At 68.5% G+C, this 115,343-nt stretch carries 102 protein-coding genes and 4 pseudogenes (2 of these 106 running past the window's edge); 50 read left to right on the top strand and 56 right to left on the bottom strand.

What is annotated here, in order from left to right; translation table 11 throughout:
• The 25 genes from V1460_RS30490 to V1460_RS30370 form a co-directional block, all read right to left on the bottom strand.
• A protein-coding gene (locus tag V1460_RS30490; RefSeq protein ID WP_338676818.1) for a TraM recognition domain-containing protein crosses the window boundary here: on the bottom strand, positions 1–1,076 show its 5' portion. It extends 709 nt beyond the left edge of the window; 1,076 of the gene's 1,785 nt are visible here — the first part of the coding sequence; it begins with the start codon at positions 1,074–1,076; the stop codon falls past the left edge of the window.
• 799 nt (positions 1,077–1,875) lie between these two features.
• The gene (locus tag V1460_RS30485; protein ID WP_338676817.1) at positions 1,876–2,682 is read right to left on the bottom strand and encodes a DUF317 domain-containing protein; all 807 of its coding nucleotides are present in this window, start codon (positions 2,680–2,682) and stop codon (positions 1,876–1,878) included.
• Between the two features lie 2 nt (positions 2,683–2,684).
• On the bottom strand, positions 2,685–3,011 hold the full coding sequence (locus V1460_RS30480) for a hypothetical protein (protein ID WP_338676816.1): 327 nt from the start codon (positions 3,009–3,011) through the stop codon (positions 2,685–2,687).
• A gap of 35 nt (positions 3,012–3,046) precedes the next feature.
• Entirely contained in the window at positions 3,047–3,847 is an 801-nt protein-coding gene (locus tag V1460_RS30475; protein WP_338676815.1) for a DUF317 domain-containing protein, read from the bottom strand.
• Positions 3,844–4,227 carry a hypothetical protein gene (locus tag V1460_RS30470; RefSeq protein ID WP_338676814.1) on the bottom strand — a complete coding sequence of 128 codons (384 nt, stop codon included), beginning with the start codon at positions 4,225–4,227 and terminating at the stop codon, positions 3,844–3,846. The genes V1460_RS30475 and V1460_RS30470 overlap by 4 nt, the downstream gene beginning before the upstream one ends.
• Positions 4,228–4,249: 22 nt before the next feature.
• A complete protein-coding gene (locus tag V1460_RS30465) occupies positions 4,250–4,447 on the bottom strand; it encodes a hypothetical protein (RefSeq protein WP_338676813.1) in 198 nt (65 codons plus the stop codon).
• A 52-nt stretch (positions 4,448–4,499) separates the two neighbouring features.
• Entirely contained in the window at positions 4,500–4,907 is a 408-nt protein-coding gene (locus V1460_RS30460; protein WP_338676812.1) for a hypothetical protein, read from the bottom strand.
• A gap of 126 nt (positions 4,908–5,033) precedes the next feature.
• Positions 5,034–5,789: a hypothetical protein gene (locus V1460_RS30455; protein ID WP_338676811.1), complete on the bottom strand. Its 756-nt coding sequence runs from the start codon at positions 5,787–5,789 to the stop codon at positions 5,034–5,036.
• 224 nt (positions 5,790–6,013) lie between these two features.
• Positions 6,014–6,439, bottom strand: coding sequence for a hypothetical protein (locus tag V1460_RS30450; protein ID WP_338676810.1), 426 nt, complete (start codon positions 6,437–6,439; stop codon positions 6,014–6,016).
• Positions 6,440–6,539: 100 nt separating this feature from the next.
• Positions 6,540–7,037, bottom strand: coding sequence for a hypothetical protein (locus tag V1460_RS30445; protein ID WP_338676809.1), 498 nt, complete (start codon positions 7,035–7,037; stop codon positions 6,540–6,542).
• A 54-nt stretch (positions 7,038–7,091) separates the two neighbouring features.
• Entirely contained in the window at positions 7,092–8,264 is a 1,173-nt protein-coding gene (locus V1460_RS30440) for an MFS transporter (RefSeq protein ID WP_338676808.1), read from the bottom strand.
• Positions 8,265–8,342: 78 nt separating this feature from the next.
• Complete coding sequence (locus tag V1460_RS30435) at positions 8,343–9,530, bottom strand: hypothetical protein (protein ID WP_338676807.1); 1,188 nt, start codon at positions 9,528–9,530, stop codon at positions 8,343–8,345.
• A complete protein-coding gene (locus tag V1460_RS30430) occupies positions 9,527–9,985 on the bottom strand; it encodes a hypothetical protein (RefSeq protein WP_338676806.1) in 459 nt (152 codons plus the stop codon). Before V1460_RS30430 ends, V1460_RS30435 begins: the two co-directional genes overlap by 4 nt.
• A gap of 123 nt (positions 9,986–10,108) precedes the next feature.
• A complete protein-coding gene (locus V1460_RS30425; RefSeq protein ID WP_338676805.1) occupies positions 10,109–10,666 on the bottom strand; it encodes a hypothetical protein in 558 nt (185 codons plus the stop codon).
• A 39-nt stretch (positions 10,667–10,705) separates the two neighbouring features.
• A complete protein-coding gene (locus V1460_RS30420; protein WP_338676804.1) occupies positions 10,706–11,305 on the bottom strand; it encodes a hypothetical protein in 600 nt (199 codons plus the stop codon).
• Positions 11,302–11,838 (bottom strand): hypothetical protein, encoded by a 537-nt coding sequence (locus V1460_RS30415; protein ID WP_338676803.1) that lies wholly within the window; start codon positions 11,836–11,838, stop codon positions 11,302–11,304. Before V1460_RS30415 ends, V1460_RS30420 begins: the two co-directional genes overlap by 4 nt.
• Complete coding sequence (locus tag V1460_RS30410) at positions 11,835–12,668, bottom strand: ParB/RepB/Spo0J family partition protein (protein WP_338676802.1); 834 nt, start codon at positions 12,666–12,668, stop codon at positions 11,835–11,837. The genes V1460_RS30415 and V1460_RS30410 overlap by 4 nt, the downstream gene beginning before the upstream one ends.
• Positions 12,665–14,179: an ATP-binding protein gene (locus tag V1460_RS30405; protein ID WP_338676801.1), complete on the bottom strand. Its 1,515-nt coding sequence runs from the start codon at positions 14,177–14,179 to the stop codon at positions 12,665–12,667. The genes V1460_RS30410 and V1460_RS30405 overlap by 4 nt, the downstream gene beginning before the upstream one ends.
• Before the next feature lie 46 nt (positions 14,180–14,225).
• Positions 14,226–14,768: a hypothetical protein gene (locus tag V1460_RS30400; protein ID WP_338676800.1), complete on the bottom strand. Its 543-nt coding sequence runs from the start codon at positions 14,766–14,768 to the stop codon at positions 14,226–14,228.
• Between the two features lie 20 nt (positions 14,769–14,788).
• Positions 14,789–15,247: a DUF6238 family protein gene (locus V1460_RS30395; protein WP_338676799.1), complete on the bottom strand. Its 459-nt coding sequence runs from the start codon at positions 15,245–15,247 to the stop codon at positions 14,789–14,791.
• A gap of 49 nt (positions 15,248–15,296) precedes the next feature.
• Complete coding sequence (locus tag V1460_RS30390) at positions 15,297–16,775, bottom strand: SCO6880 family protein (RefSeq protein WP_338676798.1); 1,479 nt, start codon at positions 16,773–16,775, stop codon at positions 15,297–15,299.
• A gap of 90 nt (positions 16,776–16,865) precedes the next feature.
• Positions 16,866–18,221 carry an ATP-binding protein gene (locus V1460_RS30385; protein WP_338676797.1) on the bottom strand — a complete coding sequence of 452 codons (1,356 nt, stop codon included), beginning with the start codon at positions 18,219–18,221 and terminating at the stop codon, positions 16,866–16,868.
• A 33-nt stretch (positions 18,222–18,254) separates the two neighbouring features.
• Positions 18,255–18,944 (bottom strand): hypothetical protein, encoded by a 690-nt coding sequence (locus V1460_RS30380; protein WP_338676796.1) that lies wholly within the window; start codon positions 18,942–18,944, stop codon positions 18,255–18,257.
• Entirely contained in the window at positions 18,941–19,255 is a 315-nt protein-coding gene (locus V1460_RS30375; RefSeq protein WP_338678267.1) for a hypothetical protein, read from the bottom strand. Before V1460_RS30375 ends, V1460_RS30380 begins: the two co-directional genes overlap by 4 nt.
• 114 nt (positions 19,256–19,369) lie before the next feature.
• Positions 19,370–20,485 carry an NlpC/P60 family protein gene (locus V1460_RS30370; RefSeq protein WP_338676795.1) on the bottom strand — a complete coding sequence of 372 codons (1,116 nt, stop codon included), beginning with the start codon at positions 20,483–20,485 and terminating at the stop codon, positions 19,370–19,372.
• A 501-nt stretch (positions 20,486–20,986) separates the two neighbouring features.
• On the opposite strand from V1460_RS30370, the gene V1460_RS30365 reads away from it, so the two are divergent.
• From V1460_RS30365 to V1460_RS30355, 3 genes are all read left to right on the top strand, one after another.
• The gene (locus V1460_RS30365) at positions 20,987–21,742 is read left to right on the top strand and encodes a site-specific DNA-methyltransferase (protein WP_338676794.1); all 756 of its coding nucleotides are present in this window, start codon (positions 20,987–20,989) and stop codon (positions 21,740–21,742) included.
• 213 nt (positions 21,743–21,955) lie between these two features.
• Positions 21,956–22,534 carry a DUF4913 domain-containing protein gene (locus V1460_RS30360; protein ID WP_338676793.1) on the top strand — a complete coding sequence of 193 codons (579 nt, stop codon included), beginning with the start codon at positions 21,956–21,958 and terminating at the stop codon, positions 22,532–22,534.
• The gene (locus V1460_RS30355; RefSeq protein WP_338676792.1) at positions 22,531–23,013 is read left to right on the top strand and encodes a hypothetical protein; all 483 of its coding nucleotides are present in this window, start codon (positions 22,531–22,533) and stop codon (positions 23,011–23,013) included. The genes V1460_RS30360 and V1460_RS30355 overlap by 4 nt, the downstream gene beginning before the upstream one ends.
• A 65-nt stretch (positions 23,014–23,078) precedes the next feature.
• On the opposite strand, the gene V1460_RS30350 is transcribed toward V1460_RS30355, so the two are convergent.
• Positions 23,079–23,405, bottom strand: a complete 327-nt coding sequence (locus V1460_RS30350) for a hypothetical protein (RefSeq protein ID WP_338676791.1) — start codon at positions 23,403–23,405, stop codon at positions 23,079–23,081.
• A 501-nt stretch (positions 23,406–23,906) separates the two neighbouring features.
• Between V1460_RS30350 and V1460_RS30345 the strand changes: the two genes are divergently transcribed.
• From V1460_RS30345 to V1460_RS30295, 11 genes are all read left to right on the top strand, one after another.
• A complete protein-coding gene (locus V1460_RS30345; RefSeq protein WP_338676790.1) occupies positions 23,907–24,269 on the top strand; it encodes an SH3 domain-containing protein in 363 nt (120 codons plus the stop codon).
• Between the two features lie 116 nt (positions 24,270–24,385).
• Positions 24,386–24,862, top strand: a complete 477-nt coding sequence (locus tag V1460_RS30340) for a hypothetical protein (protein ID WP_407077554.1) — start codon at positions 24,386–24,388, stop codon at positions 24,860–24,862.
• Positions 24,859–25,299 (top strand): hypothetical protein, encoded by a 441-nt coding sequence (locus V1460_RS30335; protein ID WP_338676789.1) that lies wholly within the window; start codon positions 24,859–24,861, stop codon positions 25,297–25,299. Before V1460_RS30340 ends, V1460_RS30335 begins: the two co-directional genes overlap by 4 nt.
• Positions 25,300–25,309: 10 nt before the next feature.
• The gene (locus tag V1460_RS30330; protein ID WP_338676788.1) at positions 25,310–25,720 is read left to right on the top strand and encodes a hypothetical protein; all 411 of its coding nucleotides are present in this window, start codon (positions 25,310–25,312) and stop codon (positions 25,718–25,720) included.
• A gap of 27 nt (positions 25,721–25,747) precedes the next feature.
• Entirely contained in the window at positions 25,748–26,599 is an 852-nt protein-coding gene (locus V1460_RS30325) for a helix-turn-helix domain-containing protein (RefSeq protein ID WP_338676787.1), read from the top strand.
• Positions 26,596–27,096 (top strand): regulator, encoded by a 501-nt coding sequence (locus tag V1460_RS30320; protein WP_338676786.1) that lies wholly within the window; start codon positions 26,596–26,598, stop codon positions 27,094–27,096. Before V1460_RS30325 ends, V1460_RS30320 begins: the two co-directional genes overlap by 4 nt.
• A complete protein-coding gene (locus V1460_RS30315) occupies positions 27,093–28,325 on the top strand; it encodes an MFS transporter (protein WP_338676785.1) in 1,233 nt (410 codons plus the stop codon). The genes V1460_RS30320 and V1460_RS30315 overlap by 4 nt, the downstream gene beginning before the upstream one ends.
• Before the next feature lie 18 nt (positions 28,326–28,343).
• On the top strand, positions 28,344–28,670 hold the full coding sequence (locus V1460_RS30310; RefSeq protein WP_338676784.1) for a hypothetical protein: 327 nt from the start codon (positions 28,344–28,346) through the stop codon (positions 28,668–28,670).
• 40 nt (positions 28,671–28,710) lie between these two features.
• Positions 28,711–29,589 (top strand): DUF317 domain-containing protein, encoded by an 879-nt coding sequence (locus tag V1460_RS30305; RefSeq protein ID WP_338676783.1) that lies wholly within the window; start codon positions 28,711–28,713, stop codon positions 29,587–29,589.
• A gap of 18 nt (positions 29,590–29,607) precedes the next feature.
• Positions 29,608–30,102 carry a hypothetical protein gene (locus V1460_RS30300; protein WP_338676782.1) on the top strand — a complete coding sequence of 165 codons (495 nt, stop codon included), beginning with the start codon at positions 29,608–29,610 and terminating at the stop codon, positions 30,100–30,102.
• A 57-nt stretch (positions 30,103–30,159) separates the two neighbouring features.
• Positions 30,160–31,152 (top strand): SpaA isopeptide-forming pilin-related protein, encoded by a 993-nt coding sequence (locus V1460_RS30295; RefSeq protein WP_338676781.1) that lies wholly within the window; start codon positions 30,160–30,162, stop codon positions 31,150–31,152.
• A gap of 329 nt (positions 31,153–31,481) precedes the next feature.
• Here the strand turns inward: V1460_RS30295 and V1460_RS30290 are convergent, their stop codons facing one another.
• Both V1460_RS30290 and V1460_RS30285 read right to left on the bottom strand, forming a co-directional pair.
• A complete protein-coding gene (locus V1460_RS30290) occupies positions 31,482–32,348 on the bottom strand; it encodes a serine peptidase (protein ID WP_338676780.1) in 867 nt (288 codons plus the stop codon).
• Positions 32,345–36,583, bottom strand: coding sequence for an AAA family ATPase (locus V1460_RS30285; RefSeq protein WP_338676779.1), 4,239 nt, complete (start codon positions 36,581–36,583; stop codon positions 32,345–32,347). The genes V1460_RS30290 and V1460_RS30285 overlap by 4 nt, the downstream gene beginning before the upstream one ends.
• 541 nt (positions 36,584–37,124) lie before the next feature.
• Here V1460_RS30285 and V1460_RS30280 point away from each other — a divergent pair.
• Positions 37,125–37,478 (top strand): DUF317 domain-containing protein, encoded by a 354-nt coding sequence (locus V1460_RS30280; RefSeq protein WP_338676778.1) that lies wholly within the window; start codon positions 37,125–37,127, stop codon positions 37,476–37,478.
• A gap of 42 nt (positions 37,479–37,520) precedes the next feature.
• On the top strand, positions 37,521–38,342 hold the full coding sequence (locus tag V1460_RS30275) for a DUF317 domain-containing protein (protein WP_338676777.1): 822 nt from the start codon (positions 37,521–37,523) through the stop codon (positions 38,340–38,342).
• A 67-nt stretch (positions 38,343–38,409) separates the two neighbouring features.
• On the opposite strand, the gene V1460_RS30270 is transcribed toward V1460_RS30275, so the two are convergent.
• From V1460_RS30270 to V1460_RS30225, 10 genes are all read right to left on the bottom strand, one after another.
• Positions 38,410–40,920, bottom strand: a complete 2,511-nt coding sequence (locus V1460_RS30270) for an ABC transporter permease (RefSeq protein ID WP_338676776.1) — start codon at positions 40,918–40,920, stop codon at positions 38,410–38,412.
• The gene (locus V1460_RS30265) at positions 40,917–41,639 is read right to left on the bottom strand and encodes an ABC transporter ATP-binding protein (protein ID WP_338676775.1); all 723 of its coding nucleotides are present in this window, start codon (positions 41,637–41,639) and stop codon (positions 40,917–40,919) included. The genes V1460_RS30270 and V1460_RS30265 overlap by 4 nt, the downstream gene beginning before the upstream one ends.
• A 78-nt stretch (positions 41,640–41,717) precedes the next feature.
• On the bottom strand, positions 41,718–42,095 hold the full coding sequence (locus V1460_RS30260) for a peptidase inhibitor family I36 protein (protein ID WP_338676774.1): 378 nt from the start codon (positions 42,093–42,095) through the stop codon (positions 41,718–41,720).
• A gap of 417 nt (positions 42,096–42,512) precedes the next feature.
• Positions 42,513–44,210: a relaxase/mobilization nuclease domain-containing protein gene (locus V1460_RS30255; RefSeq protein WP_338676773.1), complete on the bottom strand. Its 1,698-nt coding sequence runs from the start codon at positions 44,208–44,210 to the stop codon at positions 42,513–42,515.
• Positions 44,207–44,515 (bottom strand): mobilization protein, encoded by a 309-nt coding sequence (locus V1460_RS30250; protein ID WP_338676772.1) that lies wholly within the window; start codon positions 44,513–44,515, stop codon positions 44,207–44,209. Before V1460_RS30250 ends, V1460_RS30255 begins: the two co-directional genes overlap by 4 nt.
• Before the next feature lie 610 nt (positions 44,516–45,125).
• A complete protein-coding gene (locus tag V1460_RS30245; RefSeq protein ID WP_338676771.1) occupies positions 45,126–45,317 on the bottom strand; it encodes a hypothetical protein in 192 nt (63 codons plus the stop codon).
• Complete coding sequence (locus tag V1460_RS30240) at positions 45,314–47,047, bottom strand: hypothetical protein (RefSeq protein WP_338676770.1); 1,734 nt, start codon at positions 47,045–47,047, stop codon at positions 45,314–45,316. Before V1460_RS30240 ends, V1460_RS30245 begins: the two co-directional genes overlap by 4 nt.
• Positions 47,044–47,688, bottom strand: a complete 645-nt coding sequence (locus V1460_RS30235) for a WhiB family transcriptional regulator (protein ID WP_338676769.1) — start codon at positions 47,686–47,688, stop codon at positions 47,044–47,046. The genes V1460_RS30240 and V1460_RS30235 overlap by 4 nt, the downstream gene beginning before the upstream one ends.
• A gap of 121 nt (positions 47,689–47,809) precedes the next feature.
• Complete coding sequence (locus V1460_RS30230) at positions 47,810–48,505, bottom strand: hypothetical protein (RefSeq protein WP_338676768.1); 696 nt, start codon at positions 48,503–48,505, stop codon at positions 47,810–47,812.
• 7 nt (positions 48,506–48,512) lie between these two features.
• Positions 48,513–49,427: a helix-turn-helix domain-containing protein gene (locus V1460_RS30225; protein WP_338676767.1), complete on the bottom strand. Its 915-nt coding sequence runs from the start codon at positions 49,425–49,427 to the stop codon at positions 48,513–48,515.
• A 663-nt stretch (positions 49,428–50,090) separates the two neighbouring features.
• Here V1460_RS30225 and V1460_RS30220 point away from each other — a divergent pair.
• Positions 50,091–50,525 (top strand): helix-turn-helix domain-containing protein, encoded by a 435-nt coding sequence (locus tag V1460_RS30220; RefSeq protein WP_338676766.1) that lies wholly within the window; start codon positions 50,091–50,093, stop codon positions 50,523–50,525.
• Positions 50,526–50,560: 35 nt separating this feature from the next.
• Here V1460_RS30220 and V1460_RS30215 read toward each other — a convergent pair whose 3' ends face one another.
• On the bottom strand, positions 50,561–51,406 hold the full coding sequence (locus V1460_RS30215; protein ID WP_338676765.1) for a helix-turn-helix domain-containing protein: 846 nt from the start codon (positions 51,404–51,406) through the stop codon (positions 50,561–50,563).
• A 336-nt stretch (positions 51,407–51,742) separates the two neighbouring features.
• Between V1460_RS30215 and V1460_RS30210 the strand changes: the two genes are divergently transcribed.
• Genes V1460_RS30210 through V1460_RS30200 form a run of 3 tightly spaced genes read left to right on the top strand, consistent with a single transcriptional unit; the run spans position 51,743 to position 54,643 of the window.
• Entirely contained in the window at positions 51,743–52,285 is a 543-nt protein-coding gene (locus V1460_RS30210) for a regulator component (RefSeq protein WP_338676764.1), read from the top strand.
• Positions 52,282–53,460, top strand: a complete 1,179-nt coding sequence (locus V1460_RS30205) for an MAB_1171c family putative transporter (RefSeq protein ID WP_338676763.1) — start codon at positions 52,282–52,284, stop codon at positions 53,458–53,460. Before V1460_RS30210 ends, V1460_RS30205 begins: the two co-directional genes overlap by 4 nt.
• 4 nt (positions 53,461–53,464) lie before the next feature.
• Positions 53,465–54,643 carry a cytochrome P450 gene (locus tag V1460_RS30200; RefSeq protein WP_338676762.1) on the top strand — a complete coding sequence of 393 codons (1,179 nt, stop codon included), beginning with the start codon at positions 53,465–53,467 and terminating at the stop codon, positions 54,641–54,643.
• A 307-nt stretch (positions 54,644–54,950) separates the two neighbouring features.
• Here the strand turns inward: V1460_RS30200 and V1460_RS30195 are convergent, their stop codons facing one another.
• The 3 genes from V1460_RS30195 to V1460_RS30185 form a co-directional block, all read right to left on the bottom strand.
• A complete protein-coding gene (locus V1460_RS30195) occupies positions 54,951–55,274 on the bottom strand; it encodes a hypothetical protein (protein WP_338676761.1) in 324 nt (107 codons plus the stop codon).
• A gap of 127 nt (positions 55,275–55,401) precedes the next feature.
• Entirely contained in the window at positions 55,402–55,920 is a 519-nt protein-coding gene (locus V1460_RS30190; protein ID WP_338676760.1) for a phosphotransferase, read from the bottom strand.
• 53 nt (positions 55,921–55,973) lie between these two features.
• Positions 55,974–56,396: a hypothetical protein gene (locus V1460_RS30185; protein WP_338676759.1), complete on the bottom strand. Its 423-nt coding sequence runs from the start codon at positions 56,394–56,396 to the stop codon at positions 55,974–55,976.
• Positions 56,397–56,891: 495 nt separating this feature from the next.
• Here V1460_RS30185 and V1460_RS30175 point away from each other — a divergent pair, with 495 nt between their 5' ends.
• From V1460_RS30175 to V1460_RS30130, 9 genes are all read left to right on the top strand, one after another.
• A complete protein-coding gene (locus tag V1460_RS30175) occupies positions 56,892–57,224 on the top strand; it encodes a hypothetical protein (protein WP_338676758.1) in 333 nt (110 codons plus the stop codon).
• Between the two features lie 19 nt (positions 57,225–57,243).
• Positions 57,244–57,552: a pore-forming ESAT-6 family protein gene (locus V1460_RS30170; RefSeq protein WP_338672631.1), complete on the top strand. Its 309-nt coding sequence runs from the start codon at positions 57,244–57,246 to the stop codon at positions 57,550–57,552.
• A 115-nt stretch (positions 57,553–57,667) separates the two neighbouring features.
• Positions 57,668–58,165, top strand: a complete 498-nt coding sequence (locus V1460_RS30165) for a DUF6507 family protein (protein ID WP_338676757.1) — start codon at positions 57,668–57,670, stop codon at positions 58,163–58,165.
• Entirely contained in the window at positions 58,162–60,783 is a 2,622-nt protein-coding gene (locus V1460_RS30160; RefSeq protein ID WP_338676756.1) for a hypothetical protein, read from the top strand. Before V1460_RS30165 ends, V1460_RS30160 begins: the two co-directional genes overlap by 4 nt.
• Before the next feature lie 12 nt (positions 60,784–60,795).
• Positions 60,796–61,656, top strand: a complete 861-nt coding sequence (locus V1460_RS30155; protein WP_338676755.1) for an immunity 49 family protein — start codon at positions 60,796–60,798, stop codon at positions 61,654–61,656.
• A gap of 337 nt (positions 61,657–61,993) precedes the next feature.
• Entirely contained in the window at positions 61,994–63,358 is a 1,365-nt protein-coding gene (gene eccD, locus V1460_RS30145; protein WP_338676753.1) for a type VII secretion integral membrane protein EccD, read from the top strand.
• Positions 63,359–63,733: 375 nt separating this feature from the next.
• Positions 63,734–64,663, top strand: coding sequence for a type VII secretion protein (locus V1460_RS30140; protein ID WP_338676752.1), 930 nt, complete (start codon positions 63,734–63,736; stop codon positions 64,661–64,663).
• A complete protein-coding gene (gene eccCa, locus V1460_RS30135; RefSeq protein WP_338676751.1) occupies positions 64,660–68,664 on the top strand; it encodes a type VII secretion protein EccCa in 4,005 nt (1,334 codons plus the stop codon). The genes V1460_RS30140 and eccCa overlap by 4 nt, the downstream gene beginning before the upstream one ends.
• A complete protein-coding gene (locus V1460_RS30130; protein WP_338676750.1) occupies positions 68,661–70,079 on the top strand; it encodes a DUF6177 family protein in 1,419 nt (472 codons plus the stop codon). Before eccCa ends, V1460_RS30130 begins: the two co-directional genes overlap by 4 nt.
• A 221-nt stretch (positions 70,080–70,300) precedes the next feature.
• On the opposite strand, the gene V1460_RS30125 is transcribed toward V1460_RS30130, so the two are convergent.
• From V1460_RS30125 to V1460_RS30095, 7 genes are all read right to left on the bottom strand, one after another.
• The gene (locus V1460_RS30125; protein ID WP_338676749.1) at positions 70,301–70,774 is read right to left on the bottom strand and encodes a hypothetical protein; all 474 of its coding nucleotides are present in this window, start codon (positions 70,772–70,774) and stop codon (positions 70,301–70,303) included.
• 109 nt (positions 70,775–70,883) lie between these two features.
• Positions 70,884–72,224 (bottom strand): glutamine synthetase family protein, encoded by a 1,341-nt coding sequence (locus tag V1460_RS30120; protein WP_338676748.1) that lies wholly within the window; start codon positions 72,222–72,224, stop codon positions 70,884–70,886.
• Positions 72,225–72,325: 101 nt separating this feature from the next.
• Positions 72,326–73,861 carry an amino acid permease gene (locus V1460_RS30115; protein ID WP_338676747.1) on the bottom strand — a complete coding sequence of 512 codons (1,536 nt, stop codon included), beginning with the start codon at positions 73,859–73,861 and terminating at the stop codon, positions 72,326–72,328.
• Between the two features lie 75 nt (positions 73,862–73,936).
• Positions 73,937–74,953, bottom strand: coding sequence for a hypothetical protein (locus tag V1460_RS30110; RefSeq protein WP_338676746.1), 1,017 nt, complete (start codon positions 74,951–74,953; stop codon positions 73,937–73,939).
• 208 nt (positions 74,954–75,161) lie between these two features.
• Positions 75,162–75,356: a hypothetical protein gene (locus V1460_RS30105; RefSeq protein ID WP_338676745.1), complete on the bottom strand. Its 195-nt coding sequence runs from the start codon at positions 75,354–75,356 to the stop codon at positions 75,162–75,164.
• On the bottom strand, positions 75,356–75,796 hold the full coding sequence (locus V1460_RS30100) for a hypothetical protein (protein WP_338676744.1): 441 nt from the start codon (positions 75,794–75,796) through the stop codon (positions 75,356–75,358). Before V1460_RS30100 ends, V1460_RS30105 begins: the two co-directional genes overlap by 1 nt.
• Before the next feature lie 107 nt (positions 75,797–75,903).
• Entirely contained in the window at positions 75,904–77,220 is a 1,317-nt protein-coding gene (locus tag V1460_RS30095; RefSeq protein ID WP_338676743.1) for a helix-turn-helix transcriptional regulator, read from the bottom strand.
• A gap of 848 nt (positions 77,221–78,068) precedes the next feature.
• Here V1460_RS30095 and V1460_RS30090 point away from each other — a divergent pair.
• The 9 genes from V1460_RS30090 to V1460_RS30050 are packed head-to-tail and all read left to right on the top strand — an operon-like array spanning position 78,069 to position 86,346.
• The gene (locus tag V1460_RS30090) at positions 78,069–79,112 is read left to right on the top strand and encodes a hypothetical protein (protein ID WP_338676742.1); all 1,044 of its coding nucleotides are present in this window, start codon (positions 78,069–78,071) and stop codon (positions 79,110–79,112) included.
• Positions 79,112–81,157: a hypothetical protein gene (locus V1460_RS30085; RefSeq protein WP_338678265.1), complete on the top strand. Its 2,046-nt coding sequence runs from the start codon at positions 79,112–79,114 to the stop codon at positions 81,155–81,157. The genes V1460_RS30090 and V1460_RS30085 overlap by 1 nt, the downstream gene beginning before the upstream one ends.
• Positions 81,154–82,224: an enolase C-terminal domain-like protein gene (locus V1460_RS30080; protein ID WP_338676741.1), complete on the top strand. Its 1,071-nt coding sequence runs from the start codon at positions 81,154–81,156 to the stop codon at positions 82,222–82,224. The genes V1460_RS30085 and V1460_RS30080 overlap by 4 nt, the downstream gene beginning before the upstream one ends.
• Positions 82,206–82,652 carry a hypothetical protein gene (locus V1460_RS30075; protein WP_338676740.1) on the top strand — a complete coding sequence of 149 codons (447 nt, stop codon included), beginning with the start codon at positions 82,206–82,208 and terminating at the stop codon, positions 82,650–82,652. Before V1460_RS30080 ends, V1460_RS30075 begins: the two co-directional genes overlap by 19 nt.
• Positions 82,649–83,314, top strand: a complete 666-nt coding sequence (locus V1460_RS30070) for an HAD family hydrolase (protein ID WP_338676739.1) — start codon at positions 82,649–82,651, stop codon at positions 83,312–83,314. Before V1460_RS30075 ends, V1460_RS30070 begins: the two co-directional genes overlap by 4 nt.
• Complete coding sequence (locus tag V1460_RS30065; RefSeq protein WP_338676738.1) at positions 83,311–84,108, top strand: class I SAM-dependent methyltransferase; 798 nt, start codon at positions 83,311–83,313, stop codon at positions 84,106–84,108. The genes V1460_RS30070 and V1460_RS30065 overlap by 4 nt, the downstream gene beginning before the upstream one ends.
• Positions 84,105–84,944 carry a creatininase family protein gene (locus tag V1460_RS30060; RefSeq protein ID WP_338676737.1) on the top strand — a complete coding sequence of 280 codons (840 nt, stop codon included), beginning with the start codon at positions 84,105–84,107 and terminating at the stop codon, positions 84,942–84,944. Before V1460_RS30065 ends, V1460_RS30060 begins: the two co-directional genes overlap by 4 nt.
• Positions 84,928–85,692 (top strand): phytanoyl-CoA dioxygenase family protein, encoded by a 765-nt coding sequence (locus V1460_RS30055; RefSeq protein WP_338676736.1) that lies wholly within the window; start codon positions 84,928–84,930, stop codon positions 85,690–85,692. The genes V1460_RS30060 and V1460_RS30055 overlap by 17 nt, the downstream gene beginning before the upstream one ends.
• A 3-nt stretch (positions 85,693–85,695) precedes the next feature.
• Positions 85,696–86,346: a Sua5/YciO/YrdC/YwlC family protein gene (locus tag V1460_RS30050; RefSeq protein ID WP_338676735.1), complete on the top strand. Its 651-nt coding sequence runs from the start codon at positions 85,696–85,698 to the stop codon at positions 86,344–86,346.
• A 138-nt stretch (positions 86,347–86,484) separates the two neighbouring features.
• On the opposite strand, the pseudogene V1460_RS30045 reads toward V1460_RS30050, so the two are convergent.
• A pseudogene (locus V1460_RS30045) lies at positions 86,485–87,177 on the bottom strand (GNAT family N-acetyltransferase); the annotation flags it as partial.
• An 82-nt stretch (positions 87,178–87,259) separates the two neighbouring features.
• Here V1460_RS30045 and V1460_RS30040 point away from each other — a divergent pair.
• From V1460_RS30040 to V1460_RS30025, 4 genes and pseudogenes are all read left to right on the top strand, one after another.
• Positions 87,260–87,710, top strand: a pseudogene (locus tag V1460_RS30040) (class I SAM-dependent methyltransferase); the annotation flags it as partial.
• 526 nt (positions 87,711–88,236) lie between these two features.
• The gene (locus V1460_RS30035; protein WP_407077642.1) at positions 88,237–91,956 is read left to right on the top strand and encodes a LamG domain-containing protein; all 3,720 of its coding nucleotides are present in this window, start codon (positions 88,237–88,239) and stop codon (positions 91,954–91,956) included.
• Between the two features lie 113 nt (positions 91,957–92,069).
• Positions 92,070–99,104 carry a polymorphic toxin-type HINT domain-containing protein gene (locus V1460_RS30030; RefSeq protein WP_338676733.1) on the top strand — a complete coding sequence of 2,345 codons (7,035 nt, stop codon included), beginning with the start codon at positions 92,070–92,072 and terminating at the stop codon, positions 99,102–99,104.
• A complete protein-coding gene (locus tag V1460_RS30025; protein ID WP_338676732.1) occupies positions 99,089–99,409 on the top strand; it encodes a hypothetical protein in 321 nt (106 codons plus the stop codon). Before V1460_RS30030 ends, V1460_RS30025 begins: the two co-directional genes overlap by 16 nt.
• Before the next feature lie 99 nt (positions 99,410–99,508).
• On the opposite strand, the gene V1460_RS30020 is transcribed toward V1460_RS30025, so the two are convergent.
• Complete coding sequence (locus tag V1460_RS30020) at positions 99,509–99,682, bottom strand: hypothetical protein (RefSeq protein ID WP_338676731.1); 174 nt, start codon at positions 99,680–99,682, stop codon at positions 99,509–99,511.
• A gap of 61 nt (positions 99,683–99,743) precedes the next feature.
• Positions 99,744–100,376 (bottom strand): transposase, encoded by a 633-nt coding sequence (locus V1460_RS30015; protein WP_338676730.1) that lies wholly within the window; start codon positions 100,374–100,376, stop codon positions 99,744–99,746.
• 128 nt (positions 100,377–100,504) lie between these two features.
• Between V1460_RS30015 and V1460_RS30010 the strand changes: the two genes are divergently transcribed.
• The gene (locus tag V1460_RS30010) at positions 100,505–101,758 is read left to right on the top strand and encodes an IS256 family transposase (protein WP_338676729.1); all 1,254 of its coding nucleotides are present in this window, start codon (positions 100,505–100,507) and stop codon (positions 101,756–101,758) included.
• Positions 101,755–102,252: an HAD domain-containing protein gene (locus V1460_RS30005; protein WP_338678264.1), complete on the top strand. Its 498-nt coding sequence runs from the start codon at positions 101,755–101,757 to the stop codon at positions 102,250–102,252. The genes V1460_RS30010 and V1460_RS30005 overlap by 4 nt, the downstream gene beginning before the upstream one ends.
• A gap of 728 nt (positions 102,253–102,980) precedes the next feature.
• Here the strand turns inward: V1460_RS30005 and V1460_RS30000 are convergent.
• Positions 102,981–103,256, bottom strand: a pseudogene (locus V1460_RS30000) (transposase); the annotation flags it as partial.
• A gap of 434 nt (positions 103,257–103,690) precedes the next feature.
• Positions 103,691–104,785, bottom strand: coding sequence for an IS630 family transposase (locus V1460_RS29995; RefSeq protein ID WP_338676728.1), 1,095 nt, complete (start codon positions 104,783–104,785; stop codon positions 103,691–103,693).
• On the opposite strand from V1460_RS29995, the gene V1460_RS29990 reads away from it, so the two are divergent.
• The 6 genes from V1460_RS29990 (at position 104,709) to V1460_RS29965 (ending at position 113,786) form a co-directional block, all read left to right on the top strand.
• A complete protein-coding gene (locus tag V1460_RS29990) occupies positions 104,709–105,173 on the top strand; it encodes a GNAT family protein (RefSeq protein ID WP_338676727.1) in 465 nt (154 codons plus the stop codon). The two genes, V1460_RS29995 and V1460_RS29990, sit on opposite strands and share 77 nt — an antisense overlap.
• Before the next feature lie 395 nt (positions 105,174–105,568).
• On the top strand, positions 105,569–107,191 hold the full coding sequence (locus tag V1460_RS29985) for a hypothetical protein (RefSeq protein WP_338676726.1): 1,623 nt from the start codon (positions 105,569–105,571) through the stop codon (positions 107,189–107,191).
• On the top strand, positions 107,191–107,958 hold the full coding sequence (locus V1460_RS29980) for a hypothetical protein (RefSeq protein ID WP_338676725.1): 768 nt from the start codon (positions 107,191–107,193) through the stop codon (positions 107,956–107,958). The genes V1460_RS29985 and V1460_RS29980 overlap by 1 nt, the downstream gene beginning before the upstream one ends.
• A gap of 1 nt (position 107,959) precedes the next feature.
• Positions 107,960–112,561, top strand: coding sequence for a hypothetical protein (locus V1460_RS29975; RefSeq protein ID WP_338676724.1), 4,602 nt, complete (start codon positions 107,960–107,962; stop codon positions 112,559–112,561).
• Positions 112,562–112,575: 14 nt separating this feature from the next.
• Positions 112,576–113,637: a hypothetical protein gene (locus V1460_RS29970; RefSeq protein ID WP_338676723.1), complete on the top strand. Its 1,062-nt coding sequence runs from the start codon at positions 112,576–112,578 to the stop codon at positions 113,635–113,637.
• Positions 113,637–113,786, top strand: coding sequence for a hypothetical protein (locus V1460_RS29965; RefSeq protein WP_338676722.1), 150 nt, complete (start codon positions 113,637–113,639; stop codon positions 113,784–113,786). Before V1460_RS29970 ends, V1460_RS29965 begins: the two co-directional genes overlap by 1 nt.
• A 1,098-nt stretch (positions 113,787–114,884) precedes the next feature.
• Here V1460_RS29965 and V1460_RS29960 read toward each other — a convergent pair.
• Positions 114,885–115,007 carry a hypothetical protein gene (locus V1460_RS29960; protein ID WP_338676721.1) on the bottom strand — a complete coding sequence of 41 codons (123 nt, stop codon included), beginning with the start codon at positions 115,005–115,007 and terminating at the stop codon, positions 114,885–114,887.
• Between the two features lie 167 nt (positions 115,008–115,174).
• Positions 115,175–115,343, bottom strand: a pseudogene (gene cutA, locus V1460_RS29955) (divalent-cation tolerance protein CutA); it runs 159 nt beyond the window's last position.

The raw sequence follows: 115,343 nt of genomic DNA, 5'->3' as shown, positions 1-115,343 counted from the left end.
TGCGGGGTGACCCAGGCAGCGATCTCGCTGTTCAGCAGCGCGGCGGCGTACTGGCGGGCGGTCTCGTAGATACCGTCCCGGGTTTCCGGCGGACCCTCGACGGTGCCCTTCAACTGTGCGGCGACGGCGGTGAACTTGTGGTCGCGCAGGATGTCGAGTGGGGTGCGGTCGGCGGGGAACGCGAGCCACTGCATGACGTCGGTGATCGGCCGCTCGTCCAGGGCCGCGGCGAGGAACAGCTGGGCGAGGATGTTGGATCCGGCCTTGGACCAGAAGTCACCCTGTTGCGAGGCGTCCACGCTCGCGGCGAGGAAGTGCCCGGCCAACCTCCCGGCGCCGTCCAGGGTCTTGGCGTCGGCGAGCGGGTTCCACCACATCTCGCGTGCGACGTGGGCGATCTGCTGCGGATCCATCGACCACACCTGCCCGCCGCGGGCACGGGCGTCGTAGGTGGCGGTGAATGCATCCCCGGCGGCCTTGTTCGAGGTCAGCAGGACCGGACCGGGCGCGTTGAGTATGGACGGGATCGCCAGCGAGGTGGTCTTGCCGGAGCGGGGAGCCATGATCGCGACGGCGACGTCCTCATACCCCATGCGGACCTCGCGTTTGGTTCCTTGGAGGTTGCCGAGCAGGATGCCGGTGTCGCGGGCCGCGATGTGTTTGGTGTTCTTCAGGCTCGGGCGCAGGGAGCGCGCTTTGGCGGTGATCGCCTTCGTCAGTAGCGGCTCGATGTCCTTCGCCTTGGCCATGCCGGCGATGTTCTTTTTCCCGGTGTGGTTCTTGCGGCGGGTCCACAGGATGCCGACGACGGCCGCGAGCGTGAGGAACACGACGGTCGGCGCGATGCGGGTGCCGATCAGGAGGGCGGTGTCCCCCGCTTCGGGCCAGAGTTGGTCGGGGTGGAGCAGGGCGAGGGTGGGCTGGTAGGGCGCCCACTGGCCGCCGGCAAGGGAGGCGGTGATGTTCCCGCCCAGCCAGGCGAGGTGGGCGAGGGGGACGGCTACGGCGAGGGTTCCGAGGAGTATTCGGAACCCGATGTCGCTGCCGGTGTGGGAGTTCGAGGGGGGATTGGTCAAAGGGGGGGGCGGTTTCCAAAGGGGGTGGCGGGTCAGTGGGAGCGGCGGCCGGGTCCGGCGAGGCCCTGGTCGACGAGCATGGACTCGGGCTCGGTCAGGGGAAGCTCCTGGATAGGGGGCGCTCGGGCAACACAGGGACGGCGACGTCACGGTGCCTTGCGTCGGGGACGCGTGCTTGTCTTGGTGGGAGCCGGGGCGAGGGCGGAGGACGTGTGGCGGGCTGCGGTGTTGATTTCCCGGAGCGCAGTGCCGTGGCTGGCCCAGTCGTTCAGGTAGCTCCACGCCTCGGCGTGGTATTCGGCGTCGGCGTCGGCGCGTATGCGGGACTGCGGGCATCTGTGCCGGCGAGTAGACCGGTGCGGGTCTCGTCCCACGCCTCGCTGAGGGTGTCGAGTCGGTCGAGTGCGTAGGTGAGGGTGGCCAACTGCCAGACCCAGGTGCTTCGTATCGAGCGGGCGGGGCAAGATGGCGAGCTGGGTGTGGGCGGTGGCGAGCAGAGCGCGCGCGGCGGGGCGGACCTGCTCGAACGCCGTGGCGGTGTCGGCGTCGCGCCGGCTCTGGCGCATGCCGTAGGCGTGCTCGTTGCAGGGCCAGCCGTCGAGTCCGGTGGCCTCCTCGGAGTAGGCGTCCCAGGCGGCGAGGATCTCCTCGCCCCTCTGGACGAACTGGGTGAGCTGCGCGTGGAGGGCGCGCGGGGAACGGGGGGATCGGCGTATGGGGGACGTCCTTTCACAGGGGACGGGGCAGGTGGCACGGAAGGTCGCGGCCGGGAGGCATGGCCCCCGGCCGCGACCGCGGTTCAGCGGCGGGCAACCGGCGCGCCGTGCTGCGGGCTCGGCGCGGGGCTGGTGGCGGCTGGCTGTCGGCGCCGGGTGGTACGGGCTCGGGTGCGCAGGGCGGCCAGGCGGTGGGTGTGGGCTTCGACGACCTGCTCGGGTGTCATGGCGCTGCGTGTCTTTGCGGCGGTGTGGTGGGCGGTGCGGTCGAACATGTGGCGCTGCAACGGTGCGGGGTCGGCCAGAGCGCTGAGGAACGTACCGACCAGGTGTGTGGGCGTGTGCTCGTCGAGGTAGGCGTTCCAGATGCGCGGGCCGGGGGCCTCTCCGCTGGTCTCGATGTGCCAGGACGGCCGGTCGTGGAATTCGTTCAACGGCCGTAGTTCGACGTGGCACATGGAGTCCGGCGAGCGCGCGGAGTCGGCGTCGCGGTGCCAGCCTGCCGAGGTCAGCGGCTGCCACGGGGCCGGCTGCTGTGGCGGCGGCGCGATCAGGGCGTCGGTGAAGGCGGCGAGGACCTCGGCGGGCACGAGTTCGCCGAACTCGGCATACCAGCCCGGCTCGGTGAGGGTGGGAACGGCCTGCAGCCGCCACCACGCCGAGGCGCGGCTCTGCGGGTCGAACTGGAGCCGGTGGCGCAGGTCAGGGCTTGCCATGACGATCTCGGCACTCAGCGGGTCGGAGACGGCGCTCCATCCGGCGGCGGCCAGGCCGTGGGTGACGTGGCGGGCGTCGCCGGAGCCGGCGAGGTGGCGGGGGCTGGTGTCGAACGGGATCTGCCAGGCGTGCTTGTCGGCGAACTGAGCGAGCTGCCTGCGGCTTACGGGCACGTTCAGCCCTCCGCGGTCGCCAGGAGCGAGCGCAGCCGGTCGAGCTGGTAGTGGAGGGCGTGCTGGTCGGTCTGCTCCCACGCTGCCTCGCGCAGGTCGGCGATCAGCCGGTGGAACTCGGGGGTGCGGACCGTCGCATGGTCGAGTGCGACGCGGGCGAGGGCGCGCAGGACCTCGCCGAGCTGGATGGGCAGCCCGGTGTATTCGTCCAGGAGCGGCTCGACGAGGTCGAGTGCCTCGTCGAGATCGGGTCGCTCGCGGAGGTACTCGGTGAGATGGGCGAGGGTCTCACCCGCGGTCCGGAGGGCGTCTGGGGTGGGTGCGTGCACGGGGGGCTCCTCGATCAAGGGTGATGGGTATCGGTTCAGCGGCGGGTTCGCGCGCTGCCGGCGGTGGTGTGGGGTCGGGCGGTGGTGCGCGGACGGGTGCGTCGGGTGCTGTTGCGTGCCCAGGTGGCGGCGCGGGCGGCGGTGATCCGGGCCTGCTGCCACGCGGCGAGCTCACTGGGGCGCACGGACACGGAGGTGGTGCGGACCTGCCGGGTCGGCGGGACATTGCCGCGGGGACGCATTACCGGCAGCGGGTCCGCGAGGGCGGTGGTGAACGCCTGGACGAGGTGCATCGGCGTGGTCGAGGTGAAGGTGGCGTCCCAGGTGCGTCCGTGTTCGTCGCGGGCCCCGGCCCACCAGTGCGCCTGGGCGGGACCGGACTGGTGGAACCGCACAAAGCAGTTGCCGTCCGGGCTCATCGCGGTGACATGCTGCCCGCGCTGGGTCTGCCAGTGGTTCTGCTCCAGCGGCGCCCACACGTGGGGTGCGTGCGCGGAACGCGGCCGGGTGAGCGCGTCGGTGAACCCGGCCACGATCTCCACCGGCGTCTGCGGGCTGAGTACCGCGTGCCACCCGGGCCGGGTCGCGGTCTGCTTGCCGCGGATGGTCCAGCCACCGGGCTGAACAAAGGGGTTGTAGCCGACCCGAATGATTCCGTCGGGGCTGTCGAAGACGAGGGGGCCGCCGGTCCTCGACTTGTCCTTCCAGCCCGAGGCACGCAGGTATTCGGTGACGTGCCGCAGGTCCCCGCCGCCGGCCAGGTGACGCGGCTCGACCAGGTAGTGCTGCTCGGCAGGTTCGCTGCCGCCCCAGCCCGAGGACTGCTTTCGGCTCATCGGTGCCGCCGTACGACAAGCGGCGCGGCGGCCGGCGAAGGGACGGGGTTGGTGTTCACGGGGCGGGTGGCGGCGGTGAGTGTGTCGGTGTGCTCGTCGAGGTCGCACCCGATGGTGTGGAGTTCGTTCGCGGCGCGGCCCAGAGCGAGCCACACCTCCGCGGGGAGAGTGCCTCGCTCTGCCTGGTTCTTCGCGAAGACGCTGCCGGTGGCGACGAGGTGGGTGACGCCGCTGAGGACTCCGGTGTCCGGGTCGAGGACGCGGGCGATGACCTGTAGGGCTTGGGCGGCGGGGAGCTGGGAGAGGTGGTCGGCGAGCTGACCGAGCTGGTGGGTGATCTCGTCGGCCAGCCTCACCGGGTGGGGGGCGGGGTGGGGCATGCTCCTCCGGTTCGGTGGGCGGTCAGTGGTGGTGGCGGTAGCCGACGCGCTGCGTCTCGGCGAGGATGACCGCCGATCGCGCGGCGGCCGGCGGAGAGGTGCGGTCGGGGCCGACCTGGACGCGTGCGTGCAGGTAGCGGCGGAAGAGGGCCGCGGCGAGGTGGGGCCTCGAAGGTTTGCTGATCGGTGGGCGTGCGCGGGGTGTTATGGGTTTCTCCATGTCTCGGTGTGGTGGGCGGCCCCGGCGTGGTGCCGGGGCCGCTTCCGCGCCTTTAGGGGGTGCGGCGTGCCGGGGCTGCGCGCGAGGGGGAGCCGACGGGTGCCTGCCGTCGCGCGGCAGGGCGCCCCGCTCGGGCGCGCAGGTCGTGCACGGCCTGCCGGTAGGCGGCTGCGTCGAAAGCCTCGGGCGCGCAGTTGACCTCGTATCCGGCCAGGAGCAGGGCGGGGACAGCGCGGGTCGCCAGGCGCTTCTGCTCGTCGGCGTCGAGGTGTTCGGGCACGGTGTGCCAGATGTAGATGGGTGAGTTCGCGGGGGAGGAGTGGCGCTCCAGGCCGAGGTGTTCCAGCAGGTCGTGGAGCTGGGCGGGGGCGCCGGTCGGGGTGTCGGCGTGGATGGTGGTCGTCAGGGCCTTGATGTAGATCTCGACGTCCGTGCCGTATTCGTCGGCCAGGTTGGCCATGTCGCTGTCTCCAGGTCGACGGCGGCGGGATGACGCGGGGTGGGTGCGGTTCGACGCCGGAGAGGTGGTCGCCGACCGCTGCACACGGCGTGCGGCGTGGTGGACCGGCCCTCGCGCCCGGTCTGGTCATCGAGCCCTGGAGGCCGAGGTAGGGGTGTTGGCCGGTGCGGGCGTGGTGGCCGGGGTGGCGGCGGGCGCGATACGGCCTGACGGGTGCTGGAGCGCGGTGGCGATCCCGTGCTCGCCGAGCCGGCGGCCGGCCTTGCGTACCGTGCGGGCCTGCGCCTGGGTGTCGTCACCGCTGAGGCGGTGGATACCGGTGTGCGGGTCGTGGACGAAGCCGCTGGCCACCAGGACAGCGGCGGCCACGTCTCCGACGGGCACGGTGGCGAGGCTGCCGTCGGGCTGCCAGGCCATGACGACCCGGTCCGGCTGGGACGCGGGGATGCAGGCCGCCGCGTTGTGGCGGACCTGGGCGAGCGCCGTGTCGTAGCGGGCGAGCAGGTCACCGGCGACCTGCTCGGCACTCAGGAACGGGTCGTCCGCGAGCGCGATGCCGTTGGGCTCAGGTACATCGCGGTACGCCTCGTCGGGCAGGCTGGGCAGGGCGAGGGCGGCAACGAGGAATCCGGCACGGTCGTCGTGCCGGTCGAGGACGACGAGCTGCGCTCCGTCCGGGCGGCTCAGGACGACGGCTTGCCGGAGTGGGTGTTCGGCGAGAGCATCGGCGATCAGGTCCAGGTCCCAGACGCGGTCGGCGATATCGGACAGGTAGGTCTCGTGCCGGTGGTGGGCGCTCCTCCAGGTTCCGGGGAGTTCGCCGGCGAGGATGTCGGCGTAGGAGCCGAGATGCTCGGCGGCGTTGTTGTCGTGGTCGTGCATGGTGTCCTTGGGGTTTTGGGGTCAGCGGCGCAGGGCTGCGGGTGACGGGACCGGGAGCGCGGCGGCGGAGGGCACGCGCACGCTGCGGAGCGTTCACGCCCGTTGCCGGGCGTGTTCGGTGCGTGTGCGACGGCTGGGCTGCGGAGTGTGCCGGGCGCCGGTGGCCGGGACGGCGGCGAGCGAGCCCGGGTTGGCGGTGGTTTCGGGGCGGCGCGCGGCCAGGGTTACCGTCCGCCGCGTGTGTCGGCGATGTGCACCAGCTGGCCGAGGGCGGTGGTGGTGTACCAGCCGCAGTCGATCACCTCGTCACGGCCGGTGTATGTGCGCAGGAGGTGGTCCTCCATCGCGCGCAGGTGGATCAGGCAGTCCGGACAGCGCCGTGAGAGGTGCACGAGGTAGCGGGGGTGGCCGGTGACGTACGTCTGGGCTCCTCCGGCGGCGTCGCGCAGGCGCCAGCCGTCCTCGTCGGTCGGGGTGTGCCAGGACGGGGTGACCACGCGCATCGCGTCCCCCCACAGTTCACCGCCGGCCACGCCCTTGAGGACGACGACCGTGTCGCCAGCTTGGAAGTGGCCGTGGGTGATGTCCCGGTCGGGGGTGAGCGGGTCGGCGGTGGGAGAGGTGACGGGGGCGAGCGGGGGCTGGGACATGCGGAAGTTCCTTCCACGTGAGACGAGCGGTGGGAGGAGCAATGGTCCGCAGGATCGCCGGTTTGGCTAACCGGCGATGTGCGTCTATATTCCGCCGCCGTCAGCGGAACGGGTTCTCCGTTCCGCGGTCCGTTTCGGTTGCCGAGTCGAGGAGTTCGAGCAGGTCGGTGGCCTCCGCGTCGCGTTGGTCGATCCACCATCCGGCGCGGGTGATCGAGCGGGCCTTGTCCTCCAGCGCAGCCCAGTCCGCCTCCTCCCAGGTGCCCTCGGTGACCAGCGCGGTGTACGCGGCGGTCATCAGCTGGTGCCGGGACCGCTCGCCCCAGCCGAGGGCCTTCTCAAAGCCCTCCAACGGCGGCATGCCGAACTTCGTCGTCCATTCGGTCGCGGCCTGCTGCTCCGCCGCCCGCTTGGCGGCCAGCCACTCCTTGGAGGACTGCGTGTCGGCGTCCCGCGCCGCCTTCCAGCAGTCGGTGCAGTCGCGCCCGGCGAGCCAGCGAGCGAAACTCGCACGGCGATCGGCGGGCCGTTCGGACAGGTCATGGACCACGTCGTGGCCGCACTGGTGCTCGACAGTCCATCGGGTGTGAACAGCCATGAATGTCTCCAAACTGGGGTGTGGGAGAAGGAAAAGACAGGGAGAAGCGCGTGCTCAGGCGTGGTCGCGGCGGGCGGGCGCGTTGGCCGGGGCGGCGAGGAGCAGGACGGTCAGGGCGAAGACGGCGCCGATGGCGGGGAGTGCGGCGCTGGCCCAAGGGTGGTCGGCGAGGTGGCCGGCGAGGGCGGTGCCGGCGGCCTGTCCGACGCCGATGGAGAGGATCAGCCACGCGTACGCCTCGCTCGTGCGGCCGGTGGGTGTGAGGGCGTCGGTTCTCATGTAGGCGCAGGCCACGACCACGGTGAGGAACACACCGGGCACCAACACCGCCACAGCGGCCACGTGCGGGCCGGGCACGGCGAGCAGCGGGAGCCATCCGGCCAGGAAACCCGTAACTGCGCAGTGGAGTTGGCGGGTGGTGGTGCCGGGCCAGGTGCGGTGGCCGTAGACGAGGCCGCCGAGGAACACCCCGGTCGAGAACACTGCGGGGATCAGCCCGGACAGCATGACCTGGCGGTGGGTGTCGGCCATGGCGACGGCCCACACGTTCAGGGCGCCGATCGCGGCCCCGATACCGCTCAGCGCGACGAACAGCGCGATCAGCGGACCGCTCGCCAGTCGTCGTGCCGAACCGCCGCCCGCGGTGGTCGGGGTGGCGAGCCAGTGGCGTGAGGGCGGTGCGGTGGCGACGGTGAGGGTGCCGACGAGGCCGAGCGCGGCGGTGCAGGCGAGAGCGGCGGCGGGGCTGTAGGCGGAGGCGAGGGCGGCGGCGAGGAGCGGGCCGGCGATGTACAGCAGGCCCTGGGCCCCGGCGTCGAGAGCGAGAGCGGTGTGCCGCAGCCGACGGTCGCGGATCAGGCTCGGCCACAGGGACCGCAACCCGGCTTCCAGCGCCGGGGTGGTCAGTCCGGCAGCGGTGACGAGAGCGAGGGCGAGGACCGGTCCGCCATAGAGTCCCGTGAGCGGGAGAGTGGCCAGCAGGGCGGCCGTGAGCAGCGCGCACGGGACGTGTACGGCGTATTGGCCGTGGCGGTCCATGAGGCGGCCCTTGACCGGTTGGGCCAGGGCGGAGGCGAGGCCGTACAGCGCGCACAGCAGCCCGCCGAAGGCGATGCTGTGACCGGCGCTGATGGCCCACAGGACGAGGGCGACGGGCGCCATGCCGGAGGGGAGCCGGCCCAGGAGAGTGCCGCCGAGGAGGCGGCCGACGTGGGGAGTGCCCAGCACCGCGCCGTACGTGGGGCGCGGCGCTGGGGCTGGTGGTGCGGTCAGGGACAACGGGTGCTTTCCGGGAGTGGTGGCCCGCTACGGGCGGTGTGCGGTGGGTTGGGTGCGCTGCGGCGGCGGGGGCGCGGGCGTGGTCGTCAGGCCGGGACGCGGGTAGGCCCGTGGCACGGGGGTGCGGTGCGGTGGCAGGACGGCGACGGTCGCGCCGAGCTCTTCGGCCGCGTCTTCGACTTCACGGGTGAGGAACTCGATCTGCCGGCCGAGCGCGGCGAGCCGGGCGGCGATCTGACGGCCCTGCACGGTCTCCAAAGCACCGGCGAACTGGGCGCCCGTTTCCAGGAGTTCTTGGAGGCGGACCATCGGGCCCGCGTGGTATCCGCGCTGGGTGGCACTCAGCAGGGCCTCGGAGGCGTCACCCGCACTCTGGCCCTCGACGACACTCCGGATGAGTTCCTGCAGCGACATCTCGGGTACGGGCTCGGGGCGGTTGTATCGGGAGGCGTCCGGGCGTAGCACGCCGGGCGGGACCGGAGCGGGCAGTACTTTCCCCGCCTCGTACTCGTGGGCGAAGTGCCCGATCACCCACCAGCCTGGCGCGTCCGGGTCGCCTTGCAGCGCGATGACCGTCGAGTCGCCGTCCTCGATCAGATGGGCGAGGGTGATCGGCTGCCCGTCGGCGGCGTACCACGACTCGGTCCGCTCCAGCGCGCCGCGCCGTTGCGCGGCCTGGGCCCTCTCGGTCCACATCCGCTGTTCCTCGTCGGTCAGCGGGGCCTTGTGCTGGTGGTGCTTGTTCTGGTCGGCGAGATGGTCGGCGATCACACCGTGGTCTGCCCAGGCGGCCAGGTGCGGCCACAGGGCTGCGTGTTGTGCGCGTTCGGCCGCGGAGCCGGGGGCGGTCGGGCGGTCGAGGGCGCGGCGGATTTCGGCGGCGGAGGTGGCGAGGGCGTCCAGTACGTTCCGCCACCCGGTCAGGTGCCGGGCGGGCGATAGGTCGTCGAGCGCCCGGCGCGCGGCATCGAGCAGAGCGTCGGTGTACGGAGCGAGGTGCGTGGTGTATGCCTTGACGGCCGCCTTGCTGCGGTGGGCGCGGGCGGCTGCCGCCGCGTCCGCGTGGACGGTGCGGCCGTAGCGGTCGCGGGTCAGGTCCAGCGCGGACTCGGTCTCGCGGTCGATGACTGCCATCCGCAGCCGGAAGTCACGTGCACCGTCGACCAGTTCGGGCAGCACCGGGGCGCCGGGGATGGGACTGCTCGCGGGCGTCATCGGGACCGCCCGCCGCCCGCCGCCGTCAGGTGGACGGTCGGAGGGTAGGTGGGCTTCGACGGGATGGGCCGTGCCGCTGGTGGGGAGGCGGCCGGCGGTGTGAAGCGTTGCGTCGTCCGACCGGCGCCGGCCTGGGCGAGACGGGCGCGGTGCTCGGGGACCCGGTGGGGACGGACGAGGCGTGGCGGGCCGGCCGAGGGGGACGGGGCGAGGGCGATGTCGGCGTGCACGGTGTAGCCCTGGCGGCGCAGATCGTGGACGGCTTGACGGGTTCGGCGCGGACCGTCGTACTCGGGTGCCCTCAGCCGGAAGAGCGGCTGCGTGCCGGGAACGGGCTCGAACTCCTCGCGATCCAGGTACCAGTGGGCAAGGTGGACGGGCATGGCCGGGGTGAAGGAGGCCACGAAGCCGTGTATCTCGTGGGTGCCGAAGGCGAAATGGGTGCCGGGTTGCAAGGGGTGGGATTCTCCTCACGTTGTCGGGGCGGAGGCTGCCAGTGGCCGCGATGTGCAGCCGGGCCGTGGGCGGCCACGTGCGCGATATGTCTCTGGCGTGCTCAACTGACCTGCGGTGTGTCGTCATCGGGCGCGAGGCGCCGCGGTGGCAGCGGGTGGTGCCGCGGCGGGTGCGGCTTGCTCGGTGGTCCTCGGGGTGATCACCGGGACTGCGCCGGGTGCCCAGTGGAAGGGGTGGTCGCTGAAGGCGGAGCGCGGGTCGGTGTCCCAGTCCACGACGGCACCGACGCTCATGTACGGGGCGCTGATCACTTCGATGCCGTGCTGGTGCAGGACGTAGACCCATTCGGTGTCAGAGTCCTCGACGGACATTTCGGTCTCCAGCATGCGCACCGGGGGTGATCCGTCGGTGGTGATGACGTTGTCCATCGTGCGGCTGGGCCACCGTTTGCCGCCGGTCAGCGCGGTGAGGAGTGCGGTCGGGGCGCCGTCGAGGAGGTCGGTGCCGATCTCCGCCCAGGCGATGGGGACCTCGTCGATGAGGTGCTGCGACAGTGCTTCGGTGTCCCGTTCGAAGCGGTACTGGTAGGCGGTCAGCAGGAGCGGCAGGTGGTGGCTGGGATGCCCGTCGTGCTGGACATGGATGCCGGTGTAGCCGGTGTCGGTGGGTCGGGCGATCACGGAACGGGTGGACAGGGAGGGTCTCCGGGAGTCGTCGGGCTACCTGCCGCCTGTCGGGCCGGCCGGTGGGGAGGGCGGTGTGGGCGGAATGCCCCTGGGTGGCGCGGGTGCTGGGCGCTCCTGTCGGGAAGGCGTGGAGAAGTAGCGGTGGAAGTCGAGGTGGGCGTCGAGTTCCTTGACGGCGTCGCGGAGCGATTCCGAGGTGCGCCGCAGGTAGGCGCGGGCCGTGGCGTGGTCGAGGACCATGGAGTTCTCCAGATACGGCCTGCTTTGCTCGGGGGATCGGGACAGGGCCAGGATGGTTTCAGCGGTCTCGGCGAAGTGCCCCGAGGCATGGCTCGACATGGTGGAGGCCGTCGCGAGGCGGGCTAGGACGGTGCGGCCGTCGCGGGTCTTGCTGTGCGGGCTTGTGGCGAAGTTGGCAGTCAGCCGGATCACGGCGCGGGAGAGGTCCTGCGCGCCGACGGCATGTTGGAGCAGCCCGGCGTAGGAGGGTTCGGCCGGTACATGTCCCCGCTCGTCCAGCAGTTCCCACTGCTCGGCGGCATTGCGTGCTTTGTTCTTCATAGCGTTGATCGCGCTGATGAGGCGCAGTGTGTCGTCGCGCGGCATCGGCTGGCGCTGGATATCAAATGTCATGAGCGGTGATCGAGTTCGGGGTCGCGGTCGTGGTCAGAAGTGCCCGGACGGTCGGCGTTGTCCTGGGTCCATCCGAAGTAGTGGTGCTCCAGGTCGATGAGGCGGACGATGCCGTCGGTGGTACGGAAGGCGTCGAGGCGCTCGTCGGTGTAGTCTTGGACCTCGTTGTCGGCCGCGTCGACATACGCCCGGTTCCGCCGCGACAGGCGTTGCCACGCGACAAGATCCGCATCGGTGGTGTCCTTCATCCACACCCAGATGCCGTTGCCCAGCTTGAGGATGTCATCGGGATGGAAGAGGGTGCCGGGGCCCCTGCGCCGGGGGTTGCGCTGGTCCCCGAACCCGGTCACCTCACTCTCGGCGAGCCTGTCGAGAGCGAGGGCCTGTGTCTGCGGGCCGAGGTGCGTGTGGTCGAGCTTGGCGCGCACCGCTGTAACGAGGTCCCGCTTGCGGAATCGGCCGTCGGTGTCGGTGATCTCCCGCGCGGTCTCCTCGACCAGGCACCGCAGTCGCAGTTCAGCGTGGTCTGTCACGGCAGGTCACGCTCCTGCCATACCTGGTCCATCTCCGTCAGGGCCGTCATCGCGTACGCGATGACCTCGCGGGTGATGGGGGTACCGGTGGCGTACGCGGGGTCGTACCGGCTGAACGTCGTCGTGCCCCGGGTCTGGGCGAGCGAGGGGACGAGTTCGTCCAAGAGCCGGGTGGCGACCTTGCGCTGCCGCTTGTCCTCCTCGACGCGCTCGGTACGCTCCGCCCACGCTCCGGCCAGAGTCAGATCACCCTCGACGACCCGGTCAGCGAGCTCGGGATCCTCCGCTCGCAGGCGGGCGAGCTGGACTTCGGCGGAGTTGGCCTTGGCCTTGTTCGCCCGGGCGCTCTCATACGCCTCATCCAGGCCCATGGCGCCGCTGATCACGGAGTCGACCAGGTCAGGGGCATGCTGGAGGACCATGTTGGCTTGGCTGATGCGCCCCAGGGACAGTCCCGTCTGCTCAGCGACTGAGCGGGTGGACTGCTCAGCGCCTGAGCGGGGCCGGTGCTCAGGCGCTGAGCGGGCCTTCGCGGAGATCATGGCCGCTTGCCCCTTGGTGATGTTGCGGCGACGAAGGTTCACCGACATGGCGTATCCGCTGGGGTCGCCTCCGTCGTAGGTGACGAACGCCGGCTCGGCGTCGGCGATTTCGCATGCCTTCAGCCTGCCGCGTCCGTCAAGGAGGCGGCCCTGAGTGTCGAGAACGATCGGGTGCAGCAAGCCGCGGTCGCGTATATCGTCGGCGAGGGCACGCAGCTCGTCCCCGTCGAGCGACGGAAAAAGCGAAGTGATGGGATGAGTTTCGATTTCTGTCTCCTGTGATTTCAATGCATGCGGGAATCGGTGTCGAACAAAGTCAATTCGTGTGCGTGGAGCTGGTGCTGGACGATGAAAGATCGTCCTGCCACCTTCCATAGGCCACGTCCTCGGTTGAGGTGGGCGATGGCTTCCATCTCCACGGAGGTCAGGCCGAGGAGTGACGCGGCGGCGTGGAGTTGGTCGGTTTCCTGGCGGTAGATGATGCGGGTGGAGCAGTCGGCGAGGAGCCCTTCGGCGAGGGCTCGGCCCTGGGAGCCGGCGTCGCCCGCGGTGAGTAGATCGCTGAGCCTGTGGATGACCATGAGGTTGGCGATGCCGAGCCCGCGGGAGAGTTTCCACTGGGCTTGCATGCGCTGCAGCAGGCCGACGTGGCGCATGAGGCGCCAGGCTTCGTCGTAGACGATCCAGCGCCTGCCGCCGCCCGGGCCGGTGAGCGCGGACTCCATCCAGGCGGAGGCGCACGTCATGGCGAGGACGAGGGCGGTGTCGTCGCCGGATCCGCCGAGCCGTGACAGGTCGATGGTGAGCATCGGCGCGGCCGGGTCGAAGGCGATGGTGCTCGGGGCGTCGAACATGCCGGCGAGGTCGCCGTGGACGAGGCGCCGCATGGCGTGGGCCAGGTCGCGTGCCGCGTCATCGAGCCGTCCGGACATCGTGCCGCCGACGGTGTTGAGTTCGTCGGGGTTGTTCAGGGCCGCGGTGACGTCACCGAGGAGCGGGGTGCGGCCCGTCTGGGTGGCGCGGGTGACCACCGCGTCCAGGGCGACGTCGAGGGCGGTGTGCTCCATCGGCGCGAGGTCCCGCCCCAGGACGGTGCGGGCGAGCGAGCCGAGCAGGAGCAGGCGCCGTTTGCGGATCTCACCCGCCCAGTCCGCCTCCGAGACGCTCTCGGGGCGTGGGGCGGCGTCCAGGGGGTTGAGTCTGCCGGGGAGCCCGGGGCCGAGGGCGACTGAGGTGCCGCCGAGGGCCTGGGCGACGGGCGTCCACTCGCCCTTGGGATCGCAGGGCACGTACACCCGGTAGCCGAAGGCGATCGACCGCAACGCGAAGCTCTTCGCCAGGGCCGACTTCCCTTGTCCGATCACCCCGGCCAGCAGGATATTGGGGTTGGTGAAGCCCGCCACCTTCCCGTACAGGGCGAACGGGTCGAACACGAACGATGCTTCGGCGTGGACGTCGCGGCCGATGTAGACGCCCTCGGCGCCGAGTCCGCCCTCGGCGAGGAACGGATACGCCCCGGCCGCGACGGCGGTGGTCATGCGGTGGGCGGGGAGCCTTAGCCGGTTGCCGCGCGCTGAGCCATGCCCGGGCCGCCCGCCCGCCGGATACAGCGGCGCGGGCATCTCCGCTTCGGCCCGTTCGGTGCCTGCGGGGCGGGACGCCGCCTCGGTACGGGCTTTCGCGGTGGCTTCCGCGAGCCGCCTGCGGGCGGCCTTGCGGCTGGCGCGGTCGGCGCGGTGCGGGGTGAACAGGGGGCTCGCGGAGGCGCGGCGGGCTCGGCGGGCGGGCCGGTGAGTCATGGCGGCGGTGACTTTCGGGTGACGGCGGTCTCGGGCGTGGTGCGGGTCAGACCACGGGGGAGGCGGTGAAGAGGTGCTTCTCGTAGCCCTTGCCGTCGTTGTTCCAGTCGAGGAGGAGCTCACCGTCGCCCAGGCCCTTTGCGGAGCCGATCGGGTAGCTCAGGACGGGCGTGGTGTAGCTGTTGTTGTAGTTGGCGTTCGAGTCGCTGTTCTCCAGCGCGCTCTGGATGCCGTAGGAGTGGGCGGACTTCATCACCGGGTCGGTGCCCGACTGGGACCGCTTGACCTGGAGGGTGAAGTAGGCGCCGTCGAAGATGGTGCTGTCGTCGACCTGACCGTAGGCCGGTCCGTCCCAGCTGATCTTCGCGTACGAGTAGACGGTGGACCCGGAGCGCTTGGCGCACAGGGTGACCGTGACATCCCAGTTGTCGGCCCAGGGGCCGGTGTAGGCCGCGTCGTCGATGGACTTGCTGCTGGTGCTGCACGTGTAGCCGGCGGCTGCGGCGGGGGTAGCGGTCGCTACGGCGGCGGTGCCGGCGAGCGCGGCGACGACGACGGCGGTGGAGGCGGAACGCTTGAACTGGCGCATACAGGGCCTTTCGGTGACGGCTACTTGATGTAGCTGGTGGTGTGGTGGTGGGGCGGGGTGTTGAGGTCGCTCGGTGTGGTCCTGCGACGGACGGCGTGACCGGCGGCGAGGTGGCGCTGGCAGATCGTGAGGACCGGTGGTCCTTCCGGTAGCCGCTCGGGGCGGCACGCGGTGGAGCTTGTGGTCGCGGACGGCAGCAGGTGGAAGGCCGCGTGGACCTCGGCGCTGGCCTGCCACAGCCGCGTGTGTGCGGCGGCCAGGTGCCGGCCGGCGCCGGGACGGGTGGGGCGCGCTGCCGTGGCGAGCTGGTCGAGGAGTTGGTGGAGCGTGGTGAGGTGGGCGTGGAGTACGTCGAGGTGGAGACGGTCCACCGGTGTTGGCGGCGCTGACCGGTCCTGGGCGCGGGTGTGGTGGCGGATGCCGGCGGTGGCGGCGCGCAGGTAGGGGTGCGCGTCACTGGTAGGGGGAGGAGAGGTCAAGGGGGACGGGGGCCTTCCTGCCGCCGTATCGGTGCAGAGGGCGGCCGGGTCAGAGAGTGGTGCGGGCCAGCGGCAGCGCGCCGAGGGTGAACGCGTCGGGCTGCTGGTAGGTGAGGCGGCGCAGGTCGACGCCGGCGGTGACGGCGGCGGTCTCGATCTGCGCGCACGCGGCGTCGAGGAGGGCGTCGGTGTCGGCGGTGACGGTGACCAGGCCGGTCAGGGCGACGTCGGCGTGTCCGGCGATGAGCTGCCGTTCACGGGTTTTCACGTCGGCGTATTCGACGGAGTCCTCTTCGGAATCGACTTGGCCGCGGCGGGAGCGTTCGTTGGCGTCCGCGATGATCGCGGCCTTCTTGCGCTGCACGTCCCGCAGCGCGGACTCCAGCCCTTGCGGTATGTAGGTGAGGGAGAGGGTGCGGCGGATGCCGGCGGTGAACATGATCCCGTGCAGGAACCCGGCACCGGTCTCGGTGCGGGGCCAGTTCTCCACCCAGAAGGTGGTGTGATGGGCGGTGTCGGTGGTGAGCCGGTCGTATTCCTCGACCTGGACGACGGGTCCGGCGGCGGCGGGGTCGGCTTCGGCACGGCCGGTGTCGGACCACTGCTGCAGCGCGCCGAGGGCCTGGGGGTCGTAGGCGGTGCGGATCACAGCGGCGATCTCCCGCGCGCTCAGCCACCCGCTGACCGTCAGCCCGGCGTTGCGGGCGGCCTGCGCGACGCTGGCCGTGGTCTGCTCCAGGACGGTGAAGGCACCGGGCAGCCCGCCACCGGCCTGGCTGACCAGCCGCTTGGCAGCCTTGAGGTCGAGGGAGATGGCGAGGTAGGTCTCGTGCGGGGCGGCGGCGGGCCCGGCGGAGGCGACGAGTTCGGAGTAGACCTGCCCGGCGACCGGTGCTTCGGGACGGCCGTGCTGGGCCCAGTGGCGGGCGAGGGTGTCGCCGGAGTCCGGCACGGTGCGTTCCAGGACCTGGACGGTGGCGACGTGCCCGGTGCGGGCGAGACCGGCGAGCGCCCGGCCCCACGCGGTGACGTTGTGGTTCTGCGTGCCTGGGTCCAACAGGGCGAACGCGCGGCTGGTGACGCGGGCGACGGCGGTCAGGGTCTGCTGGTGCGGGTCGTGGACGGCGGCGGCACCGCCCGTGGAGTCGCCGGGGGTGACGACCTTGAGGGAGGCGGCGGTGCCGGGCAGGTGGAGGAGGCCGTCCTGGCGGGGGCGGGTGCGGGGCCGGGCGAGCCACAGGGTCTGTCCGGTGCGTTGGCGAAGGGCGTGGCGGGCGACGATCGGGGTCCAGTCGATCAGGGACCTGCCGCCGCGGCGGATGACGACCAGCGCGGCGACAACGGCCCAAAGGGGCGTGAGGGCGATGACGCCGGTCAGCCCGGTCGTGACGACCGTGGCGAGCAGCAGCGCCATCGCGCCAGATACGAGGAGGAGTTGGGCGAGGGAAAGGCCCAGGAGGATGCCGCGGCGGGACCGGTGCGGGAACTTCACCGCGACCGGGGCGGGGGCGACGGAGCGATCAGACAAAGAGGGTCCAGGGTGCGCGGGCTGGGGCCCCCGGGGACGGGACGGCGCATGATGGCTGTTCCGCCCCCGAGGGGTGCGTGGTGGGGAGGGTCAGAAACCGGCCGGGGGTAGCGGTGGAGCTCCCTGTGCGCTGGGGTGGGTGCTTGTCGCCGGCGGGGCGTCCTGCGGCGGCGCGGACGTCGTCGGCGGCGAGAACGACCGACCCCCGAAACCAGCACCCGAGCCGGAGGCCGGTTCGGGACTGCCCGTTGCCGGGCTGCCGCCGACATGACCGCTGGTGTCGTCCTTCACGTGGGTCGGCGCGGGCTGCACTGCCTTCTCCAGACCGGACTTGGCCGCGTTACCCACCGGCGACACACCCGAGCCCGTGCTCTGCGAGTCGTCCTGATCCGCGCCGGTGGAGGTGGGGGCGATGTCGCCGGGGAAGGAATCGGGGCCCTGCGGAGCACCAGCGCCACCGGCTCCGGCTGCCGCGCCGCCGGTTCCGGCGGTGGCCGCGGCAGCGGCGGCCTTGCGGGCGGCCTTCTCGGCATGCTGGCGTGCGATCTGCGCACCTGCGCCGCCTGCGCGGTGAATCGATTCCCCGTCCGAGCCTTCGGCTGCCCAGTGGACGAACTTGAACGTCGCGTACGGGCAGAGCAGGACCAGGACCATGACGACGATGCCGGCCATGACGTCGGCAAGGGCGGCCACGCCGTCCTTGGCTTCGGTCCTGCCGAGGGCCGCGATGCCGAGCACGAACACGATCGTCATCAGGAGCTTGGAGACGACGAGGGTGGCGGTGGCCTCGATCCAGCCGCGTCGCCACCTGCGGGCGGCTTCCCAGCCGCCGCCTGCGGAAGCGAAGATCGCCAGGGTGACCATGACGAGGATGCCGATCTTGCGGACCATCATCACGCACCAGTAGAGGAACGCGCCGATGGCGGCGCCGAGTCCGGCGACGACGGGAACGAGCCAGCCCATGGGTGTGAGTGTCGCGATCTGGCTGACCTTGACGATGCGGCGGACCGCGGTCTCGATGGTCAAGCCGGCTGATTGGAACAGGCCGTCGCTCAGCGCGTCGACGACTTCGATCGCGATGGTGGTGAAGGTGATCGCGCAGGTCGCGAAGATCGCTCCGGAGGCGGTGCCGGTGAACGCCTGGACCAGGGCCTGTCCGTCCCGGCGGATGGCGGCGCGGACCAGTTGGCCGCAGAACGTTGCCACGAGCAGCACCAGGCCGATGGGCAGGATGGTGCGGTAGTTGTCGACGAACCATGTGGCGTTCAGGTCGACGGCGCTGGTGGCGTTGACCGCTTTGGCGGCGAGGTCGGCGGCTGCGGCGGCGAGTTCACCGGCGCTCTTGGCCATCCAGTCGCCGACGGCTTGCCCGGGATTGGTGGCGAAGTCGACCGCGTCGCCGACCGCGCACAGTTTGTCCGTGAGGGGGAGGTCGCAGAAACCCAAACGGATGGCTCCTTTCCTGGTTCATGGGGCGGGCTACTGCGTGACGGTCGGGGCGATGGCGGCGAGGGTGCAGTCGTTGCCGGGGTGGCACTGCACGGCGAGGGTGACGGCGCGGTCCTCGGCGCCGCCCCCGCCGCCCTTCCACGCGATCTGCTGCTTGCCGTTGACGGTGACCGCGTAGATGTACGCCTCGGTGATCGCGGAGGGGTCCTCGGCCAGCGCCTGCTTGAACCCGCTCGGGTAGTGGCCCTCGGAAACGGTGGCGGTGGCGCGCTGGTCCTGGTCGGCCATGCGCGACCACAGCAGCGGGTCGGGTACCTGGGCGGCGAGGGAGTTCCAGTCGGTGTACTTGGTCTCGGTGGACATCCAGGCCCGCATGCCGGCGAGGTGCTGCTCGCGGCTGGTGGTGCGGGTGTCGTAGGACCACAGCATGAGGGCGGCGGCCTTGGCGAAGGCGACCGGCTCGGCGAGCGGCGGCGGCTTCGCCACCGGTCCCGCACCGGCGGCCGGGGACGGCCCCGCCTGCGTTGGGCCAGCACTCGCGCCCGCAGCGGGCGGATCCTTCACGGACGGGGCGTTGTGGTCGGCGCGGCCCGTGGAGAAGGCGACGGCCGCGGTCACGGCGATCAGTACAGCGATGACACCGGCGGCGAGGGCGATGCGCCGGTTGGCCGACCAGCCGACGCCGTGCCCGGGGAAGGAAGGGCGGCGAGCTCGTGTCACTGGACCTTGCCCCCCAGGCCGCTGAAGAAGGCGACGATGCCGTTGGCGGCGCCGAGGCCGAGCGCGGCGAACGCCGCTACCTGGGCGCCCTTCTTGCCGTTGGCTTCGGCCTGGTGGCCACCGGTGTGGTGGCCCCAGGCCCACACACCGAAGGAGACGGCAAGCGCGCCGACAACCGCCACGATGCCGAACAAGTTGATGCTGTTGACGACGGTCTTCAGGACACCGAGACCAGGCAGTCCGCCGCCGGCCGGGGTGATCCCTGGGTCATAGGCGAGGTAGGTGAGGTGCTCTGCGAGCGGTATGGAAATAGCGAAGACTCCTTGAAGGCAGGCCAGCAGGTCAGCGGTGGGAGGGCGAATAGGGGTAGAGATCGAGTCGGCTCAGCGCGCTATTGCGAGAAGGCGCGATGTGGCGCGTCGCGATCACAGGACGCGGCGCACGGCGACGATGTCCCAGTCCTTGAGGGGGCTGACGCGGACCGGTGTTCCTGTCCTTGGCGCCTCGATCGCGAGTCCCGCGCCGAGCGCGATCCCGACGTGTTCGGGACTTGCGGCGCTGCCACGGCTGAAGATCAGGTCACCGGGCTGGAGGCTCGCTGCGGAGACGGGTTTGCCTTCGTTGACCTGCGTATAGGTGGTGCGGGTGAGTGTGATCCCGGCATGCTTGTATGCCTGCTGGGTCAGTGAGCTGCAGTCACAGCGGCCCATCGGATCAGGCCCGCGTGGGTTGGTGCAGTTTCCGCCCCACTGGTACATGGTGCCGAGTTGGCCCATCGCCCAGACGATCGCCTTCCGAGCGCGAGGATCGGCGTCTGCCGGGATTGTGTATCCCTTGGGCATCTTGCCTGGCGGGATCCGCCCGAACGACGACCCGTCGCTGGCGACACCGCAGTCGCCAGTCGACGGCGACGCGTTCTCGCCGTCCTTGGCGGAGTCCCCACCGGGGAAGGTGGCGGCGATCGCTGTCTGCAGCGCGGACGCGAGCGGCTCCCACTGCGCGTACGCGTCGGGGTACCCGGACTTCTGCACGACCTGGGCGGCTTGGGTGACGGTCATCTGCTGCCACCCCCGCACGCCGAGCAGCGCTTTGTAGAACCGCTCGGACGCGTAGAGCGGGTCGCGGATCTGCTCCGGGGTGCCCCAGCCCTGGCTGGGACGCTGCTGGAACAGACCGAGCGAGTCGCGGTCACCGTAGTTCAGATTCCGCAGACGGGATTCCTGCAGGGCGGTGGCAAGCGCCACGACCTGCCCACGCCGGGGGACGTTGAGGCTGATGCCGGTGGCGACGATCGTCCTGGCGTGGGGGATCTGCTCGGCCGGCAGGTCAAGCCCCTCGACGCGGATCTTGGATGCGTCCGCACCGTCAAGAATCTTGGTGACCTGATCCGTGATCTTCCCGGTGTCCACGTCGGGCAGGCAGACCCCGGGACCACCGGCCCTCTGGGCGGCTTCGGCGGCACGGGCCATCATCATGGCCTGGCCGCTCAGGAGTATCGGGGAGACGAAGACGACGCCGATTGCGGCGGCGACCCCCTTCAACCGGCCTGCCTCACCAGTGGAATGCGGATTTCGGGCAGGGGCGGGTAGCGAATCGTCATAGAGCTGTCCTTCGGGATAGGTGTCCGGCCTGCCGCGCTAAGCAAGGGTGTGGGTGGAAGGGGCGCGGCGGCCGGTGGTGGGCGATGAGAAAGACGGCGTGCGGGGCGAGTTGCCGCTCGCTCCGCCATGGCCGGCGGTGGTACGTCGGGCACAGGGTGCCTGCGTGGCTCGGGCTGGTGGCCTGATGCACGAGGCGTGTTCCTGACGGTCCTAAAACGTTAGGCCCGGATCGCCGGTCGACCAAACAGTTCAGCCGGGACGGGTCAGTTCCCGACCCCTGTCGCATGGTCTCCTTGGACGACCGGCATTCCGCCTCTACAGTTTTGGGACTCTCGCTCTTCCCCTGTCCGAATGCGCCGCGGGCTTTCTGCATGCCCGGTGGGCGCCGAGGGGACTTCTCTGCGAGGGCTTCCTGCACCCTTCCCGAATCGGGGTACCTTTTTGCCTTATTCCCTGCATCAGGGCGACGCGCTCAGTGTTCTGTCGAACATGCCCGACAACTGCGTCGACTCCGTGATCACCGACCCGCCGTACAACTCCGGTGGCCGTACCGCGAAGGAACGCACTACCCGTACGGCGAAGCAGAAGTACACCTCCGCCGAAGCCACTCACGGTCTCGCAGATTTCGACGGCGAGAACATGGACCAGCGTTCCTACGGGTTCTGGCTCACCCAGATCATGACGCAAGCTCACCGGGTCACCAAGGTCGGCGGGACCGCACTCGTTTTCACTGACTGGCGGCAGCTTCCGATCACCACGGACGCGATCCAGGCCGCCGGATGGCTGTGGCGTGGTGTCCTGGCCTGGCACAAGCCGCAGGCCCGCCCGCAGAAGGGCCGGTTCACGCAGAATTGCGAGTTCATCATCTGGGCGTCCAACGGGCCCCTCGACGCGGCACGGAATCCGGTCTACCTCCCTGGCCTGTACTCCGCGTCCCAGCCGTCCGGCAAGGACCGTCAGCACATCACGCAGAAGCCGGTATCGGTCATGCGTGAGCTGGTGAAGATCTGCCCCCAGGACGGGACGGTCCTGGATTTCTGCGCGGGCTCCGGCTCCACCGGCGTCGCCGCGCTGCTGGAGGGCCGCGACTTCATCGGCGTGGAGAAGACCAAGCACTACGCCTCCATTGCCAAAAAGCGGCTACATCAGACGACGCAACAGATCCTGTCTCAGGACGACGTCATTCTCACCGCCTGACGACCGCGTCCCACCAGAGCGCCCGACGGCCGGTTTGCCGCCCGCCTGCGGTATGTGCCCGCCGCCAAGGTGCTCCATCCCCATACCCCCGGCCCCGAGGAGGCTCTCATTTCCCTGCCTGAAACCGAAGGAAGCGAAGAATCAGCGGCGTTGGAGCCGATCCGGGTTCCCGACGCGCACCTTGAGGGAATCGAGGCGAACGTTCGGCGTCTGATGGAGCAGTCTGCCCAGCAGGCCCAGCAGCTGGATCACCTGGCCGCCGCGCCCCCACCCGCACCGTCGTTGTCGCCTTTCTCGTCGTTCGGTGCGTCCGGTTTCGGTGGCCCGCCTCCCTCCGTGCCGCCGGAGCCGCGGCCGATCCTCGAACTGGAGGGGCCGGCGCTTGAGGACGAGCTCGACGCGCTGTCGGACTGGGTGGATGACTTCCTCCTGCCCGTGTACGGGGCGGAGGTCACGACGGCCGCGCCGTGGTGTCTGCGGTGGCAGGAGCACGACGACGTCGTCGCGTGGCTGCACTCCCTGTGGCTGGCCTACCTGCAGCACAAGGAACCGGATGCGGGGCTGGCCGGGATGGCGGTGTGGCACCGCGACTTCCTCACCCACACCGTCGCGGCGATCCGCGCGCCCGCAGGCCCCCTGTCGGCCTGTATGACCTCTCCCGACCGGCCGGCCCACCGGCTGCTGCCCGGCCCGCCGCCCTCGGCCCGCTCCGAGAAGCCCGACACCGACGACACCGACACGCCCGGCGAGGCTGAGGCTGAGGTGGTCGGGGTGTCGGAGCCGGCGCCGTGAGCGCGGGCAGGCCGCCCGGGTTCGGTCTCAGCTTCGACCCGCGGGCGCTGAGCGATCTCCTGCAGGCGCCGGGAGACATCCGCGACCTGGCACTCGCGCAGTTGCAGGACGTGGTGAGCGCGGATCTGTTCGGCAGCAAGCTGACCGGCGACCTGTCCGGCTACCGCAAGCTCGCCTTTGACTCCCGCCGCGCGTGGCGGATCGTCTACGCGCTGCGACCTGCACCCGCCACGTCGCCGCACACCAGCGAGATCCACGTCGTCGCGGTACGACCCCGGGCTCGCAACGACGTCTACGACGAGGTCGGCCGCCGCCTGGGCCTGCCGCGCCGACCGCTCAGCGCCCGCACCCACGCCGCCCGCTCCCGTTCCCCGCAACTGGAGACCAGGCCACCCGTGCCGAAGCCCGGGCCCGCCCGCACCCTTGGCCTGCCCGCCCCGCGCCCCACCCCGAGCACCGCTCACAGCCCCGTCCGATGAACCCGAGGAGCCGCCCGTTTGCCCGCTGAACCCGCACCACCGCGCCGGGTCCTGTCGTCCCTCGATCACCGTCTGGAAGCAGCCAGCAGCCAGCAGCCAGCAGCCAGCAGCCAGCGGCCAGCGGCCACGACGTCGACACCCTGTGGCGCCATCGGGACCTCGGCGTCCTGGACGAGGACCATGCCCGCGCGGTGGACCTGCACCGCGAGCTGGCCCGGGCGGAGACCGGTGTGACCTTCTACCGCAGCCTGCTGCACTGGCTCGCCAGCGGGGAGTTCCCCGTCGATGACGCGCTGTTCGACCGGATCGACCGCACCGTCGACCAGATGGAGGAAGCCGTCGAGGAGCGGGAGGCCGCCGAGCGGCGGTTGATCCGCGCGCTGGAGCTCCATGAGCACCTGCTGACCAACCGCCGGTCCGTGGCCACGGCATCCAAAACTCGCCTCCCCTACGCCGACTTACAGCGCCTGGAATCGGCCGGCCTTCTCACCCGGGACACCGACCACCCCCTGCACGCGGGCCAGCCGGTCACCCTGACCGACACGGGCCGGGCCGCACTCATGGCCCACCGACGCCGACCCCGCACCGCCCCGACCCCGCACCGCCCCGACCCCGCACCGCCCCACGCATGCTCTCGACCGGCATGGCCGATAGTCCCCCTCTCGTACACCGAGAGGACCCATGCGCACGGGCACACCACCGCCAGCCATTTCATAAGTGCCTTTCTGTGCAGCGCGTTTGACGGCTTGGGTGTCGGTGGGCGGCGGAATATAGACGACGATCGCCGGTTAGCCAAACCGGCGATTTCCCAGACCCTTATCGCAGACGCCGGGACCACACGTCCTGACGTCCTCCCCTGCATGTCCCCATTTCCTTACGGAGGTCATTTTCGTATGCGCTCAACCCGCATAGCTCTATCTGCCGCCGGGCTCGCGGCCCTCGCTTCGCCGCTGTTGTCGGCTCCTGCCGCGAGCGCGGCCATCACTCCCACCGCCGTGACCGCTGTGGCCGCCGTACCTGCTGTGGACTGCGATTACCTGCCGCCGCTGCCGTACGCGGTCCATACGAAGGTCGTGAACATCCGCTCCAAGGCCACGACGAAGTCGACCGCGGTCGGCCTGCTCTACGACAGCCACACGTTCACCGTGCACAAGAAGAGCGGGAACTGGCTCTACATCACGGACCGGACCACCGGCGTGAAGGGCTGGGTTTCCGGGACCTACGTGTACCGCGACGTCCGAATGTGCCTCGACTGATCGCACTGAATTCCCAACCCGCCTACCAGGTCAAGGAATTCACCTCGCCAACGCCCGGATCTTGTTCCGAAAGGCCGGGCAAGCCGCGCTCTTTTTGACGAACCAAGGAGGTCTCCTTGCTTGACGACCACGCCGACACGACGACGGATGTCGTGGGTGTGCTCGCCGACCGGATCGCAGCACACTTCGGGATGGGCATGGATGAGCTGAAGGCCGCGGTGTCCGCAGCCCCGCACGCCGATCCTGAGGCCACCGAGCTCGTCCGGTGGCATGGGCTGCTGGCGGCATCCGAGGCGGCGCTCGACCGCGCGGAGGACGCCCTCGTCGCCGCGCTGGAGACACGCCCGAGCGAGGTGGATGACCCCACGATGGACTTGGCCCACCGCGTCAACGCGGCGGTCGCCACACGTGACGGACGGGCCATGGTGATCCGGTTCCTCCTCGACCCGAACGCTCCGGGGAAGAAGGGCTTCGCCGCCGAACAACTCGCGCGCTTCGGCCCGCGTAGGGGACCGGCCCCGCAGACCAGTGCCCCGAGCCGACCCGCGACCATGCCGACGACACCGCAGGTGGGAAGGGCGGTGCGGCGATGAGCACCGGCCACCGGCCCAGCACCATGGACGACCACCTGACCGCGGTCTTCGCGGCCTCCCTCGCCGAGCTGTATGAGGCGGCCATGAGCCCGGATGTCTCACCCGCGCTCACCCGGGGACTGGAGCTGCGTTCCTTCCTGGCCCTGGCCGAGGCACAGGTGGTCCGCGTCCGCGACCGCGTGCACGCCGCGATGTCACCCGAGGGCGACCTGGGGGACTTGTCGGCGGACAAGCTCCGCTTCGACGCGCAGTGGCTGGACGCGGCACTCGACGCGCGCGACAGCTACCGCGCCGCCCTCGGCGAGCTGCTGCGCACCATGCCGCCGACCCGCCTCCGCCGGCCGGTCCCGGTCGCGCAGGCGCGTCTGGCCACTACCGGGCCTACGGCCGTTCCGGCACCTCCGCGTGCCGGGACGGCCCGAGCCCGCCACCCGTGAAAGCCAGCGATTGCACCCGACTTCCACCGAGATAGCTGCACGGATAGAGGAGTTGTACGGCGCTCCGCTCGCCGAACTCCACGCCTGGGCCCAGGACCATCCGCCCGGGATGCTCGCAGCCCTCCTCGCCATGCACGAGAGTCTCGCCGACGCTGAGCGCAGCATCACCTTCCACCGCGAACGCCTCGCCCAACTGATCCATCCCGAACGGAAGATCACCGGCTTCGAGGTGTCCCACCTCCTCGACGGTACGCGTCGTCTCGCCGAGGCCGTCGCCGTCCGCGACACCCAGTCCGTCTCCACGGCCGCGGTTGTTCACAGCCTCGCCCCGAGCCGTCCTCGGCCCGCGGAACCCGTGCCCGATCCCCTCACACCACCTGTCGCGCGCTCCGCGACGCCCAGCGCTGCCCCGAGCCGCTGAACCCCCCACTGCTAGGAGTTTTCTGCCTTGGCTGCTACAGGACTGCCCCCTGCCACGGATACGGACGTCGCCCGCGTCACCGAGGCGCTCAGCATGATCACCCCGAGCTGGAACGTCCGGATCCTGCTGGCCCTTTCGGACGGGCCGCTGCGCTACTCGCAGATCGCGGACCGCCTCTCCTGGATCCACCCCGGCCAGCTCCACCCGAAAGTGCGACTGCTGTGCCACGCAGGGCTGGCCGAGCGCACCGAGCACGCTTCGCGGCACGTCACGTACGGGCTCACCGAGCGGGGTCGGCAGCTCCTGCCCGCGCTGCCGGCCCTCGCCTCGTGGGCCGGAGAGTTCCTGGAACAGCCGGACACACCGCTGTCCCCGGTGGAGCAGATCGAGGACAGCCTCGCCCTGATCAGCCGACGCCAGACCCCGGCGATCCTGTGGGCGCTGAAAGCACGCGAGGAAGCGACCGCGCGCGGGCTGGCCCGACTCGCCATGCCGACTGTGTTGTGGACGGGCATCTACCCGCAGTTGCGGCAGTTGGTCGACGACGGACTGGTGAACAGCGCCGGCATGGGCCAGCCCTACCGGCTGACCCATGCCGGCCACCGTCTGGGCGGCTTCTTCGCGGGCCTGTCGGCCTGGGCCGCCGGACGCCCACCGGCCCACGCCGCCACCCACCCCGTGTGGGGAAACCCCGACCGGGTGACCCCCGCGCCGTCTCCGACGTGGCTCCGTACCCCCACCCGGCGTCCCGCCCCCACCACGGCACCGCCACCGCCCCAGTCCACATATCGCCCGGCGTGGCGAAACGCCGCGCTGTTCTCCCACACGCACGCAGCCCGACCGCACGCCGCCCTTCCGATGGGAGCCCCGAGCCGATGACCACCACCCCCCTCCCGCACACCCAGGCCCAGCCCGCCACGCGCGTGTTGTCGACTGTGGCGCTGATCCGTCTGATCACCGAGATCGACGACCACGGCGCCATCCCGGCACGCGGCATGTCCGCCACGTTCCCCGACCTCTCACGCCACGCGTTGCGCCAGGCCGTCACCCGGGCACAGACCCTCGGCCTGATCGTGCGCTCCCCGCACGGCATCGGGCTCACCGACACCGGACGCGACCTCGCCGACCTGTACGACACGATCGCCCGCTGGGCACGACGCCACCACTACCCCGCGCCCAGCGGCACGTTCACCGACCGGATCCGCCACACCCTGCGACTGATATCCGAGCCCACCGCACACGGCGACGCCCAAGACGGCGTCGTCGTGACGGGCAACACACGGCTGGACGTGCACGAGCCGCAGGAGGCGCTGGCCCGGTGGATCGCCGTCCACGAGCGGCAGCTGTACCAGTCGGACTGCGAGCTCGCCGCGTGACACGACATGCCGCTGTACGGCCCGCACCGCCCCTGGTCCCGACCCTGGTACGGAGCGTCTACCTGCCGCGTGCCGCGGACGCGGCGGCGTTCGCCATGGCCACCTACGGCATCCCCCTGCTGGTGCTGGCCACGACCGGCTCCGCGACCCTGACCGGGCTCGCGTTCGCGCTGGAGTGGACACCGCGCCTGGCCGCGTTCGCCGTGGCCGGCGCGCTCGTCGACCGGATCGGCACCGCACGTGTGACCCGGTGGGCGAGCCTGGCCCGGGCCGTCGTCGTTGTCGCTGCGGCCGGTCTCCTGTCCCAGCAGACCGGCTCGGCGGCGATCGTGACGGTCATGGCGCTCGCCGCCTTGACGGGCGTGCTCAGCGAGTTCTCCTATATCGCCGTGGAGACGGCGGGCAGCGACGCCAGCCGCCGGGCGGGCAACCGCGCCCACCGGGTGCAGTCGGTCCTGCTCGGCATCGACCAGAGCGCCACCCTCACCGGCCCCGCCGCCGCAGGGCTGCTCCTGCAGCACAGCGGACCGTACGGGATGCTGCTCGTCCTCGCGGCCTGCTCCATCCTGGCCGCCGCGCTCGCCCCCGGGCAGCAGCATCAGCCGACCGGCCTGCTGCCGGTGGCCGCGGGGCTGCGCACCGGATGGTCCACCCTGCGCTCGCTGCCCGCCCTCGCCTGGCTGGTGACCGGCCTGGTCGTCTCCAACATATCGATCGGGCTGCTGCAGGCCGCCACACCGGTCATCGTCGTCAGCGAGTTCGGGCACACCACCGCGCAGGCCGGACTCATCTGGTCAGCGGCGGCCGGAGCGTCCCTCCTCGCGGTCACCGCCGCGCGCCTCGCCATCGACCGGTACGGGCTGTGGCCCGTCGGCGCCGCCTTCGCCCTGCTGGCGACCGGCGCGGCCCTGGCCGTCGCCCACGCCCACACCTACTACGCATACATGCTGCTCATCGCCGCATTAATGGCCGGCGAGGGCGGACTGACCGTGGTCCTGCGCACCCTGCGCTCCCACCTCATCCCACCCCAGGTGTTCGGCGCCACCCTGGCGCTGACGATCCTCCTCCTCACCCTGCCCTTCCCCCTCGCCGGACTCCTCGTCGCCGCCGTCACCCCAGGCCAACTCGGCACGGTCATCACCGCCGCCGCCGTCCTACAGGCCCTTGGTCTGCTCACCGTCTTCGCCCGGCTGCGCACCCTCCCCATCGCGCACCCCCGCCCTGCCTGACCACACAGGAGCCCCGCCATGTCCTTGTCCACCGCACCCCACCGGATCACCGGACCCGGACACCCCGATCGCGACCTCGCTGACCCGATCAGCGCCCAGTTCCACAACTTCGACGCACGCCACCCGTGGATCTACCGGCTGCTGGAGCGCCTCGTCGCCGAACGCGTCGCCAGCGGCGCCCAACGCGTCGGCATGAAAGCCCTGTTCGAAGCACTCCGCTGGAGCCGCCCCTACGGCGTGAAGGGCCTCAACAACAACTACACCGCCCTGTACGCGCGCAAGCTCCTCACGGACCACCCGGAATGGGCCCCAGTGATCGAACTCCGCCGCAGGCGCAAGCCCTGACCCGCCCCCCTATCCATCACCATGGACCACCGGACCTCGCTTGCCTCCTCATCTCCACCCCGACCACGACACACCCGTAATCGACGGGGACGTCTACGTCCGGCCGCGCCACCTCGCCCGCGCGACCGGCACCGGCGACCCCGCCCTTGCCCCACTCACAGCACTCGGCTGGAGCCTGCGCCACGATGACCTCGGCAACGCCTACGTGCACGCGCCCGACGACCGGGTCCGTCTCGGCTTCCTCCCCGAAGGCGAAGACGACGGCCTCTGGCGCATCAACGCCTACAAGGACCCCTTCGCCCCCCCGACGTGGGGTGTCTGCTTCAACGACAGCGTCCCCACCGAATTCGTCACCGCGTTCACCACCGCGCTCGCCACGGCGTACGAGCAGGGACCGGACGCCTACCTCGCACGACCCGACCCGAGAGTCCCCGACCGGGATCCCTTTCGCGCCGTCGCCCCGCTCACTGACCGCGGCTGGCTCTTCGCCCGCCCCGACCCAGACGTGTTCTCCATCCAGTCACCCGACAAGCTCGCCTCACTGGACCACACCGTCGGCCCGCTCTCCCTGGACGACGAGCTGAACACCCGCGAAGCCCGCTGGCACCTATGGGCCGGCACCTCCATCAACCGACCCCTCTGGTACGCCACGGCTAGCACCGACACCCCCGTCGCCCTGATCACCGCCGTCACCGAGTGCGTCGCCGACCCGGCGCCGCTTGCCCGATGGCGCGAAGCCACATTCAGCTACGCCGCCGGCATGGCACACCTCACCCCCATCGAACCGGACCGCCCATCGGCCCCGACACCCCTAGATGTCCAGCGCGCCGTCTCCCTGCGCCCCACGCCCCCACGCGTGACTGCCAGCGTGCCGCGCTGGAGCACCACCACCAGCCGCCCCGCCCCCTCCCGCCGATAGCCGACTCGAAGGGCCCACTTGTCCCTCCACGCACCCGAGTTCTTCGCCGAACTCTGCCTTCCCTTCACCGAGAGCACGGTGGTCGGCAACACCTACTACGCCACCCCGAACCACGGCGGAGTGCTGCGCCTGCGTATCGACTTCACAGAGACGATCCACGCGTACACCTACGGCGGCATCCGACTCACTGTGGTCCACAGCGACCGAGGCAACCTCGACGCGGTGGCCCTTAGCTTCGCTGACCACGGCACCTTCCACCGCCGCGACGAAGCCCAGAACACCTCGCGCAACTCCTCCGGCTACGCCACCTTCACCACCCGCTACTGCCGTCCCGGCGAGTTGCCCTGGCAGGGCGCGGTCGTCACCGGGCTGCGGGACGCCATCGAGCAGTACACGGCTGTCTGGTTCCCCGGCGCCTGGAACGCCGCCGCCCCAGCCAGGTCAGCGGGCCGCACTGCCTCCCAAGCCCCCGCACCACCGGCCACCCAACGCACCGGCACACGAACCCGGTAACCCCTGGGCACTCCACGTGCGCGTCCCGTCCCCTTTCTTCCCCTCAGGAGTTCCTTCTTGCGTATCCGCGCCGCTCGTCGCCTTCCCGCCGCTATAGCTGTCACCGCGACCGTGACCGGCACCCTCGTCTGGGCGCCGACCGCTACCGCCCAGCCGACCGAACCCACCCCCGCCGCGAGTGCGGCCGATGCCGGCACCGTCACCATCCTCAAGAAGGACCCCGCAGGCGACGTCCTCGGCGGAGCCACCTTCACCCTTTACGACGCCACCGGCACCGAAGCGGCCATGGGCAGGACTGACACGACCGGGAAGCTCGCCTTCACCGGCCTCGCGCCCGGCATCTACCGGTTGAAGGAGGTCTCCAGCGGCAGCCCCTTGCATGACACCGTCGCCGACCAGGACGTCATCGTCACCCCAGGCGCCGACACACCTCTGACCATCACCGACCCGTTCAAGCCCGCCCAAGTCCTCCTGCAGGCCAAGGACGACAAGACCGGCAAGCTCCTGCCCGGTGCCACGGTGAACATTGGAACCGGCACCGAGAACCTCCTCACTCTCACCACCGGCCCTGACGGCACCGCGACCGCCAAGCTCCCCGTCACCAGCCGCACCGGCACCGACTTCTGGGCCAAGCAGGCCAAGGCGCCAGCCGGATACGACCTCTACCAGGGGCAGACCCGGTTCAAGGCCAAGCCCGCCGACAAGGTCACCGTGACGGTCACCAACGCCAAGACCTCCACCCCGCCGCCGAGCCCCGACCCGTCCGACAAGCCGACCACCGAACCGACCACCGAGCCGACTCCGCAGGCCCCGGACAGCGACAGCTCCACCGACCCGTCGACGGCTCCGTCCCACGATCCGCAGGACGACGCGACCGCGTCGAGCACCCCTGCCCCGGCACCGAGCGGCTCCCTCGCCCGTACCGGCGCCGACACCACACCATGGCTCCTCGGTGGAGCGGGACTGCTCCTCGCCGCAGGCGGCACAGCGGCGATAGCGGCACGCCGACACCGAAACGACACTCCCACCGACGACACCGACGAGAGCTGACCCGCTCCCCGCACTGAACCCGGCCCCTGGAATCCCCGCGATTCCAGGGGTTTTCGCATGCTCCCGGCACGGCGTCCGGGGAGTGGCGGGAGAAGGCGGCAGGGCACGTCGGGCACCAGCAGCGGCAGCTCCCGAGGGCGGCGTGCGCCGATATTCGGCCCGCGGCCCGACTTCGGCGAGCAGGTCTTCCACAGTGGGCAAGGGTCAGTGCTCTGACATCCAACCGAGTCGTTTGACAGTGAACCTAGTCGTGCGAGGTGAGCACGCTCCTGCGTGCAGGGGCGCTACCTGCGATGCTGGATCGTTTAGGACGCCGAGCGCCGAAATCCTCAGGCGATCTGGTCCGGGGCTGTCGGGTTAAGGACGAAGGGCGTAATCGCTGCAGCGGTGAGCGGGGAAGACAAGTACGCTCCGAAGGTGTGGAAGTCGATACGGCCCATCGGAATGTCGGCGTGCTGGTCAACGGGGAATCGGTCGCCGAGCCGATGAGGAATCGCCACCAGGTCACCTGTGTCGGCGAGGTTCACCCAGTAGCGGACTCCGGCAGGTCGGGCACCCCGATCGGCGATTGGCGCAGGCACCAGGTGATCGAAAATCCCGCCCGGCAGGCCAAGGGGGGATCCCAAGGTCACGAAGCAGTCCACGGTCAGTTCCGGGTGAGCATGGAGAGCCTCGTACGCGACAACGGAGCCGAGGGAGTGCGCCAGCACCACGCGGGGCTGCACTCGTCGGATCGACTCGGCCACGGTGGATCGGGCGGCAGCCCGTACCTGCGGAACGTGGAGGTAGCGGCGGGCCTCGCCCGCCAGTTGGACGGCGAGCCGAATGACTGTCCCGATGGGGATTTTGCGGCGTTGGGAAAGCCAGGACAGGACCTGCCGCAGTGGTGCGGTAATCAGTCCCTGCCGTTCCTGGAGGGTGGGTGAACCTAGGGCCAGCGCCCAGGCGATGACTACGGACTGTTCTCGTTCGTCGAGGGCAAGTACGTCCGGCACTGCAGCCTGCCGCTCGGCGGCGTGGGTGTGGTGAGCGTAGTACGCGGCGTTCAGGGAAGGGAGTCGGTGGTCGCCCAGTCCGGCGGCCGTGAACCCCTGCTGAAGTTTGAGCTGCCACTGCTCTGCCAGTTGAGTGGCCGCCTGCTCTGGCGATCGGCCACTCAGGTGGTTGCCGATGCCGTGCACTGCGAGGATCGTCACTGCTCTGGTCCTTCCTCCGAGTGGCAATGAACGGAGTACGCCGGGAATCGCCACGGGCCGCCGGTGGTCACGCCGTCGACCTTGCTGATCTCGTAGTCGTGTGCCTCCAGCCGCACGACCTCATAGCCGCGCGGCGTCAGTACGTGGACGAGAGCATCGTGGAGTTCGTTCGTCGTCGCAGTGATGGGGCGGGCGTAGATCAGGCCGAAGGAGGGCGGCAGCCCTCTCTCCCATTCGTCGACTGTGTACAACTCCCATCCGTCTGCGCGGGCATCGCCGCATAGCAGTTCGCCCGGCAACCAAGCCAGGACGTGGGTGACCTGGACGGTCGGCCTCGTCGGGCGGAGTGCCGACGCTTCTGCGGGGCAGGCCCAGCCGAGGGCCGTGACGTGGCCAGCTTTGCTGCCTACCAGGACGCCGCTCTCGTAGGGGGCGATTGTGTGGACTCGATCCGGCACCGAGGCCGGATGTCCGAGTGGGTCTCCGGTTTCGACATCCCATGCCTGGATCTCCGCCTTGCTGACAGCGGTCACGAGTACCGGCCTGCCGTTTACTTGGCTGACAGCCATCAGCTGAGGGCTGGCCACGGCGACAGAGCCCACGAGTGAGGCCGTCGCAAGGTCCCAGATCCGCACCTGATCGCCGTTCGACGATTGCTCGGCAGCGAACAGCCGCCCACCTTGTATCGCGATCGCTCCGATCCGGTCCAGCGTGATCGTTTGCCGCAGGGTGCTGTCAGCCAGGGACCAGAGACAGACCGTGCGTTCGTCGTGGACGCTGATCAGGAGAGACTCGCCGCCGACGTCGCCCGCGATCAGCTCCGTGACCGGCCCCTCCACGTCGGCGAGGGCGTGGGAGAGTGACTCCTTGTTCGTGTCCCACACATGGATACTGCCGTCGGCAGCGCCGACCACGGCCCACACCGAATCGCCGTGCGGCACAGCGGCCAACGCGGTGGCCGGGGCGGGGAGGCGGACTGTCGATTCCAGGGCATCCTCACGGACATTCCAGGTGTCGAGGTCGTTCTCCGTGTTCACCGTGACGACGTAGGACCCGTCGCCAGCTGTGACGGTGGCGGCATGGCTGAGCTTGCCCAGGTCGGTCAGTCTGTGATCCTCGGCGCCAGTCTTCAGGTCCCAAGCCTTGATCTCACCAAACGCGAGTTCGGCGCTGAGGGCGAGCTCCGAGCCGCCGAGCCGGATGGTGCCGAGGACTGCGGCGGGGTGCCAGTGGTTCTGGCCGTGACCGAACGCCGGGCAAACGTCGAGGTCCCACACCCGCATGTTGCCGTCGCGATGGGCGGTCAGCGCGAGCCGAAAGCGGTCGACATGACGGATGTCTGCGAGTGCCAACCCGCGGTCTTTGGGCCCCGTGATGACGTGGACGGTCTCACCGTTCCGCCTTACCGCACACATGCCGGGGTGGTAGGCGATGAGCGAGAATAGCGGGGTTCGCGTGTCCGTGGGTTGGATCCGTACCTCCTGGAGCGGTCCCTCCGAGGAGATGGTGACGGGCCGCTCTTCCAGATTCCGCAGCACCCTCGGCTCATGTCCCTGGGGTTGGGCGGAAACGTAGTGGAAGGCGAGGGAGCCGTCCGTGGACTCCACGCCGAGCAACGAACCGATGGCGGCGTCCCCGGCTTCGACGGTGTCGAGGAGCCTGCCGAATGACTCGTCTAGGAGGCCGACTAGGCTGATCTCGCCACTGACTCGACCGACTGCAAGGGCCGTTTCGTCGCCGCTGCCAACGACTGTCAGGGCTGAAACCCTCGCGCCGTCAAGGCATGTGTCGGCGACGAGCGCACCCGTTGCGAGGTCGTACAGCAGGAGAGCGTTTTGGTCAGTCACCGAGGCGATGACTGCCCGCTCATCCAGATCCACGATCGCCATTTGGGTGATGGCGCCCTTGTCCGTCCTCGAAGCCGAGAAGTACTGGACCGCGCTGTCAGGGCTCGGTGTGATGTCCCACGCTTGGAGGGAGCCATCGGTGCCGCCGAACACGGCGAGGAGCCGTCGATCGACGGCTCCCAGGGCGAGGGCTGACACGGTGGCGCCCAACTCGTCCGCGCCGATGACGTACAGCAGGGACTCCTCAGGCAAGCCCGTGCTCCAGTACGTGCGGAGCGGGGCCCCTTCGTCGTGGAGGCGGCGTGCGAGCCCGGCCGCCTGGTAGGTCACGAGGCTCTGCTGAAGCTTGGCACGTCGAGTCTCTAGCGGTATGCGCTGGCCGAAGAGGCTGCCGAGATCGAAGCGGCCGAATGCCTTCCGGTACGCGGCTCCGGCTCGCCGCGCTGTGGGGGTCTTCGTCCTGTGGACTGCCTCCCAGATGCCAGCGTGGTCGGCGCGGACGAGGTACTCCGGGTCAAGGAAGAGCTGGTCGACCGCAGATCCGCCCGGAACAGCGACGGCATGCTCCATGAGATGTCGCAGCAGATACGGTGCGGCGAGGTCCCACCGAGGCCCTTCAGCGGCCCACCGCCCGGGGACGGCCGACAATAGCTCGTGAAAAAGCGTCTCGGCGAGCCCGTCGAGTTCGGCCCCGGCGTCACGGAAGTGCTCGGTGATCGTCTCGTGGAAGAACCGGTAGAGCTGACGTCCGTCCGAGTCGATGTTCGTCCGCAGATAGAAGCGGGCAGTAGCCAGCTTCTCACGGGCCTCGCCTGGGGGCAGCGGGCGGAGATCCTTACCTGCGGCCATGGCGGCAGCGGTGGCTGCTGCGGCCACAAGCTCCAGCGGCATACCCTGACCGCGCGCCTGTGCCAGCCCCACCATCAAGTGCCGCATCCACGGGTCGCCGTCCAGCACGGTCCGCAGGTGCAGTTCGAGCAGGAGCGGCAGGTTCTGCGGCAGTTGAGCGACCGCCTCCTCGGGAGTCAAGGGTGCACCGGTTCGCAGGAATTCGGCGAAGAGTGCTGCGACAAGGAAGGTGCTGCGATCGGGGCTATGGGCGATTTCGGTGGCGACCGCACGGGCTACGGACTCACGAAGGGCCTGGTCGTTGTAACCGGACCCGCTGTCCAGGATGTCGGCGATGTAGGTCGTGAGGTCGTCCGCGAGGTCCTCGATATCAGAGGAGGTGTCCAGGTCGAGCACCATCGCGTGGGCACCGGGCACCTCGCAGAACCGGTGGCCGTCCGCCTGCGGCGGGCGCATTCCCACGAGCGCCCGGAAGGCGGGGTGGCCGTCAGAGCGGAGTGTGCGCAGGAGCTCGGGGAGCAGATTGCGGGCGATGCGATCGCTCTCTAGGGCTTCGTCAATGGCATCGATGATGAGTACCACCGGTTCCGGCAGGTCCTGGGCGATGCGTTTGAGCTTGTCCAGAGCTTGCTCACTGCTAGCAACTGCCGACTTTGCGTCCTCAGAAGACAGCTGAACCATGATCGACGCGATCACCTCGTCCGTGCTCCGGTGCCGGGCATGGACCGCGACAAGAGTCGGGTACCGACGCTCCGGGCGGTACTGAGCACGAATGCGGCCAACCAGCCCGGTACTCAGCTCGGCGAGCTGGTTGTGCGACAGGAAGACCGTCACCCCCAGCAGCGCAGACTTTCCTGCCCCGGGGCTTCCGGTCACCAGCAACAGGGGTTCGTCGCTCGCCAACCAGGAGCGAATCTGGGTGAGCTCACGTGTCCGCCCAGTGAAGAGACAACCCATCAACGCAACAGCGTCGTCGTCTAGGCGGCCGGACGCCCGGGTGATGAAGTGCACTGGGTCCAGACCCGGGTCGAACTCAGCGGCCAGTTCCCGAACTGCAAACCGGAGTCGGCTCCGAAAACGCTGCCAGCCGTCAGTGCTAAACGCCGGGTTGACGAAGAACTCCGGTACCGCCAACGAGGCGGCTCGGCGCGGCGAGTGCACCACAGTTTGCGGATACCCTTCGCCGAGACAGACCAGCTCCCGCGCGATCTCGTCGGCGACAGCCTCCACGGGCACGTGGGACAGAGTCGGAGAGATATCCCAGTGCCCCAAGCGGAGCCGCTCCAGCGCCTGGGCTGTGGCCTTGGTGAACCGTGCATCGAAGGCGCTCTCGTCCGCCGTGCAGGCCGCAATCACCCAGGTCTTTCGATCGCCCTCGGGAACATCCTGGAACAGCTGGTAGTCCGTCGCGGCCCCTGCACCGCAAACATCGAGCAGGAATAGGACGGAAGATTGGTCGGAGCCGTGCTCGACCTCGTTCAGCCATCGGCCGACATCGATCGCAGACTCCGGAAGGTCGGTCAGACGGCTGTCGTGCACGGGCAGGTACAAGATCCGGCCACGAGAGACTCCGTGACCGGCAAAGTGAACGATACGCGGCCGGCCTGCTGAGTCGTTCCGCAGCTGCCGCCAGTTCTCCCTAACGCTGACCCAGTCCGCGTCGATCAACGGCTCACTGACGTTCAGCCCGTCGAAGTGTGAAAGCACCTCGGCGAGTTCACGCACCTGCGGTTCAACCGACGGCAGCGGAAGCAACCCCTCCGGCGTAGGGCTCCACTCGCCGTCGACCACGTTCTCAAAGGTCCCAACCCCGAGCAGAAGTGCTCGAACCATCATCCCCCCGTGCCCGTACGCTTCGGTCACCAGGCTATCGGGATCGAGGCTGGTCATCCCTCACGACTAGATTCACTGTCAGAAAAGCCCAGACGACTGCGTTCGCTGTCAAACGCCTCGATTGGATGACGAAGGACAGTTCGCCTGGGGCAGACAGGAAAGAGCCGGGAATGACTGGCCAACCATTGCAGGGTCATGTCAACGTAGACAGTCTTCCCTAAACTGCCAGGTCAGAGAGGTGATGACCATGACCGTGGCTCCGTCGAGCCCCGGATTTGCCACCACTGTCGAAGCCCTCAGGCTCCGCGACTGGCAACTCGGTCCCGGCCAGCACACGCTGGTGACCGACCAGTTCACCGCCCAGGACTTCCACCTGGTCGTGGACGACCGTGCGGATGTCCACATCAGCTCGAAGGATGGGCGCTTCTACCTGGGATGGTTCCCTGATGGGCGTCCCGGTACGAAGGGTGAGGGGTGGAAGATCGCCGTCACCGGCACGGCGAGCGTCCCCGGCTACAGCATCGCGTTCGACACGGAGACGCCGGCTGACATCGTCGCCGCCGCAGTGGCACGAGTGCTGGAGACCTCACCGCATCTGTGAAACGGATACCCATCCGCAGGCAGTGCTCATTCTCGGAGTCCTTTGGAGGCGCCCCTGAACCCCGAATTCCCACTCGATGCTTCCTCCCCGGCCGGCTCTCTGGCCGCGTACTGGGTCGGGCCCCGGCACCTGGCCGGCGACGACGGATGCCTCTACGACGCCGTCGCCGACACCCTCACCGGACTCGGCTGGAGCAGCCTGGCCATCATCCGCGGCCGACGCGAGCCCGACCAAGCGGAGGAGGACCGGCAGGTCCTGCGCAGTACCGTCCTCCACATCAGCCCCGACACCCTCCGGTGGGCCCAATGGACCCTCCCCGACGAGCCGTTCCACCTCGGTGACCTGCCCATCGCCTGGCAGTTCTCCGCCCGCGCGGACACGCGCAGCCCACTTGCCGGATGGTCGGCATACTTCACCTTCGGCGTCCCCGGCGAGGCCGTCTCCGACTTCGCCCATGCCCTCGACGCCCACGACGCTCCGACCGTGGTCCGCACCGGCCCCGAGTGCGTGATCGATGCGGTAGCTGCTCACGGCTGGTATCGCGATGCCGATCAGCCGAACGCACAGGCGGCGGATCCTACCTTCACCGCATGCGTCAGCCTGGGCGAGGTACCCCCGCTCATCCAGGACGCGGACCCGCGCGTCCTGACCCTCCAGCCGGACGATGAGGGGCCCCTCGGATGGCAGGCGTGGGTAGAACCCGTCATGGGCGCCCCGTGCCTGTGGGCGGCATCCTTCAGCGCGAGCGTCCCGCACGACATCATCGCCGCCTTCGCCCACTCCCTCAGCTCCACCGCACCCGTCCTGCGCCGGGTACTCCCGGACAGCACCAGGGACCGGCTCCTTCAGGCCCCGGCATCCTGAAGCACCGACGACCGGCGTGTAGGCGCCGGTCGTCGGTGATGTGTTCGCCGGATGACGTATTGGCGGATCAGGCTTCGGTGCGGTTGAGGGTGTTGCCGATGCGGCGTGGTGCGGCGAGGGCGCCGTAGGCCGCGCTGAGGGCGAGGGTCAGGGCGAATACGGTGGCGATGGCTGTCCAGTCCATCACTACCGCGATGTTCCCGGGCCAGTTCCGTGCGGCTGTCAGGCCCCAGCCGGCGGCGATGCCGAGGACGGCCGCGAGGGCGGCGATGGTGAGCGACTGCCAGATGACGATCCCGCGCAGGGTGCGGGGCGACAGACCGACGCGGTGCAGGCGGACGAGGTCGGGTCGGAGCTCGGTCGCGGATGCGGTCATGGTGATGCCGAGGACGGTCACGACGGCGGCGAGAGCGAGGCCGAGCAGGAGGTACCACAGGAAGGGTGGGGTGAGTTCGGGGCCGGTCTCGATGCGGACGTCGGACATGACGACGTCGACCGGTTCCAGGGCTTTGACGAGGCGTTCTTCCAGGTCGGGCACGGGGTTGGTGGGGGCGGCGATGACCGAGTAGTCGACGGTCTTCGCGCCGAGGGCGTGTGCGGTCTCGGTGCTGACGTAGGCGGCGGCGCGGGTGAGTGTTGTGGCGTCGACGGGATCGGAGAGCACGGCACCGGTGACGTCGCGGGTGGCCGGCGGCGCGGTGTCGGCGTCGAGCGATGTCGGCCTGGACAGTGTGATCCGGTCGCCCTTGAGGTATTCGGGGGCCATAACCAGGATGCGGCCGTCTTCGAGTGCCGCGCGTTCCTGGGTGGACCAGGTCCGGCCGGTGAGTACCTTGAAGGTCTCCTCGTCGTCGACGACTTCGATCTGCCGCCGGTCGCCGGACTCGTCGCCTGCCTGGGACATGATGTTCCAGGGAGGCGTCAGAGCAGGGGTGACGGAGGCTTTGAGGAGCTGGTCGTCGACCGGGTAGGTGCCTCTGGCGATGGGTGTGCCTTCGGGGAAGACGGTGGCGAGGGCCTTCTCGACGGCGGCGGGGTCGCTGCCCGCGAAGAGCAGGGCTTCGACCTGGTCGAGGTGGCGGCTGCCGACGTAGGTGGCGCGTCCATGGGCGGTGAGGCTGGACAGGGTGCCGAGGATACCGATGGTGACGGCGAGCGCGACGGATCCGATGACGATCGCCGCGACCGGCCGGCGGGGGTCACGGGCGAACGCGCGCAGGGCGATACGAGCGCCCAGGGTGCCGTCGGCAAGGCGGGCCAGTCCGCCCAGGACATCCCCGATACGGGTGAGTGCCGCTGCGGCCAGGCACACGATGGCCGTGACGGCGGCGACGGCCGAGACGGTCTCGTCGTCGGAGAAGGCCACCGCGAGGGCGATCCCGAGCGCGCCGAGGCCGCAGAGTACCGGTGCCCACAGATGAGCTCGCTTGCTCTGGCGGGGTGTGGTGCGGGCACGCTCGCGGGCGGGTAGCCCGGCGGGGTACCGCGACGTGAGCACAGCGGCCAGCGCCGCCACCGCGACCGACAGGACGACGGTCAGCAGACCCCCCAGGAGCAGCGCGTCGTAGGGGGCGGTGTCCTTGTGGGTGAAGCGCGGCAGGAGCGGACGTGCGGCCAGGCTGAGCAGACTCCCGGCGAGCCAGCCGGCGGGAGCGGCGAGGGCTCCGGCCCACAGCGCCCCGAAGACGGCGGCGTACCGCAGGTGGCGGTCCGGTACACCGAGGCCGGCGAGGATCGCGAACTCGGCGCGGGTGCGTCGCATGCGCAGGGCGAACGCCCCGGCGGCGATGACTCCGAGGATGACGATTCCGGGCGCGAGCAGTAGTGCGGGTTCCCGTTCGATCATCGTCCGCGAGGCAGCGATGCCCGAGCGGGTCTCGATCATCATCCCCTTCTCCATGACGAGGCTTTGCGCGGTATCCACCTGAGCTCCGTCCCCGGCAAGGAGGAGACCGTAGCCCGAGGGCATGTCGTTGGTGGTGTCCGCCCCTGTCTTCGGCCAGGCCCTGAGCTGCCCGGGGGCGGCGAGGTAGTCGTAGGAGGCGTGGGACTGCGGGCTCTCGACCAGGCCCACGATCCGCGCCGGTGCGTCACGCTTCCACCGGTAGGGCAGACTGCCACCCAGGCCGAGACCGTGCGCGTCGGCGAGGGCCCTGCTCACCGCGATCTCGCCCAGCTTCGCAGGGAAGCGCCCCTGCAGCAGCCGGTACCGGCCCTGCACCAGGGGGGAGGACCAGTCGGTGTCCACGTACCGCACGCCGACCGTGCGGTCGTTGACCCACACGGGGAACTCGGTGTTGTCATCGATCGGAAGCAGAGTGATCCCCGGTACGCGCTTCCGCAGCTCCTCCCCGACCTTCGCCGTCGACGCGGGGTCGGTGAGCGAGATCAGCCCGTCGGCGCGGCCCAGCGTGCTGGTGGCACGCTGCTCCGCCGAAGGGGCGACTGAGGCGAACAGCCCCGCCGCGAGAGTCGCGAGCAGCACCGGCAGCGCCAGCAGCACAAGGAGCCCGACACGTCTGGTACCGCGGCCGACCACCGTGCGCCTGCCCACCACATGCAGATACCCCGCCTTCACGCCACGCCCCCCTCAGCGGACTCAGCGGACTCGGCGGCGTCGAAGGAGAGCAGCGTGCCGTCGTGAAGGACCGCGACCTGGTCGGCGTGGGACAGATTCGCCGGGTTGTGGGTGCTGAGAACGACGGTGACGCCTTCGTCGCGCAACTGCGCCAGCACTCCCATGATCTCCGCGCCGGTCTTGGAGTCGAGCGACCCGGTGGGCTCGTCCGCCAGAACGAGAGTGCGGCGGCCGACGATGGCGCGGGCGATGGCGGCGCGCTGCTGCTGCCCGCCGGAGACCTCGGCGGGGAAGCGTTGCTCCAGACCCGTGAGGCCGACGCGGGCCATCGCCTCGCATGCCGCCGTGGTCGCGTCATTGCGGGCGGTGCCGGTGGCCTCCAGTGGAAGGCGCACGTTCTCCAGCAGAGTGAGGTCGGCGAGCAGGCTGAAGTCCTGATGGACGAACCCGATCTCCCTCAGCCGCAGCGCGGCCAACTCCGCCTGACCGCACGTGTGCACGGGGTGGCCCAGCACCTCAAGGGTGCCGGAGTCGACCCGTTCCAAGCCGGCGATCAGATGGAGCAGGGTGCTCTTGCCTGAGCCGCTGGGACCGGTCAGGGCGGTCAACGTGCCTGCGGGAAGCGTCAGCGAGACGTCCCGCAGCGCGGCCACGCTCTGCTTGCCCATAGCAAACGTCTTACCGAGCCGGGTGGCGGTGATCGCCACGTTCTCGCTCATGTGAATGGTTGTTCCTCTTCTACGAGAGTGGGGCGGCCGGTATCCGGCCGCCCCACGGTTCACCTCACCCGCCCGACGTCAGCACGAGGAGGCTGAGCTGAGCTTCCGCGTTGAACTGGCCTCGTCGGAGTCCTGGAAGCTGAAGCTGTGATTGCCCGAGGTGCTGTGCATGCACACACGACGCCCTGCATAGTTGGCGTCCGTGTACCAGGCAGCATCCTTGGTGGAATTGTTGTAGTACGAGTCCGCCTGGTCGTTGAAGCCGTACGAGCTCAGGTGGGTAATTCCGGTGGTGGTGCCGGACAGGGTGACCTGGCCGCCTCTGTAGTCGTCATCCCGGTACAGACAGACGGCGCCACTTGCCGTGCACCCCGCCGGTGCTGCACTGGCGATGCCCGTCCCACCGACAATCAGCGCCGCACCGATGAGCGCCGCCCCCACCAAGTTTCGCTTCATTATGAGTCCCCTCCATTAAGCGGAGCCATGGCCTCCGCCTACACGGATCGGGGCATGGAAACACGCAAAGGCACGCAAGCGCCTCCCCCCGAGCCGCATTTCAACCGCCACCGAACCTACATGCATGAGTCACGGAAGCACTACTCTCAGTTGTGTAGAGGTGTCTCAAAAGCATGGTGATCTTGTGGGATGCCTGGTCACGGCGATGTGACGAGCGGAGTGGGGATCGTGACGGAAGCAACGAAGCTCCGGTTGGTGACGGACGACCTTCCCCGTCGCCGTACGCAACCGGAGCTTCGATGTGCCGTCAATCTTCGAGTGTCTGCTTGGTCAAGTCGCCGTCACGTCAGCACCGTGCGCTGCCGTCGCTGCCCGTGCTGCCCGATCCGCGCCGTAGCTCGCTGCAGCGGTCCGGTACTACCTCGTCCGGCGACGGGGGCGTTGCCGCTCGGTGTCTGCCCCAAGCGACGGCCCGACATCCCTGCCGCTGGGCGTGGGATGGCCAGTTGTATCTGCCGGAAGGCTGGCAGCTCGACGCAGCCGCCACATGAGGACGTCACTGACGGATTCGGCGGTATCCAGTTCACGGTGCCCGGCGGCATCGGCGAGCAAGACCGCAGGATCCTGCCCGGCAGCTTCCGCGTCGGTGAGGGTGGCGGCGAGGGCATACCAACCGGGCTCGGCGAGGATCTCCTCGGCCAGTCCTGGCAGTGCCTCGCGCAGCAGCACCGCCTGTCGCTGCAGCAGGGGGCGGCTCAGCCGCTGGCCGCGCTGGTGGAGCGCGCGGAGGGGTTCTGCGGCGGCCGTGTGGTAGGCGGCGCGCAGATGTTCGGCGGCGGCGCGTGCGGCGGCTGCCTGCTGGTGGTGTTTCTTCTTGGCGTGCCAGTGCGCGGCGGCGGTGATGAGGAAGAAGATCATGTCGATCGCCATCGCGGTCATCGCGGCGTCCTCTCCGCGACCGAGGGCCGGGCCGCTGTGGACGAGGTCCCGGGCGGCCTGCCGAAGGGCCCGGTCATGGCCGCGCTCGGCACGGACGTGGGAGCGTGAGGCCCGCTCGAATGCCCAGGCAGCTTCACGCAGTTCCCGGCGCGTATGGGCTGCGGAGGTTTTCGCAAGCGCATCCAGTACCTCGCCGGTCGCTGCGATGTAGGCGGCGGCGACCGCATCGTCAGCGTGCTCGAGGACCAGGACTCCCTGCCACGCGACAGAGGCCACGCGGCGACGCGCAGCGGACGGCCCACTGGCCTTGGCCTGCGTGCCAGCGCCCTGGGGAGGGGGGTTGGCGGACCAGCGTTCCCGGATCCGTGGCAGCGACAGGTCCGGTGCCAGGCGCGCCCCGGGGTAGTACACCTGCTCGCCATCCTTGTTGAGGTCATCGGGCAGGGCGACCTTGTATCCGAGCAGGTCCCCGGAGGGGGCGGCCCGCTTGCGGATCAGCAGGCCGGCGGCGGCCAGCCGCTCGAAGAACTCTTCTTCGCCCTGGGCTCCGGCAACCGCGCGCCGTACCGTCTCGCGCAGTTCCTCACGAGCGGTCCGCTCCCGCCCTTGGCGCTCTGCCTTGTGGCGCTCGGCGCTCGTAGGCCGCTGGGCGGCAGTGCCGTCCCCCGGGGCGACCTGATGCAGGCCGAGTTCCTTCTCGATGAGGCGGCATTCGGCCTGGGCACGGCTGCCGGAGCGCCAGTCGTCGGGTCGGCTGCCGTCCTCGCAGACGAGGGTGGCGACGATGTGGATGTGGTCATCGGCGTGGCGTACGGCAGCCCAGCGGCAGCCGGGCTTGCCGTCGCCGGGGTCGATACCGGTCGCGGCCACGACCCGGCGGGCGATCTCACCCCATTCCTCGTCGCTCAGGATCCGGTCGTTCGCGGTGGCGCGGACGGAGGTATGCCACACGTGCTTGGCGGGACGGGCGTGCTTCGGCAGTACCATGACGGGCTGGTCGAGGAGCTGCTGGAGATCCCCCAGGGTGGCGTTCGGGGCGCGGCCGGGGTCGGGGGACATACCGTCGAACGAGGCGATGAGGTGCGGGTCGATGTGTTCTTCGCGTTTGCCCGGGCCGTAGAGGTATTTGAGCAGGCCGATGGTGCGCGAGCCGGACTTGTTGACGCTGGGGATCATGCGGTGCGCTGGTCGATGAGCTGAGTGGTTGCGGCGTGGACGGACTCGGCCGCCCGTCGTACGGCGGCGATGGCCGTGTCGAGTTGGGGTGCGTCGGCACCGGAGTTGAGCGCCTTGACGGCTTGGTTGAGGTTGCTTCCGGCCCAGCCGAGCCTGCGTCGGCTCTCGAACAGGGCAGTGATCACTTCGCGTTCGTCGGCGATCTCAGTACGGGTGCGGTCGAGATCGCGGGCGGCGGCGAGCGCGGAGCGGGCGAGGAACCCGGCGACGGACAGGTTGCATCGGGCGGCGGCGGACTTGATCACAGCGAACTCATCATCGTTGAAACGCGTGTTGGGCTGACGCAGACGCTTCTTTGCGGGCGGCTGGCGCGGACGCTGACGGGCACGGGACGCGCGCTCACGGCGGCTGGCGCGGGTGGTCGGCTTCTCCTCCTGTCCCGGCTTCGATCCGCCCTCGGTCGAAGCCTCCCGGACCTGCGCCCCCCGGTGCAGGTCCTCTCCCGCCCCCTCTGGGGCGGGAGTGTCGGAAGCTACGCTTCCGACCCAACTTGCTCGCGCTGAGACCGAGTTGATGTCGGGCAGAGATGTCGAAGTGTTGCGGTGTGCGGTCGACTCTGTCATCGGAATGCGGGCCTCATGGTGCGTAGTCGGTACGGGATGGTGCCGGTCACGGTGATTGGATCGGCCGGGGTTGTCCGGCGTGTGCCGGGCGAGCCGTCGGTCGGCCGGTGCGAGGACGGCCGTGCGCGGGGACGGGGATCAAGACCTCCGCCCACGCGTCGGCTTCGGCGGCGAGAGTGGTCGAATGCGGGGGATGCGCGTCCATGCGGCCCCCTGTCGAGACGGGGCCGGTGGCCCGGCACCTTGCCGGGCCACCCGGTCACATCAGGGAGTTGACCTGTACCTTTGCGGGTCACATGCACTCCGGGCAGCGTTGAACGTGCCCCGCGAGAACCCGCGCCATCCGTGCCTTGGCCAATCCGGCGTGCGTGGCGCTGGACTTCGCCGCCGGCCTTCCGGCATGCCGCTTGGAGTGAGCGGTCAGGAAGGCGATATCCCGCTCGTACTGACCGCGCATCTGGGTGAACTTGCGGCACGTTCTCATCGGCTGCTCCTCGTCGTCGTGGTGGTGGTGGTCGCCTCGCTCCGCAACTGCTGCAGCACGAGGCTCAGGCGTTCGTTCCGTCCCCCGGTCAGGCCCTCCTGGCGGAGGATCTCCCGCAGCTGCACACGGGACAGGGCTTCGTTCCCGTCCCGCTCCAGCACCGCCGGGACATGGGGGAGGACCTGCCGGGCGAGCTGGTCCGCGGACTCCAGCAGCTCCCGCGAGGGCCGCTGCGCCTGCGGCCGGCGTGCCCGGTTCCGCTTGCCCTTGCCTTTCACCCCGGTCGGCTTCCGCCGCAGGGGGACCGTGTGTCCCCGGTCCCCGGTGGTGTCGGTCCCCGACTGGTCGTCGTCCGGTCCCGGGTTGCTGGTGGTGTCGGTCCCCGTGTCGGTGTCGGCTGGTCCCCGGTCCCCGGTGGTGTCGGTCCCCGTGTCGGTGTCGGCTGGTCCCCGGTCCCCGGTGGTGTCGGTCCCCGTGTCGGTGTCGGCTGGTCCCCGGTCCCCGGTGGTGTCGGTCCCCGTGTCGGTGTCGGTCGGTCCCCGGTCCCCGGTGGTGTCGGTCCCCGACTCGTCGTCGGTCGGTCCCCGGGTTTCTGCGGCGTGAGCTGCGGCTTCACGCTCCGCGGTCCCGGCGTCGCTGCTCTCGGGGAGGGCGACTTGGCCGCCGTCTTCGCGGGGACGGTCCCCGCTTTCCGGCCTGCGGTCCCCGGGTGAGTGGGACGACGCGGGGACGGTCCCCGGGACCGGTCCCCGGGATGCGGGGGACCGGTCCCCGGCAGATGGGTCGGTGTGGTGGGGACCGTGATCGGGGACCGAGGCGGGGACCAGCGTGGTGATGGTGTCGGTCGGGGCGGGGACGGTCCCGGCTTCTTTCTGGTGCTGGGGGTGGGACCAGGGGGAGGGGAGAGTGATGCTGGCGAGGTCGATCGCGTGGCGGCGGACGGCGAGCTGGTCGAGGAGGCGTGTCCGTTGGACGGGGTCGCTGCCGACGGCGGCGTGCCCGATGGCCTTGGACAGGCGCCGGGTCAGGTACCGGCCGCGCCAGGTACCGCGTTGCTCGGGGGTGCGCTCGGCCAGGCGAGCGGCGAGCGTGACCGCGCGGGCGGTGGCCCGGTCGCGGGTGATCTGAGCGGCGTCACGGTCCCGAGCGGCGATACCGAGCCGGGACAGCAGCCGCTCACGCAGTTCACGTCCCAGGCTGGCGAGCAGTCCCCGGGAGGCCGCGCCGGGGGTGCGCAGGCGGAGTTCGATGCCCATCGCGAGGTGCCACAGCACGGCCGCCATGACCAGGCCGATCAGGGCGCGGACGGTGCCTCCGACGGGGCCGAACTCGGCGTAGGCGGGGATGATCTGCACGGCGGTGATGAGCCAGACCAGAGCTCCCGGCAGGCCGGGGGCGCCTTGGGTGGCCAGGTTCTGCCGTGCCATCAACGCTGTGGCGAACAGGGCCAGCTCGGCCGTGGCGAACATGAAGGCGCGCTCGACGGTGCTGCCCATGTCCAGGTAGTCGGCCCCGAACCGCCAGCTCGTGTCCGCGCTGTAGGCGGTGCACCCGAGCGCGGCAAGGGCCGCGACCCTGACCGCGGGGCTGCCCGCGGTGGACGTGCGGACGGCTCGGCGTCGGATCACCCAGCCGACCACGACCGCGGCCAGCACCAGGGCGGTGGAGAGGCCGAGGACGAGGGGCGGGGCGAGGTCCGGCACGGCGAGGGAGAGAGCCTGGTGGGTCATACGGCCTTTCCGAGAGGGGTGTTCGCGGACATGGTCTTCACCGGCACGGTTGCCTGCCGGTGGCGGGCGGCGGGGCTGGTCGCGGGCTTGCTCGTGGTGGGCCTGCGGCGCTTGCGCTGCTTCGGCGCCTGGGGCACCTGAACAGCCTGGCCCCGGTCGGCAAGCTTGTGGGCGGCCTCGGTGAGCAGGTCGCGAGCACGTTCCTGACCGACGCGCAGGGCCACCGCGAGCCGGTCGGCACGCCAGCCTCGGGCGTAGGCACGGTCGATGACGGCGCCCCGCTCCTTGGCGTTGAGGTGCACCTCCCGCCGGTGCTCGATGACCGCGACAACGCGGCGGTCATCGCAATCTTTGGCGATCTCGTCGCGGCGGGGTTCGCGCTCGGCCGGGGTGCATCCGCCCCAGACGCCCTCCTTGAGGCCGTTCTCCACGGCGAAGTCGAGGCATTCGTCGCGGACCGGGCAGGTGGCGCACAGGGCCTTCGCCTCGGCGATGGCCTCGCGGTCCCGGCCGGAGGCGAAGAACAACTCGTCGGCGTCCTCGGGGTACAGCCAGTGGCACGCCCCGCGGGCCTGCCAGTAGGTGTCCGCGATGCCGCGCAGGCCGCTGACCGGCGCGCTGTGGGTGGTGATGTTGCGCATGGATGGTTCTCCGTGGTGCTGCCGCATCGGCCGGGCAGGTTGGCCCGGCGGGTGGGGGAGCGGCAGGGGTGGGTGCGGCTACGGCGTGTTGCGCTCGTGGCCGGGTGGGGAGGGGCGCGGGTCAGGCCATGGCGGGCTGTGGCCCGTGGTGCCGGGCGGCGGCGAGGTCGAGCCGTGTGGGGTGCGGGGTGGCACGCGGGGCGTGTCCGCTGGCAGCGCCGTCGAGGCCGATGCGACGGCGGCAGCAGGGCTCTCCGGCCTGTGCCAGGCACCACGGGCAGCGGACGCCGAGCGGGTCGGGCCGCCCTTGGGCGACGGCCGCTTCGCGTGCCGCACGGATCGGCCGGTACGGGGCGAGCTCGGTACGGACGGCTGGGGGGATGCAGGACCCGATCGCCTTCAGCCGCGCCTCAAGCTCCGGGTCGGGTCGGCCGCTGCCGAGTTGCCGGTGGGAGGCGGGCTCGGCTGTGCCGGTGGCGACCGCGTGCCGGGCGCGTACCAGCTCGGCCTGCCAGGCGGCCTGGTCGTCCGGGTCGACGGCGGGGGTGGGGTCGGTGTGCCGGTTGATGCGGTCGCGCCGGTAGCCCTCCCAGGGGCGGCCGATGTCCGCGGGCAGGATCGGGTAGGGCGAGGTGCGGATGTGCTGGCGGGCGGCGATGCGGGCGTCCCAGCCGTGCGGCGTGCTCAGGGGCACGTCGCCGAGGAGCTCGTGCCACTGGGCGAGCTGGTCGGCGGCTTCGCCTTGGTCGGTGCGGATGGCGCGGGGGTCGAGTCGGCCGATGTAGGCCAGCAGGGCTGCGGTTTCACGACGGTCCATGGCGTGGCTACTCCGTTCCGGTCGGCTCTTCGAGGGCGGCGAGCAGGGCGGCTGTGTGGGCCTCAGCCCGGGTCATCCGGCCAGGCCCACTGGCGCCACTGTGGTCGTTGCTGCCGGGGAGGGCGTAGAGCTTGGGGCGGCTCGGGGCGTGTTCGCGGGCGACCCAGGACCGCCAGTCGGCGGCCCACGCGTCGGCTGATCGGGGTTTGAAGTCGGCCCGGTGGGCACGCCACTTGGCGTCGGCGGCGGCGAGGCCGTCCTCGCCGAGGCGAGCGAGATGCCCCTCGCGTTGGGTCCAGGCATGGGTGGCTGGGTCGGGCTGCCACTCGCTGGCCGAGGTGACGGCAGCAGCCCTACTGCTGCTGTACCTCCGGTTCACCTTCGGTTCACTCTGGTTCTGGGGGTCGGAAACAGCCCCCTCGGGGGTGCGGAATCGGACCCGTCGAGGGGTCCGATTCTGACGCGAGGGGTCGGAATCAGCCCCGGTCACATTCGGGCGGGAGGGGTCGGAATCCGCCCCCTTCTTGGGGCGGATCCCGTACCGCCGGAGCCTGCCCTCATCGAGCTCGGGCACCGGGTCGGATGCCGTTGCCGGATCGACGCTGTCGACGTCCGGGTCCTCCTCGCGGGCGGCTGCGAGCTTGGCCAGGTACGCGGCGGTCAGCGGCAGCCGGTAGACCGAACTGCGGTGCGGGCCCTCGTACCTGTCGAGCAGCTCGAGTTCACCACTGTCGGCGAGGGCGGCCAGGGCCCTGCGGACCGCGTTGCGGGACGCGTTCGTCCGCTCCATCAGGCTGGCGAGGGAAGCCCAGGCCACGCACTGGTCGTCGGCCACCCGGTCGGCGATCGACAGCAGGATCAGGCGGGCGGTTCCCCGGCTGCGGCTGTCTTCCCACACCCATTCGCGGGCGTCTCTGCTCATCGGGCACCGCCGACCGAGCGGTGGGTTGCTGCCGCGCGGGCCGATGTGGGCCTTTGGCGCAGGGCAGACTGCATGCGACAATCTCCTTTGGTGTTGCCGCGCTGAGATGCCCCGTGGAAGGGATCAGCGTGGTGATGGTGGGCAATCTCCGCCCTTGCCGGGGCGGGTATGCCGCTTTCGCGTTCGGCGTCTGAGAGTTACCGCTCTCGGGCGCCGTCGCTGTATCAGGTACCTACTCGGTGCAGTCCGTGCTTGGTGGACTCCTCAGGTGCGTCGTGACGGGCGGGTTGCCCGGGGACGACGAACATACGCATGGACCCGTGTCAAGATCCAGACTTGGTTCATAAACTCTGCAGAGGTTGCAGAGAGTCGCGAAAGATACTTCATTTGTGATCGCCCGGGAGTTTCGGCTCGCGCCGTGGATCCGTCCGGGGTTTGCCGCTCTCGGGTGTCCTGGCGCGTCGCCCTTCGCTCCTGTGCCTGTGGGTCCACTCTCTTCGCGTGCGTCCCGAGCAGGCGCGAAACACTGCACTGGACGAACTTGGTGGTTAAGTTACATCGCAGTGGCGCCCGGTCGTCAACTGTGATGTTGATGTGTGGAGTGAGAGTGGGTGTGATCACCACTGGAGTGGATAGGATGGGGGCTATGGCGAAGGGCAGGGGATGACTGAGAAGAGCTTCGCGGAGCTGCTCGACTATCTGTTCCGGGAGGTGCGCCCGAAGGGTCGCGGCCCGTACACGTACGCGGAGGTCTCGCAGGGCATCCGTGACACCTCGGGCGTGGCCATCTCCGCGAGCGCTATCCAGCAGCTCCGCACCGGGATCAACACGAACCCGAAGATGCAGACGATCCGGGCGCTGGCCGGGTTCTTCGGGGTGAGCCCGGGTTACTTCTTCGATGAGGAGGAGTCCGAGCGACAGCGTGCCGAAATCCGCGTCGTCGCCGCCATGCGCGACCAGAGTGTGCGCCGGGTCGCCCTGCGCGCCAATGGGCTCAGCTCGTCGAGCCTGGACATGTTGACCGCCGTGATCGACCAGGCCCGTCGGCTTGAGGGGATGCCGGAGCCGGAGGACTCGGACCTGCTCGACGACGAGTGAGGCCGGCGCCGGCGCCTGTCGGCGCCGCGCCTCGGTCAGGCGCCGTCGGCCCTTTGGTGGTCTTCCATCAGTACGGCTACGCGCAGGAGGTCGCTGCGCATCGGTCGTAGGTCGACGATGCGTACGGCCACCTCGCGTCCCTGGTGGTAGGGGAGTCTGAGTCGGCGCAGGGCGCCGTGGGAGTGCTCGATCACCTCGCGGCGATCCCACATCTCCCGGGCGTCCGGTGATCCCGCGAGGATGTCCCGCTCCAACCGCAACAGCGCCTCGTCTTTCGGGTGGTGGGCCCGTGCGTAGCGGATCTGCCCCAGGAAGGGGCGCGCCCAATCCTGTTCCCAGGCCACGAGTTGCTCACGGGCCTCCGGGGCCAGGAATGTCCATCTCATCTGATTGGCCTGGTGGGCGGCCCAGGGGAACCAGTCCAGTACCGGCTGGTTGTAGCTGATCACGTTCCATGCGAGGTCTGTCGCGAAGGCGGGCGCAGGGGTCTGGTTGTCCAGGAACTGCTGGAGCAGCGCCTCGTCCACCTCCGCTACCGCGTCCGCTTCCGGTGTCACGGCAAGGGCCGGCGGACGGCCGACCGCCTTCAGGTACAGAGTACGGCGCTCCGCCGGGCTCAGTTGAAGCGCGGAGGAGATCCGGTCGAGGAAGTCGGCCGAGTACTCGGCCTTGATATTGCGTTCCAGCGCTCCGTACCAACGGGCGCTCACGCCCGCCAGGCGAGCTACGTCATCCTGCGTCAGGCCCTTGCTTCGCCGCCCTGGGGCAGCCAGGCGCGGGATCTTTCGGGGGTTGATGCGCCCCCGCCACGAACGCAGCAGCGCGGGCAGGGACTCCCCCTCCGGGCCTTCGCCCTCGATCGGCCCGCCCCGAGAGTCCATGACCCGAGATTAGAGCCCACCCATGGGGTGACATGGGCCACAGAGCGCCCCGAATCGCCATCGCGAAATCAGGGATCAGTCATTCAGCGTAGTCAGACATAACGGATGGTCGATCATTCAATCAACCTGACGGGGTGACATGTAAGTCCGGATGTCTGGCGTTTCGCCGTACAAGTCAAGATCGAAAGGCTCGTCAACCTCGTGGCGGCGACGCCAACCTCAGCTCACCTTCGGTAATCGGAAGTGCGACTTCCGGGAAGTGCGAGTTCCGCCTTCCTCTTGGCATCCTCCCGCCCACCAGAAAGTTGGCGCACAGCCAAGCCAAGGGGGAAACGCATGCCCTTGCCGGAAAACGACCAGAATCGACTGCGTAAATGGTGTGAGGAGCAGGTTGACCGGCTGCGCCTGCCGTACCGTTTCAGCACACGTGAATTGCGCGAGGCGATAGCCGAACAGCGCGGCAAGCCGATCATCCTGAAACCGCTGACCACACTCGGCGCGGTCGACGCGCCGTGCGGCATAAGGGTGGAGACCCCGGTGGCAGACCTTCTCTTCTATGAGGAGGGCACGTCCGTGCACCACCAGCGACACATTCTCACGCACGAGTTGTGTCACGTGTACTGCGATCATCCAGGAAGCCTGGAGGTCGACGCGAAGACGGCGGGGGCTCTCGGAGTGAACCCCACCCTGGTGATGCGCATGTCGGGGCGTACCAGTTACTCGACAACCGACGAACGGCAGGCGGAGACGATGGCGTCGGTAATCCGTCGGCGCATCTATCGCGACCGCGAAGCCCCTTCCCTCCGGCCCAGCAAGGGACCGGAAAGCTGGGACGCACTCTTCGCCCAGCCCTTCAAGAGAGGTCGGTTCGGCCGATGAACATGCTTTTCCTCGGCATGTCGATCCTGCTCGCCGCGGCGGCCGGCTACTGGGTATTCGGCCGAGGGACCCCCCGTCCCACCGGTACGTGGGCCATGGGCGCGCTCCTCGGGGCTTTCGCCCTGGCCTTCGCCTCCTACGCGCCGCTGGTCGAAGACGCCGTCGAAAGCCTCGTGCCGCACGTCGCCCGGCTGTTGAGCAACTCCGCTTCGCTGGTGGCTGCCATGGCGGTCGTCGCCGCCTCGTTCCAGCTCAATCTCGACCTCGCGGAGGCCCGGCGGCGCATCCGCGTGCGCCTTGTCCTCCTCGCCGTGGCGGTCTTCGGCATGACCGTCCTGTTCGCTTACGAGCAGATGGGCCACCGCTCTGCGCAGGTGTACGCGCTCTACTTGCTCCTGTACGTCACCTACCTCGGCTTCGCGGTGGTCGACTTCCTGGTGCAGGCCGTACGCCAGTCGTTGTCGACACGTCGAGCCAGCGTCCGAACAGGACTTCGCATCGCAGCGGCGGGCTGTGTCTTCGCTCTGGTCTACCTCGCTTACAAGACGACCAGGCTCGTCGATCTGGGCTTGGAGTTGGGCCTCGTCGACAGCACCTCGCAGTGCTCCTCGCTCGTCGGCAGGTGCGCCTTCAGCGTGACCGCGCCGGCACTCGCCGTCCTGCTGATCTGCCTCGGCCTGACCTTGCCTGCCGTGGCCTACCCGATCAGCCAGGCCCGCCGCCGACGCTGGGAGACGCAGTCCTTCGAAGCACTCGGCCCCCTGTGGAAGGACCTGTCAGCCGCGATGCCGAACATCGTCCTCTCGATCGCTGACGCCGAGGACGCTTCGACCGACTCCGACTTCCTCCTCCAGCGGCGCGTCATCGAGATCAGCGACGGCATCCTCACCCTTCGGCCCCACCGATCCCGCAAGGTACAGAAGGCGGCCCAGGACGCCATCGACACAGGGACGATGAGAGGCGCGGCGGCAGTCGAGGCGGCCGTCGTCAAGGCAGCGCTCGCCGACCTGAAAGCCGGACGGTTCGCCGACGAAGTCGCCCCGCCAGCCGCGGAGGCCGCCTTGCACAAGGACCTGCGCACAGACACGGAGTGGCTCCTCCTCGTGGCGCACGCCTACACCGGCCATGCCGGGCGTGTCGCCGACGAAGGCCGCCCGGAGCCCGTTGGAGCCTGAGAACATGACCGACCCGACCCAAGACCCCCGCTTCCTCCACAACCCCTATCCGACCTACGCGGCCATGCGGTCCACATGCCCGGTACAACCCCTACCCGCCAGCCCCGGGGGGCGCCCCAGCTACCTGGTCACCGGCTACCACGAAGCAAGAGAAGCCCTGGGCGACGCCCGCCTCTCCAAGGACACGGCCACCTTCTTCGCGGGCAAGGGATCACGGCGCCGCCTGCACCCCGCCCTCGCCCACACCATGCTGGCCAGCGACCCACCCCAGCACACCCGACTGCGCAAGCTGGTCACCAAGGCGTTCACCACCGGGGCCGTAGCGGAACTGCGCCCGTTCATCGCCCAGGTCACCGACGAACTGCTGGACCAATGGCCCGCCGGCGAACCAGCCGACTTCGTGGCCGACCTGGCGGTGCCCCTGCCGGTCATCGTGATCTGCGAGCTACTCGGAATTCCCCAAGCCGACCGACCCGACATCCAGCGCTGGTCCGCGCAGCTCTTCGCAGCGGCACAGCCCGACGCCATCGACACGGCCTCGCACGCGATGGCCGACTACATGACCGGCCTCATCACCGCCAAACGCCAAAACCCCGGCACCTGTCTGCTCGACCGGCTCATCTCCGCTCGCGACGGAAACGACCACCTCAGCGAAGAGGAACTACTCTCCCTGGCCGTACTACTGCTCGTGGCCGGACACGAAACCACCACCAACGCCCTCGGCAACGCCGCCCTGGCGCTACTCCAGCACCCGACCGAACTGGATCGCCTCCGGGACAACCCCGTCCAGGTCCCCGCAGCCCTGGACGAACTGCTCCGCTTCGACTCCTCCGTCAGCACAGCCACCTTCCGGTTCACCACCAAAGCCATCACGCTCGGCGGCACCGATATCCCCGCCGGCGTCCCCGTCCTGGTCGCACTTGGGGCCGCCAACCGAGATCCGAAGCGGTTCCCAGCGCCGGACCGCCTCGACCTGGACCGGGACGCGGCTGCCCACCTCGCCTTCGGCCACGGCATCCACCGCTGCCTCGGCGCGCCCCTGGCCAAGGCCGAGGTGGAGATCGCACTGAGAACCGTGCTCACCAGGTTCCCGGGAATCCGGCTCGCTCAACCGCCCAGCGAACTGAACTGGCGACGGACCCGACTGGTACGCGGCCTCGAATCGCTGCCTGTCCTGACGTAAAGGAGCGGCGGGATGCCGTATACCGAGCGTGAGAGCATGACGGTGGAAGTGTTCGCTCACGACGGTCGAGTAGCCGCGAACGCACTGGTAGGACACACCGGTCACTTGAGTCCGCAGGCGGAGCGCGGACGGCAGGCTCGGGGCAGCCGGCGAGGATCCCGGCGAGTGCCTGCGCCTGCTCCCAAGCGGCACCGATCCCGGCCCCGCTCCTCAGGTTCACCTCTGCGTTCTCGGAGGTCTGCCGCGTACGCATGCGAGGCGGTGAGCGCCCAGACCGGCCTCACGGAGCGGGGTGTCGGCACGACGGTCATGCTCCCTCCCTGCCTACTGCCGTTGTCGCTTCTTCGGTGCGATGCACGGGGGCGGGGATAGCGGCGTTGTGGCGGGGCCACTGGTACACCAGTCGGCAGTGCTGCTTGTCGACAACGCTTCCGGCGGGGAGCAGGTGATCAGGGGTTGCGGCTGGGTGGACTGTGAGCACCGGGTCGACGCAGCTGGGACGCAGATGCTTGTCCCATAGCTGTACGGCGGCGACCAGTTGCTCGGCGAGACGAGGCCCCTGGGGGCCGAAGGCGTGGACGACCCATTCCCATTCCTGCTCGGCGGGGTCGCCGCTGTCCTTGGTCTTCACCTGGACGAGGTAGGCCAGCGAGGAGCCCTCCAGGACCGCCGACGCGTCCCCGCCCTTCCCGATCCCGGTGACTCCGTGCTTTCGAGCGCACGGGTCTCATCAGAAGGTGCTGGTGGTGCGGGAGCGCTTAGTTGTCGTGGTCAGACAGGCGGAGCTGCTGGGTCGCGGGGAGGTTCTTCCGCTCGCGCAGGCCGAGTGGGTCTTGGGGCCGCTGGCGGCGCCGGGTCGTCCACCAGGCGCCGACCGCGTTGGCCTGGGCCTGGTAGGCGGGGACGTCGTACGTGTATCCCAGGCGTGCGATCTCTCCGTTGAGGATCACCACGAAACCCTCGATCGCGGCTACCTCGGCCTCGTCCAGTGGCCGGATGCTGCGGTAGCCCGCCAGGAGGTCCGTGGCCCGTGACTGCTGGTAGCGGGCTCTCTCGCCTTGGAGGACGAAGAACCCGGTGGCGAGGAGCTTGGCGAGGTCGAAAACGGGCGGGGCGTGCATGACCTTGTCGAAGTCGATGAACCCGAACCGGCCGCCACCACTGCCGGCCACGACGTTGTCCCAGTGCAGGTCGCCGTGGATGGGCTGGGGCCGCAGCGACGCCAGGTCCTGGGCCAGGCGGGGCAGGATCCTGTCCCGCCACAGGTGCCGGGCCACGTACCAGTGGGGCAGCTCCTGGCCCGGGGAGGGAACCGGGCCGCGTTCGAACGTCAGGCGTCGGTGAAATCGCCCGCATCCGGCCGGGCCAGCGCCGAGTGGAGTCGGGCCAGGTCTTGGCCCAGGCCGTACGGGTCGCTCCGGTCGACGGCTCCCTTGCCGATCCAGGTGCACACGTGAACGGTTCGCGGACGGGTCTTGGTCTCCACTGTGCCGACGGCCACCGTCTGCGGACACTCCACACCGGCGACCCCGTCGACCAGCTCCGCGATCCGGCTGATCAGGGCGGCCGGTTTGGGCGTCAGCCGCAGGGCCACGTCCGGGGCCTGCGAGGTCGATGAGACGCCGCGCCAGACCGCGGCCATGGTGCCGCCGACTACCGGTTCGAACCGGTACTCCGCCGCGTGCCACGCTCCGCTCACACGGGCCAGGGCGTCCCTGAGCAGATGCTCGCTGGCGCAGTCGTCCGCTGGCATTCCCGTTCACCTTCCCTACCGCCTAGCGCGGCCGTCTTGGGCCCGGAGCCTGCCAGCCGTGCCGCAGGCGCCCGTGCAAGGCTGGCCAGAAGGCCAAGCCCTCCACGGGCCAGGGTGCCGGTACACAACTCGGCGGCGGCTCGCGCCCGCGGTTCGGTCGGTGCTGGCTCAGCCCCGTACCGGTCTCGAACTCGGCTGAAGGTGCCGTTGGTGACGACGACAGCGTGATCGGCACGGTATGCGGGCCCGGCCGTGCCTCTCACGGCGTACATCGCCGGTGAGCCCACACGCCCGCCGACAACCCTGTAGTGACCTCGGGCAGTGGCCTGTCTCAGCGCGTGTGGTGGCCAAGTTGTGACGCTGACGGGTCAGCTTCTGGCTGGATTTGCATTGCGGCTGCAATGTGCGGTTGATACAAATCGAACTCGCGGCATGCAGCATGTGCATGTCCTTTCGCGCGGGTGGGTTTCACAACTGACACACGGGGGTGTGTGGATGAAGTTCGACATGGGGTCGACGACCCTGTCCCAGCTCGGTAGGAGCACGGTCGGGTCCAGTGACGACCTGGGCGCCCTGATCCAGCAGTTGGTGGTGGCGGCGCAGCCGCTGGAGGGGAAGTTCAACGGGGCCGGCCGGGCCGCGTTCGATGCGTTCAAGGACCGTTCGGATGAGATCACGGCGGCGTTGAACGGGTCGCTGCAGGCGATCCTGGGTGGTCAGGCGGGGATGGACGAGTCCTTCACCACCGGTATGCAGGAGCAGACCGACAACGTCAACCAGCACATGAGCGCCGCCAACTTCGACGCCGCCCGGTTCGGCGCGCGCTAGGCCCGGGGGGACCACAGACATGCCTAACCTGGATCGCAACTCGTACGACATCGCCGCTTCGACCGAAGTGCAGGGCAGCCTGCTGGCGATCGTGGGCCGCCTGGAGCTGGTGCTCGGCGACCGTGATGCCGCGGTGAAGGCCGCGATGGCCGAGTTCCAGGCCGACGGGGTCTCCGAGGAGTACCACGGCAAGGAAGTCCGCTGGAACAAGGCGGCCAACGAGGTGCGCGAGATCATCAAGCTGGTGCGTTCCACGCTGGAGCAGAACGACGAGACCGCCCGCTCGACGCTGGCGAGGGCGAAGGCCGCGGTCGACGGCATCGGCTGACACAGCGGATCCGGCTGACAGGGCTGATCCGGCGGGGCGGTTGGAAAACAACGGGGAAGCAGGCGGCGCCGGTCGGGCTTGACGGGTGCCGTCGCGGGTGCTGCGGGGGCGTTTTGTGACGAAGTGGGATATTGATCCGGTCGGTGTGCTGGCCACCCTGTCGACGACGGGAGAGGCGGCCGGCCGCCTGGAGAGCGCGTTCGACTCGATGATGAAGGACCTCGCGAGTGCCGCGGCCTCTGCGGGCACCGTCCTTGCGGGTGGCGACTACAACCCGGCGGCGGGTCCGGTCGTTGCGGGAGCGGTGCGGCCCAACGTGACGAAGCAGCCCATGATCGGCCCCGTGGTGCCGGGCACCACCCGGCCCGAGGTGGCGGTGTCCGCCCCGGCGATCGGCCCGGTCGGGGCGGCGTTGAACGCCTACCTTGAGGCCCGGATCGCGAAGATGTCGTCGATGGCCGCACGCACCGGCAATGCCGTCAAGGGTGCCGCCGAGGCCACCAGCCACTACCAGCATGGCAACCTCACGATGGCGGACAACGCCCAGGAAGAGGTGGTGCGGGCACCCGAGACGCTCGACATGCCAGGCGCGGACCGTCGGGGGGTGCGGTGAGCAAGCAGCCGGTCTCTGCGGCCCAGGTCCCTGAGTTCACCGGCAGCCTGGAGCAGTTGGAGAGAGACGTCTCGGCGATCAGCGGTGACGCCTCGTCCATCTGGTCGGCCGGCACCGACATCGATACGGCCTTTCGGGGGCTGTCCTCGTACTACCAGGCCCCGGAAGCCGAGCAGTTGTTCGCCGTCACCACACCCGTGGCCACAGGCGCCAACGAGTTCAGCGACGAGTTGGAATCAATAGCCCGCGCTCTTGGCGCCTACGCCGGCGAAGTACGCCCCCTCGTGCAGAAGCTGGAACGCCTCAAGAGCGAGGCGGCCGAATTCGAGACCCGCATCGCCGGGGACGACGAGTGGTCCTACGACGACGCGCTGATCGATGAGAACAATGCGCGCCGCGACGAGATCAACGCGGCCTACTTCGCCTTCCAGGCGGCGGAAATCGCCTGCGCCAACAAGATCCACGCACTGGTGAGCTGCTTCCGCTACGTCCCCGACAACGGCGACGAGACGCGCGCGGACAACGAGTACGGCTACAGCCTCGACATGCTCAACAACGCCGAGGGTCTGCCCTGGGGCGACAGGCTGGATGAGTCCATCCACTGGTACGAGCTCCACCGCCAGGTCAAGCACTTCGTCTGGGACGGCCTGATCATCGACTTCGGCGTGGGCACCGTCCGCGGAATCGGCACCCTCTTCGGAGCCGACGGCTCCGACGCCGCCCTGCAAGCCTGGGACAACCTGGGCAAGATCGCCGTCGGCCTGATCCACCTCACCACCCCCATGGCCCTTCCCTATCTGGCCACGCCGGACGCGTACATGCCCCAGTACCTGCGCGAGAGCCGCACCGCCCTGAAAGAGGCCGGGAAGGCCATGGTCGCCTGGGACCAGTGGGGCAAGGACAACGCCCGCGCCGCCGGCGCCACCTTCGGCAACGTCATCACCACCGTCTTCACCGGCGGAGCCGGCACCACCCTCAAAGGCGGCGCCATCGCCCGCGGCATCTCCACGGCAGGCAAAGCCGCACGCTTCATCGACCCCATCCAGATCGCCGGAACCGGCATGCGCTTCGGCACGGTCAAACTCGGCGACGCCCTAGCCAACTTGCGCATGCTCCACAACGGTGACTACCTGAGGGTCGGCGAGGGCGCATACCGACTCGACAACACCCCCACCCCGCGGGCCGAGACCGCTGCCTTCCCACCCGAGAAGTTCGAGAAACTCGTGGACTTCGACGGCAACACCATCTACGCCCCCAAAGCCGGCGGACACTGGCTCAACCCCGACGGCACCCTCTACAAGAACACACCCGCAGCAGTCGAGGGATCGCACACCCAGCGAGCCGCCGCCGGGCAGGAGCCGGTTCCTCCAAGAGAGCCGACACTGATGGGCGCGGGTTCGCGAGCCGGAGGGGTCACTGCTCACACCGGCGACGGTCTTGGACAGGGAGCTGCCCGAGGATCTGACATACCTGCTGGGTCAGGGAATCGTCTAGGAGCCGGGTCATCCTACAATCCCGCCGGTGGTGATTCGGTAAGTCGCCGCGGCACGGGCCATGGTGGTGGAGTACCTCCTCGATCCGGACTGGGCGGGGGCGCCCTGGGTGACTTGGGGGGCGCTGGCAGCGATCGGTTTAGCGGTGCGGGGCGGCCCGCCAGCGATGTTCCTGGGGGCGTTGGGGATGGGTCCAGCAACAGTGCGACGAATCACCAGCAGTCCACTGCACAACCCTCCTTCATGCGCAATGACGGTAACCCCTATGGTTCCCCTGGTTCGCTGACGCGTTCCCAGATTAGTGAGATACAGGTTTGGCGGGCCAACCACGAGGCGGGGTACTTCGAAAAGTACTACGCAATTGATGGGCGTCGTCTCAGGACGAGCATCCCCGACGAAAGCGGATATGCCCCACCGCAGCTGATGGAAGATCCCGTAACGGGAACTAAGATCGCAGCTTCAGATGCTCCACCGCCCATCCCTGAGAAGTACGTCGATGGCTCTGAGGTGAAGCAGGGCCGGTATGGTCTGGATAGCGAGACGATTCAGAGGCTCGATGAAGCAGCCGCTCGACGAAGGAGCTCGATTGACTATGCGCAGAGCGCCGGGCGGCACAGGGAGTCAGTAGCTGGGGCAACGGACGCGGACCTCGTACGGGACGTCGCCAACGAACGCCGGGCCGCGATGGCTGAGCAGACGAAGGCGGCTGAGAGTTATGGTGAGGCTGTCGCCGCGGAGGTTGTGCCTGAGCTCTATCCGAACTCGAAGATGGAGACTCTGCACGGACCGGCGAACGGCAACGATCAGTTCGACCAGCTCTGGCGCAGACCTGACGGTGGGTTCGTCGTAGTCGAGGCCAAGTCCAACGTGAGTACTCCGCTCAACTCCCGGCAAATCCCGGACGAGTATGGCGGAGGCAGCGCGATGCAGGGGACGAGGGCGTACTTTGACGACATCCTCCGGCATATGCAACGCCGCAGCCGTAAGTTCCCCAGTGAAGGTAAACTGGCGAACGAACTCGCTCGTGCCATTGCGGAGGGAAAGGTCGACTATATCCTGATTAAGGGAAAGGTCGATATGGGCCAGTATGCCGGCTTTGAAAAGTATCAGTTTGACATTGGGTGACGGGAGTACTCGATGACGGTGAGGGTGATGCGGCATGGCGCCCCCGGGCCCGATGATGAAGCCTACGCTGACGGCCTGAAAGAAGGGCTCATCGAGACGATCTCTGCACTAGGGCATTCTCCGCGAATGTTTCCCATCGCGCTCGATCAGGCGGATATGCATGTTCGTGCTCGTTTGGCGGTGAATCCAGACGCTTCCGACCTCCGCACCTGGGAGGCTGTGGTTACGGAGATGCAGCTGGGCTCTGCGTTGTTCGCGACAGCGAGTCGGAGCGAGGGTGAGGTTCTGTGCCGCATTCACGACGAGATGCGAACAATCCCGGCGACGGGTCCGCAGTACTATACCCATGCCGGTAACTGGCTTACCGCTTTTTGGCTGGCCATCGTGTGCCGAGAACAGGGGCGGATGACGCAGCTCTGCGAATTTCCACTGGAAGTGCTGCGTGATTCTGAGAAGAAGTACGACGAGTACCTGTACCTCTGGATCGATGTACTTCAAGCTTACTGGCTGGAGCGTCCAGGGCTCGGTGAGAAGTTGATCGCCACGATCGAAGCCTCTGCCTCGGACTGTGTCCGTATCGCAGATCCGGACATGTTGGACAAGATCCTCTATCAGCCGATCAGCCTGTTCCATCGTTTCCTGCGCAAGGATCATGATGGTTTCAATCGGGTTCTGGTCGAGGCCCTGGAGTTGCATAAGTCGTTCTGGACGGAATCAGAGGAGCGAGAAGAAGCCGTCGACGGCTACCTCTCCCTTGGCTTGCTCGCTATCTCTTGCCTCGCATACGATGCGGGATTTCCTATTGATGTCGAATCGGACTACATCCCGAGCGAGCTGCTCAAGCGGGCGTGGCTTGGTGAGTTTCCCACGTGAAATGTTGAGTCGCTGACCCTACGACCGAATGCAGCGGGATGAGGACTAGCAGTGGGCGCGCAGGAGTACGACAGTCAGTTGCTGGAGTCGGTGTCGGTCCGGCGTCGGCGGATGCGGGACGCGTTTCTGTTCGGGGGTGAGCGGGCGCGGCGGTCTCTTGATGAGCGGGTCGGCAAGGTCTTTGCCGGGATTGTGATCGCGGCCGTTTTGTGTGCGGGGTGTGTGGGTTGGTCGTTCATTTCTGAACGATTGATCGGGAAATCGTCGTATGGGCCAGGTGTGCAGCAGTCCGCTTCTTCGCGTTCGGCTCGGTGATAAGTTCGAACGCGTGGTGGCTATGGGGGTTGTGAGTGTCGCGGGCCGGGCGGGGTTGAGCCGGGTCACGCTTGTCGGTGAGCGTCTGCGCATTGATCTGGTGCTGCCCTCGGACGAGCCGATCGGGCGGCTTTTGCCGGAAGTTCTGCGGTTGTTGGACGACCGGGTGGGTGGGCGGCCGTCGGGTCGGCACCTGGTGACGGTGGATGGTTCCGCGCTCGCGTATGGCAGCACGCTTGCTTCGGCAGGGGTGGCCGATGGTGCGGTGTTGCGGCTGGTGCGGGCGGAGGATGCGCCGTCGGCTCCTGTGGTGCATGACGTCACTGATGAGGTGGCTGAGGACTTGGGGCTGCGGACCTGGCGTTGGCGGCCCGCAGCACGGCGGGTGACTGCCGGGGCCGCGGTGGTGCTGTGGGCGCTGGGCGCCGGGGTGCTTGCGCGCGGTGAGTTCGGGCTGTCAGCGGTCGCTGGTGTGTTGCTGGTGGTCGCTGTCATGGCCGTGGCCGGCGGGGCGCTCTGCGGTCGGGCCGGGCGGCGTGGGCTGGCCACCACGTTGGTCATCGCCGGTGGGGCGCTCGCCGTGCTCGGGTCCTGGACGCTGGCTGATGCACAGATGTGGTCGGGTGTTGCCCGGCTGACGGTTGTTGCCGCGGCTGTGGTGGTGGCGCTGTTGCTGTTGGGCTGGGTTTCCCCGCTGGGGCGGGGCGGGCTGATCGGTGCCGGTGCGGTGGCCGCCTTCGCGGTCTGCTGGGGCGGTGTGGCGGCTTTGCAGGGTGGGGCTTCGACCGCGGGTGAGCAGGCCAGAGTGGGGGCCGTGCTGGCCGCTGTTTCCGTGGTGGCGCTGGGGGTGCTGCCGCGCGTGGCGTTGATGGCTTCCGGACTGTCGGGGCTCGATGACCGTCGGTTGGGCGGGGTTTCGGTGAGCCGCCACGAGGTGGGCAGCGCCCTGACGGCCACCCACCGAGGCTTGGTGCTGGCCACGATCGTCACGGCGGGGTCCTCGGCTGCCGCCGTTGTCTTCCTCTTGCGGACGCCCACTGCGTGGACCGTTCCATTGGCTGTGATCACCGCGGTGGTGCTCATTCTGCGGGCACGGGCCTTCCCGCTGATCGCCGAGGTGGTGGTGCTCCTGCTGGCAGGGAGCGCGGCGGCTTTCGAGCTCGTCAGCGTGTGGCTGCGGCATGCCGAGGCCGCGGTCGGTCCGCTCACGGTGCTCACGGCCTTTGCGGTGGTGCCGTTGGTGGTGTTGGCGGTGGAGCCTGCCGAACATGTCCGGGTACGGTTGCGCCGGTTGGGTGATCTGCTGGAGACGGTGGGTGTGATTGCTCTGTTCCCGCTGGTCATCGGGGTGTTTGGTGTGTACGGGCGTTTGCTCGACAGTTTCTGATCGGGTGAGCGTACGGCCCTGTTGGGCTTGGAGGGGAGTGCGGCGATGGCTGGAGGCGACTGGCAGCAGGATGTGCTGCGTGAGTTGAAGCAGGCGGGCACTGAGCAGCCGGTCGAGCCGACCAAGACGGTGCAACTCGTGCGGAAGCCGTCTGGTGCGCCTGCCGTGGTGCCCGTCGCACCTCAGCCTGCCGCGCCCGCACCGGCGCCTGGGCCCGATCCACGGGCCGCCGGACAGGTCGCTTCCCCTGCCGTGTCGGCTCCTGTGCCGCCAGTTCCGGCGCAGGCCGACCCGCGCACCGTACCGTCGTCTCCGCTTCCTCAGCCGCGTGCGGACGCACGACAGGCAATCCAGAGCACACCGCGCGATCCGCGCGTGCCCACCTCCACTCCGGAGTCGGTGCCCACGGTTGATCCCCGCCTGGCTGCGGCCCTGTCGCGGCCGGTGCATGGTGAGTCGGCGGTCCGCCGCACGGGCCGTTCCTTGCGCAAGCTGGCCTCGTCCGCGTCCCAGGAGGTGTTCGAGCAGACGCAGTTGGCCCGCGATGTGCAGCAGCCGGTGACCACCGGCCGGGTTATCGCGGTGACGTCGATCCGGGGTGGTGTGGGCAAGACAACCATTTCGGCGTTGCTGGCCCGGACGTACAGCCGTTACAGGCATGACCCGGTGCTGGCCCTGGAGGCGGACGCCGCGCTCGGTACTCTGCCGGTGCGTCTTGGCGCGGAGACGGTGCGTTGGTCGTGTACGGATCTGGCCGGGATTCTTGAGCCGTCGATGCTGCTCACGGATGTGACTGGCTATCTGGTGCCGGTGACGGGCGGGGGTTGGTTGTTGCCGGCCGGGCAGGGGCGGATCGGGCCGCCGCTGGAGGTGGCGACGTATCTGAGTGTGAGCCTCGCCCTGCGCCGTTACTTCGGGGTGACGGTGGTGGACTGCGAGTCGCTGCCCGGAGAGGTGGCGCGCACCGCGATAGGCACCGCGCACTCCCGGGTGCTCGTGGTGCCGGCGACCGCGGAGGGCGTCGACGGAACCCGGCAGGTCCTCGACTGGCTGGCCCACCTGCCCGCGCCGACGCTCGCCCACACGGCGGTCGCCCTGTGTGAGAGCTCCCCGCACATCCGTCTCGATGTGAAGGCCGCTATGGGATATCTGCGCGAGACCGGGGTGTCCGTGGTGCACGTGCCCTATGACAGGCATCTGGGCGCGGGCGGCCCGATTGTCAACTCGATGCTTTCGCAGGCCACGTCGCAGGCGGCCGTCCAACTGGCTGCCGAGGCTTTGCGGTTCGCGGTGAGGACGCCATGACCCAGCAGCTCATGCACCGTCCGGCCCGCTCCACACGGCCGTCCCTTGCCGTGGTGGCGCGCACGATCGAGCCGCCGCCTAACCTGCCCGAGGGGAAGATCGGCACTCCGGCGACGGCGCTGCTGCCGATGGCCGGGGTGATGGGTTCGGTCGTGATGATGACCGTGATCCGTAACAGTCAGTTCGCCGCGATCGGGGCGATCGTGCTGGTCTTTGCCCTGCTGGGTGCGGTGGCGCTGTTTGTTTCGCAGCGGGGCAAGGCGCAGCGGACCCGGCGTGCTCAGCGGGAGCGGTATCTGGAGTATCTCGAGGAGATGCGCGAGGAACTGAGCCGCGTCGAACGGGGACGGCGTGAGGAAGCCCGGTTGCTCAATCCCGCTCCGGCTGCCCTGTACGACATCGTGCGCGATGCGGCGCGGGTGTGGGAGCGGCGCCGTCTGGACGCGGACTTCCTCCATGTGCGACTCGGCACGGGGCGGGTGCCGGTGCAGAGGCTGGAGATCGGGCAGAGTGGCGGGAGTGTGATGACGCCGCCGGATCCGTTCATGCTGAACGAGGCCCGAGCGCTGCTCGCCCGCTACAGCGCGACCAGTGACTTTCCCTTGGCGGTGCCGCTGGACCGGGCGGGGAACGTCAGCATTATCGGCGAGGACCGGGAGGCCGTTCTGCGGGTCGCCCGCGCGCTGGTGGTCCAGACTGCCGCGCTGCACGCCCCTGGCGATGTCGCCCTCGCCCTCGGCGTCGCGGGCGACAGGATTCAGGACTGGCAGTGGGCGAAGTGGCTCCCGCACGTGCTGGATCCGGATCAGTTGGACGGGCCGTCCCCTGCGCGGCGGATCGCGCCGAGCATGGATCAGTTGGCCGACCTGCTCCGCGCGGATTTGAAGCGTCGGGCCTCCTACGCCGCCGAGGTGCGTCGCGGGCTGTCGGACCAGAGGGCCCTGAAACTCGCGGACAGGCTCCTCGTCATCAGCGACGAGCACGGCCGCACCGCGACCGAACTCCCCAGGCCGGATGCGGCCGTGGGGCTGGCCGACATGGGGGTCACCGTGCTGCACCTGCTTCAGCAGCAGGTGCACGAGCCGGATGAGGTCTCGGTACGCGTCACCGTCGACGGTGACCGCGTAGGAGTGGAGGACTTGCGTTCCCCGGCCGGTGTGGAGGCTTACGGCATCGTGGACGAGGTGAGTATCCCGGGTGTGGAAGGTCTGGCCCGCATGCTTGCCCCGCTCAGATTGTCGGCGGAGTCGGTTGAGGACGGCACCCCCGTCTCCGGGCCGGTGGACTTCCCCGGTCTGCTGCATATCGACGATCCGGCCGCCCTGGATTTGGTCCGGTTGTGGGCAACACGTGGCGAACGGGACTTCCTGCGCGTCCCGATCGGCGTGGACGACCATCACAAGCCGGTGCTGCTGGACTTGAAGGAGTCGTCCGAGCTGGGCATGGGCCCGCACGGGCTGTGCGTGGGGGCGACCGGCTCGGGCAAGAGTGAGCTGCTGCGCACCCTGGTCCTGGCCCTGACCGCCACGCACGCTCCGCATGATCTGGCGCTGGTGCTGGTCGACTACAAGGGCGGCGCCACCTTCGCGCCCTTCACCCGTCTCCCGCACGTCGCCGGAATGATCACCAACCTGGAGAACCAGGCCGGTCTGGTCGAGCGCGTGCACACCAGCCTGGCCGGGGAGGTCAAGCGGCGTCAGCAGGTCCTCAAGGACGCGGGTGACGTCGCGGACATCGGCCACTACGCCGCCTTGCGCGAACAGAAGCCCGAGCTGGGTCTGGAACCTCTGCCGCACCTGCTTGTAGTGATCGACGAGTTCGGTGAACTGCTCACCGCCAAGCCGGACTTCATCGACCTGTTCCTGTCCATCGGCCGTATCGGGCGGTCGATCGGGGTGCATCTGCTGCTGTCCAGCCAGCGCATCGAGGCGGGCAAGCTCAAGGGTCTGGAGACCTACCTGTCCTATCGTCTCGGGCTGCGCACCTTCTCCGCGGACGAGTCGCGCACGGTTCTGGATACCACTGACGCGTTCAACCTGCCGCCGCTGCCCGGCTTCGGCTATCTCAAGGTCGATACGTCGACGTACGAACGCTTCAAGGCCGGCTATGTCTCCGGCTCCTACCGTGGCCCGGCCCTGCGCGAGAAGCCCAAGGACGAGCCGTTGGCCTGGCCGTATCCGACCTTCAACACCCTCGGCAGCGAGGCTGCGACACCCGCCGACGAGCCCGCGATGCGGGAGCGGGAGACCGGCCCCAGCGTCATGTCGGTCATGGTCGACCAGCTTGCCCAGGCGGCGGAGCCGGTGCGCCGGATCTGGCTGCCCCCGCTCCCCACGGTGATCAGCCTCGACCAGGTCGCGGGCCCCCTCGATGTGTCTGCGCGCGGACTGCACCTGGCTCAGCGGCCCGGGCCGCTCAGAGTCCCGCTCGGCATCCTCGATGATCCGGCCACACAGCGCCAAAGTGTGTGGAGCCTGGATCTGACCGTCTCCGGCGGCCACAGCGCCCTGATCGGTGGGCCGCAGTCCGGCAAGACCACCACCCTGCGGACCCTCGCACTGTCCCTGGCGCTGACTCACACGCCGCGCGATGTCGCCCTGTACGGGCTCGACCTGGCCGGCGGCGGCCTGAGCACGCTCGCGAAACTCCCACACGTCGGCGGCATCGCCGGCCGCGCCGACCACGAGCGTGCCGCCCGCACCGTCGCCGAGGTCCGCGCCATGCTGGGCGAGCGCGAGGAGCTCTTCCGCAGCCACGGCATCGACTCACCCGAGCAACTGCGCCACGTGCGTTCACAGGGCAGGCTTGCGGAGCTGACCGCCACGGACGTCGTGCTGCTCATCGACGGCTTCGGCGCACTGCGCGACGAGTTCGCCGATCTCGAGGACGACGTCAACGACCTCCTCAAGCGCGGCGGCGGCTACGGCGTCCACGTGGTCGCCGGGATGCTCCGCTGGAACGACGTCCGCATCGCCACCCAGGCGATGTTCGGCACCCGCGTCGAGCTCCGCCTGAACGACCCCGGCGACTCCGTCATCGACCGCAAACTCTCCGAAACCCTCCACCCGGACGAGCCCGGCCGCATCCTCACCGACGGCAGACTCTTCGCGCACGTGGCCCTGCCCCGCATCGACGGCCGTACCACCACCGGCGACCTGGCCGCGGCCGTGGAAGAGGCGACCGCGTCCGTGCGCGCCTCCTGGCACGGCGACCTCGCCGCCCCGGTACGTGTCCTGCCCACCCGACTACCCGCCGACAAACTCCCCGGCCTTGCCGCCGAACCCAGGTCCATCCCGATCGGCGTCGACCAGGACGCCATTGCCCCCGTCAACCTCGACCTGTTCGGCGCCGACCAACACCTGCTGATCCTCGGCGACAGCGAATGCGGCAAGACCAACCTGCTCAAGCTGATCGTCGACCAGCTCACCGCCCGCTACACCGACGAGGAACTGGTCTTCGGCGTCTTCGACCCACGCCGAGGACTGCGCGGCCTTATCCCCGAGCCCTACCGCGGCGGCTACGCCTACAACACCAACCTCGCCAACGCCCTGGCCACCGGCATCACCGGCGAACTCGCCAAACGCCTGCCCGACGAGAGCGTCAACCACGACACCCTCACCGACCTTCCGACCGCCTTCACCGGACCGCGCATCGTCATCCTCATCGACGACTACGACATCCTCACCACCACCGGCCAGCAACCCCTTGGGCCCTTCCTGCCCTACATCTCATCCGCCCCGGACATCGGCCTGCACTTCGTCATCGCCCGCCGCGTCGCCGGCCTGTCCCGCGCCCTGCACGAGCCGATGCTCACCACACTGCGCGAATCCGGCACCACCGCCCTGGTCATGACCGGCGAACGCACCGAGGGACAGCTCTTCCCCGGCCTGTACGCCTCCCCACAGCCACCCGGCCGCGGCACCCTGGTCCGCCGCGGACGACGCCACCAGCTCATCCAGACCGCCCTCGCCCCACACCAGCAGGAAGCACCGGGACCATGACCAAGGCCATCGTCGCCCTCACCGAGAAAGTGCCCGACCCCATGACGATGCTCATGGGCCTGTACGCGGGCGGCCCCGACCTCGAAGCCGAAGCCCTCCACGACGGCGCAGTTATTCAGCTCAGGACCCCGGCCGGACGCCCCCTGCTCGCTGTGGACGCGCCCATACTGGTCCACGTCCACGGCGAAGCGGCCCGCCTCCTCGGCACCGACACCCCGCTCCCGAACGAGCCCCTCTGGTGGACGGAAATCCGCGCCTCCACCGCCCTGCCCGAAGCCGAACGCCTGGCCGCCTCCCTCGCCGGCCGCCTCAGCGCCCTGCGCGGCGGCACCATCTGGCCCCCCGGCACCGCCACCATCGAGCCGGTCCAGCTCACCCAGGAAACCGCCACCATCACCCCTACCGGTTCCGACGACGCCCAGCTCGCCGTCGACGTCCTGACCGAACAGGCCGCCGTCCTCATCGACGACCGCCCCATCATCGCCATGACCACCCACCTGACCGACGTACTGCGCCGAGCAGCCGAGACGGAACTCGCCCTGCAGGTCGTCACCCAGCCGACCGCCCGCGTCACCCTGCCCACCCGCACAGCACTCGGCGGACACCCCAACCGCTGGATCATCCGCGACGAGCACTGCGGCTACTACGACGGCCTCACCGGAGCGATCCTGCACTGGCACAACGGCGCCTTCACCCCCCTGCGCACACCGGACGGCCAGGCCCAGCTCGCCGACGCCTTCAAGACCGGCGATACGACAGCCCCCGGCGAGCGCCAGCTCCTGCTCTCCCTACGCACCGGACATGCGGCCGACGCCGACCTCACCCTCGGCGGCGCGATCGAAACCTGCTGGCAAACCCTCACCGGACAGCCCCCGGCCGGCTGGGGCACCGCCGAACCCATCAACCTCCCCTGGTCACCACGCCAACTGACGGAACTCGCGCGCGATCGCGCCCCCAGACCCACCTGGCTCACCATGGTCGGCCACCCCGCCCGGCCCGCCCTCGCCACCCTCACCATCCGCAGCACCACGGCCGGAATCGAGGAGGAAGCCACCCTCGCCTTCGGCTACAGCCCCCACGAAACCATGCCCCTGGACGCCATCGAACCTCTCGCCGCCGCCCTTGCCGCCGAAGGCGGCCTGGTCAGCCTGATGACCACCCTCCGCCCCGGCCGACGCGACCTCACCACCCCACCCCACCTGCAAGCCCCACCCATCCCGGTGTCCCTCACCGTCGGCGCGGACGACATCCACGACATCGGCCTCGAATACGCCACCCGACCGCCGCTGACCACCAAACCCACCCAACTCGGCCTCCACCCCCGACCGGCCGTGCACTACTCACTGAGCGACGGAACCGACCCCAACACCTGGCAGAACTTCGAGACACTGCTGCGACACCTCAAAGCAAGATGACCGACCGGGCCACCAGGCCCGTCCCCAGCACAGCCTCAAGGCGGGCGAAGGCCCGGGGTGTCATCAAGCTCCGCCAGCCGTTCACGTCGTGGACGGCGCACAGGCACGACCATGTCGGCTGGGGGTCGTCGGGCACGAGTGCCTCTGAGCGACGCTTTCGGTTGGTCGGTTGCGGGGAGTTGTTGCTTGCCCAAGGCCCCGGACATTCGGCTGCCGACCGGTCACGTGACCTGTCGACCGCCTGTTCCGTGGGATGCGTTGAGCACCGCGAACTTCCATCCGAGCGTGATCAGATGTGGGTCGTTCTCGGCTGCCCAGCGTTTGCGCAGTGCGCGGATCTTCTTCTTCATCGCGTCGGGGGGTAGACCGATGTGCCGTGCGATCTCGGCGTAGGTGCAGTCCAGAGCGAGGGACCAGAGGATCTTGGTCTCGATGTCGTCGACTCCGCCGGGTGGCGGCGCAATCGGCTCTGGGAGGGGCAGATGGTCGGTGACGTAGCAGGCGTGGATGAGGGCGTGACGGTGGCGTACCCCGACCCGGAGGTTCCCGTGCGACATCTGTATGGCGACGGTTCCTTCGGACAGACCGAGTTCGGCTGCCGCTTTGCCGGTGCTCAATCCCTGGGCGAGCTTGCTGGCGATTCTGACCTGGGCGGGCGTCGGATGCGAGGCGGCCTTGGTGGGCCGTGCGGGCATGACCGGGTCCTTCCGATTTGGCCGATGGCGTGGCGGTGCGGGTTGGGCAGGCTCCGGCCGAGGGGAGAGCTCTCCCGGCCGGAGCCTGGTCTTGATGCGGCGAATGGATTCAGGCGCGAGTGAACCAGCGGGCCTGTTCTACGTCGGTGACGGTGCCGCGATGGTGGTCGAGTTCGAGCTGCGCGAGGTGGGCGTAGTGCTCCACTACGCCCTTCCCGAACGCCTCCTGGGCGACGGGACTGTGCCGGAACGCGGAGCGGGCCTGATCGAGGGTGAGGGGCAGGAGAGGCGCGTCGGTGGCCTCGTAGGCGTTGGCGGTGCGGGGAGCTGGCGGAGTGAGCTGCCGCTCGATGCCGTGGATGATCGCCGCGATGGCTGCGGAGAGAGCCAGGTAGGGGTTCGCATCGGCTCCCGGCACGCGGACCTCAAGGTGCAGTCCCGGCCCGTGTCCGGCGACGCGTATCGCGCACGTACGGTTGTCCCAACCCCACGCCATGGAGGTGGGGGCGAAGGAACCGGGCACATAGCGCTTGTAGGAGTTGGTGTTCGGCGCGTACAGCGGGGCGAGTCCGGGCAGGCCCGCGAGCAGCCCGGCGACGGCCTGCTCACCGGTGGCGGAGAGCCGTCCGTCGGGGCCGGCGAGCATGGCGTTGCCGCTGCGGGTGAGGGAGATATGCAGGTGGAGCCCGCTGGCCAGCCTGGTCTGGGGAGAGGCCATGAACGTGGCCGTCATGCCGGACCGGCCCGTCAGGGTGCGCACGGCGTGCTTGAAGACGAGGTGGGCGTCGCATGCCGGCAGTGCGGGGCCGTGGGGGAAGGTGACCTCCACCTGGCCCGGGGCGCCTTCCGTTTTGATCGCCTCGACGGGCATGCTCGCCTTGGACAGCGAGCCCTGGAGGCGCCGGAAGAGCCGGTCGGTGTCCGGCGTGTGGTCGAGGGCGTAGTCCAGGTTCTCCTCAGCCACCGGCATGAGTCCGCCCGGGCCGATGCCAGCGGCCGGGTTGTATGTGCCGCGGTAGAGCACGAACTCGGTCTCCAGACCTGCCTGGGCGTGTAGCCCGTGGGCGGCCAGCCGGGTCAGCTGATGGCGCAGGACCTGCCGCGGCGCGACCTCGATGGGTTCCTCGTCCCGCCCGACCGCATCGCCCAGCACGAGCGCGGTGCGCGGCATCCACGGCAGGACCCGAAGCGTCGAGCGGTCCGGCACCACCACCATGTCCTCGTACCCACTCGCCCAGGACGTGAGAGCGAAGCCGTCGGCAGGCGTCATCTCGACGTCCGTGGCCAGAAGGTACGCGCACATCTCCGCGCCGCCGTCGAGCACACGGTCGAGGAAGTGCCGCGCCCCGTACCGCTTGCCCTTCAGGCGGCCCTGAAGGTCGGGCACGGCGAGCATGACGGTGTCGATCGCACCGGCCCCGACGGCTTTGCGAAGTTCCTCGACAGTCAATGCACGGGCCGTCCGCTGCCTCACCGGCGCGGCGATGTCGCCAGCAGGGGTCGACGGACCGCTGGGGGGTGAGGATCCGGCCGGACTGGACACAGGAACCATCACACGACCTCTTCCTGGAGCTTGGCCATGCCCGAGCCAGCATCCGCCGCCGCGGCCGGCACCTTGTAACCCCGCCCCGCAACCCGCCACCACACCGTGGCCAGCACCAAGACGACCAGCAAGGCCAGGGGCGCGTAGTTGAACGTCGTCACCGAGACGACGCCGACCTCCGGGCGCGTCTGCGGCAGGCAGAACAACACGGTCACGAACGCCACCCACAGCACGGCGACCACACCGACCGGCACACCCCAACGGCCCAGGCTCCAGGGACCGGGCTGGAAACGGTGGCGGTTGCGGATCCGCAGGTAGATCGGGATGGCGTACGCGGGCGTGATGCCGATGACGTTGATCGCCGTGACCGCGGCGTACGCGGTCGGGCTGAACAGCGACGGCAGCGCCAGCACCGCGGCCACACCCACCGACAACCACACCGCGCGGGTCGGCGTACCGGTACGTGTGTCCACGTACCTCCACAGCCTCGAGCCGGGCAGGGCACCGTCGCGGGAGAACGCGAACACCATCCGGCTCGCAGCGGCCGTCTCGGCGTTCCCGCAGAACAACTGCGCGACGATCACGACCAGCAGCAGCGCCTTCGCCCCGGCGAGCCCGAGCGCGTCGAGGAAGATCTGCGCCGGCGGCACCCCGGTCGCGGTGGACTGCGTGGCGGCGTAGTCCTGAATGGCGAATGTCAGCCCCGCCAGCAGTACGAACCCGGCCAGCCACGACCAGCCGATCGCCCGCACGATGCCGCGGGACGCGGAGACCTGTGCGTTGGTGGTCTCCTCCGACAGGTGCGCGGAGGCGTCGTACCCGCTGAAGGTGTACTGGGCGAGCAGCAGTCCGATCAGCAGCACGTACAGCGAGCTGGACCAGCCGGTGGTGTTGACGAACTCCCCGAACACGAAGGACGGCGACTGGTGGTGGCCCGGCACCAAGGCCAGCGCGCCTACGATGACCGCGACGCCGCCCAGGTGCCACCACACGCTGACGGAGTTCAGGATGCTTACCAGCCGGACCCCGAACAGGTTGAGGGCGGCGTGCAGCGCGAGGATGCAGAAGTAGATCGCCATGATCTTGCCCGGGGTGGGGACGAAGCCGAACTGCAGATTCAAGAATGCTCCGGTGAATAGCGCGGCGCCGTAGTCGATGCCGGCGATCGCACCGAGCAGCCCGAGCAGGTTCAGCCAGCCGGTGTACCAGCCCCACTTACGCCCGCCCAACCGCTCGGCCTGGTAGTACAAGGCCCCCGACGTGGGGTAAGCGGACGTCACTTCCGCGAGCCCGGCGCCCACGAGCATCACCATGGCCCCGACGGCGACCCAGCCCCACATCATCACCGCCGGGCCGCCGGTTGCGAGCCCGAAGCCGTACAGCGTCATGCAACCGGACAGCACGGAGATCACCGAGAAGCTGATGGCGAAGTTGCCGAACGGGCCCATACGGCGGGTCAGCACCGGCTCGTATCCCAGCTCCCGCAGGAACGCGTCATCGGCCGGGATTCTGCGGCCCCGGTGGGCAGGGCGTGCTCGTAACACTGGACATCCTCCATGATCAAAAGGAACGGGCGTGAAAGTCGGGTGCATGCCAATGACTTGCCGAGGGGTGGCTCGTCAGTGAGATGCGGCGACGCGGGGTCCGTGGGCGCGGGCGAAGGACAGCGATTCCCTTCGCGCTCGGAGGAAGAGCGCCTCACCACGGTCCAGTGTCGAGGGGCCTTCAGCCACTGACCCCCACGGCTCGCGCGATGCGTAAGGCTCCATGGCGGCGAAAACCTCTGCTGCTTCAACGAAGTTGTGGCTGATCCACAAGGCAGAGGCCAGGTGGCTCATGTCGGCCACGGATCGCGAGTGTGGGTCCCTCTTCAGGAACCACTCGTTGAAGGCTTTGAGCGTGGAAGTCAGCGTTGGTTCCTCCACCCACTGCCGCCGCCACAATGGATCGACCCGCCCCTGCGCCAGTTGCTGTCGGCATTGCTCTACCTGCGCGTACACCGGCAGAAGCAGCAGCGGCGAGCCGACCGGGGCCCACGAGGCCACCCATCTGCCGAAATCAAAGACCGCGGCCAGCGACGCGGCCCGGGGAGCCTTCCGGGCGAGAAGGAACTGCAGCACCCGGTGGAAGGCTTCTCGGTTGCACGGGTCACGCTGATTTACGTTGTGCAGCAGCCCCCAAGGCCCGCTCGGAAGCATGGGCTCCGACGACCATTCACGATGCTCTGGCCGCATCTGGCGGGAGTCGATCTGCGAAAGGGCTAGCAGGCACACCCACGGCACGGGATCCTGCGGCGCGCGGTGAGCGGCCAGCAGTGCCGCCTGACGCGCCCCGGCTTCGAGGTGCGCCACCGCCGAGTATTGCTGGCGATGTGCGCGCAGGGCGCGTTCAGCGAGGATCCGTGCCTGCATCACCTGGGCGTCGTAGCTTTCCGGCTCCTCAGCCAGCCATGCACTAACCACGTCAGAGCGGGCGGCAGCGACCGCCAGCACCTGGGTGCGGAAGGTCCGCAGTGGCCAGTGCGTCCCTGTGCGGGCCAGGATGTCGCGTGCCGACAGCCAGCGGACTGCTTGTAGATCCCCCAGTGCGACGCGTAACTCGTCGTCGGCGCCGGCCGGATGGTACACGGGGCGCATCAGCCCGCCTCCTTTCGGATGGGATGGCGCAGTGGTGAGACCAGGGCGTGGCGCGGGACGAGAGCCGCCATGTAGTAGTCCCGGAGTGACGAGCACGGTGTCCTTTGTACGGATGTCATGGGTGGCCTTCAGCAGGTTGAGGTGGCCTTCGGCTCCGAATGGCTCAACGGCGCGAGCGGGAGACGCTTCGGCAAGAGGGATGACCTATCTAGAAGCGAATCTGGCCGATCGTGTCGGCCACGCCGGACACAAGCCGGCTGATGTCCGGGGCCAACGACGTGCTTGCGAGGAAGAACCCGAAGAGCACGCTGACGATCGCAGGGCCCGCCTTCAGCGAACCGCCTCGGAGAAGAACGACAAAGACGATCCCGAGCAGCAGAACGAAGGAGATACTCAGAGCCATCAGTGGGCTGCTTCCTCGGCAGATTCGCGCTGCTCCCTGCGCGCTTGGCTGAGAGCGCGCCCCAGTGCCGCGGATCGCGTCAGGGAGCGCGGAGTGCCGGGGAAGACATGCCAGTGCAGTCCGGGCGGCGCAGTGCTCTCGGAGGCTGGTACGACGACGTGGCAGTTCTGCCCGAGTGGAACGGTCCCCGGCTCATTCCACCGGGCCGCAGTGCCCACCGGAACCAGAAAGTACAGCCGAGGCTCAGGCCCCCCGGGGTCGAGAATCACCGGGCCTACCGGTTCATCGGCTTCGTTGAGAATCTCGATCGCGCGCTGACCCACGACTTCCACCGCGCGTATGACGTCCCACCACTCGCCCGCCGAGCACAGCTCAGGCTCGCCGCTGATGGGCATCCAGCGCGGCGGGAGCGCGGGAGTCACGCGGTTGACGTCGGACATGAAACGGCCTCCTCACCACTATGTGTGAGGAGACCATTCCACTCTGCAACCGCAGTGCGCGGACAGATTGTACGCGGGAGTCTCAGCGCAACTCCCTTGACATGTGCTCAGCTTGTGGTAATTCCCACCCAACTCCCGAAAGCCGAGAGTTCGTTGGACGGGTGCGCGCTTACACGTAGCAGGGCCGATACTGTCTCGCGAGCAGAAGGGTGGAACCGAGTGTGGTTCGGAGCGACCTTGCGTGCGCGCTTGAGGTCGTCAAAGGCTCCGGCCCGATCATTCACGGCGAGCTTGGCGGAGGCCACGTCGATGAAGTGGTGACTCGACCGCTCGCCGACGGTGTTGGCGGGGGGTGCCCATTCGCGCCCCGCGACGAGTGACCATTCGGCCAGTCGAGCCAGAGCCTGCTCCGTGTCTCCCATGTCGATCATCGAATGGACCTCATGGATGCGGATGTTCGTCGGGCCGAACGACATCTCGTACGCGAGAGAGTCGCGGTTCCCGGCCAGCCTGGCGACCTCCCCGGCCTCCTGGAGATAGGTGTTCGCGCGCTCCGGGTTGTTCTCCCGAGCTTCCAGCACCGCGAGTTTCAACAGCAGAGCACCGTCAACAGCGAGAGCATCGTCCGTGAAGGAACGCTCCGGCTGGAACCGCTCGAGCTCATCTCGCAGGGCCAACAGCTTGCGCCGAGCCGACGGATAGGCGCCCTGCCGGAGCATCGCGCCTGCGACCAAGTACCCGGAGGTGAACTGCATCAGTGGGTCAGCGGAATGATGCGCTGCCCAGCGAACCCGCTCCAGTGCTGTGTTGGAGAGGTCGTGGTGGCCCATCTTGTGAGCCAGCGAGTTCACGGCTCGGTAAGCGCGCGCCAGATGCCAAAAGGCCGTGGCCTGGTCACCATTGCGACCTCCGAGAGCGACATGCGTCAGCTCGGTGATGATCGGCGGCAGCAGCGGACCCATCGGCGCGTAGCGTGCATCCCGCCGCAGTGCCGCTATCTGGTCCACCTCGGAGGCCAGCACCGGAAGTGCGCGGGGGGCTATTTCCAGGTCGTCGGGGGTGTCGTAGCAAAGCATGATCCGCCGCAACTCGGGGATCACGGCGTGGATGCCGTCCTCGGCCTCGGGCTCCCCGTAGTACGGCTGCCCCGTGAGGACTTCAGGGCCAAAGTGCAGCGCCTTGGAGAGTGCCAAGATCAGCGAGGGCGATGCCTTCCGTGCGCCGGACTCCAACTTCTGGACGTAGCTCGGCGAGATTGCGACCTTCTGTGCCAGTTGAGCGGCGGAGAGCTTCCGCGTCCTGCGAGCGATGCGGAGACGGTCTCCCAGCGTCTGATTTTCACTCATCGGTGGATCGGTCCCTTCGCGATGAAGCACTCGGATCAGAGTACGGATAATGGCCAAGGCTGCGCCCGTGGTCGCCAACTGTTGACAGTGCCGATGGCATCGCAGCCGCAGCGTGAAGCTGCAGAGCGGGCCGGAGAGCCCCCGCGACCCCCCTCAAAGGCCGCTGGCCGAGTGGTTGAAGTGCGGCATTTTATGACGATGCGGGCGCGGAGTGAGCAGGGGTATCGCTCTTTGGTCAAGAAGTGCGGACGAGTTACCTACGGACAGATTGTCCGCGTGTTTCCTTAAGGTGCTTGAAACCTGCGCTTGCGCTTTGGTTGCAGATGGTAGCCAAGTGCATGCATCACATGATCGTCGGGTGTGGAGCCTCCTCCTCTCGCGATCGAGGGGCACCGCTGCCGCGGAGGAAGGTTCTGCTCGACCTGAGTGACGAGTGGGTCCGCATGTCCCGCGTCCGCGGTTCTGGGGTTGAGCGCCCCGCGGCCGGCCGTTCCGTCCAGGTAGCGGGAGGCAGCGGCAAGCAGCCCGGTTCCGGGTACACGGCGCCGCGGGGAATGGACCCAGGCGCGGCCACTGGTGAGGCGACTCGACGCCACAGTGGACTATCCCCGGAAACTCACATGCGAGAAAGGGCTGTTGCTGTCAAGGGTCTGCCGTCGAATTCCTACGGACACTTTGTCCGCTCGCCGCACTCGCCCAGTGGAATCGTCTCTTCACGCTCCGTCGCACGAGCTTCTGATGGACCACAGCACCCACACGCGATCCCGGCTGATCCCCCTGCCCTAGCCACTACTCCCGCACTGGAGGTGCCCCACATGGCAGCCCAGCAACACAGCTCGCAGGGCGTGCTTCGCGTTCCGACGAGCGGTTCAATCCCTATCCAGCGGCAAAGCAATCAGGCGGATACGACGTCCACGCTCGCGGACGTGGAGCGACTTGTGCAGCGGTACAAGGTGCCGATTGAAGACGCCTTGCTCATCGCGATCAACCTCCACGGAATCGACGGGAAGGTACCGCGGCACCGGGCCCGCTTGCAGGTGCGGCTGGACAGCGCGCGGTCAGTGCCCTGGCAGCTCATCGTCCCGCTGAACGCTGCCGAGTCGCCCTTCCGCCTGATGGAAGACGGGCAAATGCTGCTGGGGAAATCTCCGGTCGGCGTAGTGGAGCGTGTCGACGCTGACGAGGCGGTGGGCGGCTACTTCCGTGACGCCGGCACCGCCTTGACGCTCAACCCGAACGCCCGGAGCCGCTGCGTGGGTTGCGCCTTCTGTCCCAATACACTGGAAGCGGCGGCAGACCCGCGTCTGTCGGAGGAGCAGGACCTCCGAGAACTCCTCGCGGCACTGCGCGAGCAGCACCCGCGGCGGGACCTGACGGAAGTCCGAGAGGTCACCGTCTCCACCGGCTGCTTCGAGCGCGAGCCCGCGGCCGTCGATCATCTGCGCGCTTTGCGCTCGGTGCTCGCCGAATGCGGCATCGAAGCCCGGCTCGGTTTCCTCACTTCAGTGCTGCGTTCCAGTGAGGCGTTCGACCAGCTTGCCGACGTCGGCCCTTTCGTGCTCAGGCTTACCGCTGAATGCTTCACCCGTCGCGACCTCCTGCTGAAGGCCAGCAAGGCCGTACTGACCACCACGTCGATGCCGGAAGTGCTGAGGCGGGCAGTCGCCGCCGGCCACGGCACCTCGTTCACGTACATCGCGGGCTTAGACGACCTCGACGCACTGCGCACCGGTGTCGAGGCACTGGCGCCGTACGTGACCGAGTTCCCCAACTTCCAGGTCTACCAGGCCCACAACCGCATCATGGCGGGCCTGCGCGGCTCGGGCGCCGAGGACCTTGAGTACTACCTCCGCGCCCGCGCCGAGATAGAGAAGATCATGAAGCCTTCAGGTCTGCGGCCAGTGGCGTGGGAGTGTTACCGCCCGCTGTGGTACTTCACCTTCGCCAACGAGACCCTGGTCGGCGCGTGATGGAGGACACTGCCGTTCTGGCCGACGTCCTGTGGAGAGCCGTCTGCTACGCCTCGGTGTGCCAACTCCATCTACAGAACAATGTCCTGCTCAGTCGGCCGCTGATCACCGAAGACGTGAAGATGCGCCCGTCGGGCCACTGGGGAACCGTGCCGGGCACTGCGTGGGCCTTGTCCCACCTGGCCCTCGCCGCCGGAGCCCTTGATGGGGACATCAGTCTCGTGCCGCTACTCGGAGCCGGGCACGCGGGCGTCGTCCAGCTTTCTGCTGCCTGGCTCACGGGCGAGCTTGGCAGGCTGCGCCCCAACTTTCGCCCGGACGCGGATGGTCTGCGACGACTCTCCCGGTCATTCCCCGACGTGGATGGACTGGGAACCGAGGTCACCCCGGCGCTGCCGGCTGGCGCTTTCCTCGGTGGACGCCTCGGAGGGTGTCTGCCCTTCGCCCAAGGAGTCGCCCTGGACGCTTCGGGCAGGGTCGTCGTCCCTGTGATCGGCGACGGCGAGTGCGAGACGCCGACAACAGCAGCCGCTTGGCTCGCGCAATCGAGCCTCGTCGGCGCCGCAGTCCTTCCGGTAGTGCACGTAAACGGCTTCCGCATGGGCGGTCCGTCACTGCTCGGGCGGCTGGACGACAACCGCCTTCGCGCGTACTTCGCCGGCCTCGGATGGGACGTCGAGATCGTTCATGTCACCACTGGAGCGCAGGCCGAGCACGCCGCGTTTCAAGCCGCCTTACAGGACGCCATGGAGTCGACCCTCGGAGATCGGCCCACAGCTCTCGTCCTCCGCTGTGTCAAGGGATGGACCGGCCCCGTCGCCCTGGGCAGCCAGACGCTTCTCGGCACGCCCGCCCTGCACAAAACACCCCTCACGAACCCGCGGGCCGACGCGGAACAGTTGTCGCAGCTCAATGACTGGCTGGCCTCCTACCGGCCTTCACAACTCTTCGACACGAACGGGCACAGCCGAGGCCCCCTCGCCGAAGCCATCGCCCAGGTTCGCTGGTGCTCTCTTCCCACCGCACGGCCGGCAACTGCCTCTGTCCCGCGGAAGGGCACCGGTGTCTCGTTCGCAAGCGCAGTCACTGGGATCGTCCGGCAACACGCAGAACGAGGCGACTTCCTGCTGCTCAGCCCTGACGAACTGGCCTCCAACCGTCTTTCCGATCTCGCGGGTGAGCGGTGGGCTCACGAACTGCTCGCGGAGGAGGTCCTGCTGGAGTGGCTCGCCGGCTGGACCGCCACCGGGAGACGTGGCCTACTCGTGTCATACGAGAGCTTCGCCCCCTTGCTCACCAGCAGCCTCGTGGGACACATCAAGCAACGGCGCCTCGACGGCGCCCGGGGGCTGCCCAGCTTCAACCTCCTTCTGACCTCCTACGGTTGGCACAACGTCCACACCCACGGCGACCCGTCCCTCGCCACCGCCCTGCTCGCCCTCGGTGCCCCCAGCGTGCGTGTCCTGACGCCGGCGGACCCGGTCCGAACAGCGGCGGCCTTGGACGAGGCGCTGAACTCGTTCGACCGCGTCAACCTGGTCATCACCGGCAAGCACAGCCGCACCCTCCACCCGGAGAGTTACCTCGCCGCGGAGCAGAGCCGTGGTCTCGCGGTGTGGTCGCACCTCAGCGACGATGACGAGTCCGACCTGACGATCGTGACAGCGGGGGACATCCCCGCCGCCGTGGCCACGGACGCCGTCGACCACATTCGCGATCGCCACCGGTGCCGTGTCCGAGTCGTCAATCTGCTGGACCTCACGATCCTCGGCGCTCCAAGCACGTGGCCACGGGGCCTCAGCGATCGCGAGATCGAGCAGTATCTCGGTGCTCACGCTCCCCTTCTCGTCCTCACGCTCGGCCACCCTGCGGCCGTGTGGGGCCTCTTGGCCGGAAGGCTCCGCCGCCCCGTCGACGTCATCGGCTGGCAGGAGCCCGCCGGCCCGATGCCTCAGCACGATCTCGCCCGCAGCATGGGGATGGACGTGTCGGGAGTCGTCCGGGCTGCCGACCTCCTCCTTGCCTCCCGTGAGGTGGTCCGATGACCTCGTGGACCATCCGGGACCTCCACGTGGTCCAGACGAGGCAGCCCGCGGCAGCCGGAGATGACACCTTCTTCGTCGCGGTCCGCGCCGGGCACGCAGTCGGCTGGTACGGCCCGGTCGGGGAACGCGTGGGGCGCTACGTGAACGACGTACTGGCCCCCGAGACGAAGGACGCGCTGGTCGCCGACCACGCTCGCCTGCTCGACGAGCTGAGGGCTGCGGCTCGCAGGCATCCGTCCGAGGTTGCCTCATGGGCGGTCGGCACGGTCGACTGCGCCGTCTGGGACCTCCACGGCCGCCTCGCCGAGCGCAGCGTGGCCGAGCTCCTCACCAGGGCGTCCCTGCGGCCCCTTATCCCGGCGTATGCCTCCTGGCTCACACAGGACCTCAGCAGCATCAACAGCCCGAACGTGCTGACCGGCGTCATGGCCGGCGGCTGGAGCTTCACCAAGTGGGGGCTCCGCCGCGACCCGGCCGCTCCGTCGCGGGAAGCGGCCACCCGCATGGCCCAGGCCATCGAATGCTGCTCGGAGGCTCTCGGCACACCGCTAGCCGTCGACGCGGTCGGCACCTGGACGCCGGCGGTGGCGCTGGCATTCGCCCAGGCTGTCGATCCCGCTTGCCTGCGGTGGCTGGAGGACCCGCTCCCGCGTCACGACGCGGACACCTACAAACTCCTCGCGGCAACGTCGCTGCCGCTGGCGGTCGGCGAACGCGCGCACTGCGACGAGGACCCCACCGGACTGATCCATTACATAAGGCCCAGCGCACTGACTCTCGACGCGGTCGGATGTGGCGGCCTGACCCGAGCGGCACAGATCATCCCAGCCGCTCAGGCCCAGGGCGTACCCGTATACCCGCACGGCCGCTCGCTCCTGCCCGGCCTCCACCTCGCCGCCGCCTATCCAAACGCCGTCCCGGCTGTCGAGTACCGGCTGCGATGGGAGCCAGGGCGCCAACGCCTCTACGAGGTGCCGCTCCGCCCCGAAATCGGCCGCATCCGCCTGCCGTACACCCCTGGTCTCGGCACTACGCCAAGGAGCACAGCATGCCCAGCGCCCCACTGACCGTCCCCGTCCAGGGCACGGTCGCCCACAGTCCGGAAGGGCCCCTGCTCCGCCTGTCGCGGCGACTCGACGGCCACGACACCTTTCTCACCGGAAGCCTCGACATCGCGGACTCGTCCGTCCCCGTGCGCATCCTGACCCTGGACGACGTCACCGTCCTGCGCCCCACGAGCGGTTTTCCGGCGCCAGCGGACGGCGAGCACTGGCACGGCCGACTACGCCTGCCACACGGATTGCGTCCCCGCAGCGTGCCACCGGACCTCGACGGCGCCGCAAACCAGGAAGGGCGATCACTCGACGCGCTCGACGAAGCGGAGTTGCGGTACGTCCTCACGTTCCTCTCAGAATCCACCACCCCGGACATCCGGCAGGCCCGAATCGAAGCCGTCGTCTCCGCGCTGCCGACCACCACGGGGAGGACCCAGTGACCACACGGCCCGAACTGCTGGTCTCGGTAGACGTCGGGGGCACCCTGGGCATGGCCGACGGCCCCGGCCTGACAATGCGGCTGGTAGAGGCGTCGCCGCTTCCTCCCGCACGCACCCGCGCGATCCTTCGGTCCAGCCTCCACACCCGCCCGGCCTTGACCGACTCCCTCATGCACGAGGTCTGCGAAGCGATCCAGGTGCCGATGGAGACATTCCCGCGCGATGTGCCGCCGGCCCCGTTCAGCCTCTACCCCGGTACGACCGAGGCCCTGCGCCGGATCAGTGCCGTGGCGACCGTCGTCACCCTCTCCAACGTGACCTGTGTCGACGCCGACACCGACGGCATGCGCACACTCCTCTCCCCATGGGTGAGCGACTTCTTCCCGTCCTGCCGCATCGGCCACACCAAGCCCGACCCTCGCGCCTTCCACGCCGTGACCGACCAGTTCAACATCGACCCAAATCGCCTGATCCACATCGGTGACGACTGGACGTGCGACATCGTGGGTGCCATCAAAGTAGGGGCGCGTGCCGTGTGGATCTCGCGCGGAAGGCAGGTCCCCGACGAGTCCCTGCTCGTTGACCACGGTGTGCTCGTCGCCGACGACTTGGCGGCGGCAGCCGCCCACATCCAGCACCTCGCACCACGGAGCGTCACATGAGCTTGTTCACCGGAACCGCCGGCTACTACCGCCAGTTCCGCCCCGGCATCCCTGAAGACGTCGCCGCAGCCCTGGATCAGGCCACCCCGCACCGGACCGACGATCCACGACGCCTGCTGGACGTCGGCACCGGAACCGGACTGGTGGCCGAGGCGTTGCTCGGCCGGTTCGACGACATCATCGCCATCGACAACGACGCCGACATGCTCGCCGCGGCGGAATCGGCACTGCGCCCGAAGCTCCCCGAAGGCACACGCCTGTCGCTCATCGAGAGCACCGCCGAGGACTTCGTGCCCCCCGCCGACTGGAAGGCCGACCTGGTCACGATCTGCCGCGCGTTCCACTGGCTCGACCAGGCCGCCGTACTGGCCCGCTTGGACGACCAGGTCGCACCCGACGGCGTCGTGGCCATCTTCGGCGACAGCAGCTTCTGGACGTCGACCAGCCCCTGGAAGGAGGCCGTTCGGGACGTCATCAAGACGTTCCTGGGTGAGGAGCGCCGTGCCGGGTCCGGCACCTTCCAGCACCACAACCGCCCCTACAGCGAGATCATGGAGGAATCGCCCTTCGACCAGGTCGAAGAAGCCCGGATCCCTGTCCACCGCACCTGGACCACCGAGAGCATCCTCGGCTACCTCTACTCCACCTCCTTCGCCGCGCCCCACCTCTTCGGCGACCGCCTGCAGGAATTCGAGACCACGGTCAAGGAGCGGCTCACGGACTTCAGTGAGGACGACACCTTCCCCGAGGAGAACGAGTTCCTGATCCGCTTCGGGCGGCGGAGCAGGAGGTGACAACCGACAGCACCAGACGGGCGTTCGCCGCGCTCACCGCACCCCGCGTGACGGCCGAGCTCGGCGAACGGTCCGTCCTCTGCCTGCCGCTCGGGTCAGTCGAACAACACGGCCCACACCTGCCCCTGGACACCGACACCGTCATCGCCGAGCACTTCGCGCACTGCCTGGCCGGCCATGTTCTGGGAATGCACGATCTCTGGGTCGGACCGGCCGTCCCCTACGGCCTGTCGCCCGAGCACGCCCGCACGCCGGGGACTCTCACTCTGGACCTCCACTTGTACGCCACCTTGATCACCACACTCGTCACCGAGTACATCCGGTCCACGTGCGTCCAGTCCGTGCTCCTCATCAACGGCCACGGCGGCAACCGCGGCGTCCTGGAGGCTGCCGTCCACCAGCTCCGCCACTCCCACGGCGTCACCATCTGCGCGCTGCACCCCGCCGCACTCGCCGTCGGCCGCGTCCCGGTCAACAGCGAGTTGCCCGAGGTTCACGCCGGAGTGCTGGAGACCGCCCTCATGCTCGCCCTCGACCCGGACCGCGTCCGACTGGACCTCCTACCGAACGAGTCGTTCCCCGACCCCGGCCAGCGACGGACGATCGGCCGCCTCGCACTCGACCGCGGCGTCACCTGGCCCTGGACCTCCGACGACCCTGCACTCTCCACAGGCGGCGTCATAGGCGGCGATCCGAGAAAGGCCACCCCAGAAGTCGGTAGGCAGCTCCTCTCCGCGGCGCTCGACGCCAGCACGCACGTACTCGACCGCATCGTCACGGCCACGTCCCCCAGGACGTCAGAGACCTTACGGAGACAGCATGCCCCTCACATCTGAAGAGAAGGACGCGTTCAAACGGGACGGCGTGGTCATACGCCGTGGGCTTATCGCCTCCGAGCTCGTCCACCGCGCCACTTCCCTGATCGATACCTGGTACCGCGACCTGAAGCCCAGCGACATCCCGGCCTACAACCAGCGCACATTCGCCCCCGAACTCGAGAGCCATCCCGACATCCTTGCCCTGTACAGGGACACGGAGGCCGCCGAACTCACCACCGACCTCCTCGGGGACACTCTCCCCGTCGCCAGCGCCCAGATCCAGATCCGTGTGCCCGAGTCGGAGTTCCCAGGCATGCAGCCGGAGAAGGCGATGCACGTGGACGGGGTCTCCTGCCCCCACCTCGATCCGCGGGAACTGCGCACCTTCTCGCTCCTCGTTGGTGTCGTGCTGTCCAACGTAAGCAGTGCTCAGGACGGCGCGCTGCACTACCAGCCGGGTGGACACCGCACCATGACGGACTGGTTCCGAACCCAGTGGTCCCTCGGCATGACGGAACAGGTGCCGCCGGAGATCGACCAACAGCAGGGCGTGCCTCTGCTCGGCTCCCCGGGCGACGTACTCCTCATGCACCACCTCATCCCGCACTCGGTCGGACGGAACCTCACGCCGTTTCCCAGGGTGATGGCCTACTTCCGCCTCTCCCACCCGGACCACCCGCGCCGCCGCCTCGAAGCCCTGCGCGATCCGTGGCTCGACTACCCACCTCTCACCGCCATCCCCCAGCCCATCCTCGAAATGGAGTAGCCCATGCGTGTCATCGGATCCGAAGACCTCGAAGCCGCAGCACAGGCGATCGAGCGCGGAGGACTCGTCATCGTCCCAACCGGGCGCTGGTACATGGTCTGCGCCGACGCGAGCAACGCGCAGGCGTGCGACGACATCATCACGGGCAAGCGACGCCCGAGCGGCAAGCCCCTCGCCTACGTAGCCCCCTCCATCGCCGCCTGCAAGGACCTCTTCGTCCTCAGCCCGGAGGCCAAGCGACTCGCCTCGGCCTTCTGGCCCGGTGATCTCGCACTACTGCTGCCGTGGAAGAACCCGGAAGACGCCACCCAGCACTCGACCGTCGGATCACCCGCCCTGGTCACCATCGCCCCCGGCACCCTTGGGAACCTCGCGTTGGCGGTGAAAGTCCCTCTCGCGGCCACTACAGCGAACATCTCCGGGGACGCCAGCCCGAGCGACCCCGGCCCAGCCATCACCATCGACCAGGTCCACGCCTTCCTGGCCGACTCCGGCCTGGAAGCCGACTTCATCGTCGACGGCGGAGTGTGCCCGGCGGCGAACCACATGACCATCGTCGACTGCTTCACCCCAGAGACCAGCCTGGTGCGCACGGGGCTCGTCCACCAGCGTGCCCTCTCGGCGGTGCTCGGCACCGAGATTCGGACCGCCTGACGACCTGGCCTCTCTCCCCCTGAACCACCGGGAGAGAGGTCGGCTCCACGGGCGAGTAGGCGCTACCCGCCCGCTGCAGCTGACACAGCTCGGCCGCGACGACCAACGGCTCTACCTCTCGTGGTGGCGCCCGCGAGTCTAGAAGTCGTACACCGCGAAATCGGTGACCGGGCGGTACCCGATCCGCTGATAGAGGCCGTTGCTGGTGAGGTTGGCCAGGTCCGCGAACAGCAGAACCTCCGCCGCACCTGCGGCCAACGCGGCCCGACTCACCTCGACCGTCGCGGCGCCCGCGTAACCGCGACCGCGCAAATGGGCGGGGGTGTAGACGGGGGTCACCCGGATCTGGCCAGCGACTATCGGGGTCATACCCGCCATGGAGACCAAGGTGCCGTCTGGGGCCTCCCAGAACGTGACGCGTCCGGAGGCGATACGTGTGTCGGCCCAGGAGCCGGCATCCGCAGAGGAGGATCCGCCGATGGCGGCGACAAACTCGCTGTGCCAGAGCATGAGTTGCTCGCGATCCTGCTCGCCCGCGACTCGACCCCGGCCCTCTGGGGCCGGCCGTGGTGATGCGAGCGTGCCGAGGCGATACAGGCGCTCCCGCTTGTGGAGCGTCGGCGTCGCCCCCGTGTGCCGTTGCCAGGCCGCGGTGAAAGCGGTGGCCGTGTCGTGGTCCGCGCTGACGCCGGGGAGAAGGTCACCGAGACCAGCCAGGCGGGCGGCGAGGGTGTCGGCCTCCTCAGGAGTGAGGGGCGTGAGGTACAGACGGCGCGGTGGGGTCCGGAAGAAGGCCGCGCGAACCTCGCCCGCCCGTTCCAGCCGACCGAAGAAGCGTCTTGCGCTGAAACAACGTCAGAGCCATGGATATCTGGGTGACAGGCCGTTTCGCCGAGCCCTACGCTCGCCAGGCATGACGAGCATGGATGAGCGGATCACCGCCTTCTACACCGAGTACGACGAGGCGTCCCGGCTGCACGCTACCGCGGCGGGCCGCCTGGAGTTCGAACGGACCCGGGAGCTGCTGCGCAGGCGCTTACCTCCGGCGCCGGCCCGTGTGCTGGATGTGGGCGGCGGCCCAGGGACACACGCCCGATGGCTATCCGAGGATGGCTACGAGGTGCTGCTCGTGGACCCTGTGCCGAAGCACGTGGAACAGGCCCGCGCGCACGCACCGACGTGTTCGGCTGAGCTCGGGGATGCCCGCGACCTGACCCTTCCCTCCCACAGCTTTGACGCAGTGCTCCTCCTGGGACCGCTGTACCACTTGGCGGATCGCGCTGACCGCCTCAGGGCCCTCCGGGAGGCTCGCCGGGTCGCGGTACCGGGCGGTCTGGTAGCAGCCGCGGGGATCTCCCGCTACTCCTTGATGCAGGACTACACCGTCAGTGCGGGTCTGTCACCGGAACTGCTGGCCGGCGAGGTCACGTGGGTGGTTTGAAGGTGGATCTCGATGGGCAAGGGGTGTGGCCGTTGGTTTTGAAGGCGCGATCCGTGATCGGAGAGGTTGGACGAATGGAACCCGCACCATCCTCTGCAAGTGACTTGTGTCACTGAAGCACCTTGGTTTGCTCGCGGCGAGTAATTGAACCGGACTGGACTCCTCCGGTAGTTGCTTTGCTGTTCTAGCAAAAGGGGCAAGCTGGCGGATTGTTGGCTAGGTGTGTCGGTTTTCTTCGATTCGGCCCTTGCTCAACGTTATGAGGGCTGGTTCGCGTCGCAGGGCGAGTGGTCTTGTCGACTCTTGACGGTGGTGTGGGTGTGGCGTTGACTCGACTCTCTTTGTGACCAGCAGGTGACCGTGGGGTGGGGATTTTGGGGACGGGGAGGGCGCTTCAGTGTGCCCGGAGGCAGTTGGTTGGTGCTGCCGCTTTGGCGGTTTCGGCGTTGTTGGCCGCGGTGGTGCTTCCGGCGCCTGTCGCTCAGGCAGCTCAGGGCTCGATATCGGGTGCGCGGGCTGGGTTGTCTGGGGGCGTACAGCAGGCCGAGGGGCGGACGGCGCTTGCCGAGGCCAGGGAGTCAGGGGAGCGGGTCGAGGTCGCCGGTGAGCGGTCGGAGCGTTCGACTGTGTACGCCAACCCGGATGGTTTCACGTTCACTTTGGAGGAGTCGGCGGTTCCGGTGCGGGTGGCCAAGCCCGGTGGGGGTTGGCAGGCGCCGGACGCCACGCTGATCCGGCGTCCGGATGGAACGGTGGCGCCGAAGGCGGCCACTGCCCAGATGGCGCTTTCCGGTGGTGGGGACGAGAGTCCGCTGGTGTCGATTGCCGACGCGGGCCGGTCGTTGGAGCTGGACTGGCCGGGGAAGCTTCCGGTGCCGGAGTTGGACGGTGCGAGCGCGCTGTACCAGGAGGTGCTGCCGGATGTGGACCTGAAGGTCACGGCTACGCCGGAGAGTTTCCAGCATGTGCTCGTCGTCAAGACGCCTGAGGCGGCGGCCAACCCGAAGCTGAGGAAGCTGACCTTCGGGCTCACGTCTCGAGGGCTGTCGGTCCGCAAGGGCGCGGCGGGCAATCTGGCCGCGGTCGACGCGGACGGCAGGACCGTCTTCCGCGCTCCGCCGGCGCAGATGTGGGACTCGGCAGGGAAGGCGAATACAGCGCAGCCGGCGATCGCGCAGCGGAAGTCGCCGCTCCTGCTGAATAGTGCGGGGAGCGGTTCGATCGCTTCCGTGATGCGGTCCGGTGCGCCCGCGGATGAGGCGGAGGTTGCCGAGTCCGGCAAGGGGCTGGAGCCTGGTCAGGGCGACAAGGTCGTCCGGATGGACGTGGAGCTGGGCAAGGAAGCTTTGACGGTGGTGCCCGATGCGGACATGCTGGCCGAGACTCCGGCGTCGGCTTTCCCGCTGTTCATCGACCCGACGGTGACGTGGGGGGAGTCGGAGCGGACGCTGCTGCGCAGCGATGGCTACGAGTCCTACAACTGGTCCAACGGGGATGACGGTCTGGGCAAGGGTGTGGGCAAGTGCGGTACGTGGGGCGTCTACTCTTGCGGGCCGGGCTATGTGCAGCGTCTGTATTTCGAGTTCTCGCCGGAGAGCCTCAAGGGCAAGAACGTGCTGGACGCGACGTTCCGGGTGACCGAGCCGTGGGCGTTCCAGTGTGATCCGCGCTGGGTCGATCTGGTGCGTACGAACAACATCTCTTCCTCCACCACCTGGTCCTCGCGTCCCGGGAGGCTGGACCTGATGGGTGATCGGCATGTGTCGGCGGGGAGGGGTTCGCAGTGTGATCCGGACTCTCCTGACGCGCCGATCGAGTTCAACGACAACCCGGACGAGTCGGATGAGAATCTCACTCCGACGGTCAAGAGCTTCGCGGCGGGCAAGTTCTCCCGGCTGACCCTGGAGGTCCGTGCGCACGACGAGTCGGACACCTCGGCGTGGAAGCGGTTCAAGAACGACGCGGTGCTGGCGGTGGACTATGTGGGGCTGCCGGCGCTTCCCGTGGAGGTTGGGCTGGTCGCCGGTTCGGGGCTGGTGTGCTCGACGAACGAGAACGATCCGGCCGTCGTCTCCGACCCGACTCCGCTGGTGACGGGCAAGCCGAAGACCGCCTCGGGTGGTTCGGTGGGGGCGAACCTGCGGATCCGGTGGCGTACGGACCGGTGGAACGGATCGTTCTGGGTGACGGCCCATACCGACGTCGACGGTCCCACCTCCGGTTACGTCGGCAACCTGGTCAAGCAGTCCAAGAGCCTGCCCACCCTGTTCGAGGGGAGCAAGTACCGGCTCAAGGCGCTGACGATGTCGTACTACGAGGACGGGTCGAACCGGCTCAACACCGGATACACCACACCGTGCTACTTCACCGTCGATACGACCGCGCCGAAGGCTCCCAAGATCACGGTCGGCAGCCCCTACACCGAGTGCACGCCCAACGCGTGCGCCGCGGGGGGTAGTCCCGGCAAGCCGGGCACGTTCACGTTCAAGCCGGCCGACGGCGACACCACCAACGTCGCCTACCAGTACCGGCTCACCGAGAGCGCGGCTTGGAGCGACGCCAAGAAGACCTGCCACTCCAATCTGCCGGCGTCCGAGTGCGCGGTTCTTCCTCCCACCTCGGGTTTCGTGATCGGATGGCAGGCCGCCATCACCCCTGACCGCTCCGGTACGCATCGGCTGTATGTGCGAGCGAAGGATGAGGTCGGCCGCTGGGGAGCCCAGGAAGTCGTCGACTTCCTGGTCGCCGCCGGTGAGGGACCGGTCGGGCGCTGGCACTTCGACGAGGCCAGCGGCCCGGCCGTCGACTCGGCCACGGCCGGCGGGGCGAGTCGCCACGACGCCACACTCGGCGGCAGTGCCGTCCGCGACAACCGCGGACGCCGCGGACTGCTCACACACGACGCCAACGGCGCCCCCTTGAAGTCTCCGGTGACCGACCGGGGACTCCTGCTGGACGGCAGCGGCGCCTACGCCGCAACGAGTGGGCCCGTGCTGGAGACCCGGTCCGCCTACACGGTCTCCGCGTGGGCCCGGCTGGGCAGTAACGCCCAAGACGGGATCGTCCTCTCCCAAGACGGCGCGAACTACAGCTCATTCCTCCTCTGGTACGCGAAGTCCACAGGCAAGTGGGCGTTCGGGGTGAAAGGCACGGACGAGGAGACCAGTAAGGCGTACTCCATTGTTCAGTCCACAGCCCCAGCGGTGGTCAACACCTGGACGCATCTCGCTGCCAGCTACGACCCGACCGCCAAAGAAGTCCGCTTCTATGTCAACGGTGCGCTCCAAAGCACCCGAGACGTGCCCGGTTCCTGGCCCTCGAGCGGACCTTTGCACCTGGGCCGCCACCTATGGGCGGGCAACCGGAGCACGGCCTTCAACGGTTCGATCGACGAGGTGGCCGCCTGGCAGCGGAAGCTGAGCGACACGGAGATAGCCGACGAAGCGAAGCTCCTGACATCGGAGGACTTCGCGGGGGCGGAGCTGGTCGCGGACTGGTCCGCGGCAGGTGCCTCGGGCACCACGATCGCCGACACGACCTCCGGCTACGGCAGGAAACTCACCCTGTCCGGTGGGGCGGCCGTCAAGGATGGCGAGATCGTGCTGGACGGCGTGGACGACACTGCCACGGCAACCGGTCCGGTCGTGGACGACACGGGATCCTTCACCGTCACCACCCTCGCCGCCGTGGACGGGGCCGCGCTCGCGAAGAAGGACGTCGGCTACACCGGGCAGGTCCTCGGCCAGCGCACGGCGGACGGATCGGCCTGGGGCCTCTGGTATCAGCTGACCGGCAAGGACACCGTGCTGGACGAGGAGACGTTCGAGGAACGCACCGTACCGGTCGGAAAGTGGCACTTCGGGCGGTTGAACACCGACGGCACCTTCTCCTCGGTGGTGTCCGACGAGGTGGCCGCACTCGACAGCCCCGCGCGGCTTACGGGCGTCTATGACTCGCTGAACAAAACGATCAGTCTCCACCTGGGCTACAACCAGAACGGCGGCGACCAGGTGTTCACGGCCAAGACCGGCTCCGGTGACTTCGCCATCGGCAAGGGCTTCACCTCGGGCGGCTGGAAGCACTACCTGCCTGCCCGGATCGCTGAAGTACGTCTGTGGGCGGGTGCGATGGCCAGTGAGAAGCAGATCGAGACCCGTGTAGGCGACTGACCGATCGAGTGGGGGCAGCAGCTCAAGCTGCTGCCCCCACAATGCGGCCGCGACCGGCCGCAGCAACGACTTTTTGTGGACTTCGCATTTTTGGACGGGTGGGGGCGCAACCGATGGTGTTTGGCATAGGCACTACAAGCAGAAGTTCTGGCAGTGTGCGACGAGGTCGAAGACGACTACTGATCCACACTCTGGCCTTGGCGCTGGTGGCGCCTTTGGGCGTGGTGGCGGCTGCGCCGACCGCGGACGGCGGCAATGGCGGTCTGGGCCGTCCTGAACTTCCCGAACAGCGGGTCAGCAAAGTCAGGCCCATCGATTCGCTGGGGGCGAAGAAGGCCCGCGAGAGGGTCGCCAAGGACAGGAAGGCCAACGCTGAACAGGCCCGGCGCGCTCTGGCAGAGCAGAAGGGCACCTGGCCCGGGAAGGGCGAGGCGACTGTCAGGCTCACCGGCGGCAAGGCGGGCGAGGCCGACCCGGGTGGCGTTGCGGTCTCGGTGAAGGCGGCACCCGGCAAGCGGACCAGGACGGCAGCGCCTTTGCCGTCCGAAGCCCGGATCACGGTCTTGGACCAGAAGGCCGCGCAGAAGGCCGGTGTCACCGGTGTCCTGCTGACCGCTGACGCTGATGCTGCGGGTGAGGCCGACATCACCGTCGACTATTCCAGCTTCGCTTCAGCGGTCGGAGGCGGCTGGGCGCAGCGTCTGCGATTGGTGCAGCTTCCCGCGTGCGTCCTGACCACGCCGCAGAAGCCCGCCTGCCGCAAGCAGACCCCGCTGAAGTCGAAGAACGATGTCGGCGACCAGTCCGTCTCCGCTCGGCTGACACTGCCCGACAACACAGGGGGCGTTTCCGCACAGTTGGCGGCAGACCCGGCAGGGGCGATGGTGCTGGCCGTCACGGCCACCGGGTCCGGATCGGGTGTGTCCTCCTCCGGCAGCGGCAACTACTCCGCGACCCCGTTGTCGGAATCCTCCTCCTGGCAGGCTGGGGGAAGTTCGGGTGCGTTCACCTGGAACTACGACTTCACGCTTCCCCCCGCCGCAGCAGGCCCCGTGCCGTCGCTGTCTCTGTCATACGACTCAGGAAGCATCGACGGCCGGACCGCAACGACGAACAACCAGGGAAGCTCGGTCGGCGAGGGCTTCTCCCTGACCGAGTCCTACATCGAGCGTACATACGGCTCCTGTGACGACGACGGTCATGCTGATGTCTTCGACCTCTGCTGGAAGTACGAGAACGCTCGTCTGGTTCTCAACGGCAAGGCCTCTCGTCTGGTGAAGGACGGGGGCACGGGCGCCTGGCGGCTCGAAGGGGATGACGCCTCCAAGGTCGTCCGTTCGACCGGCGCGGACAACGGTGACGACAACGGCGAGTACTGGACCGTCATCACCGGTAACGGGACCAAGTACGTCTTCGGATTGGACAAGCTCGACGGCGCCACCACGCAGCGCACCAACTCTGCCTGGACCGTGCCCGTCTTCGGTGACGACTCGGGCGAGCCCGGATACACCAAGGGGGATGCCTTCGCCGACCGGTCCGTGACCCAGGCATGGCGTTGGAACCTCGACTACGTCGAGGACGTCCACGGCAACGCCTCCACCTACTGGTACGCCAAGGAGACGAACCACTACAAGAAGAACGACTCCGAGACCGCCGACGCCTCCTATATCCGCGGTGGTTACCTTCGGGAGATCAAGTACGGTCTGCGCAAGGGCGCCTTGTTCACCGATGCCGCCGACGCGAAGGTCACCTTCAGCCACGCCGAGCGGTGTACCGCCTCGGACTGCTCGTCATTGACGGAGAAGACCTCCGACAACTGGCCGGACGTCCCCTTCGACGCGATCTGCTCCAGCGGCGATGACGAGTGCCTGGGATCCAGCCCGTCGTTCTTCTCCCGCAAGCGCACCACGAGCATCGACACCTTCTCCTGGAACGCCACCACGAGCGCCTACGACCCGGTCGACTCCTGGGCTCTGACCCAGAAGTACCTGGACGGCGGCGACATCGGGGACACCAGCGACCACGTCCTGACCCTCCAGACCGTCAAGCGGACCGGTAAGACGTCGAGCGTCGCCATCGGGCTGAACCCGATCTCGTTCACGTACCAGATGCGGCCCAACCGGGTGGACGCCACCGACGACATCCTGCCCCTTACCAGGCCCCGTCTCTCCACGGTCACCTCCGAGACCGGAGCGATCACGACAGTCACTCTCTCCGCCCCCGAATGCGTGCGCAGCGAGGTCACGGGCGCTGCTGAGGACACCAACACCCGCAACTGCTACCCGCAGTACTGGCATATCAACGGAGCCGAGAACGCCTCGGTCGACTGGTTCCACAAGTACCGGGTTCTCGCCGTCACCGTCTCCGACCCGGCCGGACAGAACGACACCGTCGAGAACTCCTACGCGTACAGCGGTGCTGCCTGGCACCACAGCGACGACCCGTTCACCCCGAAGGACGAGCGGACCTGGTCCGCCTGGCGGGGCTACCGCCAGGTGACGGTGTACAGCGGAGCGAAGGACACCACGCGCTCCAGGAGCATCTCCCTCTACATGCAAGGGATGCACGGCGACAAGAAGAAGGACGGGTCCACACGCAGCGTGAGCCTGTCGCCGCTGTCCTCGCCCGATCTCGGCATTGCCGCCATCCAGGACAGTGAGCAGTACGCCGGCCAGCTGCGGCAGCAGGTCACCTATGACGGCTCCACCGCCATCAGCGCAGTGGCCAACGAGCCGTGGTCCAGGGAAACCGCCCGCCAGACCGATGTACCCGGCGCGGGAGACCACATCGCCCGGTTCGTTCGCACCAAGGCAACCACCACGTACACCTATCGGACCGCCGCGAAGAGCTGGCGCGCCCAAACGGTGGCGACGGCCTTCGACGACCACGGAATGCCGTCCACGATCGAAGACCGCGGGGACGACGCCAAGTCCGGCGACGAGGTCTGCAAGGTCACCTGGTATGCCCGTAACGACACGGCAGGGCTGACCGCGCTTGCCTCCCGAACACGAGTGGTGGGCAGGTCCTGCGGTACGGCCGACAGCGCCCTCGACCTGCCTGCGGACTCCTCGCGGCGCGGCGATGTCCTCTCCGACTCCGCCGTCGCGTACGACGGGGCAACCACCTGGTCCTCGGCGATGAAGCCAACGAAGGGACTGACGACCTGGTCAGGTCGAGCTCAATCCTACGGCTCGTCTGCGGTGACCTGGCAGAAGACGTCGTCCAGCACCTATGACGCCCTCGGTCGCCCGCTGACCGTGACAGACGCCGCCGACAAGGTGACCAGCACCGCCTACACACCGGCTACGGCCGGGCCGCTGACCAAGGCGATCGTCACCGACCCCAAGGGGTTCAAGACGGTCAGCTTCCTGGATGCCCGGCGCGGACAGGACGAGCGTGTCTACGACGCGAACCTGAAGAAGACCGAGCTGGCCTACGACGCCCTCGGCCGACTGACCGACGTGTGGCTGCCCAACCGGATCCGCGGCACCGACAATCCCAACAGTAAGTTCGCCTACCACCTCAGCAACACCAAGCAGTCCTGGGTGTCGACAGCGACGCTGAAGAAAGACGGGACCACCTACAACACCAGCTACGCGATCGTCGACTCCCTGCTTCGGCCCCTGCAGACCCAGTCGCCGACCCCGCAGGGCGGCCGACTGCTGACGGACACGCGGTACGACTCCCGCGGCCTCGCCTACGAAACGTACGCCGGCATCTTCGACACGACCTCCACACCGAACGGCACCTATACACGAGCCGAGTACGGTGAGGCGCCCACCCAGAACGCGATCGCTTTCGACGGCGCGGGACGCCCGGTCACGAACACTCTCCATGTGTTCGGTGTCAAGAAGTGGTCGACGACCACCAGCTACACCGGTGATTCCACCGCGACCACCGCACTCCAGGGCGGCTCCGCGGCCCGGACCATCACCGACGCCCGCGGACAGACCGTCGAGACCCGCGAATACGCGGGCCCCGACCCGGCGGACACCGGCTTCGGCGCGGGTCTGGGCGCCTCGTACACGTCCACGAAGTACGCCTATGCGCTGGACGGCAAGCAGACGTCCGTCATAGGCCCGGACGGCGCCAAGTGGAGCTACGGCTTCGACCTGTTCGGTCGTCCGATCAGTTCGGAAGACCCGGACAAGGGCAAGACGACCACCGTCTTCAACCTCCTCGACCAAGCGGTGAAGTCCACCGACTCACGTGGCAGATCCGTTCTGGCCGACTACGACGAACTCGGTCGACCCACCGGCACTTGGTCCGGCTCGAAGACCGAAGCCAACCAGCTCACCGCCCGCACCTACGACACCGTCCTCAAGGGCCAGCCCAGTTCCTCCACCCGCTACGTCGGAGGCAAGGCCGGCCTGGCATACACCAAGGCAGTCACGGCGTACGACAGCCTGTCTCGGCCGACCGCGGCCAAGGTGACCCTGCCCGCAGGCGATCCGCTCGTCAAAGCCGGGGCCCCTGCCTCACTGGAATACAGCAGCTACTTCAACATCGACGGCACCCTGCAGAACAGCAAAGAGCCGGCCATGGGCGGCCTGGAATCGGAGATCGTCGGGTACGGATACGACACTCTCGGCTACGTCACCTCCATCGGCGGCAGCACCGGATACCTGCTGGACGTGGACTATTCGGCCCTCGGCCAAGCCCAGCAACTCACCCTTGGTACGGCCAACACCGAGGCACACAAGAAGACATATGTCACCAACACCTACGAAGAGGGCACCGGACGCCTGACCCGCAGCCATGTCACGGACCAGACCCACCCGTACATGCTGCAGGACCTCAACTACACCTTCGACCAAGCCGGAAACGTCACCTCGATCGCCGACCCCACCACCCTCGGCGGCACGTCAGCGGCCGAGACCCAGTGCTTCACCTACGACGGCTACCGCCGCCTGACCGAAGCCTGGACCCCCACCTCCCACAAGTGCGCCGACACCCGCAACGCGTCCAGCCTGTCCGGACCGGCCCCCTACTGGACGAGCTACACCTATAACCAGGCCGGCCAGCGCACCGCAGAAACGGTCCACAAGACCAGCGGCGACACCAAGACCACCTACTGCTACAAGGGCAACCAGCCCCACACCCTCACCGGCACCAGCACGAACGCCAACTGCACCACGCCCGAACGCAGCTACAGCTACGACACCACGGGCAACACCACCAAACGCCCCGGAAAAGCAGGTACTCAGGACCTCACCTGGTCCGAAGAAGCGCAGCTCACCAAGCTCACCGAATCCGGCAAGAGCACCGACTACGTTTACGACGCCGACGGTGAACTCCTCATCCGGAGCACGGCGGGAGGGGAGCGGATCCTCTACGCCGGGGCCACCGAGCTCCACCTCCGAGCCAACGGAACCACCTGGGCGCAGCGCTACTACGCCTCGGAGGGCCTGACCGTCGCCCTCCGCTCCAACGAAAGCGGCACCAACAAGCTCACCTATCTCACCGGTGACCACCACGGCACCCAGAGCCTGGCCATCTCCACCGACAGCGCCCAGACGTTCAGCAAGCGCTACATGAGCCCCTTCGGCGCCGAGCGCGGCAAGCCAACCGGCACGACCTGGCCCGACGACAAGGGCTTCCTCGGCAAGACCGACGACAAAGCCACCGGGCTCACCCACATCGGCGCCCGCGAGTACGACCCCTCCATCGGCCAGTTCATCAGCGTCGATCCGCTGCTCAGCCTCGACCAGCCTGGTTCCCTCAACGGCTACAGCTACGCCAACCAGAACCCCACCACGGCCAGCGACCCGACTGGGCTCGAGAGCTGCTACCCGCACTACTGCGCCGGTACCAACGGAACCTATGGCGATTACAAGCCGGAGAATGACCCCTGCAACTCCGACCCCAACTGCGGCAAGCCGCAGGGCGGAGGCGGCGGCAGCACTCCCGGTAAGGGGGGCGGAGGAGGCGCCAGTGGGCCGACTTCCGATACCGCACAGCCCGTCATCCACGGCATCGAACTGCCGACGGAGGAGACGATGCGAGCCATGCCGTATGCGTGGCCAGGGGACACGTATGAAGAGCTGGCCCACAAATGGGTGAAGAACAAATGCTCCGGTGGCCAGCGATTTGCCCAAAACACGGTCGCGTTCTGTGATTCCGCCGCCGACGCCGGCATGCTCGACGAGGCCGGAAATGACCCCTGGGGCGTAAAGGCAACCATCAACTGCCTCAGCGGCAAGGGCGACTGCACAGAGGCCCTGGTAACCCACACCATCACCCTGCTCTCTTGGGGATGGGGCCGACTGGTGGCCGGAGGGCTCGGGAAATCCGTCAAGGGAGCCGCTGCCGGCACAACAGCTGCAGCCAGCGACACATCGGCGCTGCAAAGACTCCTCAGTGGCTGCGCGAAGTGCTTCCTCGCCGGCACTGACGTCCTCATGGCAGACGGCTCCACGAAGGACATCGAGGACATCGAGGTCGGGGATGAAGTCATGGCGACGGACCCCGAGACAGGAGAATCCGGCAGCCGCAAGGTCTCACGACTGATTCGCACCGAAGACGACAAGCACTTCAACGAACTGACGATCACGACCGCTGACGGAGCCCAGAAGCTCACCGCCACACACGAGCACCCCTTCTGGTCCCCATCCGAGAAGCGGTGGGTCGAAGCAGGCCGACTCCGAGCCGGTGCGACACTCCTCACGGACGATGGAACCACCGTCACCGTGACGAACAACCGCCCATACACCAAGCACGCACGCACGTACAACCTCACCGTGGACGACCTCCACACGTACTATGTACTCGCTGGTCAGACACCGGTGCTCGTTCACAACAGCGGAGGCCACACCCCTGATGACGGGATGGTCACTGTTGGCCGTTGGATGTCTGGGGCAGAGCATCAGGCGATGATGGAGACCGGAATGGTTCAACGCGGTGGAGGTGGATTCACCTACGTCGTGTACCCGGCAAGTCGAGATGCGTATATATCTGCACGTCCGGGATCTGTGTACGCCGAGTTTGACGTGCCGAAATCTTCACTCATTCCTGGCGGCAGGCCAGGGGATTTCAAGATGTCGGATTCCGACACCATCTTTGCTCGTCTGGCGCAGAAAAAGGGGAACCCTGTTCCTCAGCTCCCCGAGGCGAAGAACATCAAGCTGGGAGGATGGGGATGTCCCTAGGTGGCACGCTGCTTGAGCAGGCTCAGGAGTGGATCCAGCGGGAAATTCACAAGATGGCACCCCTGGGGGATATTTCCGAGATTGAGAAATCGTCTCATGGCGGAAAGCTGGCGTCGGTGAGCTGGGTACTCGATGGCGGAAACTTCATGGCCCAGGTGGTGCTGTGGGATACCGGAGAGTTCGAGGAAGACCTGGTGAACGTGGAATCGGGTCAAGTTCGGACGCGGAGTGGCCGCCTGGCATCGTCTGGCGATCTTGAACGCTGCCTTGCTGCTGCCCGAGACTGGGCTCTCCAGGATCTTTGAGGACTCGTTTAGGAAGTGTGCGTCCGCAAATATGAAGCCCTGCCAGGTGGTGCCTGGCAGGGCTTCAGTGCGGTATGACGGCAGTAGTTGACGGCAACGTCAGCGGACGGCGGCTCCGGTGAGGGGTGGTTCGTCGCCGTCGTCGGGCTTGCCGGTGATCTTGGTGGGGTTGCGGAGGGCGTGTCCGAGGATGCCGATGGCGTCGCGTTGGAGGCGGAGCCTGACGTGTAATGGTGACGTCGGGTATTGGAACTGTCCGAATGCCTTGGTCACAGCGGTGAAATGAGTGTGCGTCCCAGTGAGCGACTCTTTCGGTGATCTTGGTTTTCCTTGGTCACTGTCCTTGGCGCCACCAGCGGGGGCGGGGCAGTTCGTGGGCGTCGAGGTACTGCTGGAACGCTGTCGGCGGTCGGGGCCGGTATGCGGAGTCGTCTGGCTCCTGGGCGCTGAGGCGTGCGATGTTGACAGAGATCGCGGTCAGCACGTGCTGGATGTGCGCTTTGGCTGTGCCCCGGTAGCGGCAGCGGCGCATCTGATGGGCGTTGGCCAGTTCGTTGACCGTGCCCTCGACGCCGGAGCGGGAGGCGTAGAGGCGCCGCCATTGCGGATCTTGCTGGTCGGCGCGATTCTGGGCCTGGAGGTCGTGGAGGTGGCGAGGGAGGAAGTACACGGTTCGTCCCTTGCGTGGATCGGTCGAGCGGGTGCACCCGCTGCGGTGGGGACACGGGCTGCAGTGCCGGGCGTCGAACGCCACGAGCGTGTAGGGCGCTTGGGAGGGCGGTTCGGTCCAGTTTCCGCTGGTCTTTCCGCCGGTACAGGTGACCTGACGACGGTCGAAGTCGACAGCGAAGTCCTCGCGGGTGAAGCCGGTGCCGGCCTTGCGCTGCCAGGAGTTGTCGGGCGCGACCGGACCGATGACTTCGATGCGGTGGGTGCGGGCGGCGGTGTCCATCAGCGCGACGAGCAATGCTCAAGACCTGTGGATTGGACTCGGGAGGGGTGCTTCGCGGAACGCGGAGGGCGTACCTTCCCGAGTGATCGATTTCTGGTCATCGAGTAGGCCCGCGTTGCAGCGCGGGTCGGGAAGGCACGCCCGTGCTGAGCGTAGTCAACGAGGACGGCACCACTCAGAGCGGCTCCCTGATGGACGACATCGTCCGTGAGGGAGCCCGTCGGATGCTCGCCGCGGCTCTGGAGGCCGAGGTCAACCAGTACATAGCTGAGTTGGCGGGCGAGCGGGACGAGGCCGGTCGCCGTCTGGTGGTCCGCAACGGCCACCACCGCGAGCGGACGGTGACCACCGCCGCCGGGCCGATTTTGGTGAAGGCGCCGCGGGTGAACGACAAGCGGGTCGATGGCGAGACGGGCGAGCGCAAGCGGTTCTCGTCCAAGATCCTCGCCCCCTGGTGCCGGAAGTCCCCGAAGATCAGCGAGGTCCTGCCCCTGCTCTACCTGCACGGTCTGTCCTCCGGCGACTTCGTGCCCGCGATGGAGCAGTTCCTCGGCTCGGCCGCTGGGCTCTCGCCGGCCACGGTGACCCGGTTGACCAAGCAGTGGAGCGACGACCACTCCGCCTTCCAGGACCGGGACCTGTCCGGATCCGACTACGTCTACGTGTGGGCCGACGGCGTCCACCCCAAGGTCCGCCTCGGCCAGGCCCGCTCCTGCGTCCTGGTCCTCATGGGCGTGCGCACCGACGGCAGCAAGGAGCTGATCGCGCTCGCCGAGGGCCTGCGAGAGTCGACCGAGTCCTGGGCCGACCTCCTGCGGGACTGCCGCCGGCGCGGCATGCGCGACCCCGAGCTCGTCGTCGGCGACGGAGCCATGGGGCTGTGGCGGGCCCTGGCCGAGGTGTTTCCGCAGGCCAGACATCAAAGGTGCTGGGTTCACAAAACCCGGAACGTGGTCAACGCCCTGCCGAGATCGGCCCAGCCCGGCGCGAAGAAGGCACTGCAGGAGATCTACAACGCCGAGGACCGCGATCACGCCGAGAAGGCGGTGAAGGACTTCGGGCGCGCCTACGGCGCGAAGTGGCCCAAGGCCGTCACGAAGATCACCGACGACGTCGATGAACTCCTGGCGTTCTACGACTTCCCGGCCGAGCACTGGGTCCACCTGCGCACGACAAATCCGATCGAGTCGACCTTCAGCACGGTAAAGCTGCGGACCAAGGTCACCCGCGGCGCCGGCAGCCCGGCCGCGGCCCTGGCGATGGTGTTCAAGCTCGCCGAGTCCGCCCAGGCCCGCTGGCGCGCGATCACCGCACCCCACCTCGTCGCCCTCGTCCGCAACGGCGCCCGCTTCGAACGCGGCGTCCTGGTCGAGCGTGAGCGGGAGGCTGCGGCATGAGTGAGCCCAAGGAACTCCCGCTGCTGTTCCTGGACATCGACGGGCCTCTCCTGCCGTTCGGCGACGGCCCGCAGCGCGAGCCGTCAGGCACCGCGACAGATTCGCACCTGACGCGGCTCGACCCGCACCTCGGGCCTCGCCTCGCGGCACTGCCGTGCGAGCTGGTTTGGGCCACCACTTGGGAGGAGGCGGCGAACACCGACATCGCACCGCTGCTCGGCCTGCCACCCCTGCCGGTCGTGCACTGGCCAGAACCCTCCGACGCGCAGGAACGCGAGGACCAGTGGTTCGGGCTCCACTGGAAGACCCGGACCCTGGCAGCATGGGCGGACGAACGCCCGTTCATCTGGGTCGACGACGAGATCACCGACGCCGATCGGGACTGGGTGTCCACCCGCCACCCCACCCCGGCCCTCCTCCACCGCATCGCGTCGTCCCGAGGCCTCACCGACAAAGACTTCGCAGTCCTCGACCAATGGCTACGGGCCACTTGAGGCATCCGGCAGTGATCCACAGGAATTGACAATTGCTCCAGCGCGACGGAGGTGTAGCCGCCGTCGACCAGGTGTTGTGCGGGTAGCAGGTGGCGCCGTTCGAGCCGGGTGTGGATGCCGGGCAGGGCGGTGCTGTCCGCGGTCGGGACGGTCGTGGCCACGTCCGTGATCACGTTGACGCCCCTGTCGTCGCAGGTCTCGGTGACGTGGGCGAGGTAGCCGGTCCAGCGTCGGTGGCCGCGGCGCACCCAGCGTGCCTGCAGGTCGTACGGCGACTCGATGCGTAAGCGGGCGGGCGGGAGCCCGTCCTTGTCGGCCCGCGGGCGTGGACTGCCGTGAGCGTCAACGAGGAAGTTCTGCATTGTGATCTGGCGGAGTGCCTCCACAGCGGGGCCCGGAGTGGTGCCCGCGCCCCGGGCGCGGTCCAGGAGCCGGAAAGCATCGGCGCCGGCCTGCTTGAGCCGCGTGGCCGGCCGGCTGGGCTGGCTGACCAGGCGGACCTGCCGGCCGTAGCGCAGGGCCCAGTCCTCGTCCACCAGGCCGTCCAGCAGCTGCGGGTTGGTGCGGGCGGTCTCCTCCAGCGCGGCGCGGACCGCCTCCAGCACCAGCTCCAGACGGGTCAGCTCACGCACCGAGGCCAGCAGGTAGGTGGAGTCGGTGCGCTGTCGCCCACGGGCCTTGACCAGGCCCGCGTCCTTCAGCCGTGCCAGCGCGAGATCGAACAGGGCGTCAGCGCGGCCGTTTTCGGCGAGCCGGTCCCGGAAGTCGGACAGCACGCTGTGGTGAAAGCCGGGATCGTCCAGTTCCAGCGCGAGGGCGTACTTCACGTCGATGCGACACAGCACCGCCTCGGCCGCCTGCCGGTCCGAGAGGTTCAGCAGGAACTGCAGCACGCTCACCGTGGCGAGCTGGGCCGGGGACAATCCCGGCCGCCCGTCGCGCGGGTACCAGGCGGCGAAGTCCTCATCGCGCCACAACCCGTCAAGCCGGTCACGGACCCACATCGCGGTCGTCCCGTTCGGGTTACTCGCCCGCGCCACCTGCGCGGTCAACGACGGAACTTGCTCACCCGGACGAGCACGCAGCGACACCGACTCACCTCATGAAGACGACCGACCTTCGAAACCGAGCCGAGCCTGCCTGATGATCACGCCATCGCGCCGGGGAATCTCAAGATCACCGACAGAGTCGCTCAGTGGGGATCCCGGCAAGATGCGATCATGGTTGTGCCCTTGGACGTCCCGCGCTTGGCTGCAGGCGAGAGTTTCGTGCTCCGCTCCTGGGAGCTCGGCGATCTGCCTCTCGTCCGGGAAGCGTCGAGCGATGCCTACATCCCGTTGATCACGACCGTTCCGTCGGCGTACTCGCAGGAGGCAGGCGAAGCCTTCGTCCGACGGCAGTGGGAGCGGGCGTCTAGTGTCTCGTGATCCTGTTCATGTCAGTTCGAGTTGTTATTGACGAGTTTCTTCACGTTGGTCGCGACGAGTCGGACTTTGGCGAGGACCTCGCCGGCGGTCGCGGTCCAGGTGAACGGTTTCGCGTTCTCGTTCCAGGAGTCGATGTAGTCGCGGATCTGCTTGATCAGGACGTTGACGCTGGAGAACGTGCCGCGGCGGATGGACTGCCGGGTCAGGATTCCGAACCAGATCTCGATCTGGTTCAGCCACGAGGAGCCGACGGGAGTGAAATGGAAGTGGACGTGCGGGTTCTTGGCCAGCCACTCCTTGACCTCTGGGGTGGTGTGCGTGGAGAGGTTGTCCAGGACGACGTGGATGTCCTTTCCGGCGTGTGGTTTCACCGCCTTCTTCAAGAAGGTCAGGAAGTCCTTGCCGTTCCGGGTCGGCCTGCACTCGCCGAGCACTTCGCCGGTGGTCACGTTCAGGGCGGCGAACAGGTTCGTGGTGCCGTGCCGGACGTAGTCGGCGGTGCGCTTCTCGCTCGCCGCGAACGCGACGGGCAGCACCGGCTGGGTTCGGTCCAGCGCCTGGATCTGCGTCTTCTCGTCGATCGAGAGGACCACCGCGCCGCCCGGCGGGGCGAGGTAGAGGCCGATCACGTCGGCCACCTTCTCCGCGAACGCCGGGTCCTTCGAAATCTTGAAGGTGCCGCTGCGGTGCGGCTTGAGGCTCTCCTCGCGCCAGACGCGCGCGATGTAGTGCCAGGACACGGTGACGTTCTCGGTCCGCTCCAGGTACTTCGCCAACTCCCGTGTGGACCAGTGCGAAAGCCCCGTGCCGTCCGGCGGTGTCATACGCGTCAGCGCGATCACGCGGGCCCGTACCCGGGCCGGTACCTGCTCCCGTGCACCACCGGGACGCTCCCCGTCCAGCCCCGCCAGGCCCTGCTCGGCATAACGGGTCTTCCAGCGGTCCACGGTGGGCAGCGACACCCCGAGCAACTCGGCAATGTCCTTGCGTCGACGCCCCTCACCCGACCACAGCACGATCCGGCCCCGCGTGGCGACATCCGCAGGCACGTCCCTGCTGTTCACCAACTCCCGCAACTCGGCGACCTGTTCCACGGAGAGCTCCATACCAAGCCACCCTGCCACACAAGATCAAGTAACGCTAACGGAATCACGAGACACTAGCGGCAGTGGGTATCCGTTCGTCATCGTGCGGGTTGAGGACGGTCGGCCACTCGGGACGGTCGGCCTGTGGCTGAAAGAGTCGGACGAGGGCCGCGCGTCGCTGGGCTACTGGGTAGTCGGGTCCGCTCGTGGCCAGGGGGTTGCTGCGGAGGCCCTTCGAGCGGTCGCCGCTTGGGCCCTTGGCGACCTGCAGATTCCCCGTCTTCAGCTGTATGTCGAGCCGTGGAATGCCGCGTCACAGCGGACGGCTGAGCGTGTGGGCTTCCGGCGTGAGGGCCTGCTTCGCAGCTGCCGTTCTGTCCAGCGCAGGCGCCGCGGCTACTCGAAGTAGCCGTTGCGCCGAATACGTCCTGCTTGCCGCGACGTCCACGGAAAGTGTCTCACCTCTCAGTGTGAGTGAGACGGACATCACCGCCGCGAAGGGAGAAAGGCTGGGTCTAACCCGTGCAGCCTCTGGTGTGACGGGAGGGACGGCAATGCACCTCGATCTCTGCGAATCCGCGAACTTCGATCTTGCGGTCAGCGGGGCACCCGTTGAAATCTATGAGTAACTACGTTCATGTCAACCTTAATTGATTCCACATCAGGGGATTGGGTGCGAGATGACTGACAGGTCAGCCCCTTCGGAGATTCAATCCGATAAGCCCTGGCCCGAGGTTGATTATTCAATTACGAGGCCGGGGGGCGGGTAAATGTGGTGGTGGATATGCCTGATATACATTCGGCATGCCGCATGAGGGCCTTCCAGGCGATGATCCATATTCTGTAGATCATGAAGATGTCGAACCGGGGAATCTCACCGATGTTGAACGTGATCTTTTTTCTGACCTCGAGTTGAACGTAGTAGACGCACCGGAATGGCGTGAGTTGGTGCGCGATCCGGGTTTCATGCGCAGGCGTGTGGCACTTGCGTTGTCTGGCGTGCTGCACGATCTGGCGCGGCGTCCGGGCCCGCAGACCTTCCCTCGGGAGCACTACGACTTGGTGAGCCTGGCCCTGGCGGCCCTGGACGCAGTGGTGTCACGGCAGGGTCTGGAGGAGGAGGCGACGACCGAGGAAGTCATCAAGTTCCTGACCGGCTTGGCGGCACAATGCGCGCCTGGGCGATCTCGGGAAGAGCACCTGCTCGTGGCCCGGTATATATGGCGCGGCTTGTTGAACGATGATGCCGGCGGTGCTGACTTCAGCGTCGAGTGCGCTGACTTCCGTGACGGCCACCTGCCTCTGCGGGTGCGGTTTCATCTGGTGCGGGAGGAGCCGCACCGATCCGGGCGCCCCGTCGTGCGGGCCAGTAGTGAGGCGATCAATGTTCTGCTGAGCGGGCTGGACCTGTCTGTGGAGGACGCTCAAGCCGCGATGGATACGGTGCTGCGCCGTCAGATTGATCACGGCCAGTGGGGCCGTGCCGAGCAGAGCGCCGCGCAGAGTCTGCGCCTATCCGTCGCCTACGCCGAACGGGTCCGTGGGATCCTGACGGCCACGGAGCGCGATGTGACGTCGGTTGACTGGGGCCGACGGGCTCCCGAGTTGCTGCGTGAAGCTCGTGAGCATTTGGCGGAGCGTCTGGCGGCTGAGGGCGATCTTGTAGATCGGCTGCAGCAGGCGCATGCGGGCTTCGGTGATCTTGAGGTGCGGCGTGCCTGTGGTCGGGTGCTTGATTTGCTGCAGCGTGCGTATACCCGTCATGCGGAGCTGCATGGGCAGGTAATGCGCGCGGAGCCGGTGTTCTTGGATGCCCAGGCGGTTCAGCGTTTTCGCCCGGCTCCCGAGTTGCACACGGTGGCCCTGAAGGACGATGTGTTCGTGCCGTTGCTGGACCTGGGGTGGGAAGAGGCCCTGGAGGTGGCAGAGGCATTCGCGGAGGCTGTGTGCGGGCCCGTTGTCGGTGCACTGCCGGTCCTGGCAGAGCTCTATCCGATGCTGCTGACGCCTCCGCGGGAAATCACTGCCGCCTTCCCGGATGAGGAGGTGGTGGTCGTCGAGGATGCGTTCGAGGCGGCGCCGGCATTCGATCAGGCGGCGTGGGAGCAGGTTGACGCGTTGCTGCGGCGGACGGTGGCCGGGCCAGTGAGGTTGTCGCGTCTGCTGGCCGAGGCGGAGAAGTCGGGACAAGATGCGGCAGATCTGCTGGCACTGAGCGTGCTGAGGGCGTTCGCGGCCAGCCCGGATGATGGTGAGGCTGATCTGCTGGATGAAAACCCTCAGGTGAGGGTCCGGCAGTTGCTCAACGGTCGGGCAGTCGTCCTGGACGACGGAGCCGCCCTTGTCTCCACGTATCACTCCGGCAATGACCTGCTGTGCGTTCCGCTGCCCGCTGAGAGTCACATGACGGTGGGAGAGGCTGCCTGATGACAACCCCCGTTTCGCGCCTAGAGCTGATCACGGACGCAGCGCGCTTGGTGCGGTACGCCTGCCAGCCGCGGCGTAAGCCGCTCGGAGACGCCGACTATCACGACTTGGTGGAGCGCTACCGGACCACCCCGGGCTTCCGGGAGGTCGTGGATGCCATCGCGGAGGGCATGACACTGCACGTGATAACCGGCCACTCCCAGGAGGGGCTGAGAGTGTCCGCTGCCACTGGCGGGCTCTTTGCCTTCAAGTTGTCCGACCTTCCGGCGAAGATGCGGGACCCGAAAGACCGGCTGGTCTACGGGCTCATCCACGTGGCCATCGCGGCCCATGCCTATCCCACCCCCGGCGACTTGGAAGAGGAATCCATCAAACGGGTCTCGGTCCAGGAGATCGACGCGTTCGTACGTCACCTCATCCAGCGGTTGAAGGAGGACACCGAGGACGACGCCGGTCTGCTGCCGGCCCTCAAGGCCACTCAGGCCGCATGGAACGCCTACGACGCCCTCCCCTCGCACCGTCTGACGCCGAAGGGCCGCTTGTCCCCGAACTCCAGCCTGGGGCGGACGAAGTCCGTCATGGACTGGCTCGTCAACCAGGGGTATGCCCAGCAGGCCGGCTCCCTGGGGCCCATGCAGTACCGGCTCCTCAACAGCTTCCGCCTGCAGGTTGCCGGGGCAGCGGCTCTGCCCGCATTCCAGAAGATCACCGACGTGCGGCGCAAGCAGATCGCCGGCACCGCCCCTGCCACACCTGAGGAGAACTGACGTGCTGCGCCTGCGCCGTCTCCGGCTGGAGAACATCGGCCATCCCGACGCCCGTTTCAGCCCCACCCTGCTGGACTTCACCGACCCTCACCAGAGAGTCAGCGATGCCATCGTCTGGCTCCGTAACGGCGGCGGCAAGTCCAGCCTGCTCGCCTTGTTCTTCAGCCTTCTCCTGCCCGGCAAGACCGACTTCATCGGTTACGCGAAGAAGAAGGGCCTGATCGACTACGTGCTGGAGGGAAAGCCCGCCCACGTTGTGGCGGAGTGGGAAGACGACTCCTCACCCTTCGGCGGGCCCGCGTTGATCACCGGCGCGGTGTACCAGTGGCCAGACGGCCATCGGCCGGCCAGCGACGACGACGCCTGGGACAAGCTGCAGCGCACGTGGTACACACTCCGCCCCACCGCCGAAACCAGCCTGACCAGCCTGCCCGTCCATACCCTGGGCGGGTGGCGCAGCCGAGACGGCTACGTGAAGGCTCTCACCGCCGCGATGGCCGCCAACCACCGGCTCGATCTGCAGATCGTCAAGGACGGGAATCAGACGACCTGGGAGACCGTGCTGTCCCACTGCGGCCTGGACCCCCGGCTGCTGCACGTACAGCGCAGAATGAACGTGGACGAGGGAGCCATCACCGAGCTGTTCCAGTTCGACAGCCACGAAGGCTTTCTCGAGCTCCTCATCGACCTGGTCGTCGACCCCACCCAGCCCGCGAAACTCCGCGACAACCTCAAGGAGCAGGCAGAACGGCTGGCTCAGCGCCCTGCCCGTGAACTGGAAATGCAGTTCCTCACCGGCGCGCTCATCCGGCTGAGGCCACTCCAGCAGGCTGTCGCGGACACCGCGGCACTGGATGCCGCACTGTCCGCGGTCCACGGAGCCGGCAAACTGGCCTGCTCATGGATCAGCGACCGCCACACCGCTCTTACCGCGCAGCAGACCACTCTGGAGGCTCAGGCCCTCCAGGCCCGGGAGCAGGCGGAGAAGGCTAGCCAGCAGGCGAAGGAGCACCGTCGGCGCGCGGACACAGCTGCCCATGCAGCAGCACTACTGACGACCCGTGCCCGCAGGGACGCCCTCAGGCAGGCGGAGGCCGGCAAGGAGGAGACCGCCCAGCGATACAAGGCATGGACGCAGGTGCACCACCACCTGGACTCCGAGAGTCTGGCCCTGGAGCGAGCCGAGCTGACCGCGTTGCTTGCCCGCCGGGCCAAGGGCGCGGCCCCCCTGCGCAAGGCGATGGAAGCCGCGGGTGCCGCACTGCACGCAAAGCTCACTCAGATCGTGTCCGTACGCGAAGCCGAGGCGGCGGAGCTGACGCAACTGATCAAGGACACCGACAGCCAGGTCCGGGCCGCCAAGGCCGAGACCGAGCGGCACACGGCAGCTGCGGGCGATGCGCGCAGCGCTCAGTGCGCGCTGCGGGAGTCTGTAGAGCGGATCGACGGGTTGATCGGGCAGGCCCGCGAGGACGGATTGCTGGAGCGAGACGAGACCCCAGACGACGCGGCGGTGCGGTGGGCGGCGGCCCGGGACCGGCTTGACGAGCATCTGGCCGCGGGACGGTCCCGGCTGAAGGAGCTGTCCGATCGGCTTCTGGTGCTGGAGCAGGACCGGGATACCGCCGAGCGCCAGGCGCGGACCGCGGCGGCCGACCACGATGGCATCTGGGACCGGTGGACAGCTCTGGAGAAGCAGCGGGCGCATCTGGTTCAGCATCCGCGTCTGGTCGAGCTGGCTCAGGTCGACATCGACGAGGCCAGCAGCGGCCTGGACCTCAACGCGGCCGGACACCGACTGCTGGAGATCCTGGAACAGGAGATCGCCAAGGCTCACGAGGCGCTCATCTCCGAGGAACTCGCCACGGCCGCCGACCGCCGCGCGGTCGCATGCCTGAACAGCGAAGGCTTCCTTCCCATGCCGCTGGAAACCGAGCGCGCACTGGAGGCGCTGCGAGCCGGCGACAGGACCCTTCAAGCGGTCAGCGGGCTTCAGTTCCTGCGCGGCGCCCTTCCCCGGCATCAGCACGCCGCCGCGATCGCGCAGGCGCCCGATGTCGTCGGCGGCATTGTCATCCTCGGCGAGCTGGACGAGCAGGACCTTCGGCGCCAGATCGCCGCAACCGGCGTAGCCACCCGATCCGTGATCGCTGTCTGCGACAGCGGCACCGCTCGGGCGCGACTCACCGGCGAAAGCCCCGCGCACGGCGGCGCCGTGTTCCCCGTACAAGCCGCAGCGCTCCACAAGGAGGCAGCCGAGCAGGAGCACGAACGGCTCAGCAGCCGGATCCAGGACAGCCACGCCCGGTGCCGGAAGATCACCTCTGGTCGGGAGGCCGACCAGACGCTGCTGCGGGAACTGTCCGAACACCTGCGTCTCTTCGGCCCTGAGCCCCGGCAGCGCCTCCAGGACACCCTGGAAGAGGCGGCCTGCCGACGGGATACCTGGGAGCAGGCCCGCGACACCCACCGGGAACAGCATCGGCAGGCCCAAAAGGAACGCGACGGCATCCAGAACAGCATCGCAGAAGCAGCCAGCCAGCTCGCACCTCTCGGAGCCAGGGCTGAGCGATCCCGGTCCCTCGCAACGGAATCGCGCCGCATCACTGCCCTCACCGACCAGATACGAGCCGAACAGGAGCGGCAGCACGAGGAGGAACGAGGCGCCCGCCGCGCCGCGGCTGCCGGTCAAGCCGCGGAGAAGGCCGTAGTCCGGCACCGGCGTGACGAGACGATCTGCAAGCAGGACCTCACCCGCCACCGAAGCGCCCTGCGCAAACTCCTGGCCGTGCTTCCTGACGCAGCCTCCGAAGCAGCCCCCGTCGAACGAGCCTCCCTTGAAGCGCTGGAAGAGCGCTTCACCAAAGCACGAACCGCCATGGAAGCCGGCTCCGCCAACACCCAGTTGCGTACCGACCTCGCCGTGGCGACCCGCCGACTGGAAGACACCGAGAAGGCACTCGACGCACTGGACGACGCCACCCGGGCCCTGACCGCCGACCTTGCCACCCGGGACGAGGCAACGGACCCGGGCCGCCGCGACCAGGCCATCGAACGCGCGGAAGAAGCTGCCCAGAACGCCGCAACTGAGGCAATGCGCTGCGAGGTGCTGCTTGAGCAAGCAGAGGAGCACGAATCCGGCGCCGCCAGGCAGGCCGGCGACACAGGACTCGACGTGCTCCACGAGTACGCCGACCCCGCCACGGCTGAAGCCGCCGCGCACACAGCCCGGCAAGACGCTGAGCATGCAGACCACGACCACGCCGCTTCCACTGCCCAGCACCACACGCTGAAGGAGCAGGCGGGTGCAGCCGTCCTGGCGGCCACCTCCCTCCGGCACGCCCACGATGCGCTCCAGGCGAGCCTCGACTCCCTGTCAGCCCATTGGTCCTCATCGTCGCCGCCGTCCCCCGACGGCGCCGCAGCCTGGCTCACACAGAACTGCGGCCTCACCGCCCGGGACGCTGCGGAGCTGACCGAGGAGCAGGCTCACCGCCTCCGCGAGGCACTTCACGAAGCCCTCACCCAGGCCCAGCGGGCCCACGCACAGGCCGCCCGCAAGCTGGGCGCCGCGACCCGGCAGGTCCATCAACTGGCCGCAGACCGGCAGTACATCAGTACGGTCGATGCTCAGGTCATCGCCAGGCTCAGCGAGGACGGCCCGCAGCTCCACGCTCTCCTGCCTAGCCTGATTCCGGAGATCGAACTCCGCGAACGGCGGACCAAGGCGCTGCTGGACCAACTGGCCGAGGACCAGCTGCTGCTTGTCCAGCAGTGCGTGAGACTCGTCAAGAGTGTGGTCGCAACCCTGCACCAAGTCGCACGTCACTCCAAACTACCCGCAGGTCTCGGTGCCTGGTCCGGGGTCCCCTTCCTCACCCTCAAGCTTTCCGACTGGGGCAGCGAGGAAACCCTCACCCACCGCCTCTCCACCTGTGTGGACTCCCTGGTTTCGGGGGTCGCAGTGGAGCACGCGAAGAGCGCCACCGCGCTGCCTCGCGCCCTCGACCTTGCCAAGTGCCTGACGCTGGCCGCTCTCGGCGGCGCGAGCAGCATCAAAGCCAAGGTCCTCAAGCCACACCCGGTGCCCGTCATCGACCCCGTCGACGTCACCAAGATCAGGAAATTCTCGGGCGGCGAGCTTCTGACCGTCTCGGTGCTTCTGTACTGCTGCCTCGCCCAGGTACGCGCCGCCAACCGCTACCAGGCGACCGTCGGCGGTGTCGGCACGCTGGTCCTCGACAATCCCATGGGCAAGTCCAACTACGTGCCCTTCCTCGACCTGCAACGAGCTGTCGCCGCCACCCACGGAGTCCAGCTCATCTACACGACCGGAGTAGAGGACCTCGACGCCGTCAGCCGGTTCCCGCTCATCCTGCGCCTGCGCAACAACGCCCACGACGCCCGCAGCGGCCACCGCCTCGTGCAACTGACCGAACGCTACGGTGACACCGTCGCTGACGCAGTCACCGACGGCCTCAGCACAGGCATCCGCACAGCCCGCCTCTACCGGACCCCCTTCTCCGACGCACTGCCTGACACGGAGCACCAACGCGACGGTGAGGAGCCCGACCCCGGCGACGAGGACGAGGCCCAGGAATGACCCCCCTCCGCCCAATGCACGAGGCCCTCTGGGACCGCATCAGCACCTACCCACGCAAACGCGTCCCGCTCACAGACCTTGCCGACGCCGCGTACGCAGCCCGCCCCGACTTGCTGACGGCACCTGAACGCCGGGCCACGATCGCCAAAGCGATCACCATCCTTGAGGAGTCCGGCCTCGTGCGCGTCCCCACAGCCAGGCACTGGGACCGCACTACCCTGCCGCTCCTTCCACAGTGGATTGAACGCATCGACCCCCGTACCCCCCGCGAAACGCGACCACCCACCCACCCCTGGACCACTGCTCTGGCCTTTCTCGACGGCCGCCGCCTCACACAACGAGACCATCAACTGTTCAGCACCATCAACCACTTCCTCCTTACGGGAGGAACAGACAGCCCACAGATCCCGCTGAGAGACCGCGCCAGCCAGCTCTTCGGCGACGAGAAGCGCCTCGACGCTCTTCCCGACTCACCATGGGTGCGCCGGGGCCTCCTGAGCATCACGCAGCATCTGCGCGCATACCTGACTCCCGAACCGCTCAACATCATCGAAATGGGGCCAGCGCCGTGGCTCCTCGTCGTCGAGAACACAGCCACCTTCGACAACCTCCGACGCATCATGCGCTCCTGGCCCCGCCCTGGAGAGGTCGGATGGATCGCCTTCGGCGACGGCGACCGGATCACCTCAAGCATCACCACGGTCCCCGACCGCCTCGCTGAGACCGGCAAGCACCTCCACCATGTCCTCTACTACGGCGACCTGGATGACGACGGCCTCCACTGCATATCTCTCACCAGCCAACGAGCCGTTACCGCGGGACTGCCGCCCCTGCAGCCGGCCTCCGCCCTCTACAAAGCCCTCCTCCAACGCCCTTCACGCCAGATCGATCGACACCGCACAGCGCCAAGCGCCGACCTCTCCTGGCTCCCACCCCCTCTCGCCCGCGACACAGCCAAACTCCTCGCCGCAGGCAGCGTGATACGCCAAGAAGCACTGGCTCTCACCGAACTGCGAGAACTCCTCACCTCCGCAGACACCCCCCTCGTCCAACAGCTCACCAGACATGCCGACTGATGAACGAGGCCATCACCGAGCATGCTGCCGTGGAAGAGCCGGTCGTCGAGTTGGCTGCGGAGCAGCTGGTCGACCGTGCCCGCAATGACGGGCTGCGGCTGACCGGGGAGCTCGCAGCCCGAAGAAACCTCGGGCTGCCGTACGGCTAACGGATGCCTCTCAAGGCGGTCACGGTGCGGAGTGCTCTGTACGAGTGATCCAGCGACAGCCCACAGACCGACCTCGGCGGACTGGGCATTGTCGCAAACGGATCGTGGCCGTCGGGCGTGAACAAGGATCCGCCGTTCGCCGTGCCTGTCAGCACGCTGGGGCATGGTGACAGGGGAGACCTGTATGTGGGGCACTCCCACCCATGTCCGGGCCCGGCGAAGGCGCCGCGGCACAGCGCGCCCTCACGCTCGGCGCCGATGGTGCACCCGGCATCGCCGGCGTCCGTTTGGACGAACAGTTCCTCCATTCCTCGTACTTGGGCGATGCGGCCGTTGGCAGAGCAGCTCAACCCCCACGTCCAGATGGGTGGCGCCAGTGGGGGAGGGCTTCGTGGGTTAGTTCGATCAGGCGCTGCTTCAGCAGACGTTGGGCGGAGGCGGCCAGCAGGAGGAATGCCCGAGGGGCAGGGCGCGTCCCGCCCGGGGCCGACACGTTGAGGCGGTGTCCGCCCCGGGAGGGCGCTGCTGTTACTCCCAGGGCCGCCACGGTATGAAGCCTGGCGTGACGAGGAGTGACACCACCTGGTGGAGGAGGCCGTACCAGGACGGTGTGTGACAGGGACATTGGCAGAGGCAGTGGTTCATGAAGGAAGCCTTCGCATCGATGCGGCACGGCCCACTTGGGGCTGCGACCCGCCCTGTTGGCCGGTCACCAGCAATCCTTGGGCTTCGCGCCGTATCAATCGAGGTATCTGCCCGCCAGGCGGGCAGGGACCCGGCCGAAGGCCCACCCCCGAGACGACAACTTGCTTCGGGCGCCCGCGAGGCGGGACGCGAAGGGGCACGGGAGGGCAGGCTGCGCGGATAGAGCCACAGCCCTCCGCACGCGACGGGTTCCGGGCTGTCGCGGTCACAGGCAGCGCCGGCTCAGCCTGCAAGGGGAGCCCCGCGCGCCGTGGCGCGTGTCGGCATCGACGGCGGAGCCCGTGGCGGTCGCTCCGAGCCAAGTCCGGCGGAGACTGTCGCTCCACGCCGGCCGGATCGCTGGTGGGTACGGGGCGGCGGCTGTGAACCGGTCGAGCCTCCGAGCGGACTCACCTATTGACCTGACCATTCAGGCAGCGGCCCGCCACTCCAGGAGAAGGCCCTTTCGTCGAAGAGGCCGCGCGGGGCTTCGTGGTATCGGCGTGCCTGCGCCTCGACGGGTTCGTTGGTGGCCATGGAGTTCGGCCTCCTCACCGCCGAAGTCGGCGAAGCCTTCACGGCTTGACGCAAGGGCCTCCCCGGCCTCGGACCACGATCTGGCCAGCCGCCTGCAGGCGTTCGCCTCGTGAGCCGTCCTCGCGTGCTGGCTCGTCAAGAGCGAGGCGCTGGAGGGGCGCACGGCCCTACTGCGGGTGCGTCTCGTCGACCACCCAGGACAGGTACGCCTCCGACCCTCCGGTTTACGGGCAGCGTGACCCACTGGGGGACGCCGTGCGGTTGCTTCTCGTGCGGCCACGCCTCCAGAGCTGGGAGGCGGTCCGCCGACGTCATGTACGTGATTCGCCACTCCCG

Origin of the sequence: Streptomyces sp. SCSIO 30461 (assembly GCF_037023745.1) — a bacterium.
Classification (GTDB): domain Bacteria; phylum Actinomycetota; class Actinomycetes; order Streptomycetales; family Streptomycetaceae; genus Streptomyces.
Note: the sequence above shows the minus strand (reverse complement) of the source record. Positions and strands in the feature narration are given on the sequence as shown.

What these genes read in the sequence shown, in the direction of transcription:
- V1460_RS30320 (WP_338676786.1), top strand. Translation starts at nt 26,596, where the DNA reads ATGACCACCACCCCCCTCCCGCACACCCAGGCCCAGCCCGCCACGCGC.
- V1460_RS29985 (WP_338676726.1), top strand. Translation starts at nt 105,569, where the DNA reads ATGCCGCATGAGGGCCTTCCAGGCGATGATCCATATTCTGTAGATCAT.
- V1460_RS30405 (WP_338676801.1), bottom strand. Translation starts at nt 14,179, where the DNA reads ATGACTCACCGGCCCGCCCGCCGAGCCCGCCGCGCCTCCGCGAGCCCC.
- V1460_RS30125 (WP_338676749.1), bottom strand. Translation starts at nt 70,774, where the DNA reads ATGCCCGCACGGCCCACCAAGGCCGCCTCGCATCCGACGCCCGCCCAG.
- V1460_RS30030 (WP_338676733.1), top strand. Translation starts at nt 92,070, where the DNA reads ATGGTGTTTGGCATAGGCACTACAAGCAGAAGTTCTGGCAGTGTGCGA.
- V1460_RS30445 (WP_338676809.1), bottom strand. Translation starts at nt 7,037, where the DNA reads ATGGCTGTTCACACCCGATGGACTGTCGAGCACCAGTGCGGCCACGAC.
- V1460_RS30225 (WP_338676767.1), bottom strand. Translation starts at nt 49,427, where the DNA reads ATGAGCAGAGACGCCCGCGAATGGGTGTGGGAAGACAGCCGCAGCCGG.
- V1460_RS30310 (WP_338676784.1), top strand. Translation starts at nt 28,344, where the DNA reads ATGTCCTTGTCCACCGCACCCCACCGGATCACCGGACCCGGACACCCC.
- V1460_RS30470 (WP_338676814.1), bottom strand. Translation starts at nt 4,227, where the DNA reads ATGCCCCACCCCGCCCCCCACCCGGTGAGGCTGGCCGACGAGATCACC.
- V1460_RS30265 (WP_338676775.1), bottom strand. Translation starts at nt 41,639, where the DNA reads ATGAGCGAGAACGTGGCGATCACCGCCACCCGGCTCGGTAAGACGTTT.
- V1460_RS30185 (WP_338676759.1), bottom strand. Translation starts at nt 56,396, where the DNA reads ATGCCAGCGGACGACTGCGCCAGCGAGCATCTGCTCAGGGACGCCCTG.
- V1460_RS30435 (WP_338676807.1), bottom strand. Translation starts at nt 9,530, where the DNA reads ATGACGCCCGCGAGCAGTCCCATCCCCGGCGCCCCGGTGCTGCCCGAA.
- V1460_RS30065 (WP_338676738.1), top strand. Translation starts at nt 83,311, where the DNA reads ATGAGCTTGTTCACCGGAACCGCCGGCTACTACCGCCAGTTCCGCCCC.
- V1460_RS29965 (WP_338676722.1), top strand. Translation starts at nt 113,637, where the DNA reads ATGAACGAGGCCATCACCGAGCATGCTGCCGTGGAAGAGCCGGTCGTC.
- V1460_RS30215 (WP_338676765.1), bottom strand. Translation starts at nt 51,406, where the DNA reads ATGGACTCTCGGGGCGGGCCGATCGAGGGCGAAGGCCCGGAGGGGGAG.
- V1460_RS30155 (WP_338676755.1), top strand. Translation starts at nt 60,796, where the DNA reads ATGACGGTGAGGGTGATGCGGCATGGCGCCCCCGGGCCCGATGATGAA.
- V1460_RS30100 (WP_338676744.1), bottom strand. Translation starts at nt 75,796, where the DNA reads ATGTCCGACGTCAACCGCGTGACTCCCGCGCTCCCGCCGCGCTGGATG.
- V1460_RS30050 (WP_338676735.1), top strand. Translation starts at nt 85,696, where the DNA reads ATGCGTGTCATCGGATCCGAAGACCTCGAAGCCGCAGCACAGGCGATC.
- eccD (WP_338676753.1), top strand. Translation starts at nt 61,994, where the DNA reads ATGGGGGTTGTGAGTGTCGCGGGCCGGGCGGGGTTGAGCCGGGTCACG.
- V1460_RS30220 (WP_338676766.1), top strand. Translation starts at nt 50,091, where the DNA reads ATGACTGAGAAGAGCTTCGCGGAGCTGCTCGACTATCTGTTCCGGGAG.
- V1460_RS30175 (WP_338676758.1), top strand. Translation starts at nt 56,892, where the DNA reads ATGAAGTTCGACATGGGGTCGACGACCCTGTCCCAGCTCGGTAGGAGC.
- V1460_RS29970 (WP_338676723.1), top strand. Translation starts at nt 112,576, where the DNA reads ATGCACGAGGCCCTCTGGGACCGCATCAGCACCTACCCACGCAAACGC.
- V1460_RS30230 (WP_338676768.1), bottom strand. Translation starts at nt 48,505, where the DNA reads ATGGACCGTCGTGAAACCGCAGCCCTGCTGGCCTACATCGGCCGACTC.
- V1460_RS30105 (WP_338676745.1), bottom strand. Translation starts at nt 75,356, where the DNA reads ATGGCTCTGAGTATCTCCTTCGTTCTGCTGCTCGGGATCGTCTTTGTC.
- V1460_RS30360 (WP_338676793.1), top strand. Translation starts at nt 21,956, where the DNA reads ATGGAGCAGTCTGCCCAGCAGGCCCAGCAGCTGGATCACCTGGCCGCC.
- V1460_RS30235 (WP_338676769.1), bottom strand. Translation starts at nt 47,688, where the DNA reads ATGCGCAACATCACCACCCACAGCGCGCCGGTCAGCGGCCTGCGCGGC.
- V1460_RS30420 (WP_338676804.1), bottom strand. Translation starts at nt 11,305, where the DNA reads ATGACATTTGATATCCAGCGCCAGCCGATGCCGCGCGACGACACACTG.
- V1460_RS29995 (WP_338676728.1), bottom strand. Translation starts at nt 104,785, where the DNA reads ATGGAGCTCTCCGTGGAACAGGTCGCCGAGTTGCGGGAGTTGGTGAAC.
- V1460_RS30460 (WP_338676812.1), bottom strand. Translation starts at nt 4,907, where the DNA reads ATGGCCAACCTGGCCGACGAATACGGCACGGACGTCGAGATCTACATC.
- V1460_RS30455 (WP_338676811.1), bottom strand. Translation starts at nt 5,789, where the DNA reads ATGCACGACCACGACAACAACGCCGCCGAGCATCTCGGCTCCTACGCC.
- V1460_RS30260 (WP_338676774.1), bottom strand. Translation starts at nt 42,095, where the DNA reads ATGAAGCGAAACTTGGTGGGGGCGGCGCTCATCGGTGCGGCGCTGATT.
- V1460_RS30400 (WP_338676800.1), bottom strand. Translation starts at nt 14,768, where the DNA reads ATGCGCCAGTTCAAGCGTTCCGCCTCCACCGCCGTCGTCGTCGCCGCG.
- V1460_RS30255 (WP_338676773.1), bottom strand. Translation starts at nt 44,210, where the DNA reads ATGATCCCCAGCGTCAACAAGTCCGGCTCGCGCACCATCGGCCTGCTC.
- V1460_RS30075 (WP_338676740.1), top strand. Translation starts at nt 82,206, where the DNA reads ATGCCCAGCGCCCCACTGACCGTCCCCGTCCAGGGCACGGTCGCCCAC.
- V1460_RS30080 (WP_338676741.1), top strand. Translation starts at nt 81,154, where the DNA reads ATGACCTCGTGGACCATCCGGGACCTCCACGTGGTCCAGACGAGGCAG.
- V1460_RS30280 (WP_338676778.1), top strand. Translation starts at nt 37,125, where the DNA reads ATGACCGTGGCTCCGTCGAGCCCCGGATTTGCCACCACTGTCGAAGCC.
- V1460_RS30450 (WP_338676810.1), bottom strand. Translation starts at nt 6,439, where the DNA reads ATGTCCCAGCCCCCGCTCGCCCCCGTCACCTCTCCCACCGCCGACCCG.
- V1460_RS30210 (WP_338676764.1), top strand. Translation starts at nt 51,743, where the DNA reads ATGCCCTTGCCGGAAAACGACCAGAATCGACTGCGTAAATGGTGTGAG.
- V1460_RS29980 (WP_338676725.1), top strand. Translation starts at nt 107,191, where the DNA reads ATGACAACCCCCGTTTCGCGCCTAGAGCTGATCACGGACGCAGCGCGC.
- V1460_RS30350 (WP_338676791.1), bottom strand. Translation starts at nt 23,405, where the DNA reads ATGGAGCTCCAGCGCGCGGATCAACCGCCGCTCGGCGGCCTCCCGCTC.
- V1460_RS30205 (WP_338676763.1), top strand. Translation starts at nt 52,282, where the DNA reads ATGAACATGCTTTTCCTCGGCATGTCGATCCTGCTCGCCGCGGCGGCC.
- V1460_RS30200 (WP_338676762.1), top strand. Translation starts at nt 53,465, where the DNA reads ATGACCGACCCGACCCAAGACCCCCGCTTCCTCCACAACCCCTATCCG.
- V1460_RS30335 (WP_338676789.1), top strand. Translation starts at nt 24,859, where the DNA reads ATGAGCACCGGCCACCGGCCCAGCACCATGGACGACCACCTGACCGCG.
- V1460_RS30085 (WP_338678265.1), top strand. Translation starts at nt 79,112, where the DNA reads ATGGAGGACACTGCCGTTCTGGCCGACGTCCTGTGGAGAGCCGTCTGC.
- V1460_RS29960 (WP_338676721.1), bottom strand. Translation starts at nt 115,007, where the DNA reads ATGGCCACCAACGAACCCGTCGAGGCGCAGGCACGCCGATACCACGAA.
- V1460_RS30240 (WP_338676770.1), bottom strand. Translation starts at nt 47,047, where the DNA reads ATGACCCACCAGGCTCTCTCCCTCGCCGTGCCGGACCTCGCCCCGCCC.
- V1460_RS30345 (WP_338676790.1), top strand. Translation starts at nt 23,907, where the DNA reads ATGCGCTCAACCCGCATAGCTCTATCTGCCGCCGGGCTCGCGGCCCTC.
- V1460_RS30025 (WP_338676732.1), top strand. Translation starts at nt 99,089, where the DNA reads ATGGGGATGTCCCTAGGTGGCACGCTGCTTGAGCAGGCTCAGGAGTGG.
- V1460_RS30245 (WP_338676771.1), bottom strand. Translation starts at nt 45,317, where the DNA reads ATGAGAACGTGCCGCAAGTTCACCCAGATGCGCGGTCAGTACGAGCGG.
- eccCa (WP_338676751.1), top strand. Translation starts at nt 64,660, where the DNA reads ATGACCCAGCAGCTCATGCACCGTCCGGCCCGCTCCACACGGCCGTCC.
- V1460_RS30475 (WP_338676815.1), bottom strand. Translation starts at nt 3,847, where the DNA reads ATGAGCCGAAAGCAGTCCTCGGGCTGGGGCGGCAGCGAACCTGCCGAG.
- V1460_RS30170 (WP_338672631.1), top strand. Translation starts at nt 57,244, where the DNA reads ATGCCTAACCTGGATCGCAACTCGTACGACATCGCCGCTTCGACCGAA.
- V1460_RS30055 (WP_338676736.1), top strand. Translation starts at nt 84,928, where the DNA reads ATGCCCCTCACATCTGAAGAGAAGGACGCGTTCAAACGGGACGGCGTG.
- V1460_RS30130 (WP_338676750.1), top strand. Translation starts at nt 68,661, where the DNA reads ATGACCAAGGCCATCGTCGCCCTCACCGAGAAAGTGCCCGACCCCATG.
- V1460_RS30110 (WP_338676746.1), bottom strand. Translation starts at nt 74,953, where the DNA reads ATGCGCCCCGTGTACCATCCGGCCGGCGCCGACGACGAGTTACGCGTC.
- V1460_RS30465 (WP_338676813.1), bottom strand. Translation starts at nt 4,447, where the DNA reads ATGGAGAAACCCATAACACCCCGCGCACGCCCACCGATCAGCAAACCT.
- V1460_RS30005 (WP_338678264.1), top strand. Translation starts at nt 101,755, where the DNA reads ATGAGTGAGCCCAAGGAACTCCCGCTGCTGTTCCTGGACATCGACGGG.